Origin of the sequence: Sorangium sp. So ce363 (genome assembly GCF_051520435.1) — a bacterium.
GTDB lineage: Bacteria > Myxococcota_A > Polyangia > Polyangiales > Polyangiaceae > Sorangium > Sorangium cellulosum_B.
The window spans coordinates 7,049,460-7,164,802 of sequence record NZ_CP150333.1 but is presented as its reverse complement, the minus strand read 5'-3'; the positions used below and the strand labels follow the sequence as shown (position 1 = coordinate 7,164,802).

Below are 115,343 nucleotides of genomic sequence, written 5' to 3'. Positions count from 1 at the left end.
GGGGCTTCCGCCCAGACGCGCCGTGGAGGCACTCTTGACGTTGACGCTCCAGGCCGTAGTAGTAGAGGGGCCCGCCGGGTTGTTTCGGCGGGCTCTTCGTTGAAGGGGCGCGCCGGCTCACCCTGCCCAGTGCGGTTTCGGGTGGCCGCCTCCTCGCGGGGGGGCCTCCCTCGCACCGAAGGGCGCCCCTCAATCCTCACAAGCCCGATCTCGTTGCTCAGAAGGTGGTGATGGCCAAGACGCTCGTCATCGTGGAGTCGCCGGCGAAGGCGAAGACCATCAAGAAATATCTCGGCAACGGGTACGAGGTGTTCGCCTCGAAGGGGCACGTCAAGGACCTGCCCAAGAAGCAGAACGCCGTCGACGTGCAGAACGATTTTGCCGAGACCTACGAGGTCATCGAGGGCAAGGAGAAGGTCCTGGAGGAGCTGAAGTCCGCCGCGAAGAGGGCGGACGAGGTGCTGCTGGCGACCGACCCCGATCGCGAAGGGGAGGCGATCGCGTTCCACATCTCGGAGGAGATCAAGAACCCGAAGCTGAAGGTGGCGCGGGTCGAGTTCCACGAGATCACGAAGAAGGGGGTCGACCACGGCGTCCACAACCCCCGCAAGCTCGACGAGAACCTGTACGACGCGCAGCGGGCGCGGCGCGTGCTCGACCGCATCGTCGGCTACGACGTCTCGGCGCTCGTCTGGTCGAAGCTCGCGTTCGGCCTGTCGGCGGGGCGGGTGCAGTCGGTCGCGCTGCGGCTCATCGTGGACCGCGAGCGCGAGGTCGAGGCGTTCGTCCCGGAGGAGTACTGGAACATCGCGGTCGGCCTCGGCGCGGCGAGCCCGCCGCAGCGCGCCCCGTTCGTCGCGAAGCTCGCCTCCGCCGACGGCAAGAAGCTCGAGGTGACGAACGGCGAGGTCGCGGGGAAGGTGCGCGCCGACCTCGAGACCGCCCGCTACAAGGTGGCGAAGGTCGTGCGGCGCGAGCAGAAGCGCAACCCGCCCGCCCCGTACACCACCTCGAAGCTCCAGCAGGACGCGACGAACTACCTGCACTTCGGCGCCAAGCGGACGATGCAGATCGCCCAGGCGCTCTACGAGGGCATCGACCTCAAGCGCGACGGCGGTCCGGTCGGCCTCATCACGTACATGCGTACCGACTCGACGCGCGTCAGCGACGACGCGATCGCCGAGGTGCGCGGCGTGGTCGCGAAGCGGTACGGCAAGGAGTTCGTCCCCGAGCGCCCGAACGTCTACAAGTCGAAGAAGAACGCGCAGGACGCGCACGAGGCGATCCGGCCGACGAGCGTCGAGATCCACCCGGACTCGATCAAGAAGCACCTCAAGGACGAGCAGTACAAGCTGTACAAGCTCATCTGGAACCGCTTCGTCGCCTCGCAGATGACCCCGGCGGTGTACGACCGCACGACGGTCGAGATCGACGTCGCGCCGACGATCGCGGCGCCCGCGTACCGGAGCTACCTCGCCCGGGCGACCGGGCGGATCCTGAAGTTCGCCGGCTGGCTGCAGGTGACCGAGGGCCAGCAGGAGTTCGCCGGCGAGGACGAGAGCGCAGGCGCCGCCGCCGCGGACGGCGGCGCTGCCGCGCCGGCGCCCGAGGCGACCGCCGCCGAGGCGGAGCGCGCGGCGCCGGGGCCCTCGGCCGAGGAGGACTCGGAGGCGCTCCTGCCCGACATGAAGGAGGGCGAGGCGCTCGCCGTGTCGCCCCCGGGGGTCATCACCGACCAGAAGTTCACGCAGCCGCCGCCCCGCTACAACGAGGGCTCGCTCGTGCGCGAGCTGGAGAAGCGCGGCATCGGCCGCCCGTCGACGTACGCGGAGATCATCAGCAAGGTGCAGCAGCGCGCGTACGTCGAGAAGCGGGACGGCGGCGCGTTCCAGCCGACGCTCCTCGGGAAGTTCGTGGTCGACGGCCTCGTCCGGTCGAACCTCGACATCATGGACCCGAACTTCACGGCGCAGATGGAGGAGGAGCTCGACGCGGTCGGCGCCGGCAGCCTGAAGCGCGAGCAGCTGCTCAAGACCTTCTACAAGAAGTTCAGGGAGCAGCTCGACAAGTCGAAGAAGCTCGCGCCGTGGAAGCCCGAGGCAGAGAAGACCGACATCGTCTGCGACGAGTGCGGGTCGATGATGCTCAAGAAGTGGGGCAAGAACGGCTGGTTCTTGAGCTGCGAGCGCTACCCGAAGTGCAAGGCGACGCGCGACCTGTCCGACGCGCGGGGGACCGCCGCCGTCCGCGAGACCGACATCTCGTGCGACAAGTGCGGGAAGCCGATGATCATCAAGACGGGCCGCTTCGGCGACTTCCTGTCGTGCACCGGGTACCCGGCCTGCAAGAACACGCGCCCGGTGCCGCTCGGCGTCGCGTGCCCGAGCTGCGGCGGCGATCTCATCGAGATCCGGCCCCGCAAGAAGGGCGGGCGCACCTTCTACGGCTGCTCCAACTGGAACGCCGAGCAGAAGTGCGAGTTCAAGCTCTGGCAGAAGCCGGTGCCGGTCCCATGCCCGAAGTGCAGCGCGAAGTTCGTCACCCGCACCGCTGGCAAGAAGGCGATGCTCGTCTGCGCGACGAAGGACTGCGGCTTCAAGCAGGAGATCGTCGAGGGGGAAGGGGAGGACGGCGCCGCCGACGGCACCGCCACCCCGGAAGCCGCGGCGGTCGTCGCGAGCGCCGCCCCGGCGCCGGCCGCACGGCCCGCGCCGGCGGAGCCCACGCCAGCCGGCCGGCCCGAGGCCGCGCCGCAGGGCGCTGGTGCGGCCCAGGGGGCCGCCGAAAAGCCCGCGCGGGCCGTGCGCGCCCGCCGCACGGCGAGCTAAGAAGCCCGCGAGACCCCCCACCCTGGTGAGCTGTATGAACGGAGCGGAGAGCCCGCACGACGTCGTCGTCGTCGGAGGCGGCCTGGCCGGTTGCGAGGCGGCGTACCAGCTCGCGCAGCGCGGGCTGCGCGTGCGCCTCGTCGAGATGAAACCTCACCGGCGCACGCCTGCGCAGACGAGCGATCGGTTGGCCGAGCTCGTGTGCTCGAACTCGCTGCGCGGCGCCGCGCTGAGCAACGCGGTGGGGCTCCTCAAGGAGGAGCTCCGGCGCGTGGGCTCGCTCGCCTTGCGGTGCGCCGACGAGACCTCGGTGCCGGCCGGAGGCGCGCTGGCGGTCGACCGCGAGCGGTTCGCCGAGGCGATGACGCGGGCGATCGAGGCCCACCCCCGGATCACCGTCGAGCACCGGGAGGTGACGGAGATCCCCGCCGAGCGGCCCGTGATCCTCGCGACGGGGCCGCTCACCTCCGACGCCCTCGCGGCGAGCCTCGCCGCGGCCGTCGGCGCCGAGCACCTCGCCTACTACGACGCGATCGCGCCGATCGTCAGCGCCGACTCGATCGACTGGTCGCGCGTGTGGAAGCAGTCGCGCTACGGCAAGGGGGGCGCGGTCCGCGGCGAGCGGAGCGCGCAGCTGGAGCGGGCCGCGCCGCCGGAGGACGCGGCCGAGCGCCGCGACGACGCCGAGGCCGGCGACGAGGCGTACGTGAACTGCCCCTTCGACGAGGCGCAGTACAAGGCGTTCGTCCAGGCCCTCGTCGCGTCGGAGAAGGTGGAGGCCCGCGCCTTCGAGGAGGTGCGCTACTTCGAGGGGTGCCTGCCCTGCGAGGTGATGGCTGTGCGCGGCGAGCAGACGCTCGCGTTCGGGCCGATGAAGCCGGTGGGGCTCACCGATCCGCGCACCGGCCGGCGCCCCTACGCGGTGCTCCAGCTGCGCCCGGAGGACGAGGCGGCGACGGCGTACAACCTGGTCGGCTTCCAGACGCGCATGAAGTACGCCGAGCAGCTGCGGGTGTTCCGGATGGTGCCCGGCCTCGAGGAGGCCGAGTTCCTCCGCATGGGCTCCGTGCACCGCAACACCTTCGTCGACGCTCCGGCGCTCCTCGGCCCCGCGATGGAGCTCCGCGCGCTGCCGGGCGTGCACCTGGCCGGCCAGATCTCGGGCGTCGAGGGCTACGTGGAGAGCGCCGCGGCGGGGTTCGTGTGCGCGATCCTCCTCGCGCAGCAGCTGCGGAACGAGCCGCTCCGGCCGCCGCCGCCCACGACGGCGCTCGGCGGCATCCTCACGCACCTCGGCCGGAAGCAGCCCACGTATCAGCCGTCCAACATCACCTGGGCGCACATCGCGCCGCTCGATCCAGCGCACGGCAAGCTGCGCAAGCGCGCCCGCTACGAGGTGATGGCCGAGCGCGCCCTCCGCGACCTCGACGCGTGGTGGGCCGCGGGCTGACGGCGGCTCGCCGCGCGGCAGGCGGCGCGCCAATCGTGCGCGGGCTGCCCGCCGCGCGCAGGCTTGGATAGCCTGGCGGTGGTGCGCCGCGCGCCGCCCGCGCGCTTCGAGAGCCCGCCCGCGCGGACCCGCGCCCATGGAGGTAGCCGATGAAACTTCGCTTGTTTGCGCTCCTTGCGCTCGCCGTTCCTTCCGTGACGCTCCTGTCGCCGCGCGAGGCGCTCGCCTGCGGCGGGTGCTTCGCCCCGCCCACCGAGACGACGGTCGTCAACGCGCACCGGATGGTGCTCTCCGTGTCGCCCGTCCAGTCGGTGCTCTGGGATCAGATCCAGTACTCCGGCGATCCGAGCGCGTTCGGGTGGGTGCTCCCGGTGAAGCGCGGAGCGATCCTCGAGGAAGGCTCGGATGCCTGGTTCGAGACGCTCGACGCGGCCACGTCGGTGCGCATCACCGCGCCGAGCTCCACCTGCGCCCGTAGCGGCGGGGGCTGCAGCTCGGACCTCAGCTCCGCGGACGCGGCGGGGAGGGCGTTCGGCGGCGATGACGTCGTGGTGCTTCACCGCGGCACCGTCGGTCCGTACGACACCGTGACGCTTGCGACCGACACGCCCGGCGTGCTGAACGCCTGGTTCGACAAGAACGGCTTCAACGTCGACGAGTCGACACAGCCGATCATCGACGCCTATGTCGACGAGGGCTTCGACTTCATCGCCATCAGGCTCCAGCCGGGCAAGGACGTGAAGGAGATGACGCCGGTGCGGGTCGTCACGCCGGGGGCGAACCCCGCGCTCCCGCTCCGGATGGTCGCCGCCGGGACGGGCGCGAACGTCGCGATCACCCTCTTCACCATCAGCGAGGCGCGGCTCGCCCCCGAGGGGTTCGCGGCCGCGGCCGTCCCCATCGACCTCCTCGCGTGGGACTTCGCCTCGCAGGAGTCGAACTACGGCGTGCTCCGCGAGAAGGCGATCGCGGCGGCCGACGGCGGCCGCGCGTTCCTCACCCCCTACGCGCAGCAGGGCTCGCTGTTCTCGCCCGTGTCGAGCCCCGCGGCGCCGTTCGGCGTGCGCTACACAACGAGCGGCTCGACCACCCCGGTCGACACGATCGCCGCCGCGTTCGCCCAGCAGGGGCTCGCCAACGGCGAGACCGGCGAGGTCCAGGACTCCGCGTGCGCCGTGCGCTTCGCCGAGATCGCGACCGAGAGCCGCGCCGTGGCGAACCCGTGCCCGGCCGGCGTCCCGCTGTCGGATCCGAGCTGCGGGGAGGTCGCCTCCGACCAGATCGACGCGCGCGACCTCGCGTGCGGGTCGCTCGACGACCTCGCCATCGCGATGGTCGGCCTGCACCCGAAGGACGTCTGGCTGACGCGTCTCGAGGCGAACCTGCCGCGCGCCGCGCTCGACACGGACCTGGTCCTGAGCCCCGCGCCGCAGGAGCGGGTCGACAACTGGCTTCGCGCCCGCGTCAGCGTCCACGCCGACGTGCTCTGCGGCGCGGCGACCCCGGTCCTCGACGGCGATCGCCCCTCGCGGACCCGCGGGCAGGGCACGCTCGTGGGCATGACGCTCGGCGCCCTCGCCCTCGCGGCGGCGATCGCCCGACGCGGCGCGCGCCGCCTCGCCTCCCGCCCGGCCTGACCGGCGCTCAGACGCCTTCGTCCCGCGTCCTGGCCCGGGCGACGGGCAGGGCGTGGCCCTGCTCCGGGACGATGGTGAGAGCGCCGTCCGCCTCCAGGATGGCCCATCGCACCTGGGAGAGGTGCTCCAGCCCGCTCTTGTGCATCTCGGACAGGATCTCCTCCGGCTGGATCCGCTCGCGATTGCACGCATCCTCCAGGATACGGCCCTTCGCGACCAGCACCGTGGGCGAGCCGTCGATGACCTTGGACGCCTTCGGGAAGAGGTGCGTCAGGAGGGACGTCAGGAACACCAGCACGAGGACGGTGGACACGCCCGCGAGCGCGTTCGCGAGCGACGCCTCGCGGACGAGGGCCTGAGAGACGATCTCGGGGATCAGCATGAGCGTGACGAGCTCGAACGGCGACATCGAGCTGAGCTCGCGCTTGCCGAGCACGCGGAACGCGGCGGCGAGGAACACATAGACGAAGGCGACGCGGGCGACGGTCTCCATGGTGATCTCAGGGGAAGATGAACGTGCGGAGCGGCACGTGGACGCCGCGCTCCCCACCGCACGACAGGGTCGCGTTGCCCGAGGCGAGCCAGCTGCGCTCGCCGCGGAGCTCGATGTCGATCCGGCGGCGCTCGCCGGGCGCGAGGTCGCCCAGCGCGAAGCGCCCGAACGCCGCCTCTGCAGGCGTGGCGTGGTGCTCCTCGAAGCTGTCCAGGTAAGCCTCGTCGAGCGTGAGCGCGGCCGCCCGGCAGGGCTCGCCCGCCGTGTTCTCCACGTCGAACGTGACCCGCTCCATGTCGCGGAAGCGCATCCGCTCGGGGTAGGCGACGCGCAGGGTGAGCCCCTGCGCCGTCGCCTCGCGCGCCGCCAGCGCGTGCATGAACAAGGCGCTCGCGGCCACGCAGGCGAGCGCGAGCGCGCCGATCGCGTGCAGGGGATCCAGGGCGAGCCGGCGCCGCAGGGGCGGCGCGGACGGCGGTGTGGGCTCGGGTTCGGATGGCGCCCGGCGCGACCTGGTGCGCGTCCGGGCGGGCCGAGGAGCGGAGAGCTCGCGGGCGGCGGGGATCATCGCGCCCACGCTTTCAAGACCGGTGCCGCGGCCCGCTCGCGCACGCGCGGCCCGCTCGCGAGGGCGGCCGCTGCGCCGGAGAGGCCGCTTGCCCCGCAGGCGCCGCGGACGGCGCCGTGAGCGTGGCGCTTTGCCACGTGGTGAGCCTCCTGTTGCTGACTTCACTGCGCGATCGCGCCTTGGCGATGTGGCACACGGGCTGCTTGAGCCACGGCGGTGAGCGCGCGGGCCGCTGTGGCAATCGAGCTGCAGCCGCCCGGCGTTCGGGACTCGACATGACCTGCTCGGCGCCGACGTTTCCAGGCTCCAGGGCGGACTCCAGCACCGGTCGCGCTGCGGCAGGGGGCGCTCTCCACACGACGCGCCTCCTCCCCGGGATGAAATGGGTGCTCGAGTCGCTCCTCGATGACATCGCGCTCGCCCGGGAGCGGATATGGATCTCCACGTACATCTACCGCAACGATCTCATGGGTCGTCGCTTCGCCGACGCCTTCGCGAGCGCCGCGCGGCGAGGCGTGGATGTCCGGCTCCTGTACGACGCGCTCGGCAGCCACACGACGCCGGCGGCGTTCTTCGAGGACATGAGGGCTCGCGGCATCCGCGCCCGCGCCTACAGGCCGCTGGGCGCCGTCCTCCGCGGGGGCGCCCTGTTCCCGCGGGAGCACTCGCGCATCGTGGTGATCGACGGCGCCGGGTACGTCGGCGGCGCTGCGTGGGCCGACGAGTGGCTGCCGCGCGACGAGGGCGGCGACGGCTGGCACGAGGTCTGTAGCCGGGTGATGGGGCCCTGCGTGACCGACATGGCGCGGGCGTTCGAGTGCCGCTGGATGCTCGCCGACGAGGCCGCGGGGCGCTCCTTCGATTACTGGACGGGCGGCGTCTACGACGACGTGGAGTTCATCACCGACGCGCCCACGCCGCCCGCGGTCATCTACGAGCGCCACCTCGCGCGGGTGCGCGCGGCGAGGCGGCGGGTGTGGATCGAGAACGCGTACTTCTGTCCTCCGCGCGGGCTCGAGCGCGAGCTCATCGACGCCGCGCGCCGCGGGATCGACGTGAAGATCATCGTGCCGCGCGACTCCGACCTCCCGGCCATCCGCCACGCGAGCCTCGCGCGGTACACGTCATGGCTGGAGAACGGGCTCCAGATCCACGAGTTCCTCCCGTCGATGCTCCACGCGAAGTTCGCGGTGATCGACGACGACTGGGCGACGGTGGGGACCTTCAACGCGAACTCGACGAGCCTGAGGTGGGTGAGCGAGGCGAACCTCATCGTCAAGCAGCCCGCCTTCGTGAGGGACGCGGCCCGCCTGTTCGAGCAGGACCTCGGGCGGAGCGAGGCCGTACGCCTCGACAACCTGCCCAGGCAGGGCCCCTTCGCGCAGGCGCGCAACGCGCTGTGGAGCTTCGGCCTCGACCTGGTGGAGCCTCGCTATGCGGGCGCGCTCCCCGAGGCCGAGCGTGAGGGCGGGTTCCTGCAGGCGCTCGGCGTCTAGCCCCGCCCGCCGGGCCGGCATCCGGGCCGCTACGGCGCCGCTGGAGCGCTCGAAGAGCCCTCCGCTGCGCCGGCATCCGCGGCCGGCGGCGCCTCCTCGGTGGTCGCCGGACGGCGGTGGACGCCCGGCTCCTTCTCGGCCGTCCCGGCGTCATCGTAGACCTCCACGGCGCTCGTCGACGCCTCGGCGGCCGGCGGGCAGGCCGCTTCCCCGCCTTCCCGGTCTCCGCCAGCCGGACAGGCGGCGCTCCCTGGCGTCTGCGCTGAGCCGGCGGCGATCGGCTGCGCCGTCGAGGCCGGCGCCTCCGGGCCCGCGCTGGGCCCGGACGACCCGGGCGGCGCGCTCGCCGCTGGCGCCGGCGGCTTCCCGGTCGCGGCTGGCGCGTTCGCCGCCGGCGCCGCGATCGCAGCCCGCGCGGCGGCCGTGGCCGGCGCCTGAGGCGCGTGGACCGCGGCCTTCAGCGCGCGCGCCGGGCGCGGCGCCGTGGGTCCGACCGGCGGCGCCACGCTCCCGTGCGCCACGCCGGTCGGATGGGAGCTCACCTCGAGCGGTGGCTGCGCCGGAGACGGCGCCGCGGCGATCATCGCCACGGGCTGGACCGGCGGCGCCGGCGTCGACTCGCCTGCGCGACCCGCCGTGCCCAGCGCGACGCTCCACACCGCCGCTCCCGCGAGGGCCACGAGCCCGGCCGCCGCGACGCCGCGGAGCGGAAAGCGCTCCCGCCACGACGACCGCGGCGACGGAGACGCCGCCCCCGGCAGATTCACCATCGCGGTCGCCTCGGACCACGCGCGCTCCCCGCTTTCCTCGATCCCCTTGCGCTCCGCCGCCACCGGCGCGCTGTGACCCGCCGCAGCCGCCGCAGCCGCCGCCCCCGGCGCCCTCTGCGCGGCCGTCATGGGCAGCTGCAGCTCCAGGGAGTCGTCCGCGCGGCGCGAGTGCAGCGTCGGCGCGGAGCTCACCGCATTCAGCCGCGGCGACGGCGACGGGATCTGGCTGGCCCGCTCGTCCAGCCATTGCGCGCGGAGCGACGCGCCGCACACGTCCTCCGAGACTCCCCTCGAGACAAGCCACGTCGCGAGCGCGCTGCCCAGCTCGCGCATGCTCCCCCAGCGATCCGCCGGATCCTTGCGCAGCCCGCGCTCGATGATCGACCACAGCGCCGGATCCGAGCCGCACCGCTCGACGAGCGAGCGCACCGGATCCTGGATGATCGCGCGCAGCGTCCCGAACCCGTGCTCCCCGGCATACGGCGTCTCACCCGCGATCGCCTCGTACAGCATCGTGCAGAGCGCCCAGATGTCCGCTCGATGATCAATGTGGCCTTGCCCGAGCGCCTGCTCCGGCGGCATGTACTGCGGAGTCCCGATCACGGCCGCGCCCGTCGATCCGGACTCGGGCTCGGTCCACGTCACCTTCGCGATCCCGAAATCGACGACCTTGGGCCTTATCCGCCCGTCGCCCTGATTCGCGAGCATCACGTTGTCCGGCTTGAGATCCCGGTGAACGACGCCCCGCTCGTGGGCCGCGTGCATCGCGCTCGCGACCGGCAGCAGGATCGCGAGCGCCACCTCGGGAGCGAGCCGGCGCTCGCGGCAGAGCACGTCCCGGAGGGCCTCGCCCTCCAGGAGCTCCATCACGATGTACGGGGTGCCGTCCGCGGTCTTGCCGAGATCGAAGACACGCACGATCCCGGGGTGGCTGAGCTTCGCCGCGGCCCGCGCCTCGCGCAGCAGGCGCTCGGCGATCGCGGGAGAGCGCATCTCCGGCCGCAGCACCTTGATGGCCACATTGGCCTCGAGCGCCGTGTTCGTGGCGACCCAGACAGACCCCATCGCGCCCTCTCCCGCTTTGCGGAGGAGCTGGTACTTCTCGCCCACCACCGTGTCGACCTCGAAGCATTCCCCTGAGGTGTGCTCGAACGCCTGGGTCATGTTGCTCGACATGCGCTCTCCTGCCGTCTGCTCCGGCCATCCGCCGCTCGCCACGCGACGGCACGCGACGAGTCTGGAGCATCGCGTGTGCCAGGCGAACCGCTCGGGGAGCTCCTGAAACCCTGCACGGGCGCGTCAGCGGCAGCGCGCCTCAGCGAGGCAAGTTGCCACGTGCCTTCCGCCTTCCCGCGACCGCTCAGATGAAGCTGTCGTAAGGACGCCGCTGCGAGCTCTCGCTCCGGACGTCCTCGGCGCCGGCATACTCGAGGATCAATTCCAGGATCTCTGCATCTCGCTCGGAGGAAGCATTTACGCCCACGAGGATCGCACCTTGTCGTAGGCCGCTGTCGTAGATGCTCGCCCGGTGCTCGGGAATGCCGGCGCTGACGAGCGCGTCGACGAGCCCGCCGGCCGCGCCGCCCGCGCCAGCTCCGGCGAGCGCGGCCTCGATGGGCCCCGCCGCCACGAGCCCCAGGCCAGGGAACGCCACGCTCGCGCCGAGCACCACGAGCGCGGTCGAGGCCGCCCCCGCCGCCCCACCGACGTCCGCCGCCGCGCCCGCGGTTCCGTCCACGGCGCGATGGTCGCGCCCCGCATCGCTCATGACAAGGCTGATGGCGTCACGCGTATATCCGCAGCTCATCACGCGCTCAACCGACCTCTCGGCGTCCGACCACGTCCTGACAAGACCGGTCACCAGCTTTGGCCTCACCTACAGCTCCTTTCCCGACGAACGTCCTCGCGCGCGCGCCCTGCCTGTATTCTGGAAACCCACATCGCCACAGCAGGCGGCAGCAGGCGGCATGCCAAATGAAAATGCGGGAAATGCTCGGTACTCTGCGCAGTCGATCGCCCGTGTGCCGCGCAAGAGCTTGCGCAGGTGTGCCACACTGAGGCGTCGTTGCAGCGCAGACGAAACTGCCGGGCGTGCTCGGGGGCGATCGCGGGGCGTGGTGTGGAGAGCAGCGGTGACGGGAGATGAAGCGAGCTCAGCGATGCAGCCAGATGCGGAGCTGCGCCAGCAGCTGCTCCGTGTCGACCGGCTTCGAGGTGTAGTCGGTCGCGCCCGCCTCCAGGCACTTCTCCCGGTCGCCTTTCATCGCCCTCGCCGTGACGGCGATGATCGGTAGCGTCTGGAATGCCGGCTGTTTGCGGATTGCGCGGATCGTGTCGTATCCGTCCATCTCCGGCATCATGATGTCCATGAGCACGACGTCGATCCCGCTCGTGCTCCCCAGGAGCTCGATGGCGGCCTTCCCCGTCTCGGCGGTGAGGGTGGTCATCCCGTAGCTCTCGAGGACGGTCTTCAGCGCATAGATGTTGCGGAAATCGTCGTCGACGATCAGCGCACACTTGCCGGCGAGCGCGGCGGTCGACTCGTGGAGCTGCTCCACGATGAGCCGCGTCGGCTCCGGCAGATCCGAGAGCCGGCGGTGCAGCGCGAGCGTAATCTCGTCGAGCAGGCGCTCTCTCGACTGGACATGCTTCACGGGCAGCTTCTGCGCCAGCCGGGAGAGCTGCGCCTCGTCGTCCCCGGCGACGCCGGCCGGCGCGTACACGATGGCCGTGAGATCGGCGAAGCGCCCTGCGCGATCGAGGCGCTCGATGAGCTCGAGGCCGGGCATGTCCGGCAGGTGCAGGTCGATCACGATCGCGTCGAACGCCTCGCGATCGAGCGCGTCGAGCGCCTCCTGGACCGTCGCTGCGCTGGCGACCGTGGACTCCGCGTCCCCGAGCAGCTCGGTCACCGGGGCGAAGGCGGCCTCGTCCGGCGCGACGACGAGCAGCCGGCGCCGCGGCGAGCCGATCAGCCCGGCGAGCCGCGCGAACGCCTCGTCGAGCGCCGTCCTGCTGCTGAGCGGCTTGTTGAGCAGGCCCACCGCGCCCATCCGCCGCGCGCGGCTCCGCTCCTCCTCCGTCTCTGTCGTGATCACCTGGACCGGGATGTGCCGCGCCGAGAGATCGCGCTTCAGGCAGTCGAGCACGCGCCACCCGTCGACGTCGGGCATGTTGATGTCCAGCGTGATCGCCGCGGGCTGGATCTCTCGGACCAGCGCGAGCGCGGTCGCGCTGCGGAGCGCGACGACCGCCTTGAAGCCGTGCTCCCGCGCGACATCCACGAGGAAGCGGGCGAACACGGTGTCGTTCTCCACGATCAGAATCGCGCGGTCGCCGGGGCGGACGCTCTCGCTGTCGTCGATGATCTGGACGTCCGCGCTCGCGGACGTGCGATCCGACGGCCGGCTGCTGTGGACGGCATCATCGATGGACGGCGGCGCGTCGAGGACGTGAGTCGGCTGCCGCCGCGCCGCCCGCACGGGCCGGAAGGTGCGCGGCAGGTAGAGCGTGAACGTGCTGCCGCGGCCCGGCGCGCTGACCAGCGTGAGATCGCCGCCGAGCATCCCCGCGATCTCCCGGCTGATCGCGAGCCCGAGCCCGGTGCCGCCGTACTTGCGGCTCGTGCTGCCGTCCGCCTGCTGGAACGCCTCGAAGACGATCTGCTGCTTGTCCGGCGCAATCCCGATCCCTGTGTCATGGACGGAGAGGGCGATCACCACATCGGCCCGGCTGAGCACTTCGTTCTCACGGCTCCAGCCGCCGCGGGCCACTGTCACCTCCAGGACCACCTTGCCGCGCTCGGTGAACTTGAAGGCGTTGGAGAGCAGGTTCTTGATCACCTGCTGCAGCCGCTTCGCGTCGGTGAACATCGACGTCGGCAGCGTCGACGAGAAGGAGAGCTCGAAATCGAGCTTCTTCGCCTCGGCGACGTGCCGGAACGTGCGGCGCACGTAGTCCGAGAGGTCCGTGAAGCTGATCTCTCCGACGTCGACCACGACGGTGCCCGACTCGATCTTCGTGAGATCGAGGATGTCGTTGATGAGCCCCAGGAGATCGGTGCCTGACGCGTGGATCGTCTTCGCGTACTCGACCTGCCTCGCGGTGAGGTTCTGGTCGTTGTTCCTGGAGAGCTGGTCCGACAGGATGAGGAGGCTGTTCAGCGGGGTCCTGAGCTCATGGGACATGTTGGCCATGAACTCCGACTTGTACTTGGACGTGAGGGCGAGCTGGCGCGCCTTCTCCTCCAGGGCCTGGCGGGCCTGCTCGACCTCGTGGTTCTTCCGCTCGACCTCCACGTTCTGCTCCGCCAGGAGGCGCGCCTTCTCGCCGAGCGCGGCGTTCGTCTCCTGGAGCTCCTCCTGCTGGCTCTGGAGCTCGCGCGCCAGCGACTGGGACTGCTTGAGCAGGTCCTCGGTGCGCATGTTGGCCTCGATCGTGTTGAGCACGATGCCGATCGACTCGGTGAGCTGGTCGAGGAACGCCTGGTGGGTCGGGCTGAAGCGCTCGAGCGACGCGAGCTCGATGACGGCCTTCACCTGCCCCTCGAAGAGCACCGGCATCACGATGATGTTCACCGGGGGCGCGTCGCCGAGGCCGCTCGTGATCGTGATGTAGTCGTGGGGCGCGTTGACGAGGAGGATCTTCTCCTTCTCGAGCGCGCACTGCCCGACGAGCCCCTCGCCCAGCTTGAACTGGTTGTCGACGTGCTTGCGCTCCTTGAACGCGTAGCTCGCGAGCAGCTTCAGGACGGGCTCCTCGCGGGCGGCATCCATGATGTAAAAGACGCCCTGCTGCGCCGTGACGACGGTGGCCAGCTCGGACAGGATCCTCCGGCCGACGGTGAGGAGATCCTTCTGCCCCTGGAGCATGCGCGAGAACTTGGCGAGGTTGCTCTTGAGCCAGTCCGTCTCGCTGTTCTTCAGCGTCGTGTCCTTGAGGTTCCGGATCATCTCGTTGATGTTGTCCTTCAGCGCGGCGACCTCGCCCTGCGCCTCGACCTTGATGGACCGGGTGAGATCGCCCTTGGTCACGGCGGTGGCGACCTCGGCGATCGCGCGCACCTGCGTGGTGAGGTTCGCCGCGAGCTGATTCACGTTGTCGGTGAGGTCCTTCCACGTGCCGGCCGCGCCAGGCACGCTCGCCTGCCCGCCGAGCTTGCCCTCGACGCCGACCTCGCGCGCCACCGTCGTCACCTGATCCGCGAACGTCGCGAGCGTCTCGATCATGCCGTTGATCGTGTCCGCGAGCGCGGCGATCTCCCCCTTGGCGTCGACGACCAGCTTGCGCTTGAGATCGCCGTTGGCGACCGCGGTCACGACCTTGGCGATGCCGCGCACCTGGTTCGTCAGGTTGCCCGCCATCGAGTTCACGTTGTCGGTGAGGTCCTTCCAGGTGCCGGCGACGCCGCGGACGTCGGCCTGCCCGCCGAGCTTGCCCTCGGTGCCGACCTCGCGGGCGACGCGGGTGACCTCGGAGGCGAAGGAGCGGAGCTGATCGACCATCGTGTTGATGGTGTTCTTGAGCTCCAGGATCTCGCCCTTCACGTCGACCGTGATCTTCTCGGAGAGGTCGCCGTTGGCGACGGCGGTGGTGACGGCGGCGATGTTGCGCACCTGGGAGGTGAGATTGCCGGCCATCGAGTTGACGGAGTCGGTGAGATCCTTCCAGGTGCCGGCGACGCCGCGGACGTCGGCCTGCCCGCCGAGCTTGCCCTCGGTGCCGACCTCGCGGGCGACGCGGGTGACCTCGGAGGCGAAGGAGTTGAGCTGGTCGACCATCGTGTTGATGGTGTTCTTGAGCTCCAGGATCTCTCCCTTCACGTCGACCGTGATCTTCTTCGAGAGATCGCCCTTGGCGACGGCGGTGGTGACGGTCGCGATGTTGCGCACCTGGGCCGTGAGGTTCGACGCCATCGAGTTGACGGAGTCGGTGAGATCCTTCCAGGTGCCGGCGACGCCGCGGACGTCGGCCTGCCCGCCGAGCTTGCCCTCGGTGCCGACCTCGCGGGCGACGCGGGTGACCTCGGACGCGAAGGAGTTGAGCTGGTCGACCATCGTGTTGATGGTGTTCTTGAGCTCCAGGATCTCGCCCTTGACGTCGACGGTGATCTTCTTCGAGAGATCGCCGTTGGCGACGGCGGTGGTGACGGCGGCGATGTTGCGCACCTGGGAGGTGAGGTTGCCGGCCATCGAGTTGACGGAGTCGGTGAGGTCCTTCCAGGTGCCGGCGACGCCGCGGACGTCGGCCTGCCCGCCGAGCTTGCCCTCGGTGCCGACCTCGCGGGCGACGCGGGTGACCTCGGAGGCGAAGGAGCGGAGCTGATCGACCATCGTGTTGATGGTGTCCTTGAGCTCGAGGATCTCACCCTTGACGTCGACGGTGATCTTCTTCGAGAGATCGCCTGTGGCGACGGCGGTGGTGACGGCGGCGATGTTGCGCACCTGGGAGGTGAGGTTGCCGGCCATCGAGTTGACGGAGTCGGTGAGGTCCTTCCAGCTGCCGGCGACGCCGCGGACGTCGGCCTGCCCGCCGAGCTTGCCCTCGGTGCCGACCTCGCGGGCGACGCGGATGACCTCGGAGGCGAAGGAGCCGAGCTGCTCGACCATCGTGTTGACGGTCTTGGCGGTCCGGAGGAACTCGCCGTCGAGCGGCCTGCCGTCCACCTCGAGGGCCATCGTCTGCGAGAGATCGCCCTTGGCCACGGCGCCGATGACGCGCGCCGTCTCGGCGGTGGGGTGGACGAGATCGCCGATCAGCGCGTTGATGCACGCGATCTCGTCGGCCCATGCGCCGCTCACCTCGCCGATGAAGGCGCGCTGGGAGAGCTTGCCCTCCTTGCCCACCGCGCGGCTCAGGCGGGCGAGCTCCTTCGCGAGCTTCTCGTTGCGCTCGACGACATCGTTGAACGTATCGGCGATCTTCCCGTCGAGCCCGAGCCAGTGGACGGGCAGCCGCACCGAGAAATCGCCCTTCTTCAGGCCCGTCAGCGACATCAGCAGCGTCCGCCGGTCGAGCTCGTCGCTCTCGAGCGGCGCGGCGGCGCTGGGGCGCTCGGCCGGGCGGGCCTTCCTCGCGCGCGCGGCGCCGTGCTGCAGCCCATCCCCGGACGCGGCCTTCTTGCTCTTGCCATTGCCGGCTCTCGCCTTGCGGGCTGCCTTGTCGAGGTCGCTTCGCTGCTCCATGCCGCTGTTCTCCTGGTCCCGCCTGCGGGCAGGACCGATCGGTCAATAAGAAGGGAAATGAGCGCGCGCCCCGGGCGCGGAGGGGCCCAGGGGCGCTGGAGGCCGTCGGACCCGGTGCCCCGGCGTGAGCCCAGGGCGCCGCGCGAGAGGACGGCAGGAGGACAGGCCCCCTCGCCTGGACGGCGGCGTCATCGATCGAGGCTGCGCTCGGGCTCCGCGCGACGCTTCCCGCCGCCGAGGAGCGGGGCCCTCGCTGAAAGGCCGCGAGGCGGCCGTCGGGGTCCCCTCGGGTTCAGGCTTCATGGCACGTCGGCCATGCGCTTCTGCTCCCACCGCGCAGCAGCATGGGCTCGTATTACTAGCAGGCGCTCAGCCGGGCAAGCTTCGCGCCACGCGCAGCACGCAGCACGCGCGTACGGCGCGCAAGGCGCGCGCGTCCGCGGCGCGCGGTCGGCCGAGCGCGCGCGTGAAGCCGCGGCGGGACACCGGCGGAAGCGGCCCCCGCGCCGGCGCTGCGGCCCTCCGAGCCGGCGCCTCAGGCCACGTCGGACTTGGGCGAGCGGCGCCTCGTCGGGAGATCGCTCGGCTTGTTGCGCGGCGTGATGATGCTGTAACGCCCTGCCTCTCCCACCCTCTCATGGACGCCCGACTCCATGGCATCTCTCGCAGTCCTGAGCGGCGGCAGCCATCGCGACACGTTCGCGAGGCACGAGGTGCGCTCGGGAAAGGGAGAGTGACGGGGGGGCGGCCTCTCCGTCGCTCCGCGGAGCGGCCGCTCCGACGCCGCGTCGTGCGTCCGCTCTTCGGCGGCGTCATACGGCCGCTCCGGTGGCCCGTCATACGGCCGTTCCGTGGCGGTGTCATACGGCCGCTCCGCGGCGGCGTCGCACGGCCGCTCCGGGGTCGCGTTGTGCGTCCGCTCCGAGGGGGACCCGTGCGGCGGTGCGCACGGGGTGGCGCTCTGCGCAGGGAGCGTGCCGGAGGACGCGCGCCGCTTCGCGGTCGTCGCGGCGATCCGGTGCCGGAGATCCTCGACGTGCTTCGCGAGCCGCTCGGTCTCCTGCGTGAGCCGCGTGAAATCCTCCTCGGTGAGCCGAGTGAAATCATCGACCTGGCTTCTGCGCTCTGACATAAACGATCCTTTGCCGCGTCTCTTCAGCCGATCTCGACGCCCCGTCGGCTCCGCTGCTCATCCCGTGTGCACACCCCGTGTGCACACCGCATGCCGCGCCGCTCGGGTCGGTCGCACGCACCCGGCGGGGGTCGAGCGACGCTGGCGCGGATCGCCGCAACGGGGCGCGCCTGCCTCCATCCGTCCTCGCGAGCTCTGGTCGGCGAGCGGCGGGGATCTGGCTGGACACGCGGGGGAGGGGGCCGCGGCACGCCCTGTGCCGCGGGGACGCCGCACACATGATGGATGAGCCCGGCGCGCCTCGCTCGGTCACAGCCCTCTCCGCCGCTCTCCAGAGCGCGGCGGGGAGGCCCGTGTCCCTGGGGGCTCCAGGCCACGGAGGCGCGCGCGGCGCTGGTGCGCTGGTGAAGGAGTGGACGCATGCAGAACTCGAACTTTGAATCGCTCGGCGCCCGGCTGGGGATCCCGGGGGATGGCGTGTGGCCGTGGGTGATCGTCGCGGCGAGCGTTCCGGTCGGCTTCGGGCTCGCTCGGATCGCCGCGGGCGTCTTCCGGCGCGCCGGTTCGGTCGTCGCGCGACGGACCGCGACGCCGTGGGACGAAAAGACACTCGACGCGGCAATCGGCCCCGTGACCCTTTGTCTCGGGGTCGTCCTGACAGCGGGACTCGCCAAGCTCACGCGGCTCGGCCAGGGCCTCGTGACCGATCTGCGGCCGCTCCTCTCGGCGCTGTTCATCGGCGGGGTGGCGTGGCTCCTTCTGCGCATCGTGGGGATCCTCACGGAGGTGCTGGACGCGCGCGCCCTGCGTCACCTCGAGGAGGGGAGCGAGTCGTCCCGCGGGCTCCGCACCCAGGCGCGCGTGCTCGAGCGGGTCGCGCGGGTGCTCATCGTGATCGTGGCGAGCGCGCTCGTGCTCCTGAACTTCGAGGCGGTGAGGAACGTCGGCGTCTCGTTGCTGGCGTCGGCGGGCATCGCGGGCGTCGTGCTCGGCCTCGCGGCGCAGAAGCCGGTCGGCGCGATCCTGTCGGGCCTCCACATCCTGTTCACCCGCCCCATCGACCTCGGCGACAAGGTCGTGGTGGACGGCGAGTTCGGGACGATCGAGGAGATCCGGCTGACCCACGTGGTCGTGAAGATCTGGGACGAGCGGCGGCTCATCGTCCCGACGGCGAGGCTCCTGGACCAGTCGTTTCAGAACTGGACGAAGCACGGGGCGGAGAAGCTGGGCACCGTCGAGATCTACGTGGATTACCGGACCCCCGTGGACGCCCTGCGGCGGCATTTCGAGTCGATCCTCCCGAGCAGCGAGCTCTGGGACGAGCGCGTGAAGGCCGTTCAGGTCACGAATGTGACAGAGCGCACGATCGAGGTGCGTCTCCTCGTCTCGGCGCGCGATCCTGGGCAGCTGTTCGATCTGCGGTGCTGGCTTCGCGAGGAGATGCTCCGCTGGGTCCAGGAGCTGGAGGGCGGCGCGTACCTGCCGCAGGAGCGTTTGACCCGGAGCGCCTCTCTCTCGGAAGCGGCAGAGGGTCGTGGTCCGGCCTCGGGCCGCGCGCGCCGGGCTGGAGCGGGCGACAGGCTGCCCGATGTGGCGCCGTGACGGCGTGCGCCCACCATGTAGCGGAACGCCACACCGCGGCATTCAGGCGATGTCCGATGAGCCCGGCATCCGCTGCGTCCCTCGGGGGTCTCACAGGCCGGTCCAGGCCCTGCCACAGGGGCTCCGACGCGATGACGACACGATGACGACCAGCGCTGCGGAACAGCCCTTCAGGTCAGTCGCGCCCTCCCTGACCGCCAGGAAGGGCTCCGCGCGCCGCTCCCTCGCAGGTGAGGCGCAGGAAATCGGCACGTGATTTGCAGTAAAGTCAGAAAGATCTGGGACAAGTGCCCGTCCGCCGAGCCGTCGATCGCGCGACGAGGTGTGCGCCACGCCCCGGGGGAGGAGGCAGTGGCACGTCGGAACTGCGCCTCCCGCCATGTGCAGGTGCCTGCGGGAACCCAGGAGCAAGACACCATGAAGTCGGTCATCAGGATCACGCGGCTCGGCGGTGTTGATGTGTTTGCGCATGCGGCGTTCGGCCTGCTGCTCCCGATCGGGGCGCTCCAGTGGGGGGCGCGGCACGGCTGGAGCGGCGCGCTCTTCGGCTGCGCGCTGGGCGCGGCGCTGCTCGGGTGCGTGGCGCTGCAGGCGCTCGTGCGTGGGATCGTGGCGAGGCAGCTCGGGCTGAGGCTGCGCGAGATCCAGCTCTCGCCGCTCGGCCCGATCGTCAGCCGCTCGCGTCCCGCGGCCGGGTGGGCGCAGGGCGGCGCGCTCGGCCTCGCGGCGAACGTGGCCCTCGCGGTGCTCTTCGCGCTGGCCGTCGAGGCCCCGCGCGGGGTGGGTGAGCTCGGGTGGATCTCGGTCCTTCAGGCCGCCGAAGCGCCCTCGCGCGAGGCCGCGATCGTGTGGATCGCCAGCGCGAACCTGGGGATCGCCCTGCTTGGCCTGCTGCCGGCGTTGCCGCTCGAGGGGGGGCGCGCGCTGCGCGAGGCGCTCTCGCCGCTCACCGGCGCCTGGCTCGCGACGTCGATGACGGCGGCGCTCGGGCAAGCGGCGGCGGCGGTGCTGTTTTTCATGGGCCTGTTCGGTGGTGAGCTCGTCATGGCCGCGCTGTCGGCGCTCCTCTTCGTGGAGGCGCGGCGGGAGTGGAGCGCGGCGCAGGCGGTGATGGCGCCCGTGGCGCCGCCCGAAGAGCCTCCGAGCGAGGGCAGGGCGGTCCAGCTGTGGCCTGGCGAGCTCGTGGGCGACGCCGCGCGGCGGATCCTCGCGAGCCAGGAGCCGGACTTCCCGGTCGTCTACGAGGACCGCGTGATCGGGGTCGTGACGCGCACGGATGTCATGCGCGCGCTGGCCGCCGGCCAGGAGGGGTCGTTCATCGCGTGGATCATGCGCTGCGACGTGCCCCGGGTGGCGGCGGACGTGTCGCTCGACGAGGTGGGGCGGCAGATGATCGAGAAGAACACGCCGGTGGTCGCCGTCTTCGACGGAGAGAGCTACCTCGGGCTCGTCAAGCACTCGGACATCGCGGGTGCGCTCACGCGCGGGCGCGGGGGTCGGCTCGGGAGGATTCACCTGGCTCCTCAGGTGGGTTAGCGCGTCGGCATAGGCGCTAACCAAGCCTCGCGCCGCGTCCTCCCACATCCGAACGTTTACGTGGTCGTGGTCGTGGTCGTGGTCGTGGTCGTTCACGGCCTATCGTTGACGACCACGACCACGTTCACGACCACGTAAACGTTCACGTTGGTGACCGATGGCGGGGGGCTCGGCGGGATGCCCGGCCCCCTCCGGGATCGCGAGGTAACGGGCGAGCGTGATTCGGACACAACGACGCTCGAGCGAAGCGCCCCGCCAACCCGGAGAGGGGGCGGGGCGCTTGTCGGGAACCGCGAAGCTCAATCGCCTCGAACGAAATTGAGCTTGAAGGAGACCACGAGCACGAGCGCGTCCTGACTGATGCGGCGCTTGCCCCAGGCGACCCCGATGTGCAGCCCCTCGATCGGATCGAGGTTGGAGGGGAGCCCCACGGTGTGCGTGAGCGTCTTCGTGAAGTTCCACTCAGGCCGCTTGTTCGCGAGCGCCGCGTTGACCGCCTTCATGACGGTGTGGTCGAGGATCGAGGGGATGCCGCGGATGTCCGCCTCCTCGAGCTCGACGTTGAACGCCAGGACGTTCCCCTTGTTCCTCTCGATGATCTCGGGGCAAATCAGCACCTTGAGCTCATCGAGCCGGATGGTGGGGTTGACGCCCGCGATGGACCACTGGAGCTCCGCCGGGCAGGTGACCCGCAAGCCCAGGTCGTCGGCCAGGGCAATCTCGGTCGCCTTGCCCAGGTACAGCCAGCGATCGGTCGTCTCGTCGTCGTCCAGGTGGATCTTCACCGGGAGGAACTCGCCCAGGATCTGCGCGAGATCCTCCCGCGTGATGATGGCTTCGAGCCACACGGCCAGCGCCTCAGCTCAGGTGATGGCCGCTCTCGCCGCCGTGGGACAGCCCAGCTCCCTCGATGCCGTAATGCGAGTTCGCGGAGCTCGCGTCGGACGGCGCGACCGCGCCCTTCACCGCGTCGACCGCGCTGCCGACCTTGTCCTGGACCTTGCGCTCGGCCTGCTCGACCCCGCGGGTCGCCTGGCGCTTCAGGCCGTCGAGGCGGGTCAGGAGCTCGCGGCGCAGCGCCTCGCCCGACGTCGGCGAGAGCAGCAGGGCCACGCCCGCGCCCACCGCGAGGCCGGCGCCGAAGAGGCCGAGCGCCGTGAGCGGGCTCCGCTTGCGCGAGAGCCCGACCCAGCCGAGCACGTCGTCGAAGCCGAGCGCCCCGACCGTGGCGGCGACGCCGGCGACCGCCTTCGCGACGTCGAACGCCGTCGTCCTGGCCGCCGTCGCGGCGACGCCCGCGCCGGTAGCCGCCGACTCAACCACACCCTTCGCAGTCCCCACCGCGTTGTTCATTCGGTTCGTCATGGCTCTTGTCTCCTCGTGACGGACACGACATCCGCCGGTTCGTGTCGGGAAACCATTGCAGGGCCCGGACCAACCGAGAGCTTGCGCCCAGAGCGCCTGTCCCCGGGGCCGCGGAGCGCCGCCGTGGCGCTTGCGTGACGAAACGCCACAGCTGTCGTGACGCGCCTCGGGCGCAACACGCGCCGTGAGACGAGCGCCGGTGAACCAAGGGCCGCGGCGCGCGGCGCCGTCGCCAACGGAAGAGGTTGGATTGGGGGAGGAGAGCCGCCCTGCCGAGAGGGAGAGCCAGCTGCAGCGCCGCTCCGGCAGGGCTCCGAGCCGCGTCCGTCGAGCGGGCGAGCGGGCGAGCGCGCGCGTCACCGAGGGGCATGGGCGACGCCGATCAGCGCGACGTCGACCCTGCGATCATAGCCATAGGAATACATCGGTTGAGCTCCGACCGCCTCGGCGGCGCCCGTCGCGCGCGTCGTGATGCGATCCGCGGGGATGCCCTCCTTCACGAGGATCTCCTTCACCCGCGCGGCGCGGCGGAGCGAGAGATCCTGGTTGTACGCCGGGGTGCCGCGCGGATCGGCGCGGCCGACGAGCTCTATCCTCGCGCCCTGGAGGCTCGATGAGAGCAGGCAGTCGACGAGCGCCCGGAGCTCCACGTGATCCTGCGGGAGCGGCTCGGCGGAGTCGAAGGCGAAGCTCGTCTTGGGCAGGCGGCAGACGTCGGCGATGTCGGCCCCGAGGGTGAGGCCGATGAACCGATCTTCGCCTTCCCTGAGATCGGGCCATTCGACCTTGTAGACTCCATCCGCGCCCGGGTTGGGTAACCTCGGCTCAGGCCGAGCCTGCTCCGGGGGTGGTGCCGCGGCGCACGCGGTGAACAGCGAGAGCGCAAGCGCGCCCAGGCAGAGCCTGGGCAGGTTGGACATCGACAGCATGTGAACCCTCCTTTCGAGGTCGGCCGCGATAAGCCGCCTCGTGTTCCGAGGAGGTCGTTCAAGCTCCGTGCCTGTCCGGCGATCGAGGCGTGTCGCCGCGCGCCACGCCCCGCGCTCAATGCGGGCTCATCAGGGGGATGAAGGCTCTCTGGCCTCGATCTTGGGCCAGGTGAACCGGAAGGTGGCGCCGGCGCCGACGGCGGACTCGACCCAGGCGCGCCCGCCCTTGCTCTGGACGATCTTCTGTACGACCGACAGGCCGATGCCGGTGCCCTCGACCTTGTCGCGCGCCTTCAGCGTCTGAAAGATGCCCCAGATGCGGTCGTGGTACTCGGGCGCGATGCCCGCCCCGTTGTCGGAGACCGAGAACTCCCAGAACGGCCCGGCGTCGCGCGCGTTGATCCGGACCTCCGGATCGGTGCCCCCGGCGTGCTTCAGCGCGTTGCCGATCAGGTTCAGGAACGTCTGCTGGAGCGGAGCGCGCTCCGTGACGAGGACGGGCATGTCGGGGGCGATCTCCACGAGCGTCTCCGGCGGGGGCGCGAGCAGCTCGATGACCTCCCGGAGGAGCTTGCCGACGTCGATCGCCTCGGGCTTCTCGCGGGCGCGGCCCGCCCGCGAGTAGCTCAGGATCCCGTCGATGAGGTTCTCGAGCCGGTGGACGCGCCCGCGCAGCAGATCGAGCTGCTTGCGGCTCTCGGCCGTCATCTTGTCGTTCAGGTCCTCCTCGATCCACTGCGAGAGGTTGGCGATGCCCCTGAGCGGCGCCTTGAGGTCGTGGCTCGTGACGTACGCGAACTGATCGAGCTCCTTGTTGCTGCGCTCCAGCGCCTGGACGAGCCGCTGCCGCTCCTCCTCGGCGCGCTTCTGATCGTCGATGTCCGTGTACGTGCCGAACCAGCGGACGATGCGGCCCGACCCGTCGCGCGAGGCGACCGCCCGGCCGATGAACCAGCGGTACATGCCGTCCGCGCGCCGGAGCCGGCACTGGCTCTCGTACGGCTCGCCCGTGCGGAGCGCCTCCCGGAAGGCCTGGATGGCCCGCTCGTGCTCGTCGGCGTGGATGATCCGGCTCCAGCCCTCGCCGCCGGTGTCCTCCGCGGTGAGCCCCGTGTAGTCGTACCAGCGCCGGTTGAAATACTCGTGGTGGCCGTCCGGGCGGTTCGTCCACACGAGCTGCGGCATCGTCTCGGCGAGCAGCCGGAACTGCGCCTCGCTGTGCTTCAGCTCCTCCGCGAGCGTCTCGACCTCCTTGCGCACGGTGACCTCGCGCTCGAAGAGGAGGGCGTTGTCGACGCTGAGGGCGGCGCGCCGGGCGAGCTCCTCGGCGAACTGCACGTCGACCTTCGTGTAGTGCCGGCCCGACTCGGCGTGCGCGAGCGTGATCGCGCCGAGGACGCGGCCGCGCGCCGCCAGCGGCACGACCAGGTACGACCGGAGGCCGAGCTCGCGCGCCATCCGGAGGTGCTCCTCGTCCCGCGCGTTCTCGACGAGCAGGGAGTCCGGGATCTCGGAGGCCCACTCGGCCTCGCCCGTCCGGAGCACCTTCGGCACACCGCGGCTCGCCGCGGGATCGACAGGATAGCTCTGCTCGATCTGGCGGACGAGCTCCACCTTCTGCGGGTCGGTGTGCTGGACGGCGACGCGCTGGATCGCGCCGTCCTGGCCCTGGATGTCCACGGCGCACCAGTCGGCGAGCAGCGGGACGACGAGCCGGGCGAGCTGCCCGAGCGTCTCGCGGAAGTCGAGCGAGGACGAGAGGATCTCGCCCGCGCCGGCGAGGAGGCTGACGTTGGCCTCGGCGCGCTTGCGCTCGCTGATGTCGAGCACGTAGGTGAGGTTGCGCCGCTGCGTCTCGATGCGGGCGGACCCGACGAGGACCGCCACGCGCTTGCCGTCCTTGCGGATGTACTCCTTCTCGAACTGCCTCGTGACGCCGTGGAGGCTCAGCTCGGTAATCGCGTCGTGGTGGACGTGCTCGTACTCCGGCGGGGAGAGCTCCTGCCAGCTGAGCAGCCCCGCCTTGAGGTCCTCGCGGGTGTAGCCGATCATCGAGAGGAAGCAGTCGTTCGCCTCGATGACGCGCCCTTCGTAGTCGCTGAAGAGCAGGCCCATCATGCTGGTGTCCATGATGCGCCGGAACACCTCGTCGCTCGCCTGGCGCTCCAGCTGGCGGAGCGCGGCCTCCTGCCGCTTGATCTGCTCGGCCCTCCGGTGCAGCTCGACGAAGACCGCCACCTTGGCGCGGAGGATGTCGGGATTGAACGGCTTGACGACATAGTCGACCGCGCCCTCGCGGTAGCCGCGATACCGTCGGTCCTCGTCCTCCGGCAGCCCCGAGATGAAGATGATCGGCGTGTGCCTCGCCCGATCGAGCCCCCTCACGCGGGCGGCCGTCTCGAAGCCGTCGATTCCGCGCATCTTCACGTCCATGAGGATCAGCGCGAACTCCTCGCGGTGGAGGTGCTCCAGCGCCTCCTCGCCGGATTGCGCGGTGACGAGCCGCTGGCGCAGCGGATCGAGCACGGCCTCGAGGGCGAGGAGGTTCGCGCGGTGATCGTCGACGAGCAGGATGCTCGCCACGGGCTCGGACGGAGCGGACGGGAGGGGAGCGCCCGGCTGGACCGAGGACTTCACCTGAAGCGGGCTCAGCCCTGGCTTTCGGTCGGGCATGACGAAGACGGTTAACGGCGCCCGGACCTTCTGGCAAGCGAAAGCGGCGCGCGCGCGGCGAGGGCCATTCTCCTGCTCGAAGCGGGCATCTCCGGCTCGCCGCGGCACCTCCAGCGCGCAGCGACAAGGCCGCGCGGGATCGGGCTCCGCGCGCCACGCTGTGGCGATCCGTCACGCGCGCCGAACGGAGCGGACCGTCGTGGATGCGGCGCCGCGACGCCGCGGCCGGCAGCGCGTGGCTGGCATGGGGCCTGCTGGACGTGCCGCAGAGGGAGCACGTATGCGATTCGGACTCAAGCTGGCTTCATTCGTGGGAGCGCTCGTGGGCGCGCTGCTGCCGTCGCCGGCGGCTGCGGCCGACGGAGCGGGGCTCTTCGCGCTCCCGCCGAGCCGGCTCGACGCGGCGGACGGCGCGGGGATGCCGACCTACGAGCCGCCTGCGATGTCCGGCGGGACGTTCGTCGATCTGATGGCGCGCGCGATGATGGCCGTGCTGTCGCCGCCTCCGTCGGAGCTCCGCGTGGCGCCCCTCGTGGGCCGAGGTGGCGGCGGAGGGCTCCGCCTCGTCCTGCCCGTGTGCGAGGACGGCTGTTCGCGTTATGCGTCCCGCGCCGTCTTCCTCGTCGCGCAGAGCGCGCCCGACTCGCCGTTTGCGTGGCTCGCCGCGGTGACCAACCGCGGCGGGCGATCGCCCGGGGGGCCGCCCGGCCTCGCGGCCGTCCGGGAAGAGGCCCGCCGCGCGCGCGCGAAGGTGCCTCAGGAGGAGGCGAGCGCGCTGCCCGAGTAGGCGCGCCGGGAGACCGCCTGTGTCCTCCGTGGCCGCCGCTGAGCTGGCCTGAAGCGGAAGAGCCGAGTCGGCGCAGGACGAATGTCGCGCGGGGCGGCGGCGGTGGGCTGGGCCTTCGTCTCAGGGGATCGGCGTCGGCGCGCGTTCGCCGCTCACCGCGTGGCCCGGGTCGACGTGACCGCCTCGTGGAGGGCGCGGAACATCGCCGCGAGCCTGTCCGGCTGGTAGCTGGCGTTGAGCCCGCTGGGGTTCGGCAGCACCCAGAGCCGCGTTGCGCCGAGCGTCTCTGTCTGGGGGCCGGGCACGGCGCGCGGCCTGCCGAAGGCGCCTCGATAGGCGCCAATCCCGAGCACGGCGAGGAAGCGAGGGCGGTAGCGTCGCACCGTGGTCTCGAGCCGCCGCCCGCCCGCGGCGAGCTCCTCGGCGGACAGCTCGTCCGCCGACGCGGTCGCGCGCTCGACCACGTTGGTGATCCCAACCCCCAGATCGAGCAGCTCGCGCTCCTCGGACGGGGAGAGCACGCGATCGGTGAATCCGCCGGCGTGCAGCGCCGGCCAGAACCGGTTGCCGGGGCGGGCGAAGTTGTGCCCGACGGCGGCGGTGTAGAGGCCCGGGTTGATGCCGCAGAAGAGGACGTCGAGGTCCGGGGCGATGACGTCCGGCACCGTCTTGCCGGCGGCGGCGAGGAGCTCGTCGCGGGTGGGTCGTCGGAGGCGGGGAGGGGAGTGCACAGGCTTTCCGGGCGGGCGCAGGGCGCCGCGGCTGCAGCTTACGACGCCGCTGCGCGAAGGAGCGCGGGCGCCGAGGGCGAGGAGCGCGGGAGCCGGGGACGACGGGCGCGGCCGCCGGGGGTGACGGCGTGGGGGGGCGAGGACGTGGATCGACGCTGGACGGGGGCGCGACAACGGATACCGTCGTGCTTTCCCCGGATGCTGGTGCGCTCGCTCGGTCTGATCTCGGCTCTCCTCGCGGCCGCCTGCGCGCGTGCGCCCGAGCCGAGCCCGGCGAGCGGCGCGGGGGCTGCTCGGGCCGCGCGTGCGTCGGGCGCGACCGGCTCCGCCGGCGCTGCCCCGGCGGGGGCGCGCTATTTCCAGGCGCTCTCCGAGGGCGTGTTCCGGGCAACGCACGACGGACCGGCCGCGGCCGTCGCGGCGCGCGTCGTCACGGAGGGCGCGCGGATCGAGCTCGGCGGAGACGGGCGCGTCGCTGCGGCGGCGTGGGAGGCCGATCTGTGGGCGTCCGGCGAGCCGGTCGTCGGATCGCTCGCGATCGCGCCCCACCTCGGCGGGGGCTTCCTGCACTGGACCCGGCGCAGGGCGTTCCGCTCGCGCGGCTTCACGGGGCCGCTCGCGGAGGTGGCGCTCGGCGGCGGCGGCGCGGTGCGGGGCGCCCGCAACGGCCTGCGAGGCGTCGTGGTCTTCACGGAGCAGGGGCCGCGGGAGCTCCTGCCGGGCGAGGATCGGGGCCGGGCGCTCGACATGCCGGCCATCCACGATCTGGCCGCGCTGGACGCCGCGCGCGCGGCGCGCCTCGACGTCTTCGGCCGCGCCGCGACGACGGCGGACGGCGGCAGGACGTGGATCGACGTCGGCCAGCGGCTCGGGCTCGCCGTGCGCGCCCTGAGCGTCGCCCCGGACGCGCTCTCGCTCGACACGGCGCTCGGGCGCGTGGCCGTCCTCCCGGACGGCTCGCTCGGCCGGCCCGACGGCGATCCCCGCGCGATCTGGCAGCCGAGCGGGTCGTTCCAGCTGCTCTTCGCAGGCGCCCAGGCCGCCTCCCGCGACGCCCCCGTCCTCGACGATCTCGCGCCGCTCGCGGCGGCCATCTCCGCGGGCGCGCTCTTGCCCGACGGGACCGCGCTCGGGGTGTTCGAGGGCGGCGTCGCGCGGATCGACGTGAGCACGGGCGCGGTGCGCGAGCGGTTCTCCGGCTGGCTCCCGGACGGGCTGGGCTGCGCGCCGGTGCCGGCGAAGGACGGGCCGCTCTTCCTCTGCGTGTGGGACGATTACGACGGCTACGGCAGCTACGTCCTGCGCTCCGAGCGCGGCGAGGCGCCGCGGATGGAGCGCGCCTTCAGCGACGACGGGTTCTTCGTGGCCGATGACGGCGGCGCGCTCGGCTACGTCGGCGGCTGCGCGGCGTCGCCGCGGGTCGCCAGCGACGAGGAGCGAGATCGCCGCTACGGCGAGGTCGTGATCCACCCGAGGATCTGCGTGCGGCGCGGTCCGGACGACTGGGTCGAGCATGCGGTCGAGCTCGGCGAGTCGCAGACGCTGGTCGGCTGGGCGCCGCGCCGGGACGGGAGCGCGATCGCGCTGCTGAGGGGCGAGCGCGACGCGCGGCTGCCAGCGCCCGCCGGGGCGCCGCGGGGCCGCGACGAGGGGGGCGCGCGGGTCGTGCAGCTCCGCGGGCACCTCCCCGGCTGGTACTGGACGCCGCCCCTGCGCGACGGGACACGGGCGCTCGTCGACAGGCGCTTCCGCGCGCGCGAGGACGGCGGGGTCGACGGGTGGCTGTCGTCGGTCGAGTGGCCCGATCCCGTCGGGCAGGGGAGCCTGGGCGTCACGATCGCGGACGACGGGACGGTCTCGCCGCACGCCCTGCCGCCGGATCCGGCGGGGATGGTGGTGACCGGCGACCACGGCGTGCTCGTCACGGCCGGCACGGAGCTCTACGAGACGCTCGATCACGGCCGCACGTGGCGCGCCGCCGGGCGCTCGCCGGTGCCGCCGCCGTTGTTCCAGGGCGGGTGCTCCGCGCTCGGCTGTGCGTTGAGCGGCGTGGTGCGGCTCGGCTGGGGCGCGGGCGATCCGCCGCCGGCCATCGCCGCCGCGCCGGGTCCCAGCTGCGGGGCGGCGGAGGCCAGCCGCGCGGGCGCCGCCGGGGCGGCGGAGGCCAGCCGCGCGGGCGCCGGCGGGGCGGACGCGGCGGCTTGCGCGGGCGGCGTCGGCCGGATCGACGAGCCGCCGGAGGCGCTGCCGTCGCTCTCCTGTGCGCCGATCGAGCTGCCGGCGCTGCGCCCGCGCGCCGCGCCCGAGGCTGGCTCGGAGCGATGGACCGTGCCGACGTCGTATGGCGAGACGCTCGAGGTCGTCGCCGACGCGCCGGCGCCTGGGCGCGCCGCGCGGCCGGCCGAGGAGGCGCTGCCCGCCGAGGAGGCCGCGCCGGAGGAGGCGCCGCCCAACGGCGCGGCGTCGGGCAAGGGCGGCGCGGCGCCGGGAAAGGGAGGGCCGAAGGTCGCGGCGGTCCGGACGCACAGCGTGCTCTACCTCCCGCCCTTCGATCTGCGCGGCGAGGCGCTCCGGCTGAACGCGACCGAGCTCGCGCCGAGCGGCGGGCACGGCGGGAAGCGCAGCGCGTCGATGCCGCTGCTCGCTGCGAGCGGCGAGGTCGGGCTGCTCGTCCTCGCCGAGGCGGGCGAGCTGCTGCTCGGCCCGCAGGGCGCGCGGGCGCTCCCGGCGTTCGAGCCACGCCGAGGTTACGCGGACACCGCGCCGGGGCGGGCCCCGGGTCTCCTGCTCGGTCCTGGCCGCGCGCTCGTGCTCGGCGAGCTCCGGCGCCGCGTGGCCGTCGAGGAGCACACGCCGGAGCCCCGGCGGCCTGCGCGCCTCGTGGCGCTCGACCGCGAGGAGCTCCGGGGCCGGCCGATGACCCTCGCGTGGCGCGACGATGGGGAGGCCGGCGTGCTGGTGCTCGACGGCTCGGCCCTCGAGATCGCGGGCGCGGCGGTGCTGGACCGCATGGGGGGGACCGCGGGCGAGGTGGTCGCGCTCGCGCCCTGGGCGACGCTGACCGCCGCCAGCGACGCGCGCTGCCGCGCCCAGAGGGGCGCGTGGCGCGCGCTCGTGGCGCTCGATCCGGAGCGCGCGCTGCGCCTCGATCGGAGGGCGCTGCCCGCGATCGCGCTCGGGAACCAGGGCCTCGCGCAGGTGCGCTGGGGGCGCGAGCGCGTCTGCCTCGAAGCGCTGCACCTCGCGGCCTCCGACTCGAGGCGGCGCGGTGAGCGCGCGGAGGGCGCGGCGCTGATCGCGCGGTGGACGGCCGCGCGGGGGCAGGGGAGCGGCGCCGGCGCCGGCGCAGGACAAGGCGCGCTGCGAGCGCAGGCGACGACGCAGCGCCTCGTGTGCTCCGTGGGCGCGCGGCCCGAGGACGGCTGAGGCGCGGCGTGGATGTGGGTCAGCCGCTCCGAAGACCCCTCCGCAAGCACGATCGGCTCGGACGAATGATGCGCCCGGCGGACGGATAGGTTGGTACCATCACCATTCCCAATGCACGGCGACGGGACAGAACGGTCGAAGGACATCGATAGTACAGCGTCAATGCAATTTCGTGCTCCGTTCTCTCGGCAGACCAGCGCCGGGGCGGGGCTCGTGTTGCTCTACGCCGACAACTACGAGCAATTCCGTCCTGCGTACCCCGTGCTCGAGCAAGGCTCGGTCCTCGGCCGCGATCCGACCGCGGATGTGTCCGTGCCGACGCGGAGCGCTTCGCGCCATCATGCTCGGATCGAGCGGCGGGGCGGCGTCTGGCGGCTGACCGACCTCGGCGGCCGCAACGGCACGCTCTGCAACGGCGAGTTCGTCACGGAGGCGCCCATCGCGCACCTCGACCAGGTCCGGGTCGGCGACGCCATCTTCAAGTTCGTCGAGCGCGACGTCGAGAGCTACGCCCGCTACCGCATCGACGGGGCCTACGTCGAGCCGCCGGGCTCGCAGGAGGGGCCGCCGAGCTTCTCGATGGGGCGGATCGTGGGCGGCTACCAGACCCGGACCCTCGCCCGCAGCCTGTACGAGATCGCGCGCAGCGAGCTCTCGGTGCTGATTCGCGGTGAGAGCGGGACGGGAAAGGAGATCTTCGCCCAGCAGCTCCACGACTGGAGCGGCCGGCGCGGCCCGTTCCTGGCCGTCAACTGCGCCGCCATCCCCGCCGCCCTCGTCGAGGGGGAGCTCTTCGGGCACCGGCGCGGCGCGTTCTCGGGCGCCGACCGCGACAGGGCGGGCATCCTCCGCGCGGCCCACGAGGGCACGCTCTTCCTCGACGAGATCGGGGACATGCCGGCGGAAGCCCAGGCGAAGCTCCTCCGGGTGATCCAGTCGAAGGAGTTCACGCCGCTCGGCGGGACGCAGGCCGAGCGGATCGACGTGCGGATCGTCGCCGCCACGCACCGCGATCTCGACAAGCTCCAGCAGACGGGCGCCTTCCGCGCCGATCTGTTCGGTCGCCTGAACGAGCACAGCGTGACCCTGCCCCCCCTCCGCGAACGCAAGGAAGACATGTTCTTGCTCTGCACCGCGCTCGCGGCGCGCCACGGCCGGTCCGAGATCCGGCCCAGCATGGTCTCCATGACGGCCCTGCTCCACCACGATTTCCCCTACAATGTGCGGGAGCTCGAGGCGCTCCTGAAGCGCTGGGCCGCCGCGGATCGCGGCGCCGAGTTCGGCATCCAGGATCTCAGCGACAGCATCCGCGAGCGGATGAAGACGTACGGGGCCCGGGGCGCTGCCCTCGCGAGCCCGCTCGTGGAGGATTCCCGCGCCACGGTCTACCCGCAGTACGACGAGGAGCCCGCGGAGGACGGAGCGTCCACGCCGGGCGGGCCGCTGCCGCCGAGGACCACCCCGGAGGAGAGCGTGCTTCGGGATCTCCTGGCGAGGCACCAGGGGAACGTCGCCGCCGTGGCGCGCGTGCTGGGGAGGGATCGCGTGCAGGTGCACCGCTGGATGAGGCGGTACAACCTCAAGGCCGACACGTTTCGCGGGTAGCATCGCGCTCGGCGCCGCGCAGAGCGGCACCACTCGCGCCCGCCGAGGCCCGCACCCGCATGAACGCCGAAGACGTCGTGGCTCCTCTCCTCGCCGCGCTCGCGCTCGCGGCGTGCGGCGCGGCCGAGCCGGCGGCCGCGCCGCCCGGCGCGCTCGAACCGCCTCCCCGCGCCACCTCGACCGTCGCGCTCGGCCCGGCCCGGTACGTCGCGCAGCCCTACCTCGGCCTGGTCGAGCGCGTGGTCATCGACGGCCGGGAGGTCGACAGGGCGATCGTCAACGGCCAGCGCGCCGAGCTGCACGGCCTCGATCGGCTCGAGCCGCTGGGCGCGGACCGCGTGGTGCTCGCCGGCGGCGCGGCGTTCCCCGCGTGGGCCCGGCCCGGCGCGCGCGCCGTCGGCGCCGCGCGCTACCTGTTCTGGAGCGGCGGCGACATCTACGCCGCCGAGAGCTTCGGCGGGGAGCTCCGCAAGCTCGCGACCCTGCCGGGCGACGTCGCCAGCGCGTTCCCATGGCTCGACGGCATCGGGCTGCTCACCGCGGCCGGGAGCTTCGTCGTCCAGGGCGCGAGCGGCGCGCTGCGGCCGCTCGGCTCGCCGTCCCTCGTCGCGGCCGCGGCGGCCAGCGAGCGCCGCGCGCTCGTCCTGACGGTCTTCGGGCGCGCGCTCCTCACGCTGGACGCGGGCGCTTCGTACCGCGACGTGACGGCGGAGCTCGGCGATGCGATCGCGCTCGACGTCCGCGGCGAGGAGATCGTCGCCTCGCTGGCCTTCGGCCTCGAGCGCGCCGTCGAGCCGAGCGGTCGCCTCGGCGAGCCCCGCGCGCGGCGCGCGCCGCCGGCGGCCGGCGTCGATCCCGGGTGGCTCGGCCGCGCGCCCTTCGAGCAGCTCGCGGACGCCGTCGCCTCGGGCCTGCCGCTCGCCGACGGCGGGGCCGCGCTCGCCGTGGACGGACTCATCGGCCGCGTCGACCTCGCCACCGGCCGCGCCTCGTCCGTCGCGCCACTCCCGCCCGGCAGCGGCGAGTGCGCGCCGTTCCGCGCGAGCGACGCGCTGCTCGCGGTCTGCGCCGGCCCGGAGCGCGCGAGCGTCGTCGACCTCTCCAGCGACGCGCGCGCGCTCCGCGTCGAGCGCTCGTTCGAGCTCCTGCCCGAGCCGGCGCGGGAGACCGATCGCTTCGTCGGCGTCGACGGCGAGGCGCTCGGTTACGTGGGGCCATGCGAGGGGCGGCCGAGGCCGCGGATCGATCTCCGCGCGCTCTCTCAAGGGGCGCTCGGCGGCGACGCGACGCAACAGAGCGCGGTGTTCTGCGTGCGGCGCGGGCCGGGGGACTGGGTCGAGCACCGCCTCGACGCGGCGGACGCGAGCGACGTCCTCGCCTGGATCCCGCGCCGCGGCGGGGGCGCGGTCGCGCTCATCGCGCGCCCCGGCACGTTCCTGCCGGACGGCGAGCGCGTCGAGGTGCGCGGCGCGCTGCGCGTCGTGCGGCTCGCGCGGGGCGAGCCGCCGCTCCTCTGGCCTCCGTATGGCGAGGAGCGGGCGGAGCTGCTCTCGCGCGCGCTCGCCGCGCGCGCGGACGGCGCCATCGAGGGCTGGCTCCCCGTGCACGGCTACGCGGCCGATCCCGCGCCGATCACGATCGACCCCGCCGGCCGGCTGCGCCGCCACGCCGTGCCGGCGCGCGCGCGCTCGATCGCGGCGTCGGGCCCCTTCGCGCTCGCCGAGACCGAGGACGGCGGGCTCTTCGAGACGATCGATCGAGGGCAGCGGTGGGCGCCCGTCGCGCCGCCGCCGGGCGGCGGGGCCGCGCGCCTCAACGCCTGCTCGGCGGTGGGCTGCAGCCTCGGCACGTTCCTCCGGCTCGGGTGGGCGTCGGCCCCGCGCTCCGGCGGCGGCGGCGGCGCCGTAGGCCGCGCCGCGTCGCCGCCCGGCGCGGCCCTGGCGGAGCCGCTCCCTGCGCGGCCCGCGCCGGATCGCGACAGGACGGCGCGGCCTCCGGCGCCGCCGCCCCTCGCGCGGCTCGCCTGCAGCTTCGCGGGGCCGCTCGACGCCGCGCGTGTGCCGGAGTCGTCCGGGTTCGGCGCCGTCGCCGCGCCGCCCTCGCGCATGGCGGGCACGCTGCGGCTCGGCACCCTCGGGATGCTGACGCTGCCGTCGTTCAACGTTGGCCTGACGGGCAGCGTTGGCCAGTCGGGCAGCGTTGGCCAGTCGGGCAGCGGCGGCCTGCCGGGCCCCTCCTTTGCCGACGCGGAGCTCGCGTGGATCGCGCCGCTCGACCTGCGCGCCGAGATCCACCGCGCCACCGTTCCGCTCGCGAGCGCCGGGCTGCTCCAGCTCGCGTACCGGCCCTACGAGGCGCCGATCGGGCTCGTCATCGATCGCGACGGTCGCGTGGCCCCGGTCGCGACCGGCCCGGCGGAGGCGTGCCTCGCCGGCCTGCTGGACGCCGCGCGCGTCACGCGGCCGGTCGGCGGCTGCGCCCCCCAGCCCGCGATCGGCGTCGATCTCGGCGATCGCGCGGTGATCCTGAGCACGCAGCACGACGGCCTCGTGGTGAGCTCGGTCGACTTCCGCGGCGCGCGCGGCGAGGCTCCTCTCGCGCGGCCCGCGGGCGGCGGGCCGCCTCCGGCGATCCGGGAGCTCCACGTGCAGCGCACCGCGCGCGCGACGGCGGCGCAGCGGGCGCGCTTCGCCTTCGGCGCAGGCGCTCGCGCGGGCGCGCCCGTCTTCGTGGCGGTGGCAGGAGACGGCGGCGCGGTGCTCTCGGTGGTCGACCCCGTGCTCGGCGCCCTGGGGCCCGAGGAAGCCCTCGCCCCGCTCGGCGCGCTCGGCGCGGGCGGGGACCCCGCCTGCGCGCCGCGCGGCGGAGAGGCGCGCGTGGTCCTGTCGTTCGATACGGAGATCGGCCTCGCGCCCGGCGCGCTGCCGGGGATCACCGCGGCCGGGACGGCCGGCGTCGCGGTGATCCGGTGGTCGCGCGAGCGCGCGTGCCTCGACGCCGTGGAGCTCGTCGTGCGCGACGAGCGCTACGAGGGCGGCCTCGGCTTCTACGAGCCGCCCGGCGTCGTGAAGAAGCTCATCGCGCGCTTCGCGGGGCCGACGCCCGCGGCGACGCTCGGCGCGCGCGGCGGGCTCGTGGAGCGGCGCGGGCGCGGCGGGCCGAGCCCCGCGGCGGCGCGGCGGAGCGAGCCGGCGCAGGGCGCCGGCGGCGGCACGCTCGCGCTCGTCCTGTACGGCCAGGAGAGCCGGCAGCCGGTGCAGTGCAAGGCGGTCGTGGGCGTGCGCTGAGCCGAGCGCGCGCTCGCGGACCTCTCGACCGCGGAGCGCGGCCCCGGATCGCGCGGTGCGCCGCGGATCGCGCGGCGTTCGCGGCGCACCGTCTGCCCGTCTGCCCATCCAGCAGCACGCTGCGGCGGATTTCCAGATGGTCTAGAATGCGCCGCGTGAGCGCCGCCGCGATGCCTTCCCGCGCAGGCGTGCTCCTCGCGCTCTCCCTCGCCGCGTGCAGCGCCGCCCCGGAGCGCTCCCCGCGGCCCGCGCAGCCGCGGGCCGCCGCGCTCGCCGACCCGCTCCCGCTCTCTCCTGCGCGCTACGTCCTCACCGAGGACATCGGCGTCCTCCTCGACGCCGCCGCCGGGGCCGACGAACGCGTGCCCGCGCCCCGCCCGGAGCCCGCGCTCTTCGAAGGGCGCCGCGTTCGCGTCGATGGGGGCGTCGTGCTCGCCGATGCCCCCGCGGCCGAGCTGCTCCGCGGGTTCCGGTCGATCCCGGCGCGCCTCGGGGGCGGGTTCCTCCTGTGGTCCGAGGGCCGCGTCTACCGCGCCGCCGACTTCCTCGGCGAGCTCGCGCCCATCGCCGACGTCGGCGCTCCCGGCGGCGCGCGGCCGTACCTCGACGCGATCCTCCTGCGCAGCGATCGGGGGCTCCTCGAGATCGATCCCTCCACGCTCGCCGTTCGCCGCTTCGGCGCCGCGGGCGTGGTCGACGCGGTGGCCGTCGACGCGCGCCGCGCGGCGCGCCTCGACCTGTTCGGCCGCGCCTCGGTCACCCTGGACGGGGGCGCCACCTGGATCGACGTGCTCGAGACGCGCGGGCTCGCCACGTCGCTCCTCGAGGAGCAGGACGGCGGCAGAGCGGTCGCGCTCCTGGGTCCGCTGGGCGGCGCCACGCTCCACGTGAGCGCCGCCGGCCTCGTACCCGCGGTGCCCCCTCCGCCGCGGGCCGGGCCGAGCGCCTCGCTCTCTCTCCCGCCTGCGCGGGACCCTACGCTCGGCGCCTCCTCGGTCCGCGCGCTCGCCCCGGCAGGGCTCGCGCTGGCCGCGGCCACCGGCGCTCTCCTCCCTGGCGGCCGGTTGCTCGTCGCTCGCGACGGCGGCCTCGCCGTGCTCGCGGGGGCGACCGCCCAGCCCCTCGCGGAGGCGGCGATCGAGAGCCTCGACCCGAGCTATGCGCGCTGCCAGCCGTTCCGGTCGGGCGACGACGTCTTGCTCGCGTGCGCGCACGAGGCCGCCCAGGTGCTCCGGCTCGAGACGACGCTCTCCGCGCCGCGGCTGGAGGCCACGTTCCCGCCCCGCGGCCGAGGCCCCGACCCGATCGCGAGCCCGCAGGGCGCGTTCGTCGGCGACGATCGCGGTCGCCTCGCCTTCATCGGCCGGTGCGGCAGCGTCCCCCCTGGGCTCCACGACTTTCCGGAGAGCCCGGGAGACGCCGGCCCGACGGACGACGAGGCGCCATGGCCCTCGCGCTTCGCGCGGCTTTCGCCGGACGAGCCGCGAGAGGACGCCGCGAGCCGCGAGCCCGCGGAGGAAGGCGTTGCGCGCGTGTGCGTGCGCGTCGGCGGCGGCCGCTGGGTCGAGCGCCGGATCGAGGGCGAGGACGCCGACCGCCTCTACCGCTGGATCGTCGGCGAGCGCGGGACCGTCACCGCGCTCGTGCTGGAGGCGCCGGAGGGGCCGCGGCCGCGGCCCTCCGAGGAGGACGAGGAGGAAGGGCGCCGGACCTCCGAGGGCGAAGAGGAGGACGGCGCGCCGCGGAGATCGCCTCCCGGCCCCCCCGCGCGCGGGCGCGAACGTCCTGCGGGCCCGCCCGAGGGCGTCCGCGTGGTCCGCGTGCGCGATCGCGACCCGGCGCTCGCGGGCGGCGCCTTCCCGGCGCTCGCGGGCGGCGTCTTCCCGGGGTCCGCCGACGCCGCATCGCCGCCGCGCCTCGTCGACACCGATTTCTGGGAGGACGACGACGGCGCCGTGCGCGGCTGGCTGCACCTGCCCGAGGAGGCCGACGACGTCTCGCCCGCCCGCGACGCGCTGCCGGAGGAGGGCTCTCCCGCGCGCGCCCGTCGAGCGGAGCGGCTGCTCTCGCGCCGCCGCGGCGGCCGCATCGCCGGCCTGCGCATCGACGCGCGCGGCGGCATCACCGTCTTTCCCCTCCCGGCTGGCGTCCAGAACGTCGTCGTCGGCGGGCGGTTCGCGCTCGCCGCCACCGGCGACGACCCGCCGGCCTTCTTCGAGTCGACCGACGGCGGCCGCTCGTGGCGCCCGGCCGAGGGCCCGCCCGCACGCCAGATCGAGCCTCCATTCGACGAGGGCGCCCCCTTCGCCTGCTCCCCGATCGGCTGCGCGATGGGTGAGCACGGCCTCGTCCGCCTCGGCTGGGGCGGCCCTCCGCCCTCGCCGCGCGGCGCGCCGCCGCCCTTCGCTCCTGCGGTGAACCCAGCGCTCCGCGCCGCTCCTCCGCCGCTCGTCTCCTGCCGCCTCGACGACGACCCCTCGTCCTTCCCGCCGCCGTCGGCCGCCCCGGCGCCGCCCCCCTCGGGTCGCCTCCCCGCTCGCCGCGCTCCCCGGGGCACGCTCGCGGCAGGGGGCGTGCCCGCGACGGCCCGTCCGACCGGCGGCGCGCCCCCTGTCGTCTCGCTGTCGACCGCCCCGTCCTCGCCCCTGGGCGCGCTCCGCGACGGCACCTTCACCGCGAGCGTGCTCCTGCCGTTCGCGCGCGCCGGAGCGCCGCGCCGCCTGTCGCTCCGCGACGGCTCGCTCGGCGCGGCGTCCGGCGACATCGTCCCCGTGCTGCTCGCGCCCGGCGCCAGGGCGCCCGCGGATCTGCTGCTGCTGTTCGACGCGAGCGGACCGCACGGGCGGCGCGGCCTCCGCGTGCGCGCGGGCGCCGAGCCCCCGGCGCTCCTGCCGTTCGACCACGCCGGCGCGATCGCCGCCGCGGTCGAGCTGCCGGGCGGCGAGCTGCTCGCCCTCGACGCCGGGAGGCGCAGCTTCGTCGTCGCCGTGCGGCAGGGCACCTTCCCGGCCTTCGGGCTCGCGCGAGTCCCCGAGCTCCCGGGCGCTCGCCTCACCCTGGGCCGCCGGCTCGACGCCCCTGGCGTGGCCCTCATCGGATACTCCGTCGCTTCCGGGGAGGTGGTCGCGGGGCCGATCGACGTCGCCCGTGGCCAGGTCGGTCCGCTCGAGCCGCTCGGGCCCCTCGCGTCGCTCGCGGAGATGGGCGCCAGCGGCTGCGGCGGCGCGCGACCGTCGCACCGGTTCATCGCCGAGCTGCCCGCCACGCTGCGGGTAGCCTCGAGGAACGGGGCGCCGCTGTTCGAGGGGGACGCCCCCGCGTCCGCGCTGCTCTCCGGCGGCCGCGGCGCCCTGTGCGTCGAGGCGATCGAGGTCCGCGCCGCGGCCCGGGGCGGGCTGGACCTCGGTGTGGTCTTCGGCCCCGACGGCGCCGCCGCCCCCCGCGGCGGCGGCGTGCGACTTCGCTGCGAGCTTCTGTCAAACCGGCCATGAGGGGCGGCGAGCATCCGGAGATTCCGCGTCGGCGGACCTCTCGTGCTAGGGTCCGCCAATGCCCGCCCTTCGATCCTTGGCCCTGCCGATCGCGGTGGCCGCGTCGATGCTCGCGCTGAACGCATGCTCTGAGCGGCCCACCAGCTTCCCCGATCGCGACGGTGTCATCGCGGCCCAGGCCGAGTGGTGCTCCGCGCTCGCCAAGCTCCAGCGCGCCGGTGCATCCTGGGAGCACCTCAACGCGTGCAAGGCCGCCTACCCGACCTCGTCGCCCACGTACCTCCGCGCGATGACGAGCTGCTTCTCCCGCCGCATGGAGGCCGCCACCGAGAGCTCGCCGGACCGGAGCCAGATCATCCTGGAGTGCAACGACGAGGTGGCCGTCAAGCTGAACCCGGACGAGCCCACGGCGGCGCCCGTCATCGAGTCCCGCTGCGCGCGCATGGCCCGCTGCGAGAGGGTGCCCGTCCCCGCGTGCAAGAGCGCGTTCAGCAAGCTCGAGGGGGCCCAGCGCGCGATGTTCACCACCATCTACAACGCCGCCGGCCGCTACGAGATCATCGACTGCCTCGAGAACGCGAGCTGCACCGACAACGAGGAGGCGGGCCGCCAGGCCTGTTACAAGCCCACCTCCGACGCGCTGCTCTGGTTCCCGGACTGAGCCCCGCGCGCTGGCGGTCATCGTCTCGTTCACGCTGGCGGTGATCTTCTCGTCCACGCCGCCAGCCCTCTTCTCGTCCGCCCCGCCCGCCCTCTCGTCCGCGTCTCGTTGCCACGAAATCCCTGGTAGCGTGCCGCGCATGCGAACCGCCCGACCTCGAACCGGTCCCCTGTCTCAGCTCGGCGCGCGGCGTCCGCGCGCCGAGCGTCCTCACGCCCGCCCCGGAGCGACCCAGCCCGGCGCGGCGCGCCGCCTCTTCCTCGCGCGCGTCGTCGCCGCCGCGCTCGCGCTGATCGGGGCGTGGCTGCCCGCGAGCGCCGCGCACGCGGCGGGCACCGTCACCATCGTCGACCGCTCGCCCAAGGAGGACAGCGGCCGATGGAAGCTCAAGATGACGATGAACTACGGAGGGATGCCGCACCTCGGGCACATCCCGATGCTGTTCTCGTTCACGCCGACGGTGCACTACGAGCGAGCGCTCACCGACAAGTCGCCCGAGACCCCGGTCCTCGTCCGCATCCCGCTCCAGAACCAGCAGTCGATCAACGAGAGCATGGACGTCGGCTTCTCCGACAGCAGCGGCAAGGTCTTTGCGATCACCAAGTTCGACTTCGTCCTCCGGCGCGATCGAGGCTTCGAGGCCGGCGAGTACGAGCTCGTGATCAAGCGCGTGAGCGACGGCGTGCAGATGGGGCCGAAGCAGAAGATCACCCTGCAGGGCGACAACCCCGTCATCGATCGCCGCGCGATCGTCTTCAGCGGCGAGAAGAAAAAGAAGGACGAGAAGGCGGACAAGGCCGAGGCCGAGAAGAGCGACGAGCCCGCCAAGGAAGAGGCCTCCGAGGGCGCGCCCGCGGAGGGCGCCGCCGAGGCGGAGGCGCCCGTCGACGACGCGCCGCCGGCCGAGGCGCCGCCGCCGGTGGAGCCCAAGCAGGGCGGCTGCGGCTGCCGGCTCTCGCCCGACGAGGCCGCGACGCCCCTCGCCCTGCCGCTCGTCGCCCTCGGCGCGGCCGCCGCGCTCGCGCGAAGGCGCGGCGAGCGCCGCGCGCGCCGCGCCTGACGGCGCCCGCGCCGCGAGCGCCCGGGATCGAGCGAGATGGCCTCTGTGCTGGACGTTGCGCGCGCGGCCTCGGCCGGCCGCGCCTGCAGCACATCGTGATCGCGCTTGCAGGGACCACCCGAGCGCGCAGACAATCCCCGGCCGACGCCCGCTGTCCGCGACTCCCTCGCGGGCCCCGCCGTCCCCAATCCAATCGATGAGCTCCCTAGTCCCTGCCCACCAGCACCCCCTGCTGTACGCGATCTTCGTGCGTGTCTGGCTCCACGAGCTCTCGCGCGCCGCCAAGGCCAGGGTGACGCTCGCCAGCGTGCCCGACGCGGCGCTCGACCGGCTCGCCGCGCTCGGGGTCGACTACGTGCACCTGATGGGCGTCTGGACGCTCGGCGAGGAGGGCCCGCGCCGCTCGCTCACGGATCCCGACCTGCGCGCCGAGTACGACCGCGTGCTGCCGGACTGGACCGAGGCCGACGTGGCTGGCTCCCCGTTCGCGGTCGCGCGCTACGAGGTGAACCCCGCGTTCGGCGGCGACGCCGGCCTCGCGGATCTGCGCCGGCGCCTCGCGGCGCGGGGCATCGGGGTCATCCTCGACTTCGTGCCCAACCACGTCGCGCGCGATCACCACTGGGTGAAGGAGAAGCCCGAGTTCTTCGTCGCCGGCGACGACGGCGCCCCGCTCAGCGGGCGCGATCCCTACATCCCGCCGTGGCCGGACACGGCCCAGCTCGACTACCGCCTCGCGGCGACGCGCGCCGCGTCCGTCGAGGCGCTCCGCAGCGTCGCGTCGCGCTGCGACGGTGTCCGCTGCGACATGGCGATGCTGGTGCTCGACGACGTCTTCCGGCGCACGTGGTCCAAGCGCCCGCCAGCGGAGCGAAAGGCCGAGGCCACCGGCGAGTTCTGGGCCGAGGCCATCGACGCCGTCCGCCGCGACCACCCGAGCTTCGTCTTCATCGCCGAGGCCTTCTGGGACCTCGAGTGGCGCCTGCAGATGCTCGGGTTCGACTACACCTTCGACAAGAGCCTTTACGATCGGCTGAGCCACGCCTCCGCGTCGTCGGTCCGCGGCCACCTCGCGGCGACGCCCGACTACCAGCGGCGGAGCGTCCGCTTCATCGAGCACCACGACGAGCCGCGCATTGCCGCCGTGCTCCCCCCGGATCGGCGCCGGGCCGCCGAGTTCATCGCGGCGACGGTGCCCGGGATGCGGTTCATCCACCACGGCCAGCTCGAGGGGCGGACGGTGCGCGCCTCGCTGCACCTCGCCCGCGCCCCCGAGGAGCCGGTCGATCAGGCCTGCCTCGCCTTCCACGAGCGGCTGCTCGCGGCCGTGCGCCGGCCCATCCTGCGCACCGGGAGCTTCGCCACGCTCACCGCGCGCGGGCCGGGCGCCGACGCGTTCGTCGCCTACCGGTGGGAGCCGCTCCCGGCCTGCGGCGCGCCCCGGAGCGCGGCGCCCCTCGTGGCCGTGATCAACTTCGCCCCGTCGCGCAGCGGGTGCCGCATCCCGCTCGACATCGCCGGCATCGCCGGCCGCAAGGTCCTGCTCGCCGACCTCATGACCGGCAACGAGCACCCGCGCGACGGCGACGAGCTCGTCGATCTGTCGCGCGGCCTCGGCGTCGAGCTCCCCGCGTACGGCATCCACCTCTTCGAGATCCGGCGCTGATGCGCGTCGCGCCCGGGTCGTCCAGGGACCTTGGAGATCCTCATGGCTGATCCTGGCGCGGGCGCGCCCCTCCGCCTCATCACCATTCCCTGGAGCCACTTCTGCGAGAAGGCGCGGTGGGCGCTCGATCGCGCCGGCGCGCGGTACCGGGAGGACGCCTACCTCCCGCTCGCCCACGCGCTCCCGTCGCTGAGGGCCGGCGGGCGCCGCTCCGTCCCGGTGCTCGTCTCGCCGGCGGGCGTGCTCGGTGACTCGACCGACATCCTGCGCTACGCCGACACGCTCGTGCCGCCGGAGCGCGCGCTCTTCTTCCAAGGTTCCCGCGAGCCCGACGCGGGCCGCGCCGAGGTCGAGGCGCTCGAGCAGCGCTTCGATGTCGACCTCGGCCCCGCGACCCGCCGCGTCGCGTACTTTCACCTCCTGCCCGACCAGGAGGGCGCGTTCGCCCTGATGGGCGGGTCGTTCCGTGGGCTCGAAGGCGCCGGCGCGGCGCCGCCCTGGTGGTTCGGGCGCGGCACGTTCCGCGCTTACTACCCGGTCGCGCGGGCGGTCATGAAGCGCGTCATGCGCATCGACGCCGCCGCCGCCGAGCGCTCGCGAGGCAAGCTCCGCGCGGTCTTCGACGCGGTGAACGAACGCCTGCGCGATGGGCGCCCGTTCCTCGTCGGCGACCGCTTCTCGGCCGCCGATCTCACCTTCGCCGCGCTCGCCGCGCCGCTGCTCGTGCCCGAGCACCACCCGTCGCCGCTCCCGCCGCCCTCCGAGCTGCCGTCCGAGCTCCGCGCGCTCGTCGAAGGGCTCCGCGCCGAGCCGGCCGGCGCGTTCGCCCTGCGCCTGTACCGCGAGCACCGGCGCGCGAGGCCCGGGCGAAGCGCCGGCAGGTGACGCTCGACGCCGCCCGGCCGCGGGCCGGCGCCGGCCCGCGCGCTCACGCGAGCGGCGCGCTCACGCGAGCGCCGGCACGCCCGCGATGAGATCCCGCGCCGCCGGCCCTGCCTTCAGCGGGTCGCGGTGCGCGCCGAAGTGCCGCGCGTGATCCCGGACCGCGCCGATCGCCGCCTCGGGGGAGAGGCCGTGCCGGGCGCGCAGCCACGCTGCCAGCACGACGCCCGCGCGGCCCGCGCCGGACGCGCAGTGCACGACGGCGGGCGCGCCGCTGGACTCGGCGCGCCTGAGCGCGTCGAGCGCGCGCTCCAGCGCGTCGGGCGAGGGGAGCGCGCCTCCGTCGAGCGGCACGTGCGTCACCCGGAGGAACTCGCGCTGGTAGCGGCCGAGCAGCGGGATCCGGTGGAGCGCCAGCTCTCCCTCGTCGAGCAGGCAGAGCACCTCGCGTATCCCGTGCCGCGCCATGAAGGCGAGCCACGCCTCGACGGGCGCGTCGCTCGGATCCGGGTGAGCTGCCGAGCTCGGCGGCGCGACCACGGACGAGCGGATCCCGGAAGCCGACCAGTTCGCCATCCCGAAGCCGGGCCGCTCCGCGCCGTGGACGATCCGGTCGAGCGGCGACGCGGGCGCGAAGTTGAAGGGGGCCGGCGTCGCCTGCTCGTGCGCGCTCCGGTAGAACAGCTCGAACTCCGCGACCGACGCCTCGAGCTCGGGGTCGTCGATGGAGCCTGGCCGCACGCGCCGCACCTCGGCGATGGCCTCGGCCGCCGACCTGCCCAGCGACACGAGGCGGCACGCCAGCACGACCCCGGTGCGCCCGACGCCGCCCTCCCCGTGAACGGCGATCGGCCGCGGCGCCCGGCCGAGGAACGCCACGGCGCGGAGGAGGTCCACGCTCGGGATGCGCGTGAAGTCGGCGAGCGGGCAATGCAGGTGGATGAGCGGGCCCACCGCCGCAGGCGGTGGCGCCCGACGCGAGAGCGACACCAGGCCGCGGAAGCCGAGCTCCGCGAGCTCCTCGACCGCCTGGGGCGCGTGGGGATAGGCCATGCCGGCGAGCTCGCCGGGGATCACGAACGAGAAATTTTCGAGCTCACTCATGGCCGTCGCTCGGTGCGCAGGAGGTCGTGGCTCGCGCCTCGGGGTGGGGCATCCGTCTGCACCTCACCTCGAGGTCGCAGCTCGTCGCAGCGCTTCGCCGCCGCGCTCTACGAGGCAACCCGGAGCGGCTGCTCCGGGCCGTCGGGCGGCGGCCGCTCGTCCGTCCTGCGGGCGAGCGGGGCGCCGGGCGGGCGGCGGCGGCGAGGCCGAGGACCGCCGAGAGCGTGGGCCTGGGCGCAAGGGCATTCCTCATGGTGGGTGAGCATTGTAACGGCAGTTCACCGCCGCATGGCAGCCGTCACCGCGGGGCGGTTCGTCCAGGTCGCGCCGACCCGTGCGAATCGCGGACGGTACGGGTGAATCGCGGACGGTGCGGGTGACTCGCGGGGGGTGCGGGTGAATCCGGAGGGGCGGCGCGGCGGGGCCGCGCCCCGACGATCGCACGTCGCTCCTGGTTCCCTCGGCACGGTCCGGCGTGTATGAAGGGCCCGTGGTCCGCTTTGCCCTCGCCCGGACGGCCATCGCGCGTCCGCTGATGCTCGTCGCGCTCGGGCTGGGCGCGGCGTGCAGCGGCGCCGCTCCGCCGACGGCGGCGCCAGCGCCGCCGCGCCAGGGTGAAGAGGCGCCCGCGACCCCGGCGCCCGCGGCGGCCCGGCCGGAGGCCGCCCCCCCGCAGGCGGCGCCGCCCGGCCCGGCCGAGGCGCAGGCCTTCGTGGCCGCCGTCGACCGGGAGCTGCGCAGGCTGCGGATCCAGTCCGCGCGCGCGTCCTGGGTCAACCAGACCTACCTCACGGACGATACCGACGCGCTCGCCGCCTCCGCCGAGGAGGCGAGCATGGAGTACCTGAACCGCACGATGAAGGCGGCGGCGCGCTTCGACGGGCTCGCGTTGCCCGCGGACGTCGCCCGCCAGCTGGCGCTCCTCAAGCTCTCGACCTCCCTTCCGGCGCCGAGCGACCCGGCGGAGCGCGCCGAGCTCGCCGCGCTCTCGGTCGAGATGACGAGCCTGTACGGCAAGGGCAAGCACTGCCCGAAGGCCAGGCCAGGGCGGGCGACGACCGCAGCCCGAGGCGCTGCGCGCGCGGGCGCCGGGGCCGAGCCGAAGTGCCTCGCGCTCGACGAGCTCTCCAGCCTCCTGAAGACCAGCCGCGACTGGGACGAGCTGCTCGATGCATGGGCGGGCTGGCACGCGATCGCCCCGCCGCTCCGGCCGAAGTTCGAGCGTTACGTCGCCCTCGGCAACAAGGGGGCGGCGGAGCTCGGCCTCCCGGACGTCGGCGCGCTCTGGCGAGCCGGATACGACATGTCCCCCGATGCGTTCGAGGCCGAGACCGAGCGGCTCTGGGGCAAGCTGAAGCCGCTCTACGACGAGCTGCATTGCTATGTGCGCGCGAGGCTGCGCGCGATCCACGGCAAGGACAGGATCGGCGAGAAGTCCCCGATCCCGGCGCACCTCCTCGGCAACATGTGGGCGCAGGAGTGGTCGAACGTCTACGGGCTCATGGAGCCGTACAAGGGCCAGCCCTCGCTCGACGTGACGCGGAAGATCAAGGCGAAGAAGCTCGACGGGAAGCAGATGGTCTCGCTCGGCGAGCGGTTCTTCACCTCGCTCGGGTTCGACCCGCTGCCGGCGACCTTCTGGGAGCGATCGCTGCTCAAGAAGCCGGCCGACCGCGAGGTCGTCTGCCACGCGAACGCCTGGGACGTGGGCGACCGGGACGATCTCCGCCTCAAGATGTGCATCGAGCCGAGCGAGGAGGATCTCATCACGATCCACCATGAGCTCGGGCACATCTATTATTACCACCAGTACTACAAGCTCCCGATCCTGTTCCAGTCGGGCGCCAACGAAGGCTTCCACGAGGGGATCGGGGACACGCTGGCCCTCTCCGTGACGCCGAGCTACCTGAGGTCGCTGGGGCTGCTCGACAGGGTGTCCGAGGACGAGAAGGGGGTCATCAACTTCCTCTTCAAGAAGGCGCTCGACAAGATCGCGTTCCTCCCGTTCGGCAAGCTCATCGACCAGTGGCGGTGGGATGTCTTCTCGGGCAGGACGAAGCCGGCCGACTACAACGCGGCGTGGTGGGCGCTGCGGCTGAAGTACCAGGGCATCGCGCCGCCGGTGCAGCGCAGCGAGGCCGATTTCGACCCGGGGGCGAAGTTCCACGTCGCGGCGGGCGTCCCGTACATGCGTTACTTCCTCGCGCACGTCTACCAGTTCCAGTTCCACCGCGCGCTGTGCAAGGCGGCCGGGCACACGGGGCCGCTCCACGCGTGCTCGATCCACGGCAGCGCGGCCGCGGGCGAGAAGCTGCGCGCCATGCTCTCGCTCGGCGCGAGCCGCCCATGGCAGGAGGCGATGCAGGCGGTGACGGGGGAGACCGCGGCCGATCCGGGCGCCATGCTGGAGTACTTCGAGCCGCTCCGGAGGTGGCTCAAGGAGCAGAACAAGCGTGAAGTCTGTGGGTGGTAATTGAGCGTGGGTGAGCGTAGGTGAGCTGTGCGCGTCTTCGTCGCCGTTGATCCGGGAGCCGAGCTCCTCGCCAAGGTCGGAGATCTCCTGCGGGAGATCTCGCCGCGGGCTCCGTCCGCCAAGTGGGTGGAGCCTGCTGGGCTGCATATCACGCTCGCCTTCATGGGCGAGATCGGAGAGGAGCGCCTGCCGCTCGTCATCGCTGCTGCCGGGAGCGTCGCGGCGTTCCACAGGCCGCTCACGTTGCGCATCGAGAAGGGCGGCGCGTTCGGAACGCGGCGTCGCCCGCGCGTGCTCTGGCTCGGCGTGGGCGGCGCTGTCGGCGCCCTCACCGCGATCCACCGCGACCTGGAGCAGACGCTCTCGATGTCGACGGGCTACGTCCCCGAGGACCGGCCGTTCGAGCCGCACCTCACCCTTGCCCGCTCGCGCGATCCGCGCGGCGATCCGGCGCTCGACGCCTGCGCTCAGGCGGTCGGCAACGTCGACTTCGGCGAGACGCGGATCGAGGAGATCATCGTCTACCAGAGCGAGCTGACCCCGAAGGGGGCGCGCTACACGGCGCTCGCGCGCGTGCCGCTCGAAGGGATCGGCACCCCCGAGCCGGCGCGCTGAGCGTCGTCCTCCGTGGAGGCGCTGCGCTCCGTCCTTCGAGAGGACGGCGTCTCGCTCGGGCTCCTCAGCGCTTGCGCGGCCCGGCCGGAGGGATGAGCCCGAGGCGCACCGCCTCCTTGTAGGCGAACGATCGGCTCAGCCCGAGCAGCCGTCCGGCCGTCGCCGCGTTGCCGCCTGCCGCCCGGAACGCTCGGGCGAACGCGTCGCGGCGGGCCCTCTCGAGCGCCTCTGCCAGGAGCTCCACGGGCTGCCCCAGCGGCGCGTCCGCGAGCCGCAGCCGCTCCCCGGGGAGCTCGATCCGCGGGGCGAGCGAGCGCTCCTGCGCGCCGCCGTCGATCGCGTCGAGATCCTCGCGCCGCACGACGAGCGCCCTGCCGGCCGCGCTCTTGCCCTCCGCGATCGTCCGGCGAAGCACGGCGCGCTCCACGGCGTTCTTCAGCTCGCGGACGTTGCCCGGCCACGCTCCCTGCGCGAGCGCGCCCAGCGCCGGCTCGGTGAAGTCCACCCGCCCCGCGCCGAGCTCGGCCGCGAGCTCGGCGGCGAAGCGCTCGCAGAGGGCGGGGATGTCCTCGCGCCGCTCGCGCAGGGGCGGCACGCAGATCGGGTAGACCCAGAGCCGATGGAACAGATCGGCGCGAAAGCGCCCCTCGGAGACCTCCCGCCGGAGATCGCGGTTCGTGGCCGCGACGACCCGCGCGTCGACGCGGCGCGCCCGGTCCTCGCCCACGGGCTGGATCTCCCCCTCCTGCAGCGCGCGCAGGAGCTGCGCCTGCGCCGAGAGCGGGAGCTCGCCGATCTCGTCGAGGAAGATCGTCCCGCCGTGCGCCGCCTCGAACCTGCCAGCGCGCGCGGCCGTGGCGCCGGTGAACGCGCCTCTCCTGTGGCCGAAGAGCTCCGATTCGACCAGCTGCGCGGGGATCGCCGCGCAGTTGACGATCACGAGCGCCCGACTCGCCCGGGGCGATCGCTCGTGCAGCGCGCGGGCGACGAGCTCTTTCCCCACGCCCGTCTCGCCCGTGACGAGCACCGGCACCGACAGCGGGGCGAGCACCGCGATCTCGCGCTCGATCCGCTGCATCCCGGCCGGGCGGCTCGCCGGCGCCGGGCCGCTCGACGCCGGCCCGGCGTCGAGCGGCCCGGCGCCGGCGTCGAGCCGCAGCGCGCCGGCGCAGAGCCCCGCGAACACGCGCGCGTCCTCGTCGCGCAGGCCGCGGAGGCCGTGGGGATCGCAGGCGTCCAGCGTCAGCAGCCCGGCGAGGCGGCCCTGCACGTGCAGCGGCACGGCCATGCAGGCGTGGATCGGATGGATCTCTCCGGGGTTACCGAGCAGCCAGCCGCTGTAGGGGTCGGGCTCGCTCGGATCGAGGAACCGGATCGGCCCGGCCGCCTGCGTTGCCCTGCGGAGCCGCGGGTGCTCCGCTGGCCGGAAGCTCATCCCCAGGGCGGCCGGCGACAGCCCGATCTGCGCGGCGACGCCGACCGAGCCGTCCTCCGCCGCCGTGAGCACCGAGAGCGCGTCCGCCGCCGTCACCCGCGCGAGCGCGCGCAGGATCCGCTGCAGCGCCTCGTCGCGGGCGGGCGCTTCGGACAGGCTGAGCACGGCGTCGAGCAGGGTCACGCGGTTCCTCGAGAGACGGAGGCGACGGAGGTTTCCTGTCGGAGACACTGGCAGGAAACACCGTGGGGTGCAGCGGAGCAAGGCGCGCGTCGGGGCGGCGCGCGGGTGGGCGCCCCCGGAGCGGCCGCCCTCGGAAGGCGGCCAGGTTTCCCGTGGGAAACCGCCGCCGGTCGCCGGGCGCGCCGACCCGGCGAGGAACGACGCGATCCCCGGAGAAACGCCCCTGGCACGGCCCGTGCGAACGCTTTCGGCCAGCGCGCGCCGACGGGCGAATCGACCGCCGACGACGGCTATCACGGGCACAGCGCCCGGCCGGGAGGTTTTCATGGGATTGAATGTTGGCTTGCTGCGGGAGAGCTTCGAGCTCGTGATCGAGAGGGCGCCCAACCTCACGCACCGTTTCTACGGGATCCTGTTCTCTCGGTATCCGCAGGTGAAGCCGCTCTTCGGGCGCAATAGCCAGGAGCAGCAAGAGAAGATGCTCACGGAGGCGCTCGCCGCGGTCATCGACCGGCTGGAGGACGCGTCGTGGCTCGAGGAGAAGCTCATGGCGATGGGGGCAAAGCACGTCGACTACGGCGTCACGGACGCGATGTACCCCTGGGTCGCCGACGCGTTGATCTCCGCGATGGCCGAGGTCGCGGCCGCGGACTGGTCCCCGGCGCACCAGGAGGCCTGGACCGACGCGCTCGGCGCGATCGCCTCGCTCATGCAGCGCGGTGCGAGGGAGTACGGCGCCGCGAGGCCCCACGCGCCGCCACCCGCGGCGCACGCGGGCGGCTAGGGAGACGAGCCCCCTCGACCCTGTCGCCCGCGGAGCCCGCGCGTCGGCTGGCGGCGTCACTCTCCCATCGCCTTCACGACGACGCGCTTGCGCCGGCCGCCATCGAACTCCGCGTAGAAGATCTGCTGCCAGGGCCCGAGATCGAGCTTCCCCGCGGTGATGGGCACGATCACCTGGTGGTGCACGAGGATCGATTTGAGGTGAGCGTCGCCGTTGTCCTCGCCGGTCCTGTGGTGCTTGTAGTCGGGCCCCTCGGGGGCGAGCTGCTGGAGCCACGCCCAGATGTCCTCCCAGAGGCCCGGCTCGTGGTCGTTCACGAACACGCCGGCGGTGATGTGCATGGCGCTCACGAGGACCATGCCCTCCCGGATGCCGCTGGCGGTGACGACGGCCGCGACGCGCTCGGTGACGTTGATGAGCTCGCGCCTGGCCTTCGTCTCGAAGTAGAAATAATCGGTCTTCGATTTCATGGCTTCTCCCCCGCGCGGGTCACGGAGCGTGACGGAGCGCGTGATCGACGAGCGCGCCGCGGCCGCCTGCCGCCGCGGGCGCGCGCCGGCTCCGGGGCTCCATAGCCCACCTCCTGGCCTTTCGCGAACCGCGTGCGGGCGCAGCGCCGTGGGGCTACGATCGAGCGCCGTGAAGGCGGCGCGGCGGCGGCTCATCCTCGAGATCGTGGCGACCGACGCGACGTTCGAGCGCACCGAGATCCGGGGTCAGGCGGCGTGGGTGGGCAAGTGCATCCATTGCCTCTCGCACGTCGTCGTCGGCCTCGACGGCGAGCCGATCCAGCGCGCGACGATCGAGCACATCGTCCCGCGCACGCACGGCGGGACGGACGCGCTCGACAACCTGGCGCTCGCGTGCGGCCGGTGCAACGCGCTGAAGGGGATGCGGCTCGACGTCCGGCGCCGCGACGACCCGAGGCTCGTCGCGGTGATCGAGCGGCTCAGGGAGCGCAAGGCGAGCCGCCTCCGCGGCGCCGGGACGTAGCGCCGCTCCGCCGTGGCGCCGCAGGCCTGCACCGCCCTGGATCCCGCCCGTCGGGAGCCCGAGGCGCGGCCGGCTCCCTCCTCGCGGCGCCGCGCTCAGGGGTAGAGCCGCTCGACGCGCCAGCCTTCGCCGTGGCGGACGTACACCACGCGGTCGTGCAGGCGGTTCTCCTGGCCGTACCAGAACTCGACGCGCTCCGGCACCACCCGGTAGCCGCCCCAGAACTCCGGCCGAGGCACCGGCCGGCCCTCGAAGCGGCGCTCGATCTCGCGCACCCGATCGAGGAGCGCCTCGCGCGAGGGCAGCGGCGCGCTCTGCCGGGACGCCCACGCGCCGATCTGGCTGCCCCGCCCGCGGGTCTCGAAGTAGGCGTCCGACTCCGCGTCGCTGACCCGCTCGATCCGCCCCTCGACGCGGATCTGCTCCGCGGCCTTCGCCCAGTGGATGCACAGCGCGGCGAACGGGTTCGCCGCGAGATCCACCGACTTGCGGCTCTCGTAGTTGGTGAAGAACACGAACCCGCGATCGTCGATGCCCTTCAGCAGCACCATCCGCGCCGAGGGGCGCCCGGACGCGTCCGCCGTGGCCAGCGTCATGGCGGTCGCGTCGGTCGGTTCGGTGGTTTGCCGCTGCTCGAGGAGCTCGCGCGCGAGGACGAACGGATCGGTCGGCTCGGTGATCATGGTGAAACGGTGCTCATGGTGAAATTGCGTCATGCATATACAAGCAGCGCGCGCCGCTGGCGAACCCGCGATGCATGCGAGCAACGCGCGCGAGCTCGGGTGGCTGGGTGGCTATGGCGGCGCGGCGGCTTCCCTCGCCCCTCGCTGATTTCCGGGAAAGCTCGCGTTGTCGCGCACGCGCTGTTTTGATACTAGCGGAGGGGCGGAGCGAGGGCGTGCATGGTCGTACCGGTGAGCGTGGGGGACGTCCTCGCGGAGAAATACGAGGTCGAGCGCGTCCTCGGTGAAGGCGGGATGGGCGTGGTCGTCGCCGCCCGCCATCTCCTGCTGGGCGAGCGGGTGGCCATCAAGTTCCTGCAGCCCCAGGCCCGCGAGCGCGCGGACCTCATCGCCCGCTTCCTGCGCGAGGGGCAGGTCGCGGCGCGCATCCGGAGCGAGCACGTGACGCGCGTGTACGACGTCGGCACGCTCGCGCGCGGCGAGCCTTACCTCGTCATGGAGTACCTCGAGGGGACCGACCTCAAGGCCGTCCTGCGCGATCGCGGGCCGCTCCCGGTCGCGCTCGCCTGCGACTACCTGCTCCAGGCGTGCGACGCGCTCGCGGAGGCGCACGCGCTCGGCATCATCCATCGGGACCTGAAGCCGGGCAACCTGTTCCTGACCCGGCGGGCCGACGGCAGCCCGCTCATCAAGGTCATCGACTTCGGCATCTCCAAGATGGCCCTCGCGGCGGAGGCGACCGGGCCCAAGGCGCACGACATGACCGAGAGCTCGACGATGCTGGGCTCGCCGTTCTACATGGCGCCCGAGCAGATGGTCTCCTCGAAGAGCGTCGACGCGCGGGCCGACGTCTGGTCGATGGGCGCCATGCTCTATCAGCTGCTCACGGGCGCCGTCCCCTTCCGGGGCGACTCCGCGATGGCCATCTACGACCGCATCCTGGAGGGACCGCCGCGGCTCGACGCGCAGCGGTCCGACGTGCCCGAGCGCCTCGGCTGGGTGGTCCAGCGCTGCCTCCAGAAGAGCCCTGCCGATCGCTTCGGCAACATCGCCGAGCTCGCCGCCGAGCTCGCTCGGTTCGCGCCGCCGCACGCGCAGCACCTGGCCGATCGCGCCGCGCGCGTGCTGCAGATCCGCCTCGACGCGAGCGCCGAGGCGGGCCGCGCGCCCGGGCCGCCCCGCCGCTCGAACTCCACGTCGCCTGGGCCCGCCGGCGGGACGCCGTCGCCCAGCGACCCGGATGGGAAGGGCGTGGCGGCCGGCTCCGCGTGGGCTGGGGCGCCCACGGCGCTCCTCTCGGACGGCGCGGCGACGGATCGCTCCTGGGGCGGCACGCGCGCCTCGTCGGGCCAGGGCGGCGGGGCGCGCACCCTCGGGATCGCGGCGGCCCTCGCGGCGGCGCTCGTGGGCGCTGCGGGGCTCGCGTGGCTCGTGTGGTTCGCGCTCCGCGTCCCCGCGTCGGGTGGGGCGCCGCTCGCCGCGTCGGCGCCCTCGGAGGCGCCGCTTTCGCCGGAGGCACCCTCGCGCGACGCGGCGGTGCCCGCGGCCGATCCGGCTGCGGGCAAGGCGGCCGAGCTCCTCGACGGCGGCCCTGCGCCGCCGCCTGAAGCGCTTGTGTCCGAGGTCGCGACCGCGCGGCCGACCGCGAGCGGGGCTGCGGCGCCGCGGCCGCCGGCGTCGTCGAAGGGCGCGCGGCCGTCGGGGCGGACCCCGCCACCGACCCGCCCCACATCGACCGCGCCGCAAGACTTCTTTTCCGATCCGCGATGACATCCCGTGAGCCCAGGAGAGGTGCCGTCTTGCTTTGCCATCGTCGTCTCTCGAGCCCCTGTCCGGAGTCCGGCTGCCCTGCTGCGGTCTCCCGCGCGCCGCTGGCCGGGTCCGGTCGCCGTCGAGCGGTAGCGCTCCTGTCGGCGCTCGCTGCGCTCGCCTCGCTCGCGCCGGCCGCGGGCGCCGCCGAGCCGACCCGTGAGGAGCGCGCCGCTGCGGTCGCGCTGTTCGACGAGGGCCGCGCGCTGATGGCCGCTGGGAAGCACGCCGAGGCCTGTCCGAAGTTCGCCGAGAGCCATGCGATCGACCCGGGCATCGGCACCCTCTTCAACCTCTCCGACTGCTACGAGCGCACCGGCAAGATCGCGACGGCGTGGATCGGCTTTCGCGACGTCGCGGCCGCCTCGCTCTCGGCCGGGCAGACGGAGCGCGAGCGGGTGGCGCGCGCCCGGGCCGCCGCGCTGGAGCCGCGGCTCTCCCGCCTCCAGATCGTGGTCCCGCCGGCGGCGTCGATCGCGGGGCTGGGCCTCACGCGGGACGGGGTCGCTGTGGGCAGGGCGCTCTGGGGGACGGCGGTGCCGCTCGACCCGGGCGAGCATCGGATCGCCGCCGCCGCGCCTGGGTACGAGCCCTGGGAGGTGAAGGTCACGATCGACAAGCCGGGCGTGGTGAGCGTCACGGTGCCGGCGCTCGAGCGCGCCACGGAGCCGGCCTCCGCCCCGGGAGCGAGCGGCGCGCCGACGCCGGCGATCGCGCCGCCCCCGGTCCGTCGGCCGGCGAGCGACCCGCCCTCGGCGCAGGGCGGGAGCATCCGCAAGCCGCTCGGCATGGTGGGGGTCGGGCTCGGCGTGGTCGGGCTCGGCGTCGGCACGGCGCTCGGCTTCATGGCGAAATCGACGTTCGACAAGGCCACCGAGGGCGGCCATTGCGACGAGGCGGGCCGCTGCGTCGATCAGACGGGCCTCGATCTGCGCGACGACGCGGTGGCGAAGGGCAACAGCGGGACGGCGGTGTTCATCGCGGGTGCAGCCCTCGCCGTGGGCGGGACGATCCTCTGGATCACCGCGCCGTCTGCGCCTGACGCCGCGGCGTCAGCGCGCGGCCGCGGGCCGACGGCCGACGCCCCCTGGAGCGCGCGCGTCGGCCTGGGCCCCGGGAGCGTGTGGATCGCGGGCACTCTCTGAGCGGAGCGCCACAGGAGCAAGAGGGGGCGCCGTCGCAGCGGGGGAGCTCGCGGGACGCCCTACGACGTCCGGCGTCGAGCCGGGTGAGCCGATTGGCACCGACGACAGAGGAGAGCCGGAGTGAGCGAGGGCGCCCGGAGATACCGGCGTTCAGCGCGGCGCCTCGATTGACACGGATCACCTCTCCCACATGGCGCCGTGCGGCGAGCTGACCGATGATGCCGAGTCGGCCGGCATCGATTGCGGTGCACGGGTGAAACACAGCACGTCTCTCCGCTGGGGCTCGTCCGGCGCGGTGAGCCAGGCGCCGTCGCGCCATGGCGCGGCGCGGCTGGCCTGCTGGTGACGCTGCGCGCCGGCCAGCGAGCTCTGGCGGCGAGGGCGTGGCGAGCGATGATCCGTCGCAGGCGATGATCAGAAGGGTCCTGGACGGGAATATAGCCCCGGCCCCGAGCGGACCTCGGGGACTCGCACGTACCGCTCTGCTTCAAATATCCACCTCGACGAGTGAGCAGCGCATCGATGGCCCACGTCGGCGTGCGCCAGGCGCATTTCATCTGAACGGCTGATCAAATCATGGGCAATGCTGCTCGACACCGGTCGAGGGGCGCTGTTCTCCCATCGCTCGATTGCGGTGGCGACCGGGCGAACGAGCCTGTCGAATGCCCTTGAGCCCACAGGCCCTGGGGAGAGGAGCGCCGCCGGCGTCTCCGAGCTCGCATCGAGCAAACGTGCGCCGTCGGCCGGCCAGACGAGCGCGTGTTGACGTTCTGCAGGCATGATCCGTCACCTGCTTACCCCGGGCTCCGATGTCCTGTTCTTTCGCCCGGCGGTAGTTCATGAGTGCGCCACGGCGCTTGTCATGTATAGAATGCGTCTCATGACGAAACAGCGTTCAACCTTGGCTTTGTGGATGACCTTCGCGCTGGGTGGCGGCGCGTGTCTCGCGCTGGGCGCCGGTGCGTGCAGCGACGACGGGGCGACCAGCTCTGGCGACACCGCGACGAGCGGGGGGAACCAGGGCTCCTCCGGGGCGCAGACGGGGACGGGGGCCGGCGCTGGCTCTGCCTCCAGCTCCGGCGCGGGCGCTGGCTCCGGCTCTGGTTCCGGCTCTGGTTCTGGCTCCGGCACCGGCGGAGGCAGCAGCACCACGTCGTCGTCCGGGACCACCGCGGGACAGGGCGGCTCCGGCGCCGGCGGCGGCGACCCGGTGGAGTGCGATGCCAGCGCGGCGCCTGACGTCGGGAAGCTGGCGCTCGCTCCCGTCGTCACCGGCGTGGACAGGCTGGTTTACGCCGCTCAGCCGAAGGGGTCGAGCGATTGGTATCTCGTGCTGCAGACCGGGCAGATCCGCGTGTTCTCCGGCGGCCAGCTGCGCCCCGGGGCCTTCCTCGACGTGAGCAATCAGATCACGCTCAGCTCCGGGCCCTTCGACGACGAGCGCGGGCTCATCAGCATGGCGTTCCCGCCCGACTACGCGACGAGCGGCAAGTTCTACATCATGATGACGGCGACCACGGGCACGAACATGAACCGTGACATGGTGGTCGAGTACAAGCGGTCGAGCGATCCTTACGTGGCGGATGCAAACTCGGCGAAGACGATCGTGCGGCTCGACGCGTCCGCGGTGAATCACAACGGCGGCCATATCGCGTTCGGGCCCGACGGCATGCTCTACGTCGGCACGGGCGACGGGGGCGGCTCCTGCAACAGCGACAAGCCTGGCGGGTCGCAGGACCCGGCCTCGCTGTTCGGCAAGATCCTGCGCCTCGATCCGAATGCTGCCGAGCCGTACGCCGCGGCCGGCAATCCCTTGGACGGCGCGGCCTCGCGGACCTGGCACTATGGTCTGCGCAACCCGTATACCTTCACCTTCGATCGTGGGACGGGCGACCTCTTCATCGGCGATGTCGGCCAGGATGGCTACGAGGAGGTCGACTACGTTCCTGCCGGCACCTCGGGGCTGAACTTCGGCTGGCCGAAGTGGGAAGGCACCCACGCGGATACCTGCCAGGGGCGCACCATGCGCGCGGGCGATACGCACACCCCGCCCATCGCCGACATGGATCGGCGGCAGAGCGCGACAGGGCCGTACCGCGACTACAAGTCGGTCGTCAGCGGGTTCGTGTACCGGGGCAGCCAGGTGCCGCAGCTCCGGGGCGTCTACCTGTTCGGCGACTACACCGGCGGGAAAATGGGCGCGCTCATGCAGTGCGGGGCGCAGACGTCGCCCATCACGATCATCAACAAGAACCCCGATCCGAACGCGCCGAACGCTCCGGCGTTCACGCGTCAGGGCAGCCTGCCGACCTTCAACGCGCTCACCGCGATCGTCGAGGACAACGACGGCGAGCAATACTTCGTCGCGAACCGCAACAGCCTGGTGAAGATCGTTCCCGGGACCTGACCAGGCCGCCCAGGGCGCGGGCGCCGGAATCTCGCGCCCGGCCCTGGATCCAGCGCGCGAGCTCCCGCACGCTCCTGGACGCGGGCGGCCACACGCGCCCGCTCCGCCTCCGGCTCCTCCGACGCAGCCAGCCCCGCGCAGCCGCCGTCGCGCCGCCTCCGATGGCAGCGGACGGCGCGCCCCCCTTCCGAGCGCCCAGCGGATGTGCTTCGCTTGCCCCGCTCGTTCAGGAGGAGTCCCATGAAGAATGTCTTGACAGTGCTTGTTGCGCTCGGCGCCCTGTGTCTCTTCGGCTGCGAGGGCAAGCCCCAGGCGACGCCCGAGGCGAAGCCCGCCGCCACGACCGAGGCGGCGAAGCCCGCGCCCAAGGCCGAGCCGGAGAAGGCGGCGCCGGCCGAGACCGCGAAGCCGGCGAGCACTGGCGGCTGGTGATCGGCGCGGCGGCTCGGCCCGCTGCCCCCCGGCGCAGGCGCATGGCCGCGGTCCGCCTCGCGCTCGCGCTCTCGCTCGGCCTGGCCGCCGTGGCGTGCGACGGCCGCCCTGCGCCCCCGGTCCACGGCGGTGCCCCCGATCCGGACCCGCTCGAGCCGCTGCGGCGCTTCGAGGCGGCGCGCCGAGCGGAGGCCGATTTCTCTCGTGCATCCAGCTCCGACCGGCTGTTCGGGGCCGACCCGATCGCGCTCCGCCCCGTGGATCCGCTGGGCCGCCCCGCCGCGCCGGGCGCGCCCGCGCTGCTCTCTCCGCTCCGCGGCCGCGACGCGCTCGTCCTGCTCGACGCGTCGCTTCGCGAGCTCTCCCGCGCCCCCGCGCCGACCTCGCCGACAGGGGTCGCGGTCACGCCCACCGGCGAGGTGTTCGCGAGCGGCGAGGCGTCGCCCTCGCTCTTCCGCTATGCCGTCCGCGGCGCCTCGCTCGAGCCCGCGGGGCGCATCGAGCTCGCGGGCCTCCACGGCGTCCGGGACGTCACGGCCGGCCCCGAGGGCCTCCTTTACGCGCTCGACGAGCGCGCCGGCACGCTCGTCACGCTGCGCCCTGGTCACACCGGCGCGGACGGACGCATCGAGGTCGAGCGCTGGGACGAGCCGATCGGCGCTGGCCCGTTCCGCGTCGTGCGCCTCGCGCATCACCTGATCGTCGATTGCCTCCTCGACCAGACGCTCGTCGTGCTCCCGGTCGGCCCCGATGGCCGCCCGCTCCCGGGCGGCGCGGCGCGCGTCCGCCACGACGGCCCGATCTGGAGCTTCGACGCGCTCGAGACGGGCGGCGCCGGGGGCGGGCTCCTGCTCGCGGCCGGCGGGGTCGAGGATCACCCGCTCGACCGGACCGGCGGCTCGTTCGGATACATCGACTCGTTCGTCTTCCTCTACCGCGTCGCCGCCGGCGCCCGGCCCGAGGTGACGCGGCTCTCGGCCGTGAACGTCTCGGAGCTCGGCGTCCTCACCCCGAAGGCCGTCGCGCTCTCGGCGATCCCCGGATCGAGCGGCGTGCGCGTGATCGCGACGGGCTATGGCGGCGATCGCCGGGCCGAGCTCCTCTTCCGCGCCACGGACGCCGGCCTCGCGAGCGCGCCGGAGGTCTCCACCCGCCCGCTTTCCCCCGGCGTGGCCGCCATGGCCGCGCTCGGCGGCGGCGCCTTCGCCTATGCGAACCCATTGCTCGACGCGTGGCTGCTCGACGTGGGCGACGGCGCGGTCGTGAAGCAGCCGGTCCGGGACGGCGGCGAGGACGCCCGCTCCGACGAGATCCGCCTCGGCGAGGCGCTCTTCTTCACCTCGCTGATGGCCCCGTGGAACAAGGCCGACGGCCCGCTCAGCCGGTTCACGTGCGAGACGTGCCACTTCGAGGGCTACGTCGACGGCCGCACGCACCACACGGGTCGAGGCGACGTGCGCGCCACGACCAAGCCGCTGCTCGGTCTGTTCAACAACCGCCCCCACTTCTCCCGCGCCCTCGATCCGGATCTCACCGCGGTGGCGGACAACGAGTTCCGCGTCGCCGGCGCGCTGAGCGGCCACGACCCATGGTTCTCCATCTCGAGCGAGGCCGCGCCGTGGCTCGCCGATCTCGGGCTCGCCGACGCCGGGCGCGCGGCGCGGCCGCCCGAGGCGCTCCGCCGCGCGCTCATGAGCTTCCTCATGGCGTTCTCGCACCGCGCGAACCCCGCCGTCCTCGGCCGGACGAGCTTCACCCCGCTCGAGCGTGACGGCGCCCGGGTGTTCCGGGACCGCTGCGCTCGCTGCCACGCGCCGGTGCTCCGCAGCGACGACCCCGGCTCCGCGGCCCCGTTCGAGCGCTGGGAGGCGCTCGTGTTCGCGCCCGAGGGCCCGATCGTGTGGGGGAGGGCCGGCTACGAGAAGACTGGCGTCGTGCCGTACGTGCACGAGGACGGCGCGCGGGTGCCGTCGCTCCGGCGGCTCTACAAGAAGCGGCCCTACTTCACGAACGGCTCCGCGAAGACGCTGCGCGATGTGCTCGAGCGGGCGCGCTTCGAGGACACGGGCGGCCGCGCCGCCGGCGATCACCGCAGCACGGCCGCTGCCGCTGCGCCGAGCGCCTTCTTCCACGACGGCGCGCCCGCGGGCGAGGGCCTCGTCGCGCTGGACGCCGGCGCGATCGAGGCGCTCCTCGCCTTCCTCGATCTGCTCTGATCGCGCGGCGCGTCCGCTCGCCCGCGGGCAGGCAGACCGCGGGCACGCCGTGCGGAGCGCGGGTGTCCGCGTGTACCCGATCCCGGCGGCGGCCAGCCCTGAGCCCGCCCGCGCGGATCCCCCAGCATCGCCGCGCGATCCGCGGTAAATGGGGGAGATGCGACAGCACCCCACGTTCCCCCGCCCGTCGGCGTCGGCCATCGACAAGGCGCGCCGGCTCCTCGAGCGCGCGCTCGGCCCCTCGAAGGTCATCACGTCGGCCGACGGGTGCGCGGCCTACGCGGGCGACGAGTCGGATCAGCCGCCGGTGAGCCCGGACGCGGTCGTGCTCGCATCCTCGGCCGCCGACATCGAGAAGGCGGTGCGGGCGGCGAGCGAGGCGGAGGTGCCGGTCGTGCCGCGCGCCGCTGGCAGCGGCAAGTCGGGCGGCGCGGTGCCGGTCGGGGGCGGGATCGTCATCGCCACGATCGGCATGAACTCCATCAAGGAGATCAGCCGCGAGGAGCAGATCGCGGTCGTCGAGCCGGGCGTCATCCTCGCCGACCTGCACGCGGCCGTCGAGGCAGAGGGGCTCTTCTACCCGCCCGATCCGAACTCGCTCAAGATGTGCGCGCTCGGCGGCAACATCGCCGAGAACGCGGCCGGCCCGCGCGCCTTCAAGTACGGCGTCACGCGCGAGTACGTGCTCGGGCTCGACGTGATCCTCATCGACGGCACGCGCCTCCGCACCGGCCGGCGCACCGTGAAGGGCGTGACGGGGTACGACGTCACGGCGCTGCTCGTCGGCAGCGAGGGCACGCTGGCGATCACGACGGAGGCGACGCTCCGGCTCATCGCGAAGCCCCCGTCGGTCATGACGCTGCTCTGCCTGTTCCCGGACGTGCGCGCCAGCGGGCGCGCGGTGAGCGCCCTGGTCGCCGCCGGCGTCGTCCCGCGTTGCCTCGAGCTGCTCGATCGCCCCACGCTCGACGCGGTGCGCGCGCGCGGCGTCGGGGTCGACGAGCGCGCGGGCGCGATGCTGATCATCGAGGTCGACGGCGAGCCCGCGGACTGCGAGGTCCAGGCCGAGCGGGTGGGGGAGGTCTGCATGGATGCCGGGGCGCTCGACGTGCTCGTCGCGCAGGACGAGGCGCAGCGCGAGCGGCTCTGGGAGGCGCGCCGCCAGCTCTCGCCCACGACGCGCGCCATGGCGCGCTACAAGATCTCGGAGGACGTCGTGGTCCCGCGCGACAAGATCCCGGCGCTGCTCGACGAGGTCGCGGAGATCTCGGCGGCGACGGGCGTCCGCATGCTGACGTACGGCCACGCCGGGGACGGCAACCTCCACGTCAACCTGCTCTGGAACGACCCGGACCTCGTCCCCCAGGTGGAGACGGCGCTGTCGCGCCTGTTCCGCGCGGTGATCGGCATGCGCGGCACGCTGAGCGGCGAGCACGGCATCGGGACGTCGAAGGCGGACTTCCTCGCGCTCGAGCAGTCGCCGGAGCTCATCGCGATCGAGCGCAAGATCAAGGCGCTGTTCGACCCGAAGGGCCTGCTCAACCCGCACAAGATCTTCCCGCGGCGGACGCTCGAGGCGGCCGAGCGGGGCGAGCGCGACGGGGGGGGCGAGCGCGCGCCGGGCTTCCCGACCCACGTCGTGGCGCCCTCGCACGGGGCCTGCTGAGCCGATGCGGGTCCTCGGCATCGATCCCGGCTCGCGCCACCTCGGCTGGGGCCTGCTCGTGCGGCACGGCACGCGCATCGAGCACGTCGCGCACGGCGTCATCGACATCGACACGAGCGGGACGTTCGCCGCCCGGCTCGTGGAGATCGACGACGAGCTCGGCAAGGTGATCGCGTCGCTCGCGCCCGACGCGGCCGCGGTGGAGAGCCTGTTCTTCGCCAAGGACGCGCAGAGCGCGGCGAAGCTCGGCCACGCGCGTGGGGTCGTGCTGCTGCGGCTGGCGCGCGCGGGCGTGCCGATCTCGGAGTATCCGCCGGCGCTGGTGAAGCGGACCATCGTCGGCCGGGGCGCGGCCGAGAAGGCGCAGGTCGCGCAGGTGATGACCGCGGTCCTGCGCCTCGCCGCGCCCCCGCGGCCGGACGCTGCCGACGCGCTGGCCATCGCGATGACCCACCTCAGCGCCGCGGGCTTCGCGGCGGCGCTGGCGGCGTCGGGCGCGCCCGTCCCGCGCCGCGCCCGGCCGCGACGGGCGCGCCTCGGGTGAGCGTGGGCCGACGCGGCTCCCTGGTTGCGCATGGGGACGAAAGGCGCGGCGCCTCGTTTGACTGCGTGACAGGGGGGCGGGCGGGGGCGGTCCGGGCGCACATCCCGTGTGCTATGGAGCCTGCATCGGACGCTCCCGCGCCGCGTCCAACATGAAAACGTGCGGCGCGCCCCGGCTTCAGCGAGGGTGCGGCTGCCAGGGCACGGAACCGGCGGTGCATCGCCGGCGCCCCCCGCCGCCGACGAGCGGGGGCGAGACGCCTCTGGACATCAAAGGAGATCGGGAAGGATGACGCGAACCTCACTCAACCGCCTCGCCGCCGCGTGCCTCATCGGGCTGACGGCGCCCCTCACGGTCGTGCTCGCGACGCTCGCGACCGCCGGCGAGTCCCAGGCCGCGGGTCCCACCGCCGAAGAGCTCGGCAGGCGCGTCCAGCAGTTCTACGACTCCACGAAGACCTTCAAGGCGAGCTTCACCCAGACCTACACGATCAAGGTCCAGGACGTGAAGAAGGTCTCCACCGGCAAGGTGACCTTCGAGAAGCCGGGCAAGATGAGCTGGATCTACGACGCGCCGAACGGAAACCGCGTCGTCTCTGACGGCATCACGATCAAGGTCTACGAGAAGGACAACGAGCAGATGTTCGAGACCCCGGTGAAGGGCTCTCAGTATCCGGCGGCGCTCGCGTTCTTGATGGGCAAGGGGCAGCTCACGAAGGATTTCTCGCTGCGCCTGCTCGATCCTGCGCAGATGAAGTTCGAGGGCGGCTATGTCCTCGAGGGGACGCCGAAGGAGGCGACCCCTGCGTATCAGAAGATGCTCCTCTACGTGGACGGGCAGACCAACCAGGTCCGCCGCGTGCTGATCCTCGACGCGCAGGGCAACCGGAACCGGTTCGATTTCTCGTCGCCGGTCGTGAATCAGCCGGTCGGGAAGACCGAGTTCGATTTCACGCCTCCACCGGGCACGCGCGTCGTCCGCCCCTGACGTTCTCCCGCCACGTTCCCGGCGCGGAGGAGCCGCTGCCGCGTTACCCCGCCGACCCCCGACAGCTCGTGGAACCCGTGGAAGCGGAGCGTCACAGCCTCCGCGCTCCTCGCCGGCAGCGCGCCGTGGCGAAGCTGCTGGGATATATGCCCGGCGCGTCCCTGCCGTGGTAGAAATATTCCGTGATACTTCGATCCCACGGGCGTGAGCGACAGCTCCGAGGCTGGCGTCGCCCGGCGCGGATCGTCACCGCTGCTTTCGGCTCCACGCGCGCGGCGGGGATTCGCCTCGGCTGAACGGTCACCCGCTGTCACGAGGCTTTCGCGAGAGCGCTCGATCCATGAACAATCCCCACGGACATCGTCCCGATTCCCCCGGCGTGCCGCAACAACCCCGGCCGGCGGAGCGCTTGAGCGAGCGCGCGCAGGGGGGCGGGCAGGGCCCTTCGGGGTATCCGGCGCAAGGTGCGGGGCAGAGCTCCATGGGGCAACCGCCGCACGGGCAGCAGGGCCGCGGGCAGGCGCCGCAGGGGTACGCGCACGCGCAGCCAGCGCAGGGCTACGGGCAGGGGCACGCGTATCCGCAGGGGCCGCAGGGCTACACGCACGGACCGCAGGGGCACGCGTATCCGCAGGGGCCGCAGGGCTATGCGCAGGGGCCGCAAGGCTATGCGCAGGGGCCGCAGGGCTATGCGCAGGGGCCGCAGGGGCACGCGTATTCGCAGGGGTCGCAGGGCCACGCGTACCCGCTGGCACCCCAGGGCTACGCGCGGGGGCAGCAGGGTCACGCATACGCGCATCACCACGCAGGCTACCCGGCGGCCGTTCGGAGGTTCGACCCGGACCGGCGGCTGCGCATCGCCGGGCTGTGGCTGTGGGCCATCGGCCTCATCGCGGGCGCGGTCCTCAACGTGCTCTTCACGCTCCTCGGCGTCATCGAGTCCGGGGGGAGCATGCTGAGCGCCATGCTCGTCGGGGCGCTCTTCGCGTTCCCACCGCTCGTCCTCTACCTGTTCGTCCCGATGATCATCGATCGGTACGATCCCGAGCCGTGGTGGTGCCTGCTGATGGCGTTCCTCTGGGGCGCGCTCGCGGCGACCGGCTTCTCGATCCTGATCAACACGGGCGTCCACATCGGCGTCTCGAGCAACTTCGGCGAGCCGGCCGGCGAGCTCGTCAGCGCATCGGTCAGCGCGCCGTTCGCAGAGGAGCTCTTCAAGGGGCTCGGCGTGTTCGGCTTCTTCTACTTCCTGCGCCGGGAGTTCGATGGGATCGTCGACGGCATCATCTACGCCACGTTCTGCGCGCTCGGCTTCGCCGCGGTGGAGAACGTGCTCTATTACGCGCGTGCCTCGATGCAGGGCAGCGACGTTCTCGCCGGCACGTTCGTCCTGCGGGGCGTCTTCACGCCCTGGCTCCACCCGCTGTTCACGTCGATGACCGGCATCGGCTTCGGGCTCGCCCGGGAGTCGTCAAAGACGTGGGTGCGCGCGGCGGCCCCGATCGGCGGCTACCTGCTCGGCGTCGCGCTGCACGCGGTGTGGAACTTCCTCCCCACCGCCCTGGGGCGCGCGATGGGGGACATCTTCATGCCGTGGCTCCTGCTCTGGTTGTGCTTCGTCGCGTCGTTCTTCGGGATCATCGTGGCGCTCGTGATCCGCAAGGGCTGGGTGATCCGGGATCATCTGCGCGACGAGGTCGCGCTCGGCATGCTCACCCAGGACGAGCTCGAGCTCGTCTGCTCGCCGATCGGCCGGCTCCGGTGCACCCTGGGCTGGCGCGGCGCCACGGGGCGGAGCTTCATCCGCGCCGGCGCGCGGCTCGCGCTCAGCAAGTGGCACACGGCGCGCGCGCTGCAGGGCCGGAACCGCACCCTGAGCGCCGATTTCATCGGCCCGCTCCGGCAAGAGATCGCGCAGCTCAGGCAAGAGCTCCTCGCCCGGGCGCCTCGATAGAGCGCCGGTAGAGCGGCGGTCACCCGCGTCGGATACGGGCCCATCTCGACGTTTTCGGTGCTCAGCGCACGTGAGTGCGCTTCCGCGCCGAAAACGCCGATCTGGACCCGTCTCCTGTGCGGGTGACCGCCGCTCTGGAACCCTCGAGCCGGCGTGGCGGCGGTCAGCTCTGCGAGGTGTTGGTCCCGTCCGCGGCTGGGCGCGCGGCGGGCTGGGCGGCGCGGTCCTCGCGCCGCTGCACGGGCTTCGCGGGGATGCCCACGACCGTGGTGTTCGGCGCGACATCGTGCACGACCACGGCATTGGCGCCGATCCTGGCGCCGTCACCGACCGTGACCCCGCCGACGATCTTCGCCCCCGCGCCGATGAAAAGGTCGCTCCCGAGCACCGGTGTCTGCCGCCGATCGGCGCCGATGGTCACCTGGTGCTCGATGAGCACGTTCGATCCGCCTCGGACGTTGCCATTGATGACAACGCCGTTCGAGTGGATGAGCACGAACCCGGGCCCGAAGTCCGCGCCGCGCCCGATCACGCAGCCGCCGGCCAGGTTGGTCGCCTTGTTGAGCACCATCTCGAGCACCGGCATCCGGTGGGCTCGCGCGGCCTGCGTGAACCTGTAGAGGACCATCGCCGCCGTGCCGTCGGTCGCCAGCGTCTTCAGGATAGTCGGCAGTGGATCGCTGCCGTAGCACCATGTGGCCTTCTGGCGCACGTCGGCCGCGATGAGTCGCAAAGTCCGCAGCATCCCGACGAGCCTAGCGCATCTCGCCCCGCCCGTGCGACCTTTCGCCGCGCGCCCGCGGGGCACCTCGTCTCGTCTCGTCTCGTCTCGTCTCGTCGCGCCGCGCCGCGCCGCGCCGCGCCCGCGTGACCTTTCGCCGCGCCTGCGCTCCCCTGCTACATCCCGTCGTGCGTCCGCTGCGCCTGCGTGCCCGTGCGGTCTTTTCGGCGCCGCACCGCCCTGTTGCCATCCGGTCATCGGTCCGTCACATCGCTCGGGTACACGCGCTCTTCACCATGGCGCGGATTTTAGTCATCGAGGACGAGCCGGCGCTCCAGAAGGTGCTCGATTACAACCTCAGGCAAGCCGGGCATGAGGTGCTCCTCGCGGGGCAGGGCGGTGAGGGGGTCCGGCTGGCCGTAGACCAGCGGCCCGATCTCGTCTTGCTCGATCTCATGCTGCCCGACATCCCGGGGACCGACGTGTGCCGTGCTCTCCAGCAGAGCGATGGCACCCAGCGGATCCCCGTGATGATCGTGTCGGCGCGCGGGGACGAGGTCGACCGCATCGTCGGCTTCGAGCTCGGCGCCGTCGACTACGTCGTCAAACCGTTCAGCGTGCGGGAGCTCGTGCTGCGCGTGCAAGCCGTGCTCCGCCGCGCGAAGTCCTCCGGGGATGGGGAGCGGAGCATCGAGTTCGGGTGCCTGCGGATCGACGAGGGCGCTCACCGCGTGTGGGTCGAGCGCGAGGAGGTCGAGCTGACGCTCCTCGAGTTCAAGCTCCTCGTCGCGCTGTACGAGGCGCGCGAGCGCGTGCAGACGCGCACCGCGCTCCTCGACGGCGTCTGGGGCATCGACGTGAGCATCACGACGAGGACCGTGGACACCCACGTCAAGCGGCTTCGCGACAAGCTGCGCCGCGCCGGCGATTATATCCAGACCGTCCGCGGTATCGGTTATCGATTCGCCGCTTCGCCCGACCTCCCCGAGAGCCGCAGCGCCTGAGCGCCCTGCCGGGCGAGCACGACAATCGTTGCCCCACCGTCACCGGGCCGCAACGGCGGCCAGTGTACCGTGCAGACGGTGATTCACATGCTGGGCGACATTGTTGAAGCCTGCTGGTCCCTCTCATGAGGTCAGGTGGAGCTCTGGTGTTGTCGCCAACGTGTGCCGGGAGCCTCGATGCACCTTGAAACGTGGAATGCAGGGGAGGCCGATCCTGAGCGGGCAAAGCGCCTCGCGATCGGGGTTGCGGCAGGGCTCCTGCTGTTCGCGGCCATCACGCTCGCCGCTGCCCGCCTGAGCGGCGCGATCGCGCCTCCTCCACCCGAGGAGGAGGTCGTCGAGGTCAAGCTCGCCACCCAGCTCCCCGAGGCGCCCCCCGTCGCCCCGGCGCCCGCGCCCCCGCCGCCGGCGGCGGAGGCTCCGGCGCCTCGCCCCGCGGCGCCCCGGCGCCCGGCGCTCGTCGCGCCGACCGCCGTGCCCAGCGAGGCGCCGGCGGAGGCGGACCCGAGCCAGGCCAAGGCGAGCGACGATGACACCTACGGAGAGCCGGGAGGCGTACCGGGCGGCGTGCCCGGCGGGGTCCCCGGCGGCACGGGGACGGCCGCCGTGGCTGCGCCCGCGCCGCCGCCACCGCCGCCGCCTCCGCAGCCGAAAGGGCCGATTCACCTCCCCGAGAACGCCACGCCGCCTGTCGCGCTCTCCAATTCCCTCCCTCCCATCCCCGAGGCGGCGCGGAGCGCGGGGATAGAGGCCACCGTGGTCGTCAGGTTCGTGGTGACCGAGACCGGCGAGGTCACGAACGTCACCATCGTCCGCGGCCATCCGCTGTTCAACGACGTGGTGCTCGCGACGGTGAAGACGTGGCGCTACCGGCCGGCGATCCACGAGGGGAGGCCGGTGTCGACCTTCAAGACGGTCCGGATCCCGTTCAAGGCGAAGAGATGACGTCGAGCGCGCGGCCGCGGACGCGGCCTCTCGCCCGAGGAACGAAGGAGGTTAACCATGATGCAGTTTGATCTCGGGCACATCTGGGCGACCATGGGGCTTTTGAGCAAGCTCGTCGCGTTCGCCCTCGTGCTCATGGCGCTGGCGAGCGTCGCCGTCGTGGTGGAGCGGCTCATCGCGCTCGCGCGTCAGGCGTCGGAGACCCGGCGCTTCGCGAGGGAGGCGCGCCCCGTGATGGAGGCCTGGGACACCGCGCGGCTCGTCTCGATCGCCGACGGCTATGGACGCTCCGCGCTCGCCCGGCTCGTCGGTGCGGCCGTGCGCCGCTTCCAGCGCGCCGTCGAGGCCGGCGAGGGCGGCGTGCCGCCGGTGGAGCTCGCGCGCCGCGAGGTGTCTCGGCGCCGTGAGGCGATCTCCGCCGACCTGCGCCGCGGCCTCTCGGTGCTCGCGACGGTCGGCTCGGTGGCCCCGTTCGTCGGGCTGCTCGGCACCGTCATCGGCATCATCACCGCCTTCCAGACCATCGCCTCGACCGGCTCGGGCGGCCTCGGCGCCGTGAGCGCCGGCATCTCCGAGGCGCTCATCGTCACCGCGCTCGGGCTCGCGGTCGCCATCCCGGCGGTGCTTTGCTTCAACTACCTCACCACCCGTATCGCTGCGGTAGAGCTCGCGCTCGAGCGCAGCGCGGGTGAGCTCATCGACGAGATGGAGAACGAACATGGGCGTTCGAGCGGAGAGCAGTCGCTCGGGTCGGCAGCAGCCGCCTGAGCCGGAGATCAACGTCACGCCGCTCGTCGACGTGGTGCTCGTGCTCCTCATCATCTTCATGGTGATCGCGCCCCAGATGGAGCACGGCGAGCGGGTCGAGCTGCCGGCGGTGTTTCAGCCGGATCCGAAGGCGAAGTCGAAGCTCGATCCGATCTACGTGACGATCACCGGCGCGGGCACCGTGTTCCTCGAGAAGGAGGCTGTCGCCGACCTCGGCTCGCTCGGCGAGCGGCTGCGGGCCATCCGCGCCGCCGAGCCGGAGCGCCGGGTGGTCATCAAGGGCGACTCCTCGGTGAGGTACGGCCGCGTGCGGGAGGCCTTCGCGCTGTGCCAGGAGGTCGGGTTCGCCGGGATCTCGCTGCAGGTGAGCCAGCGGGGCGGCGGGGCGTCCGCGGAGCCGGAGGAGGGATAGCGCCGTGGGAATGAGCGTTCCGCAGGGCGGAGGCAAGAAGGGCGGTGTCGCGCCGAGCATGAACGTGACGCCGCTCGTCGACGTGGTGCTCGTGCTCCTCATCATCTTCATGGTCGTGACACCGCTGCTCGCCAAGCAGTTCTGGCTGAATCTGCCCAAGAAGGACGACACCGCGAAGCTCGCGCCGCCTCCCATCGACGCCGACAAGCCCGTGGTGCTCACGGTGGATCGGCGCGGCGTCCTCCGCATCAATCAGGCCGAGGTGCAGCGCGGCGAGCTGAAGGAGCGGCTCGCGCGCATCTTCGCGGCGCGCTCGGACAACGTTCTTTATTTCGACGCGGATGACGAGGCCGTCTACGCGGTCGCCGTGGAGGCCATGGACGCCGCGCGCATGGGCGGGGCCAAGACGATCGCCGTCCTGACGGAGAAGCCCGCGCGCTGAGCCAGGGCAGAGGCCCGAAGAGGTGAAGTCGAGGCGCGCGGGAGCCGCCGCCGCGTCGCTCGAGCGCGCGAGCGCGGCGGGGTGCACGGGACGGGAGAGGGCGCGAGTTGGCCCTCCGCTCTCCTCATCAGACGGGCGCGCGTGCGCCCGGCCATCGAATCGAGAGTCGCGCCCGGGCTCGGAGCGCGCGAAGGGACAGGTGCATGAGTCGCAGAAGGATCTCGGGGGTAGTCGCAGCGCTGGTGACACCGCTTTGCTGGGGGGCCACGGCCCTCGCGCAGGGCGACCCCGGAGCCGCCGCGCCGCAGCCAGACGGCGCGGCGCCTCAGGCCGGCGGTCCTGCGGCGGAGGACGTCGCGGGGCTCGACGAGCCGAGCCCGTCGCGCCCGCCGCCCGCGGGGAAAGGCGTGGTGTGGGGCGTCGTCACGGACACCGCCACGAAAGAGCCCTTGCTCGACGCCCAGGTGTCCGTCGTGGGGACGAAGCTCAAGGCGATCGCGGACCTCGACGGGCGGTATCGCCTGGAGCTCCCGCCGGGCACCCATCAGCTGCGGGTCTGGTACGAGGCGTACGAGCCGCAGCGCGTGCAGGACGTACGTGTGACCGCCGGGCAGGTGGTCCAGGTCGATGTCGGCCTCGATCCCGATCAGCAGACAGAGGAGGTCATCGAGGTCGAGTTCGAGCCGGAGCGGGCGAGCGTCGCGGCGCAGCTGCTCATCCGGAAGAACGCGGCCCACGTGGGCGACGCCATCGGCGCGAAGGAGATCGCGAAGACACCCGATCGCAACGCCGCCGAGGCCGCGAAGCGCATCGTCGGCGCGACCGTGGTCGACAACAGGTACGTCTACGTCCGTGGCCTGGGCGAGCGCTACACGAACGCGCTCCTGAACGGCGCCCCGCTGCCGAGCCCCGAGCCCGATCGGCAGGCCGTCCCGCTGGACCTCTTTCCGTCGCTGGTCCTCAGCGACATCACCGTCGTCAAGACGTTCACGCCCGATCTCCCCGGCGACTTCGCGGGCGGCTCGGTCCAGATCAACACGCGCGAGCTCCCGACGAAGTTCCTCTTTCAGGCATCGCTGTCGCTCGGGCTGAACAGCCAGGCGACGTTCCGCGATCGCCTGACCTACGCCGGATCGAGCACCGACTGGCTCGGGATCGACGGCGGCGCGCGCGCGCTTCCACGCGAGATCCCCGAGTACAAGGTGGTGCGGCTCGGCTCCAAGCCGGGTGGCGGCACCGTCACAAGGGACGAGATGACGGCCTATGGGCGGGCGATCAACTCGTCGATGGTGACGACGCGGTCGTTCACCCCGCCGAACGGGAGCGGCAGCTTGGTCGTCGGCGACACCCTGAAGCTCGGCGGCGAGCAGCGCCTCGGTTACATCGCCACCCTGAGCTATGGCCGGAAGTTCGCTCCGCGCGCTGAAGAGCGCACGAGAACCTTCCTGCCCCATCCTCTGGGCGGCGAGCCCGTACCCGACGTCGACACCAGCACCGGAAGCATCCGTGACCAGGTGTCGTGGGGCACCTTCGCCAGCGTCACCTACAACCCGGATCAGAACCACAAGGTGACGATCACCGGACTCCACAGCCGCTCGTCGGAAGACCTGGCCAGCGAGATCAGCGGGAACCCTCTGGATGGCGGCAGCGCGTTTCGCGACACGCTGCAGCGGTTCATCTCCCGGGCCCTCACCTTGGGTCAGCTCCAGGGAGAGCACCGCATCGGCGCGCTGGACGGCGGCACCCTCGACTGGAAGGCGTCCATCTCCCACGCGTCCTCGGACGAGCCCGATACGAGGGAGACCGTCTACATCCGGGACGACACCAGCGGAGCCTTCTCGTGGGACGAGGGCACGCTGAGCGGCGCCCACTTCTTCAGCGACATGACCGACGTGAACTACGGCGGGCAGCTCTCCTATACCCAGCCTCTCGTCCGTGGGGACACCCCGACCCGGGTGAAGCTGGGCGGTCTGTTCAACCTTCGAGAGCGCGAGTTCAACTCGCGCCGGTTCCGGTTCAAGCAGAGCCCGGGTTCGGACTCGACGATCCTGCGCCAGGAGCCGGGCCAGCTGTTCTCGGACGAGAACATCGGCACGGCGCTCGAGCTGGAGGAGATCACGCGCGAGACCGACTCCTACACGGCGAACAGCGATCTCTATGCAGGCTACGTGATGACCGACGCCGCCATCACACGATGGCTCCGCGCGGTGCTCGGTGCCCGGATCGAGGCCTCCACGCTGTCGCTGAGGGCGTTCGACAGGTACTCCCCTGCGAGCCCCGAGAAAAAGGCCGAGAGCGATAAGGTCGATCTCCTGCCTGCGGCCAACATCATCGTCAAGGCGAGCTCGATCTCGAATGTCAGGCTAGGCGTGTCCAAGACGCTGGCTCGGCCCCAGCTCCGCGAGCTCAGCCCTACTTTGTATCAGGAGGGATATAGCGGGATGGAGGTGGAAGGCAATCCGGAGCTCGGGCGGACGAGCATCGTGAACGCCGATCTCCGTTTCGAGATCTTCCCGACGGCGGGCGAGGTTGCCGCGGTCAGCGTCTTTTACAAGCACTTCCAGGATCCGATCGAGGAGATCATCTTCCCGAACGGCGGCAGGGGCAGGCTCAGCTACGTGAACGCAGAGGCCGGTCACGTCGCCGGGGTCGAGCTCGAGCTCAGGAAGGGCCTGGGCTTCGTCACCCCGCTCCTGAAGGAGGTCACGGCGCTCGGAAACCTCACGTTCGTGCAGTCGGAAGTGACGATCGATCCCGATGACAACGAGGGAGGGGTCACCATCGAGAGCACCCCGACGCACCCGCTCCAGGGGCAATCCCCCTTCGTGGTGAACCTGGGGCTTGATTACGCCAGCGAGTCGACCGGCACGAGCGCCCGGCTCCTCTACAACGTGTTCGGCGCCCGTCTCAAGCGGGTGGGTCGCAAGGGGCTGGCGGACGAGTACGAGCAGCCGCGGCACCAGATCGACTTGACCCTGGCCCAGCGCCTCGGCGAGCACGTCGAGGTGAAGCTGGCCGGCGAGAACCTCATCGATGCGCCCGTCCGCGTCACCAAGGGGAGCGACGGTGATGAGGACAAGATCGCCAGCCAGTACAGCGTTGGGACGACTGTGACGTTGAGCGCGGCGCTCACCTACTGAGCACCTGCCATTGAATCGTCACGCCGCGCTCGTCACGAGTTTTCCTACATGCGCCATGTTGGAGGAGGAGGTAGAATAAATTGCGTACATTCAAATTGGGCTTGGTTTGCGCCTCGGCGCTCTCCGTCGCGGCGTTCGCCGCGTGCGGCGATGACGACTCGGTCTCCCCGACCTCGACGAGCACCTCGTCCGCGAGCAGCTCCGCCAGCGGCGGTGACGGTGGCGGTGGCGGCGAGGGCGGCGGTGGCGACGGCGGCGGTGGTGGCGACGTCAGCGCCGATTGCTCCTCCCCGGTGGAGGTCAGCGAGGCGATCACCGCCAGCGCGAAGTGGACCGCCGACAAGTGCTACCTCATGAAGGGAATCGTCTTCGTCGAGCGCGGCGCCACCCTGACCATCGAGCCCGGCACGACGATCATGGGCGAGAAGGTGAGCCTCGCCACGCTCGTCGTGAAGCCCGGCGCCAAGATCAACGCCAAGGGCACGGCGAGCAAGCCCATCGTGTTCACGAGCCAGGGCGAGGAGGGCGATCGCGCCGCCGGCGACTGGGGCGGCGTCATCCTGCTCGGCGAGGCGCCCGTCAACGTCGAAGGCGGCAAGGCCAGCGTCGAGGGCATCACCGGCGAAGGCACGGAGTACGGCGGCGACAAGCCGGCGGACAACAGCGGTGTCCTCGAGTACGTGCGCGTCGAGTACAGCGGGATCCTCCTCTCCCAGGACAACGAGGTCAACGGCCTCACCTTCGCCGGCGTGGGCTCCGGGACGACCGTCGATCACGTGATGGTGCACCACACGCTCGACGATTGCTTCGAGTTCTTCGGCGGCACCGTCAACGCGAAGCACCTCATCTGCGCGCAGAACGGCGACGACGGCTTCGACTTTGACCTCGGCTACACCGGCAAGCTCCAGTTCCTCGCGCTCCAGCAGGACCCGTCCGTCGCCGACGAGACGAACGGCTTCGAGGGCGACAACGACGCCGACTCGTCGGCCAACACGCCCCTCAGCGAGCCGACGATCTACAACGCGACCCTGTGCGGCAAGAACAAGGAGGTCGACAAGCAGCAGTACGGCATGCTGCTCCGCCGCTCGACGAAGGCCCACATCTTCAACACCATCGTCACCGGCTTCGAGGCGGGGGTGGATCTCCGTAACGAGCTCACCGAGGTCGAGCTCGCGAGCTCGATCTTCTTCGGCAACATCGAGGCGAACATCGCCTACGAAGAGACCGACACCGAGGCGGCGACCGAGTCGAAGCTCGACGACGACGACGACGCTGGCGCGGACGAGGTCGCGTGGTTCGAGGGCGAGGCGACCAACAGCACCGAGGATCCCGGGCTCGCCGACTGCTTCGCCGCCACGCCCGACTTCCGGCCTGAGGCCACGCTCACCGAGAACGCGGCGACCCCGCCGGATGACGGCTTCTTCGACCCGGAGGCGAGCTACATCGGCGCCTTCAAGGCCGATGACACCTGGGCGACGGGCGCCTGGGTCTCGTTCGACGCGAACTGACGCGGCGCCGTCCGCGCCGGCCCTCCGCGATGCGGCGGGCGGACCGGATCCGTGGCGAGAGAAATGACGAAGGCCGGCTCTTCAGCCGGCCTTTATCGTCTCTGGCGTCACGACTCCGCCGCAGGCGCTCAGCGCACCCGCGGCGTAAACCCGGACACACTGCTGCGATGCTCGCTGCATACGCCTCGCGCGTCCGCGGTCTCCTTGAATGACACCCTTCCGCACACCTCGCAGATGCACAGGTGTGCGCGATAGAACTCCCGGTCGAGCAGGATGTCGGCGGCGAGCAAGCTGAGCACAATGTCGCCGAGGAAGTCGATCTCGCGCGGCGAGGCGACCCAGACGGGACGGCCGCCGACCGCGGCCCGGCGGACCCTGCCCCCGTAGATCGCCGCGTTCAGGAACCGATCGTCGGCGACGGGCGCGATCAGCCCCCGGAGGGCCGTGATGACGCGCCCGCGGGCCTTGTGGATGAGCTCCTCGAGGTTGCTGCCGCCGTCGGCCCGGGGATCGAGCATGACGGGCGTCGCGCCGGGCTCGCGCACGATCTGGGGGCGCTTCATCAGGCCCGGGGTCACGAGGTGGTCCACGAACCAGTCCTGGAGGTCCTTGGGCGTCCACTCGGACGCCGGCCACTCCAGGAACTCGAGAGCGCCGCGGAGGCCGCTGACGCTCTGGAGACCGGGGTGGGTGGGGAGGCTCGGCAGGGTGCGGGATGTGTGCAGACGCCGGGACGAGCGGCGGCTCGCCTCCTCGATGTTGCGGCCGGATCCCATGTTCACCTCGAGGGCAGCCCCCCGGTCCCGATGGATGCGAGCTCTTGCAGAGGCCACCATGCCGAGGGAACAAGCACAACTTGTGCCGAACCTGGCGAACGGGGCGACCTGGATTTGCTGGGAGTTCTGCCCAGAGAGCCTTTGCAGGCCGTTGGGATGGCCGGCCACTGGCCGGCCAGGTTCTTCAACGGGTAAGATTGCGCCCGATGGACCACTCCACCGTCCGCGTCTCGGTTGCACCGGAGCCCTCGGTCGCCGAGCCTGTTCCCGGCATCGTCCTGATCTTCTCGGGGGATCAGCCGCGCTGCGCTCCCATCCCGCTGGATCGTGGCTCGGTGGTGGTGGGTCGCGGAGGCGTCGGCGGCGTGCCGCTCATGGACGACTCGCTCATGTCGCGGCGACACGCCCGCATCGCGTACGACGGCGGCGCTTGGACCGTGGAGGACCTCGGCAGCACCAACGGGACGTCGGTCAACGGCGAGACGATCCGCGGCGAGGTGCGGAGGGACGCGATCCAGGTCGTCGGCGCGGGGACGTCGGTGTTCCTCGCGCTCAGCGACATCCGGAGCTTCGCGCGCGGGGGCGTGCGCCTCGAAAAGGAGAGCGTCCTCGGGCCGAGGCTGCAGCTGATTTACGACACGATCATCCGCGCCGCGGCCGGGGGAGACAGCCTCCTCGTGACGGGCGAGAGCGGCACGGGCAAAGAGCTCGCGGCGCGCGCCTACCACGAGGCGGGGCCGCAGGCGCGCGGCCCATTCGTCGCCGTCAACTGCGCGGCCATCCCGGAGGGCCTGGCGGAGCGGCTCCTCTTCGGCGCCAGGCGCGGCGCTTACTCCGGCGCGACGCACGACACCGACGGCTATGTGCAGGCCGCCCACGGAGGCACGCTGTTCCTCGACGAGGTGGCGGAGCTCGACGCGGCCGTCCAGGCGAAGCTGCTGCGGACGATCGACACCCGGCAGGTCCTCGAGCTCGGCGCGGTCGCGCCTCGCCCGGTGCAGATCCGGATCTGCGCGGCGACACACGACCTCCGCGCCCGCGTCGCCCAGGGCCGTTTCCGGGATGATCTCTACTACCGTATCGGCCGGCCCGAGGTCCGGCTCCCGCCCCTCCGCGAGCGGACCGAGGAGATCCCGTGGCTGCTGGCGCAATGCGCAAAGGCGGTCGGCGCGGCCGCTCAAAGCGCGCCGCCGGCGATTCACCATTCGATGATCATCGCGTGCGCGATGCGCCGATGGCCGGGGAATCTGCGCGAGTTCGTCGGCGAGGCGCGGCGCGCCGTGACGCGCGCGCTCGACGAGGGGCGGCGCACGGTCGAGGCCAAGGATCTGGATCCGCTCGCCGGCATCGGGCTGAGCCCGGAGTCGATCGAGCCGCAGGCCCGGCCGACGGCGAGCGATGTTCGACCGGCGCGCGCAGGACAGGCGCCGCCCGAAGATGAGATCGCCGAGGCGCTTCGCCTCGAGCGAGGCAATGTGTCTCGCGCGGCCATCAGGCTCGGAGTGCACAGGAATCGAATTCGACGCTGGCTCGAGAAGAATGGCGTCGATCGCTCCCACTTCGCCGAGGGAAGCGACCTGTCCGATAACGACTGAACCGCTGGCGCCCGCCGTCGCATGCACAGGTGCAGGAGTGCGTCAATGGTGCCGCCGCGTCGCTGGAGAGCGCTCGTCTTCCGGCTGCGTTGCGATGACGAAGTCACTCCCGGCGTAGGCTGCTGAGCCCGAGGGGGCGGTCGTTCCATACATCACCTCCAGCAAACGCTCTGCTCCTTTCGAAGGCCTGAAGGCCTTCGCGGCGCTGTTTCTCGGGCGAAGGAGCGCCCGATCGTCGCAGGGTTGCCTTCATCTGGCGACGCAACGTGGGCTCGATCGACCGAACGCCCATGTATAGGGACTTTACAGAGCTGATTATGCGGGTTGTAATGTGGTGTGTAAGCCCCGTCCCCAGCGAGGTGCTGTCACGACCACGGTCAACTCAACGAGTCCGGCGCGTGCTCGCCAGGTCGGAGCCCACGATGCGCCCTGAAGAGACCATCGATGAAGTGTGCCGTGGCACGTGCGTCGCGCGCGGCCTGCGTCATCGAGGCCGCGCTCCTCGCGATCCGCGCGCGCCGGGCCCGGCGGGGCTTCCGCCTGCGGCGCGATCACGCGCGCCTCGCGGGACGCCTACGAGTGCCTACGTTTGTCGCCAGAAGACAGGCTCGGACGGCGCGCGGAACACGAGGACGGGGGCGCGACGCACAATGACGATCTTGGACTTGACCGGGCGGGCGGCTTCATCGATGTACAGAGAGTTGTCTGTCGGGTCTCCCTGCGAGCTCAGGCCCCGTCGCGTCACGGGCGGGCGCCGCGCTTCGCGGCCTTGCCGCGGGCGCGCGGCCGCCGAGCGCCTGCCCCTTGCTCGTCGTCGGGCTCTCCCTCAGCGACATCTGCAAACATTGAAACCCCTGGCTCCTGCGAGGTGGTCGACGTCATGCGTTCTCGCCTGAAATCGGCTGCCCGCGGAGAGCCCAGCCAGGACGGCGGGCTGCCTGGTTGAACAGCCCTGGACACCATGAACGCGATCCGTAGACACGTATCGGCCGAAGAGGCGCCTCTTAGCCTACGAGCGCACATCGAGGGGCCCACCAGCTCGACCGCGTCCAGCCCAGGGCAGCAGCCGAGCTCGGGGACCCGCCAAACCCACTCGCGTCGCCGCCCGTTCCTGAGCCGCCTCCTGGCGGCGGGCGAGGCGATCGAGGCGGGGGATAGCGAGCGCGCGAGGGCCCTCATCGAGGGCATCCTGCGGGCCGAGCCCGATACGGGGGACGCGTCCGAGCGCATCTCTGGCGTGTTTGGCCGGGCGCTGCTCGCCCGCCTGGACGGAGATCGCTCCGGCGACGGGAATCTGTACCTGCGCAGCGCCGGGCCGCGGGACATGCTCGCGGCGTTTCAGCTGCTCGTCCACGCGACGCCGCTCATCCGGTTCGGCTACCTCAGCGCGAACGCGGCCATCGTCGAGGCGTTCCAGGACGAAGGGGAGATCCATGTCATCGACATCGGCGTTGGCGGCGGTACGCAGTGGCCATTCCTGCTACACCGGCTGGCGACGCGGCCCGGCGGCCCGCCGCGGGTCCGGCTGACCGGCATCGATCTGCCGTGCCGGGGCCCCGATCCCGAGCAACGGCTGCGCTGGGCGGGCGCGTTCATCGGGGGGTGGGCGGAGCGGCTGAAGGTCCCCTTCGAGTTCCACGGCGTCGCGTCCTCGGTGGAGCGCGTCGACTGGAGCCGTATCGCGTCCCGCTCCACGGCGCCCATCGCGGTCAATGCGGCGTTCGCATTGCACCACGTGCCGGATGCCTCGGTGCACGCCACCGCGAACCGCGACACCATCCTCACGAGGATCCGCGCGCTGTCGCCGCGCGTGCTGACGCTCGTCGAGCCGGATGTGGAGCACAACGCGCACCAGTTCCTCCCGCGGCTGTCGGAGGCGATCGGCCACTATTACGCGGTATTCCAGGCGCTCGAGGCGCTGCTCCCGCCGCACATCGCCGCGCGGGAGACCATCGAGCAGGTCTTCTTCGGGCAGGAGGTGATGAACGTGGTGGTGGGCGAGGGGGCCGCGCGGGTCGAGCGGCACGAGCGCCGGGGCGCCTGGCAGCGCCGCCTCCGCATGAACGGCTTCGAGCCGCTCCGCGTCTCGCCGCACGAGTCGCTGGTCCGCGGAGCGCTCCGCCTGAGCCAGGGGTTCGACGTCCGGAGCGACGAGCCCGCGCTCCTGCTCATGCGCAACGGCGTGTCCATCGTGGCCGCGTCGGCGTGGCGTCCGCGGCAGCTCCCGCCGCCATCGCGGTTCATGTCGGGGCTGTTCCGCCGCTAGGAGCGCCGCACAGCACAGGTGAGCCCATAACGCACGAATCTGCGCCCCTCTACCAACAACCGCTTCCCTGTCCGGATCACATCCGGACGCGAGCGGCTCCTCGCCCTCAGCGCCTCAGGAGGACGAATGCCACCCAGAGCACCAGCGTGCCGAGCGCGAGGCACGCGAGGGGGAGCCACAGGGCGCGGCGCTTGTGCATTGCGGTTTCCCAGAGGTCACGCCGGTACCCCGGCGTGTGACCGCCCTCGGCCGTGGACCGGGGGTCGTGGAGGGGAAGAGGGCTCAGCCCTTCGCGCCTGACGAGCTCGAACAACACCGAGCCGCGCGCCTGGGCCCGTGCGAGCTGCCCCAGCAGCTCACGGCGACAATGAAGGCAAAACGTCGACGCATCCTCTTCAATGCCGACGAGGTCGAGCTCTCGTAGCCGCTGCTGCTCCCAGCTCTCCCTGGCTTGCCGGGCCTCGTTGTGCGCGTCCTCTCGGCGGTCGTCGTGGTGTGGGCTGTCCTTCGCGCTCATCGCAGCTCCTGATCGGGGGCGCGGTCTGCGGCTCCCTATGAGGATCTATTCCGGCCAGCCGCGAGAAATTCTCACACAATGCGCCTGGCGAACATGCCGCGCTGGCCGCAGGCCACCCGGACGAGCAGCTGACAGTCAGCGAGCGGCGAGCTCACCGAGCTCAGCAGGTGACGAGCACCTTGAGGGCGCCGGGCGCCGCAGCGGCCGCCAGCGCCTCTGCGGCGCGCTCCAGCGGGAGCCGCGCCGACACGAGGGAGCGGACGTCGACGGTCCGGGCCTCGAGGGCGCGCAGCGCTGGCCCGAACAGCCCGCAGCGCGACCCAACGACGGTGATCTCGTTGACGACGAGCTCCGCGAGGTGGACGCTGGAGAGCCCGGCCACCGTGCTCTTGAGCACGAGCGTGCCCCTGGGCCGGGTCGCGCGGGCGGCCCTCACGAACCCCTCGGCGGTGCCGGTGGCCTCGACCACCAGCTCGGCCGGATCTCCGGCCCAGGCGCCCGGAGGCGGCGAGGCACCGGCGTCGGCCTGGCCCGAGGGCTCCGGGCGAACGAGCTCGGTCGCGATGCCCTGCGCGCGCAGTAGGGCGAGCTTCTCCTCGTGTTTGCCGACCGCGAGGACGCGGGCGCCAGCCTGGTGGAGCACCTGCGCGATGAGCAGGCCGAGCTTCCCGTCGCCGAACACGAGCGCCGACGCGCCCGGCGACACACGCACCTGCTCCAGGATCGCGAACGCCGCCGCGAGCGGCTCCGCGAACACCGCCTCCTCGTCGTCGACCCCGTCGGCCACGGCGTGGAGGTTCGCCACGGGCACCGCGACGCGCTCCGCCAGCGCGCCGTCGGCGCCGACGATGCCCATGACCGTGCGCGTCGGGCAGTGCCTGCCCAGCCCGCGCGCGCAGCTCTCGCAGCGGCCGCACGCGAAGTTGATCTCGCCCACCACGCGGCGGCCGAGCCAGGCGGCCGGGCCCTCCACGACGTCGCCGACGAACTCGTGCCCGAGCGTGCCGCGGAAGCCCATGTAACCTTTGATGATCTCGAGATCCGTGTTGCAGATCCCGGCGCACCGCACCTCGACCACGGCCATGCCGGCCGTGGTCGAGGGGGGGTCGCGGTCGATGACGCGCGCGGCCGTTCCGTCCCAGACCAGCGCTCGCACGATCGAGCTCTAGCCCGCCGCGAGCGCCAACCGGCGCTTCGCCGGCTGCATCAGGTACGCGTCGACCGCGTCCGCTGCCTTGCGCCCCTCGGCGATGGCCCAGACGACGAGGCTCTGTCCGCGCGACATGTCGCCGGCGGCGAAGACGCCCTCCACGCTGGTGCGCCCGCCGTGGGCCTTCACGTTGCCGCGCTGGTCCATCTCGACGCCGAGCTGCTCGAGCAGCCCCTCGCGCTCGGAGCCGACGAAGCCCATCGCGAGCAGGACGAGCTCGCACGGGATCTCGAACTCGCTCCCCGGGACCGGCACGAACTTCCCGCCTTCCAGCTTCACCCGCGCCGCCTGGAGCGCGCGGACGTGCCCTTGCTCGTCCCCGAGGAACGCGGTGGTCGACACCGACCAGTCGCGCTCGCCGCCCTCCTCGTGCGAGGACGAGGTGCGGAGGATGAGCGGCCACGCGGGCCACGGGTTCGTCAGCGAGCGCTGCTCGGGGGGGCGGGGGAGGAGCTCGAGCTGCGTCACGTGCGCCGCGCGGTGGCGGTGGCTCGTGCCGACGCAGTCGGAGCCGGTGTCGCCGCCGCCGATGACGACCACCCGCTTGTCCGTGGCGAAGATCGCCTCGCTGTCGGGGATCACGTCGCCGGCGACCCGCTTGTTCTGCTGGGTCAGGAAGTCCATCGCGAAATGGACGCCCTTCAGCTCCCGGCCGGGCACCGGCAGGTCGCGCGGCCGGCGCGCCCCGCCGCACAGCACGACGGCGTCGTACTGCTCGCGCAGGGCGTCGCCGGTGATGTCGACGCCGCAGTGGACGCCCGTGCGGAACGTCACCCCCTCGGCCTGCATCTGCTCCATGCGCCGGTCGATGAGGTGCTTCTCCATCTTGAAGTCGGGGATGCCGTACCGGAGCAGGCCGCCGATGCGGTCGTCACGCTCGAAGAGCGTCACGTCGTGGCCCTTGCGCGCGAGCTGCTGGGCAGCAGCGAGCCCGGCGGGCCCCGAGCCGATCACCGCGACCTTCTTGCCCGTGCGCTGCTTCGCGATGACCGGCGCCACCAGGTTCCGGTCGAACGCGCGATCCGCGATCGCGCGCTCGACGTTCTTGATGGTGACCGGCTTGCTCTCGATGTTCAGAACGCACCCCGCCTCGCAAGGCGCGGGGCACACGCGCCCGGTGAACTCGGGGAAGTTGTTTGTCGCGTCGAGCGACGCGATCGCCTCCGGGAGGCGATCGCGGAACATGTGATCGTTCCAGTCGGGGATCAGGTTCCCGAGCGGACATCCGTCGTGACAGAACGGGATGCCGCAGTCCATGCACCGCGCTGCCTGATCGCGCAGCTCGGCGTCGGGGACCGGGAGCTCGAACTCCTGCCAGTCGTTCAAACGCTCGGAGACGGGCCGCTTCTTGATGTCGACCCTCTGGATCTCGAGGAAGCCTCGTACCTTACCCATGGGCGGCCGACCTCTCTCCCGTGCTCAGGGGACCCGCGTTGGCGGGGATGTAACGTCCAGTGGAAACATAGGGGGTGGAAGGAGAAAGGAGAGACACGAGCCTGTCGGACCCGTCCGCTCCGTTCGTCGCGGGCGACGCCGCGGCCTCCAGGGCGCGGCGGTACTCGCTCGGGACGACCTTCACGAACTTCGACAGGACGGCCTGCCAGGACTCGAGCAGCTCGATCGCCTTCCGGCTGCCCGTGCGCCGCACGTGCTCCTCGAGCAGCGCCCGCACCGACTCGGCGTCGGCGGCGGTCATCGTCTCGAGCTGCACCATCTCCTTGTTGCAGCGCGCCTCGAAGAGCGCGTCCTCGTCGAAGACGTAGGCGAGCCCGCCGCTCATGCCGGCCCCGAAGTTGCGGCCGGTGGTGCCGAGGATGATCACGGTGCCGCCCGTCATGTACTCGCAGCCGTGGTCGCCCACGCCCTCGACGACGGTGGTGGCCCCGCTGTTCCGGACCGCGAAGCGCTCGCCGGCGCGGCCGTTGAAGAACGCGCGGCCGCCCGTCGCGCCGTACAGCACGACGTTGCCCACGATGACCTGATCGTCCGGCCGGAACGGCGCCTCGCGCGGCGGTCGCACCGCGACCACGCCGCCCGAGAGGCCCTTGCCGACGTAGTCGTTCGCGTCGCCTTCGAGCTCGAGCGTCATGCCCCGCGAGGCGAAGGCGCCGAAGCTCTGGCCGGCGCTGCCGGCGCACTTGACCACGATGCTGTCCTCGGGGAGCCCGGCGCTGCCGTGGCGGCGCGCGATCTCGCCGCTCAGCATCGCGCCGAGCGTCCGATCCGAGTTCTTGACGCGGGTCTCGATGACGACGGGCGCCCCGCCGTCGATCGTCGCGCGCGCCTTCTCGATCAGCTTGAGGTCGAGCACCCGGTCGAGCTTGTGGTCCTGCAGCTCCACGCAGTGGGTCGGGCTCGTGAGCGCCTCCTTCGGGCGGTACAGCACCTCGGAGCAGTCGATCTTCCTCGCCTTCGGGTGGAGCCCGGTGCTCCGCTGCACGATGCAGTCGGAGCGCCCGACCATCTCGGTCAGCGTGCGGAAGCCCAGGCGCGCCATGATCTGCCGGAGCTCCTCGGCCACGTAGAAGAAGAAGTTGATGACGTGCTCCGGCGCGCCCGTGAACTTCTTGCGGAGCTCGGGGTCCTGCGTGGCGATGCCGACCGGGCAGGTGTTGAGGTGGCACTTGCGCATCATGATGCAGCCGGTCGCGACGAGCGGCGCCGTGGAGAAGCCGAACTCCTCGGCGCCGAGCAGCGCGGCGAACGCGACGTCGCGGCCCGTCATCAGCTTGCCGTCGGTCTGCACGATGGCGCGGCCGCGGAGCCCGTTCATCACGAGCACCTGGTGCGCCTCGGCGAGGCCGAGCTCCCACGCGACGCCCGCGTGGTGGATCGACGTGAGCGGGGAGGCGCCGGTGCCGCCCGAGTCGCCGCTGATCAGCACCACGTCGGCGTGCGCCTTCACGACGCCCGCGGCGATGGTGCCGACGCCCGCCTCGGCGACGAGCTTCACGCTGATGCGCGCCTTCGAGTTGATGTTCTTCAGGTCGAAGATGAGCTGGGCGAGATCCTCGATCGAGTAGATGTCGTGGTGCGGCGGCGGCGAGATCAGCGTCACGCCGGGCGTCGAGTGGCGCACCTTCGCGATCACCGCGTCGACCTTGTGGCCCGGGAGCTGGCCGCCCTCGCCGGGCTTGGCCCCCTGCGCCATCTTGATCTGCAGCTCGTCGGCGTTCACGAGGTACTCGGCCGTGACGCCGAACCGCGCCGAGGCGACCTGCTTCACCGCGCTCCGCTTCGAGTCGCCGTTCGGCAGCCGGAGGAAGCGCACCGGGTCCTCGCCGCCCTCGCCGGTGTTCGACCGCGCGCCGATCCGGTTCATCGCGATCGCGAGCGTCTCGTGCGCCTCCTTCGAGATGCTCCCGAAGGACATGGCGCCCGTGGCGAAGCGCTTCACGATCGAGGCGGCGGGCTCGACCTCCTCGATCGGCACCGGCGGGCCCGCGGGCCTGAAGTCCCACAGCCCGCGGAGCGACATCGGGTGCTCCTGCTGCTCGTTGATGATGGAGGCGTACTCGGCGTAGCTCTTCGCGTCGTCGAGGCGGACCGCCCGCTGGAGCGAGGCGATCGACTGCGGCGTCCAGAGGTGCCGCTCGCCGGACACGCGGAAGTGGTGGTGGCCGCCGACGTCGAGGTGCGCGCGCGCCCGCTCGCCGTACGCCGCGTGGTGGCGCGCGAGCGCCTCCTCCGCGATCTCGCGCAGCCCGACGCCGCGGACGCGCGACGCCGTGCCGGTGAAGTACGCGTCGATGACGAGCTGATCGATGCCGATCGCCTCGAAGATCTGCGCGCCCTGGTAGCTGGAGAGCGCGCTGATCCCCATCTTCGACATGATCTTCAGGATGCCCTTCTTGAGCCCCTTCACGTAGCGCGAGCCCGCCGCGGTCGGCGAGAGGTCGGCGCCGAGGGTCTTGTCGCGGCACATCGCCGCGATCGACTCGAACGCGAGGTACGGGTTCACCGCGCCGGCGCCGTAGCCGATGAGCAGCGCCATGTGGCCGACCTCGCGCGCCTCGCCGGTCTCGACGATGATGCCCGCGCGCGTGCGCGCCCCCTCGTTGATGAGGTGGTGGTGCACGGCGCCCACCGCGAGCAGGCTCGGGATGGGGGCGAGCGTCTCGTCGATGCCGCGGTCGCTGAGGATGAGGATGCTCGCGCCGTCGGCGATCGCGCGGCTCGCGTCCTTGCAGAGCTTCGCGATCGCGGCGCGCAGGTTGTCCTCCGGGTCGCCGTCGACCGGGAAATACATGGGCAGCGTGGCCGCGCGGAAGTCGGGGAAGACGTTCTTCCGCAGCTTCGACAGGTCGTCCTGCGTGAGGATCGGGTGCGGCAGCTCGAGCATCCGGCACTGGCGGGGCGTCTCCTCGAGGAGGTTGCCCTCGCCGCCGACGCAGCTCACGAGCGACATCACGATCTCCTCGCGGAGCGGGTCGATCGGCGGGTTCGTGACCTGCGCGAACAGCTGCTTGAAGTAGCGGAAGAGCAGCTGGGGCTTCTCGGAGAGCACGGCGAGCGGGATGTCGATGCCCATCGAGCCCACCGGCTCCTCGCCGAGGGTGGCCATCGGCCCGAGGATCATCCGCAGGTCCTCCTCGGTGTAGCCGAACGCCTGCTGCAGGCCCCGGAGGTCCGCGTGCGGGATGGTGTAGAGGCTCGGCACGTCCTCGAGGGCGCGCAGATCGATCTTGTTCTCGGCGACCCACGCCGCGTAGGGCTTCTGCGTCGCGACGCGGCGCTTGATCTCGTCGTCGCTGACGACGCGACCCTCGGTCGTGTCGACGAGGAACATCTTGCCCGGCTGGAGGCGCCCCTTCTGGATCACGCGCGCCGGCTCGATGTCGAGGACGCCGAACTCGCTCGCGAGCACGACGAGCCCGTCGCTCGTCACGACGTACTTCGCGGGGCGCAGCCCGTTCCGGTCGAGCGTCGCGCCGATCAGCCGTCCGTCCGTGAAGCACAGCGCCGCGGGGCCGTCCCAGGGCTCGATCAGACAGCCGTGGTACTCGTAGAACGCCTTCTTCTCGGCCGACATGTCCGGGTCGAGCGCCCAGGCCTCGGGCACGAGCATCATCATCACGTGGGGCAGCGAGCGGCCGCTCGCGAGCAGGAAGTCGACCACGTTGTCGAGCGCGGACGAGTCGGAGCCGCCCGGGCGGATGATCGGCTTGAAGTCCTCGATCGCGTTCGCGAAGACATCGCTCTTCAGCAGCGCCTCGCGCGCCGACATCCACGCGGTGTTGCCGCGCACGGTGTTGATCTCGCCGTTGTGCGCGATGACCCGGTACGGGTGCGCGCGCTCCCACGTGGGGAAGGTGTTCGTGGAGAAGCGCGAGTGCACCATCGCGAGCCGCGACACGGTGCGCTTGTCGGACAGATCGGGGTAGAACGCCGCGACCTGCTCCGCGAGCATCAGGCCCTTGTAGACGACCGTCCGCGACGAGCACGACGTGATGTAGAAGTCGTCGGCGTTGGCGGCGCGGCCGGCGCGCTTGCGGATCGCATACAGGACCTGCTCGAAGGACTGGCGAGGCGCGACCCTGCCGATGAACAGCTGGCGGATCGCGGGGCGCGAGTCGCGCGCGATCGGGCCGAGCGCCGCGTCGTCGATGGGGACGTCGCGCCAGCCGAGGACGCGCTGTCCGTGGTGCACGACCGCGGCCTCGAGGATCGCCTCGCACTGGCGGCGCCGCGACGGGAGCTGGGAGAAGAACGCCGTCGCGACGGCGTAGTCGCCGGGAGCAGGCAGCGCGATGCCAAGGGCGGCCAGGGACGTGGCGTACAGCTCGTGCGGGATCTGGAGGAGGACGCCCGCGCCATCGCCGGTGCAGGGGTCGCAGCCAGCGGCGCCGCGATGGGTTAGATTTTCGAGGATCTCGAGCGCTTGGCAAACGACCTCGTGCGTCGCTTCACGGCGGAGCGTGGCGACGAATCCGAGACCGCATGCGTCGTGTTCGAAAGCCGGATCGTAAAGACCTTGTCGTTGGGGCAGAGGCATGGTGCTGACTTCACACGCGCGTAGCACAGGTGGCACAAGGATTGGAGCCCTAGTTTAATGCGGCGCGCCAGGAGGCGCGGAACCGGGCCAAAATGGGGGAGGGGTGTCGCGTCGCCTTGACCGTGTGCCGCCGCGCCCGGCGGCGGCGCTCGGCAGTGGACGCCCGTCGTCGGCCGTGGTGTGGGTGGGGGCGGCCGGCTCGCCGGGCCGGCCCCCGGCCGCGCGGTATTCGGATGAAGCTCTTCGCACTCAGCGATCTCCACGTCGGGTATGCGGAGAACCGGTGGGCCATCGAGCGCATGACGCCGCGGCCGAGCGACTGGCTCATCCTCGCCGGTGATCTCGGGGAGACGGAGCAGCACCTCATCTACGTCCTCGAGACCCTGGGTCCGCGGTTCAAGCGGCTCGTGTGGACGCCGGGCAACCACGAGCTCTATACGATGCCGAGTGAGCGCGGCGGTCCGCGCGGCCAGGCCCGGTACGAGCGGCTGGTCGAGCTGTGTCGGAGCCGCGGCGTGCTCACGCCGGAAGACCCCTACGTGCTCTGGGACGGCGAGGGCGGACCGCACGTGCTGGCGCCGATGTTCCTGCTCTACGACTACAGCTTCCGGCCGGACGGCGTGCCCGAGCGCGACGCGGTGGCGTGGGCCATGGAGAGCGGCGTCCTCTGCAGCGACGAGGAGCTGCTCGACCCGGCCCCCTACGCGAGCCGACCCGAGTGGTGCCGGGCCCGCCTCGCCGCGACGGAGGCCCGTCTCGGCGCGATCGAGGGGCGCCCCACGGTGCTCATCAACCACTTCCCGCTGCGCGAAGAGCTCGTGCGGCTGCGGCACATCCCGCGTTTCTCGATCTGGTGCGGGACGCGGCGCACGCACGACTGGCACACGCGGTTCCGCGCGCGGGTGGTCGTGTCAGGGCACCTCCACATCCCCCGCACCGACTGGATCGACGGTGTTCGTTTCGAGGAGGTGTCGTTCGGATACCCGCGCCAGCGGCCCATCGAGCGCAGCGCCGACAGCTGCCTTCGGGAGATCCTGCCGGGCCCTGCAGGCGCGGCGCCGCCGAGGATGTAGATGCTGACGATCGGCCCCGGCGCCGCGCACCTCTGGTACGTCTTCTGCGACTCGGCTCGCGACGAGGCGTTGCTCGAGGCGTACCACCGGCTGATGGCCCCTGACGAGGCGGCGCAGCAGGCGCGCTTCCTTTTCGCCGAGAACCGGCACGAGTACCTGCTCACCCGCGCCCTCGTGCGCACGGTCCTCTCGAAGTACGCGAACGTCGCGCCCGAGGCGTGGTCGTTCGTCCGGAACGAGTTTGGCCGCCCGCAGATCGCCGGACCTCCGGGGGTGCCGCCGATCCGGTTCAACCTGTCGAACACGCGGGGGCTGATCGCCTGCCTGGTCGCGCTGGATCGCGACGTGGGCGTCGACGTCGAGGACACCGAGCGCGCGAGCGGCGCGGTGGACATCGCCGATCGCTTCTTCTCGCCAGGCGAGGTGAGGGCGCTGCGCGCGCTGCCGCCGGAGAGGCAGCGCGCGCGCTTCTTCGAGTACTGGACGCTCAAGGAGTCGTACATCAAGGCGCGCGGGATGGGGCTCGCGATCCCGCTCGATCAGTTCTCGTTCCACCTGGACGATGGACCGGCGATCGGCATCTCGTTCGATCCGCGGCTCGGCGACGACCGCTCGGCCTGGCAGTTCGCGCTCTACCAGCCCTCGGCGCGGCACACGATGGCCGCCGCGATCCGCAGCGGGGGCGGACCCCCGCTGTCGATCGAGCTGCGGGAGACGGTGCCGCTGCGCGACGGCGGATGAGCGACGGCCGGGGCCGTCCGCGCGAGGCCGCCGCGCGGCGGGGCCGACGCGCATCCCTCCCTGGCAGGCCTCCGGCTGGCTGGGGAAGCGCGCCCGCGGCCCCGGCGCGCGGCGCGCGAGGTCAGTCAGGCCGCGCGATCGAGAGCTCGACGTTGCGCCACGAGGGCTCTCCGCGGCCGTCGTCGCCGAAGCCGGAGGTGACGTCCACGACGGCCCGGCGGCGCCCTTCGGAGGCGATCGGGTCGTCGCCGACGGCGTAGTCGAGGGCGGCGCCCCGGATGGCGACGAAGCCGTTGTCCTCGTCCCAGATCTCGATGACGCGGACCTGATGGGGGTAGTCGGCGAGCGCGGAGGTCTCGAGCTCCCAGTACGCGTGCCCGCCGGCCGGAGAGACCCGGGTCACCCGGTGCACGTGGGTGTGTCCGGCGAGGTGGAGCAGGACGTTGTCGTAGCCGCCGACGAGCGACTGCCACGCATCGACGTCGATCGCGCCGGGCACGGCGGGGGTGCCCGTCGCGGCGAAGGAGCCGTCCCCGAGCGAGCGCGACGCGTGGTGGGACGTGAGGATGACCCACCTGCGCTCCCGCTTCGCGCGGTCGAGCGCGGGACGGATGAACCGATCGACGTCGTCCTGGAGGATCACGCCGTTCGGTCCGCCCGTCTCGGCGGCCGTATCGAGCACGATGACGCGAAGGGGGGTGTCCTTCATGTCGAACTCGTAGAACGCTTTGCCGTACGCGCGCTCGTCGGGCCCGATCCCGTGCCCGTCGCCGGTCGCCGCGACCCGATCGAGCAGCTCGGGGCGGCTCAGCAGCGCTCTCCTCGGGTCGGGGACGACCTGGCCCGTGATCACCGGAGCGCCGGGGAGAGACCAGTCGCGCGTCCCGCCGTCCGACCAGCTCCCCGTCGCGAGCTCGGCGCGCGTGTGCACCGGGAAGTTCCCCTGGTGCAGGACATCGTGGTTGCCGGTCACCCATCGCCAGGGCACGAGCAGCCCCTCGGCGAAGAACGGATCCTTGGGATCGTTGTCGGGGCCTGGCACGGGGTCGTCGTCAGCGCCCGAGTCGCACTCGACGCGCTCGGCGCCGTCGAGGATGGCCGAGAACCACGCGATCTCGTTCGTCTGCGCGCTGTCGGCGTTGTCGCCGCCGAGCAGCACGAAGTCGATCGACGTGCTGCGATGGAGCGCGTTGATCGTGCGGACGGCGGCGTTGAGGATCCGGCACTCGTGCCCTTCCTGCGGGCGGAACGCCGACGCGAACACGCCGGGCGAGTCGAAGATCGCCAGCCGAGCGGGCGACTCGTCGTCCGCGAGCTGGGCGTCGGCGAGGTGGACGAACCTCGTCAGGAGCGTCGGCCGCTCGCCGCGCGGCGGTGGAGGGGTGTCGTCGAGCGTCGCCGGGGCGAGCGGCTGCCCCGGCCCGCTCTCGAGCTCGCCGTAGCCCTCCGCGAGCATCTGCTCGATCTCCGCCGGGACAGCGGGGTTCCTGTCCGGTGGATCGGCCACCGCGGCGCGCGGCGCCCAGGTGCGAGCGGTCGTCAGCGGCGGCGCGCCGCGGAGCGCTGGCAGCGGTACCGGCGCAGGGAGCGGCGCCGGAGCGATGGACTCCTCCCCGGCACACGCCGCGAGCGCAAGGGACGCAAGGAAGAAGCGCGCCGCGGGGCGACCTGGGCGCGCTCGCGCGATCCGCCGCCGACCGGGCTCCCATGTTGCGATGCCCACCGCTCGTGTCTGGCTCATCGCTTCCTTACATGACAACACCACAGCGCCAGATCAAGAAATGTTCACTCGGGCGGTAGCGTTGCCGTTGGGGGCCGGCGCCGACCAAGGAAGAGAGAGCGCAGAACGCGCGTAGTACGTCCCACGTAGCGCAGCGCGGCGCCGCGGAGCGTCACGTCGAGGCGCACGAGCGAGCCGAGCCATGGTAGGGCGAGCCGCGGCCGGCGCGCTGGCGGCTGCTAGGATGCGGCGCGTCCGAGCCAGAGGCGCTCGTCTCGAGGTCATCTATGGTCATTTCGCGATTCCTGGGTTGCGCGCTCGCGGCGGCGACGCTGGTGAGCTGCAGCGATCCCGAGCCCATCATCCAATACCGCTACAGCGCCTACGAGGGCGACGCGTATCCGGATCGACTCCCTGAGATCACGATTCCGGAGGGCGGGATGGGCCTGGTGAGCGATAGCCTCTCCGATACGATCTCTCTTGTCTCGCTCGTGACCGGGGAGCGGTTCGGCGTCCACCCCGTGGGCCGCGATCCCGTGACGATCGACGGGCCTCACCATGTGGCCGTGGACGCCGAGGGCGGCGCCGTCTACGTCGCGCTGTCGTACCCTGACGTCGCCGGCGCGATCGGCCCCCACGCGGTGCACGGCGGGAGCGTTGTGGCGGGCTACGTCCAGAAGCTCGCGCTCGACGATCTGCGCATCCTCGGGCAGGTGCGCGTCGAGGCCAACCCGGGCGATATCGTGATCTCGGAGGACGGCAAGCGCGTGGTCGTCTCTCATTTCGATTTGAAACGCGTGCTCGACAACCCGGGCGACGTCGAGGCGGCGCGCTCGTCCCTCGCGGTGATCGATCCCGAGAAGGTCCTGCTCTCGGGGTCGCCCGAGCCGGAGTTCATCCCGGTCTGCATGGCAGCCCACGGAATCGCCCTCTCGCGCCCGGACGGCGCCCGCGCTTACGTCGCTTGTTACGGCGAGGACGTGCTCGCGATCGTCGACCTGACGGACCCTTCCGCCGAGGTGAAGCGCGTGCCGGTGGGGTCTACCTCCAGCCCGTCGCCTCATGCCAACAACTACGGACCCTACGCGGCCGTCATGTCGCCCGATGGGAAGACCATCGCCGTGAGCAGCACGGAGAGCAGGGACGTGCGCTTCTTCGATGTCGCGTCGGAGACGTTCGACGATTCCCGGAAGATCCTCACGATCGGCGCGCCCTACTTCCCCGCGTGGACCCCCGACGGGAGCGCCATCTATGTGCCGACCCAGGTGCCCGACACCATCGTGCGGATCGGCGTGACCCCGGACGACGACGGCGTCGTCACCCGGAACATCGCCGACGAATGCATGCGGCCGCACCTCGCGCAGCTCGACGAGGAGCACGGGCTCTTCCTCGTCTGCGAGGGCGACAGGAGCGCGACGCCCGGCAGGGTGCTCCGGCTCGATCCAGAGACGCTGGAGACGCTCAGCGACACGGAGGTGGGCCTCTATCCCGACGGGCTCGTGCGCGTCGCGCCGGAGGCGCCGTGAGGACGCCCCGCAACCTTGCGGCCGCGCTCGCGTGCGCGGCGCTCCTCTGCGGCTGTCCGGGCGATCCCGAGACGAAGGTCGTCGACGCGACGGCCGTCGACCACGGCGCGGCGCTCTTCCGGGACCCGTCGATCGCGGAGACGCGCTTCAATCGCTATTCCTGCTCGACGTGCCATGAAGCTGTCACCGGCGACGCGGGCGACGCCATGCTCCCGGGCGCCCCGCTGGCCGGCGCCGTGGAGCGCCCGCATTACTGGGGCGGGCAAGAGGTCGAGCTCCTCGGCGCGATCAACCATTGCCTCTATTACTTCATGACGAAGGACTTGCCCTGGACCGCGGACGACGACGCCGCGCAGGCCATCTATGCCTACCTGGAGTCGCTGCCCAGCGATGGAGGCGCGGCCGAGGCCGTCCCCTTCACGCCTGTCTACGAGCTGAGCCAGATCCCGGCTGGCGACGCGGCCGCGGGCGGGCGCATCCACGAGCGCGCCTGCGCCTCGTGTCACGGGCGCGCCCATTCGGGGGAAGGCCGGCTCGTGGCGCGGGCGCCGGCGCTGCCCGACCAGACGCTGAAGGAGCACCCGCTCGGCGAGTACACGGAGGCCGACCGGCGGCTGGTCTTCATCGAGAAGGTCCGGCACGGCGGGTTCGTGGGCTACGGCGGGCAGATGCCGCCGTTCTCCCGCGAGGTCCTCTCCGATGAAGAGCTCGGCGATCTGCTCTCGTTCTACGGGCTGCCCTGGCCCCCGTGAAGCGCGCCGAGAAAGCCGCGAGGATCGCCGAGATCCTCGACCGATTGTACCCGGCCCCGCCCATTCCGCTGGCCCACGACGATCCGTATTCGCTGCTCGTCGCGGTGATGCTCAGCGCCCAGACGACGGACAAGATGGTCAACGCGGTGATGCCGGCGCTCCTCGCGCGCGCCCGGACGCCTGCGGCCATGGCGGCAGTGCCCACCGAGGAGATCGCCCAGCTCATCCGTAGGATCGGGTTCGCGCCCACCAAGGCGCGGCACCTGAAGGCGCTGAGCGAGCGGATCGCGACCGAGCACGGCGGCGTCGTCCCCGCCTCATTCGAGGCCCTGGAGGCCCTGCCGGGGGTCGGTCACAAGACGGCCTCGGTCGTCATGGCACAGGCCTTCGGCCACCCCGCCTTCCCGGTCGATACCCACATTCACCGGCTCGCGTTCCGCTGGGGGCTGTCGTCCGGGAGGGACGTCGTCGAGACGGAGCGCGACCTGAAGCGCACGTTCCCACCCGAGCAGTGGAACAAGCTCCACCTGCAGCTCATCTACTTCGGCCGCGAGCACTGCCCGGCGCTGCGCCACGACATGACCGGCTGCCCCATCTGCAGCTGGGCCGCCCGCCGACGATGATCGCGGCGCCCGGCGGCCGCCGAAGATGGGGGCGGGTACAACGCCGCCAGCAAAGCTGGCAGCTTATCGAGGCGGCGCGTTTCCGTCAAGCAGGGTGCAGCGTCCCGGCGATCTCATGAGCGCGACCACGCCCGCCGCGCTGCGGCGCGAGGCGGCCGGGCGCGGTCGTGTGCGGGTGTGCGGTTCCCGGTCGCGGCGCGCCTGCGGTTCGGGTAAGGCACTTCTGTGACAAAGATTGGATTTGAGATCATCGGGACGGGCCACTACGTGCCCGGAGAACCTGTCACCAACGACGACCTCGCGCGGGTGATCACGACCTCCGACGAGTGGATCTACCAGCGCTCCGGTATCCGCCAGCGCCATTACGCGCCGGATGGCGTGGGGGTGAGCGATCTCGCGTGCGAAGCGGCGAAGCGCGCGATCGCGTCGGCGCGCATCGCGCCGTCGGAGATCGATTACATCCTCTTTGCCACGATGACGCCGGACTATATTTTCCCTGGCTCCGGGGCGCTGCTCGGCGCGAAGCTGGGCATTCCGGGCGTCCCCGCGCTCGACATCCGGCAGCAGTGTGCCGCGATGCTGTTCGGCCTCCAGACGATCGACGGGCTGATCCAGACCGGGGCCGCCAAGACCATCCTGTTCGTGGGCGCAGAGGCGCACGCCGGCTTCATGCCCTGGGAGGACTGGGGGGCGCTCGACCCGAAGAATGGCCGCTCCGCGACGCCGGAGGCGCGGGCGCACGCCGACCGCCACCGGAACCTCGCCGTCCTGTTCGGGGACGGGTCGGGCGCGCTCGTCCTCCGCGCGACCGATCGCGACGCGGGCCTGCGCGGCAACAAGATCTGCTCCGATGGACGCTTCGCCGAGCTCCTCTTCGTGCCGGGCGGCGGCTTCCGCTCGCGCCCGTACTGGAAGCCGACGTCGTTCGACGAGGACCTGCATATCCCCCGCATGGATGGCCGCGAGCTCTTCAAGTTCGCGGTGACCAAGCTCCCGGCGACCGCGCGGGAGCTCTGCGCCTCTCAGGGCCTCGCGATCGAGCAGATCGACGTGTTCCTGGCGCACCAGGCGAACGGCCGGATCAACGAGCACATTCGCAAGGACCTCGGCGTGCCCGTCGAGAAGCTCCCGAGCAACATCGATCGATTCGGCAACACGAGCGGCGCCACCGTGCCCATCCTCATCGACGAGGAGATGCGCGCCGGAAGGGTGAAGAAAGGGCAGCTCGCCATGGTGCTCGCGCTCGGGACCGGCGTCCACTGGGGCTGCGCGCTCTGGAAGCTCTGAGCGGCTGAGCGGCGGCGCCTCGCTCGCAGGCGTCACCGTCATCCTCGTCATCGTCATCGAGCCGCGGCGGTTGCGCGTGGCGTATTGCGTCCGGTGCGGAACGCTGCGGAAATTTCGTGCGATCGTGTCGCGACGGATTGCACGTGGCGTATCCCTTGTTACGTTTCCATCAACGCCCGCAGCAGACCCCGTGTTTGCAGTGCGATCGACCTGGCGACCAGGCGCGGGCGCTACCGGGAAGGGAGTCACCTCAGGGCTCGGCTGCACGGCCCCTCCCCGGCCAGCGGCGAATTGCGCACGAAGCACCTAACGCGCAGCAGGTAGCGCGCAGCAGCCAAAGCGCAGCGCGGGACCTACGTGCGGGGGTGCGGTGTTCGCGAGTGCGCGTGAGCGCGTGTGTTCGAATGTCGTCTCTTGCCGTTCGTGCTCATACGGTTGTGGGCCATTCACTTCATTGGAGCATGTTTTCCTTGATGGCGAGGACGCAAACTCTTCGCATTGACTCGGACGCACAATTATCGGATTTTGCACACTGAGGTGAGTGTGATCGGAGAACACGGAGCGTCGATCTTGAGAGACACACCGACCCAGCTTGGGCTCGGCCGGTATCGTCCCATCGCGAAGCTCGGCCGCGGCGGGATGGCAGACGTCTTCCTCGCGATGGCTCACGGGCCCGCCTCGGTGAACAAGCTGGTCGTCGTCAAGCGTCTCCGCAGCTCCGGGGACGAGGAGGATCGCCAGGTCCTCATGTTCATGGACGAGGCCAAGCTCTCGGCTCGCATGAACCACCCGAATGTCGTCCAGACCTACGAGGTCGGTAGCGATCGGGACGGCTACTTCATTGTGATGGAGTACCTGGAGGGCCAGCCGCTGAAGCGCGTCATGAAGGCGGCTGTCGAGCGGGAGTCCGGCACGGGCGGGCTCGTCCGCGGCACGTGGATCCGGATCGTGGCCGAGGTGCTGCGCGGGCTCCATTACGCGCATGATCTCTGCGATTTCGACGGTCGGCCTCTCGGCATCGTGCATCGCGACGTCTCGCCGCACAACATCTTCATCACGTACGACGGCGCGGTGAAGCTCGTGGATTTCGGCGTGGCCAAGGCCGTCGTCAACGCCTCCAGCACCGAGAGCGGGACCTTCAAGGGCAAGCTGACGTATATGGCGCCCGAGCAGGTCACGGCGGGCAAGACGGTGGACCGCCGGGCGGACATCTTCGCGGTCGGCGTCGTGCTCTGGGAGCTCCTCGCCGGGCGGCGGCTGTTCGAGGGCGATCAGATCACCGTGATGCACCAGCTCCTGCTGGGGAAGATACCGCGGCTCTCCACCGTCGTTCCGGGGATCCCCATCGCGCTCGATCAGATCGCCGCGAAGGCCCTTGATCGCGAGCCATCGAAGCGCTTCGCGACGGCGCAGGAGATGTGCGATGTGCTCGAGAACTACCTTCAGTGGTCGGGCGAGGACGTCCGCAGCGAGTTCCTCGGCGCCTGCATGCGGGGGATCTTCGCCGAGAGCCGGGCCTCCATACGCCAGCAGATCAAGGCGCAGATCGAGCGGGTGGCCAGCGCGTCGCTGCTGAGCGACGCCTCCAGCCAGGTGACGATGAGCGGCATCGGCGTCGCGATGGTTCCCTTGAGCTCCGGCTCGGGCAGCAGGCTGCCCTATGTCGGGGAGTCCAGCCGGTCGGGCGTCGAGCGTGTGTCGGTCGTCGAGCGGGCGTCGGGCGTCGAGCGGGCGTCGGGCGTCGAGCGGCCCAGGACCCCCGTGAGCGACTCGGTGAGCCTGCGAGCGACCACGTCGGGGCCCGTGTCGGCCTCGAAGCGCGGCTACCTGATCGGCGCGTCCGCCCTGACCGCGCTGGTCGCGCTGGTCGGCGGCGCGGTTCACGTCGCGAATCAGCGCGCGCCCGCCCTCGATGCTCCTGCGACCTCGGTCGCTTCGCACGGCGCCGAGGCCGGGGAGACCGTCGAGAAGAAGCCCGAGCAGGGCCCCAGGGCGAGCGTGACGATCTCGAGCGATCCACCCGACGCGATCGTGAGCTGGAAGGGAAAGACGCTCGGCAAGACGCCGCTCAAGACCGAGCTGCCCGTGGGCACGCAGGTCGTGGTCGTGTCGAGGTCCGACTGCTTCGATGAGACGCTTATGCTGGCGCTCTCACCCGCGGAGGCCGTGGAGCGCTCCGTCAAGCTCCGCCCCAAGGACTTCACGCACTAGAGCGACGGTCACCCGCTTCGGAGACGGGCCCAGATCGGCGTTTTCGGTGCTCAGCGCACCGGAGTGCGCTTGCGCGCCGAAAACGCCGATCTGGGCCCGTCTCCTGTGCGGGTGACCGCCGCTCTGCTGCCGCTCTGCTCTGGATGGTGCAGAGGGGGCGGAAACCGAAGGATCCGGGCGGTGCATCCGCCCGTCGTCGGCGACCGGATGCACCTCCGTGACCACGGCTAGGCCGACGACCTCATGGCGTCATGTGCCGTGACGGATGTAGGAGATCACCTTGGTGACGCCGTCGGCGTCCATGGCCTCCTTCACCGCCTCGGTCGCCTCCTTCACGCTGGCGACGGTGCCTTGCAGCGTGACCACGCCGTCGCGCACCGTGACTTGCAGCTTCTTCACCGCGTCATGATCGCTCTCCGCGAGCTTGCCGCCGACCGCGTTGCGGAGCGTCTCGTCGGACGGGCGCGCGCCGGTCCGCTTCGCCTCCTTCGTGGCGATGACCGAGCCGTCGCGGCCGAAGGTGACCTGATAGTCGTTGTCCTTCGCTGCCTTCGTCCACTCGTCGCGCTCCATCGCGGCGGCATTTCCCTCCTGCTTCTTGGCTCCCTCAGCCTGACCCTGTTGCGGGGGCTGCGGCGCGGCCTTGTCCTTGGGAGCGGCGGGCGGCGCGGACTGCGGGCGCGCGCCCTGGTTGTCCTTGAGCGCACCGGTCTGCTCGCCGACCCTGTTCATCTGGTCGTTGACATCGCGGCCCGCCTGGCGCCCGCGCTCGGCGAGCTGCTCTGCCTTTTCGCCCACGCGCTCGGCCTTCTCGCGCGTCTCCTGGCCGAGCTGCTGACCCTCCCGGGCGAGCTGCTCTGCCTTGTCACCCGCGCGCCCGGCCTGCTCTTGCGCCTCCCTGCCGAGCTCCTTGCCCTCCTGGGCGAGCTGCTCCGCCTTTTCGCCCACGCGCCCGGCCTGCTCGCGCAGGTCTTTGCTGGGCGTCTGGTTCGGGCCCGGAGGCGGTTCGCCTCTCCTGGTCGTCTGGTCCCCGGGCTCGCGGACCGCTCCTTCAGCTCTCTCGCTCTCGCTCCTGCAGGCCGTGCCGGCGAGCGCGAGCGCGAGGACGGTTGGGCCGGAGAACCAGCGTATTCTGCTCATCGTGCAGCGATAGCTCATGGTGCATCTCCGGGTGCACACCGAGGCAGACGTCGTGCCAGGAACTCGGTCGTTCCCGGCCGCCCGGGAACAACGGCGCGCCGCGCGTGTCGACGGGGGCATGCCGAGACCCTCCCTGGCCACCGCGCAGCGGCGGCACCGGACACCGGACGAGCGCTCCGGCCCGACGCATCGTAGTAGGCTCGAGGTCGTGAGCGCGGCGCCGCCGGAACCCGTCCTGCCTGACGCCCCGCCCGGACAGCGCTCCGCGCCCGATCTCCTCTCGCACCGGCCGGCGCTCCGGGTGGACGCGCGGGCGGTCAAGGAGTCGCTGGCGTTCGCGTTCGCGGGCGGCGCGCCCGCGGGGGCGTTCGATCGGCACGTCGAGTCGGCGTCGCTGCCCGCGTCGACGTGGGATCCAGCCCGCTTCGCGCAGCACGTCTTCCTGCGTGAGCTCATCGTCGGATGCCTCCATTTCACGAGCGAAGGCCGCACGTACATCCCGAGCCCAGCGCTGCTGGGCCGCGCCCTCTCCCAGCCGCCGAGCGATCGCGACACTGTCGAGCTCCGGCGCGCGATCTTCCGGGAGCTCACCGGGTCGGAGGCGCAGCGCCGCGATCTCGAGCGCGCCTACGCGGCGCTGCGCCGCTGGGTGGGCCAGATCGAGACGATCCCCATCTCTCGCGGCGAAGGGAGCCGGCGCCGGCTGGACATCCTCGCCGCCGCCAAGGACGCGTTCGACGCGCTCGCCGGTGGGTTCGCGGGCGCTCGCTCGGGCCTGTCGCGGCTCTCGGCGTTCGGCGCGGCCGTGCGCGAGAGCGAGGCGTACCGCCGCCTCGCGGATCTGCTCGCGTACGACGAGGAGATCGCGACGCTGGATGTCCGGATCCGCGTCGGCTCCGACGGCCATGTCCGCGATCTGCGCGCCCTGTCGATCCGCGAGAACAGCGAGAACCGCTTCTACCAGTCGCCGCTAGGGCGCCTGGTCACGAAGCTCGTGATGCTGTGGAGGGGGTACCGGTTCAGCGACGACGAGCTGCTCACCCGCCACGTCAACAGCGTGTTCGACGGCATCGAGGACGATCTCGTCGCGCTCGTCCAGCTGCTCGGAGATCTCGAGTTCTACCTCGCCGGCCTCGCGCTGCGCGACCGCGCCCGCGCGGCCGGGCTCTCCGTCTGTCTGCCCGAGCTCGTCTCGCCGGGCTTCTCGGACGGCGCGCGCGGCGGGAGCCCTGGGCGCGAGCTCAAGGGGCTGTTCAACCCGCTGCTCTTGGCGAGCTCGGTGAGCACGGTCCCGTGCGACATCGCGACCGATCACCACGACGCGACCGTCATCGTGACCGGGCCGAACTCGGGGGGGAAGACCCGGCTGCTCGAGGCGCTCTCGCTGGCCCAGATGATGGGGCAGGCGGGCTTCTTCGTGCCGGCCGCGGAGGCGCGCCTCTCGCCGTGCCACGGGCTCTTCGTGTCGCTGATCGAGCAGGCGCAGGCCGATCAGAGCGAGGGCCGCCTCGGGATGGAGCTGCTCCGCATCAGGTCGCTGTTCGAGGCGATGCAGGTCGGCGACATGGTGGTGCTCGACGAGCTCTGCTCGGGCACGAACCCGTCGGAAGGCGAGGAGATCTTCCAGCTCGTGATCTCGCTCCTCTCGGAGCTCCGCCCTCAGGCCTTCATCACGACGCACTTCCTCGAGCTCGCGGCGCGGCTCGAGCGGGAGCGGCCGGTCGATCGGCTCGTGTTCCTGCAGGTCGAGCTCGACGCGCAGCAGTGGCCGACATACCAGTTCGTCGACGGGGTCGCCCGGACGTCGCTCGCGCACCGGACGGCGGCGCGGCTCGGGGTCACGCGCGAGGAGCTCGTCGCGCTCGTCGAGCGCAGCAAGCGCGCGCACCGCCGCCGCGGGGCCGAGCCCGCCTGAGCGCGGCCACGCTCGCCGTGGCGGGGGAAATCTGGTTGTATGCGCCGCCATGGAGTATCGACCTCTTGGCAGGACGGGTTTCCGCGTCTCCTCGGTGAGCTTCGGGGCCTGGGCGATCGGGGGCACCTGGGGCGACGTCGACGACAAGGAGTCGCTCGCGGCGTTGCACCGGGCCGTCGATCGAGGCGTGAATTTCTTCGACACCGCGGACGTGTACGGGGACGGCCGGAGCGAGCGGCTGCTCGCGCGGCTCAGGCGCGAGCGGCGCGAGGAGATCGTCGTCGCGACGAAGGCGGGCCGGCGCCTGAGCCCACACACGGCGGCAAGCTACAACGAGGGGAACCTCACGGCCTTCATCGAGCGCAGCCTGAAGAACCTCGAGACGGACGCGCTCGACCTCGTCCAGCTGCACTGCCCGCCGACGGACGTATACTATCGGCCCGAGGTGTTCGACGCCCTCGATAGGCTCGTGAAGGCGGGCAAGATCCGGTTTTACGGCGTCAGCGTCGAGCGGGTGGAAGAGGCGCTCAAGGCCATCGAGTACCCCGGCGTGCAGTCGGTGCAGATCATCTACAACGTCCTCCGGCAGCGCCCGGCCGAGCTCTTCTTCCCCGAGGCGAAGCGCCGGCAGGTCGGGGTCCTGGCGCGACTGCCGCTCTCCTCGGGGCTGCTCACCGGAAAGATGAGCGCGGCGACCCGGTTCGCGGCCGACGATCACCGCAATTTCAACCGCGAGGGCGCCGCGTTCGACAAGGGCGAGACGTTCTCGGGCGTCGACTACGACCTGGGCCTCGAGGTCGTCGAGGAGCTCCGCCCGCTCGTTCCCGCCGGCGTGAGCATGGGCGCGTGGACGATGCGCTGGATCCTGATGCAGGACGCGGTGACGTGCGTGATCCCCGGCGCGAAGCGGCCCGAGCAGGTGGACGAGAACGCGAGCGCGGCGGACCTGCCGCCCGTGCCGCAGGAGACGATGGCGAAGATCCGCGAGATCTACGACCGGCGGCTCCGGCCTCAGGTTCACCAGCTCTGGTAGGCGCCCGGGCGAGGGCTCACAGGATGCGCGGCAACAGCCATCCTGCGAACGAGATGAGGGCCGCCGTGCCGAAGAGCGGCCCTAGCCCCCGGATCTCGAAATCGTCGATGAGCTTGTCGGTGGCGTAGAGCAGCACCGAGTTCACGACGAGGCCGAAGAAGAGATACGCCAGGCCCAGCGTGAGGATGGCGGCGGGCAGGAGCGCCACCGCGACCAGGAACTTCACGAGCCAGCCGAGCAGCAGGTTGAGGACGGTGAACACGGCGGCGACGACGAGCGCCGTCTGGGTCTTTCGGATCCGCACGCCGGGCAGGATCTTCGTTCCGACGAGGACCGCGAGGCCCGCGGCGAGTGCCTGGATGATGAGCGCCTTCATGACCACCTCCCTGGGCCGGCACCGCTCGGGCGGGCCGGCGTTCGCACCTTCCTCGTGACCCAGGGAGGTGCCGGGCGCAACCTCGTCCGGCGCGTCGCGAGCGGAGCCGGCGCGCGGCCTCCGCTCAGGGGCCGCCCCGGCTCATTCCTTCGGCTTGTCGCCGCCGAGCAGCTCGCCGATGGCGGGGGCGCCGCCCGGGCCGAGGGCCTGCGTGCTCTCGATGAGGTGGATCAGGAACTGGCGGTTGTCCGTCACCGAGAGGTTCTGGAGCTCGAGCGCGCCGATGCGGTCCTCGGGGGTGAAATAGGCCTCCTCGACCTTCTCCATCGAGAGCTTGTGCGGCGCATAGGCCATGTAGTCGGCGCGCGTGTTCAGGATATTGTAATCGTCGCCGCGGCGCAGCTCGAGCGTCACCTCACCGGTCACTCCGGGGGCGATCCAGCGCGAGAGCGCGTCCTTCAGCATCATGGCCTCGGGGTCGTACCACTTGCCCTCGTAGAGCAGACGCCCGAGGCGCCTGCCCTGGGTGAAGTACACGTCGAGGGTGTTCTCGTTGTGAATGGCGGACAGGAGCCGCTCGTAGACGGCGTGGAGCAGGGCCATGCCCGGCGCCTCGTAGATTCCGCGGCTCTTGGCGTCGATCACCCGGTTCTCGATCTGGTCGCTCATGCCGAGCCCGTGGCGCCCGCCGATCCGGTTGCACTCGACGAACAGCTCGAACACGGAGCCGAAGCGCTTGCCGTTGATCGTCGTCGGGACGCCGCGCTCGAACCCGAGGGTCACCGTCTCGGCCTCGATGGCGACCTCCGGCCGGAAGGAGGCGACGCCCATGATGGGCTGGACGATCTTGATCCCGGTGTTCAGGTGCTCGAGGTCCTTCGCCTCGTGCGTCGCGCCGAGCACGTTGGCGTCGGTGCTGTACGCCTTCTCCGTCCCCATGCGGTAGGGCAGCCCGTGGCGCTCGAGGTACTCGCTCATCTCCTTGCGCCCGCCGAGCTCTCCCACGAACCTCGGGTCGAGCCAGGGCTTGTAGATCTTGAGCGAGGGGTCGACGAAGATGCCATAACGGTAGAACCGCTGGATGTCGTTGCCCTTGTGCGTGCTGCCGTCGCCGAAGACGTGGACGTCGTCGTCGCGCATCGCGCGGACGATCGCGGTCGTGGTCACCGCGCGGCCGAGCGGCGTGGTGTTGAAGTACTTCTTGCCGCCCGTCGAGAGGTGGAAGGCGCCGCACTGGATGGCGAGGATGCCCTCGCGGACGAGCGCCTCGCGACAGTCCACCAGCTTGGCGGAGACCGCGCCGTGCTGCAGGGCGATCGGCGGGATGTCGCCGGGGGAGTCCTCGTCCGGCTGCGCCAGATCGGCGGTGTACGCGTGCACCTTGAGCCCGTTGCGCGAGAGCCACGCCACCGCGCAGCGCGTGTCGAGGCCGCCCGAGAACGCGATGCCGAGGTGGGTGCCCGCCGGGGGGAGTGAACGGAAGATCCTGCTCATGGCGGCGCAGCATAATCGCAACGCCCGCGAGCGCGCGAGCGGAGATCGCGGGGCGGCGGAGGCGCCTGACGGCGCGTGTGTGCGCGCGAGCGACCCCCGCCCGCCCGCTCCGCGGGGCGGCGCGGCCGCGCGCTGGCTTGCACGGAACGGCGCAGACCGGGCCTCATCGGACTAGGATGGAGGACACCGTGTCGCGCGAGCCCTGCTCGCAAATGAGGTGCAAGGCCATGCCGAAGCTGTCGTACGCCGAGATCGCCCGGATCGAGGAGCGCCGGCTGGCGGTCGGCATCGCCGCCGTGGTCGCCTGCGCGGAGCCCATCGCGGGCGGGTGGATGGCCTTTGATGGAGAGGGCTCCTGGGGAAACTTCGCTGTCGGGCTCGGCCTCGATGGGCCTGTCTCAAGCGAGGATCTCGATCACCTCGTGGCGTTCTACGCGGCGCGCGGCGCGGAGCCGCAGATACAGGTCTGCCCCTTCGCGCACGGATCGCTGGTGCGCGGCCTCGCCGATCGAGGGTTCGTGCTGCGCGAGTTCGAGAACGTGCTGGCGCGCGAGCTCGCGCCGGACGAGGACCTCCGCGCGCTGGCGTCGTATGGTGGCCCCGGGGAGCTGGAGATCGTGCGCATCGATCCGGGCGACGAGGCGCAGGTCCGGGTGTTCATCGAGATCGCGACGAGCGGCTTCCGGCCCGCGGACGCGCCGATCTCGCCGGTGCTCTTCGAGATCACGCGCCGCGTGGTCGCGCACCCCGGCTGCGACTCGTACCTGGCGCTCGTGAACGGCGAGCCCGCCGGCGGCGGCAGCGTGGAGATCTCCGGCGAGGGCGCCGCGCTCTTCGGCGCCTCGGTGCTCCCCCGGTTCCGCGAGCGCGGCATCCAGCAGGCGCTCATCGCCCGCCGCCTGGAGCGGGTGCGCGAGCAGGGTCGCCTGCTGGCGTGCATCAGCGCGAGCCCCGGTATCCCCACGGAGCGCAACGCGATGCGGCTCGGCTTCTTCATGGCGTACAGCAAGGGGATCTTCACGCGGCGGAGCGAGAGCCCAGAGGCGCCTGCCTGAGCCGCTCCCGGGCGCCCCGGGCCTCGTCGACGGCGGCGCACATTTCAGGTGTGCAGCGCTGTTCGTGCAGAACCGAAATGAACGCCCAGGACATCCATGCGAAATGCCCGACCCTGACGGAAGTGCGCCATGGCACGCCTCATGCTGATATTCTGGTTCAGCGCCGCTGGCGTGGCCTTTCCCCCCCGAGGCCCCGGCGGCGCTTTTTCATTTCGCCGCCAGCGCCCGCTTTACCGATCGACCGTCACCGCCCGCCGCCCCGCTGCAGCTCGGTGACGGCGTTCCTCACGAGCCGGAGCCCCACGTTGTCGTCCTGCGACAGGATCGACTCCGGATGGAACTGAACGGCCGCGAGGGGCAGCTCCGTGTGCTCGATCGCCATCACGACCCCATCCTCGGTCTCGGCCGTGACCTTCAGCGACGCAGGGAGCGCGTCGCGCAACGCGTAGAGCGAGTGGTAGCGACCCGCGCGGAACTCGCGGGGCAGCCCCTCGAAGAGGCGCCCGCCGAGCACGCGCACCTGCGAGGCCTTGCCGTGCATCGGGTAGTCGAGGACGCCGAGCTTGCCGCCGAAGTGCTCGACCATCCCCTGCAGGCCGAGGCAGACGCCGAAGACGGGCAGCCGGCGCTGGAGCAGCGCCGCGAGCGTGCCGGAGAGATCGAAATCGCTGGGCGTGCCAGGGCCGGGCGAGAGCACCACGAGGTCGGGAGCGTAGGCGTCGAGCTCCTCGTGAGGGAAGCCGGCGCGGAGCGTCATCACCTCGGCGCCCGTCTGCCGGAGGTAGTTGGCCAGCGTGTGCACGAAGGAGTCCTGGTGATCCACGAGGAGGACCTTGCGCGTGCCGCCAGGCACCGGGTGGATGGCCGCCGGAGGCGGCGTGGCGATGCCGCGAGGCCTCCGGATCGCGTCGAGGAGCGCCGACGCCTTCACCTGGGTCTCGCGCTCCTCCTCGTCGGGATCGGAGTCGAAGAGCAGCGTCGCGCCGACCCGGACCTGGGCCACGCCGTCCTTGACCCGGATCGTGCGCAGCGTGAGCCCCGTGTTCATGCTGCCGTCGAAGCCGACGATGCCGACCGCCGCCCCGTACCACGCGCGCGGCGAGCGCTCGTGATCCTCGATGAACTGCATGGCCCAGGCCTTCGGGGCCCCCGTGACCGTGACCGCCCACGTGTGCGCCAGGAACGCGTCGAGCGCGTCGAAGCCGTCGCGCAGGCGGCCCTCGATGTGATCGACCGTGTGGATCAGCCGCGAGTACATCTCGATCTGCCGGCGCCCGATCACCCGGACGCTCCCCGGGACGCAGATGCGGGACTTGTCGTTGCGATCGACGTCGGTGCACATGGTGAGCTCCGACTCGTCCTTCGCGGACGCGAGCAGGCGCGCGATCTGCGCGGCGTCGGCGAGCGGGTCGCTGCCGCGCGGGATCGTGCCCGAGATGGGGCAGGTCTCGACGCGATTGCCCTCGACGCGGACGTACATCTCCGGAGAGGCGCCGATCAGATACTCGGCGTTGCCTAGGTTCATCAGGAAGCCGTAGGGCGCCGGGTTGCGCTCGCGCAGGCGGTAAAACAGCTCGGTGGGCGCGACCGGGCACGGCTCGTAGAGCGTCTGCCCCGGCACGACCTCGAAGAGATCGCCCCGCTTGAAGGACTCGCGCGCCAACCGGACGAGCTCGGCGTACTCGCCCGGCGCGTACTCGTTCTGGGGCGCGCGGTCGGTGCCGACGTAGGCGTGCGTCGCGCCCTCGCGCGGCAGCCCGTCGGTCGAGCGATCGCCGTACTTCAGCTCGTAGCGCGTGCGCGTCGCGCGCTCGCGGCGGTGGTCGACGGCGACGATCTCGTCGGGGAGGTAGAGGACGAGATCCCGCTGATCCGCCGGGCGCTCCAGGCGGAGGCGGATGGGCTCGAACTGGAAGGCGAGATCGTACGCGAACGCGCCGTAGAGCCCGAAGAGCGGGTCGCCGGGGACCCCGAAGAGCTCGATGAGCCGGCGCAGCACCGAGAAGATGGACGGCTGCCGGCTGCGCAGCTCCTCCGGCACCCGCTCGCCCGGCGGCCGGACCGCGCCGACCACCTCGTCGCTGCGCCGCTCGAGGGCCGCGACCGCGTCGAGATCACGGAGGGCCTCGTCGATGGCCGGCAGCAGCACGCGCCCGCGCTCGTTCAGCGCGGTGAACCGGAAGTCGCGGCCCCGGGAGACGAGCACGAGCGGCGGATCGACGAAGCCGATGTCCCAGCGCGTGTACCGGCCCGGGACCTCGTAGCTGGACGCCAGGACCACGCCGAGGTGGCTGTCGAGCGCCTCGACGATGGGCTGGATGGCGCCGTCGACGGCGAGGTCCTCGACCGTCCGCCGCACCGCGACGCCCCTCCGCGTAATGTTGCTCTCTCGTTTCACGACCGCGTCTCCTTCTGTGCGATGAGTATACGCGGTGCGGCATGCGCGCCGTACCGGCATCTTCGCCGCGTGCATGGTTCCGTCGGGCGCGTCATCCGCGCTGCGCGCTCGTGGCGCGTGCGTCCCGCGCGGGCGCTCGACCGGCGTCCGCGGCGCGCTCCGCGAGGTAGATGGCGCGGAGCAGGGGGAAGCTCTTGACGAGGACCTCCTCGTACTCGGCCTCCGCGCTCGACTCCGCGACCACCGCGCCGCCGCTGCCGAAGCTGAGCCCCCGGCCGTCGGCGACGAGGGTCCGTATGGCGATGTTCATATCCATGGGGCCCTCGTACGCGAGGTACCCGATCGAGCCCGTGTACACGCCCCGCGTGCGCCGCTCCAGCGCGTCGATGATCGAGACCGTCCGGTGCTTCGGCGCGCCGGTGATGGACCCGCCGGGGAAGCACGCCTCGAGCGCGTCGAGCGCGCCCTTCCCCTCGCGGAGCGCGCCCGTGACCACCGAGGAGAGCTGGAGCAGGGTCGCGTGCTCCGTGATCCGCTGGAGCGCCTCGACGTCGATCGAGCCCATGGCGCAGACGCGGCTGAGGTCGTTGCGGACGAGGTCGGTGATCATGAGGAGCTCGGAGCGGTCCTTGTCGCTGGTCGCGAGATCGCGGCGCAGGGCCAGCGTCTCTTCCTCGGTGGCGCCCTTCGGTCGCGTCCCCTTGATGGGCTCGCTGCGCACCCGCCGCTCCCGGTCGACCGCCAGGAACCGCTCCGGCGAGGACGAGAGCACCGCGCCCTCCGGCAGCCTGAGGAACGCCGAGAACTGCGCGGGGTTCGTGCGGCGCAGGACGCGGTAGAGGGCGAACGGATCCAGCGAGGTCCGTACGTGGAACTCGTTCGTGAGGCACACCTCGTACGTCTCGCCCTCGCGGATCTCGCGGAGGATGGCCTCGATGGCGTCGAGGTGCTCCCGGCGCGAGAGGCGCGGCGCGTGCGCGATCCGGTCGGCGAAGCCCTCCGGGACGGGCGGCAGGAGCGGCTCCGAGAGCGCTGGGAGGCCCTGGAGGCGCGCCGCGATCTCGTCCAGCCACGGTCCGGACGGGGGCGACGCAGGCTCGTCGGCGTCGATCGCGTCGATCGCGTCGATCGCGTCGATCGCGTCGATCGCGCACGCGTATACCGCGCGCTCGACGTGGTCGAAGGCCAGGATCCGCCGCGCGATCATCATCGCGCTGTCCGGGAGCGCGCGGCGCGGGTGAGCGGACGCGCCGAAGCCGAGGTGCTCCTTGAGCTCGTAGCCGAGGTAGCCCACGAGGCCACCGGTGAAGTGGAAGGGCAGACCGCTCGGATCGAGCGATATCGAGGCGAGCTCTCGCCGGAGCGCGACGAACGGGCTCCCCTCGGACGTGGTCGAGGTGAGGGCGTCCCCAGGGCCGCCGGCGCTCCACCGCGTCACGGCGGCGCCGCGGCTCTCGATCGCCTCGGTCGCGCTCCCCATGAACGAGAAGCGCCCGTCACGGCCGGCCGCGCTCGAGTCGAGCCAGAACGCGTAAGGCGCCGCGGCGAAGAGCCCGGCGAAGGCCCGCTCGGGATCGACCCACGGGAGCCGGAGGTGACGCATGCGCCCGCGTCGCCGCGCGCCCGCCGGCGCGCCCGGCGCGCAACCACCCAGCGCGCCTGCGGAGAGGCCCGGCGCGCGTGTGCTCCGGTGGAGCGCCGCGCCCCTCCGGTCGCGCGGCGTGTTCATGGCGATATTTCTGAAGTTGCGGATGATTCTCTTGCCGTGCTCGGTGCCGATCGACTCGGGGTGAAACTGCACGCCGTAGAACGGCCGGTCCTTGATCTTGAGGGCCATGATGAGCCCGTCGCCGCGCGTGCGCGCGGTCACCTGGATCTCCGCCGGCAGCTCGCCGTCGCCGACGATGAGCGAGTGGTAGCGCACCACCTGGAACGGGCTGGGCACGCCCTCGAAGAGCCCGGCGCCGTCGTGCTCGATCTCCACGATCTTGCCGTGCATGACCCGCGGGGCGTGCTGGACGCGCCCGCCGAAGCGCGCCGCGAGCCCCTGGTGGCCAAGGCAGACGCCGAGGATCGGCGTCCCGGCGAGGGCCTCGATCACCTCGGCGCAGACGCCGAAATCGGCCCGTCGCTCCGGGCGGCCGGGGCCGGGCGAGATGACGATGCTGTCGAGCTCCAGGCCCTCGATCTCGGCGAGCGAGAGGCTGTCGTTCTTGACGATGATCGGCTCCTCGCCGCTCACCTCCCAGAGGTACTGCCCGAGGATGTGGGTGTACGAGTCGTAGTTGTCGATGAGGAGTGTCTTCACGGCGAAGCTCGCCTCGGGGCCCGCATTGAGGCCGTCAATGCAGGCGAGCCGGCGCGGATCCCGGCTCGGGTGAGGCGCCCCGGCGGCGGGCGCGGCATCAGGGGCGGATGATGGCCGCGAGCATGGCCTGGAGCTTGAGCTGCGTCTCGACCAGCTCGGCCTCCGGGCTCGAGCCTGCGACGACCCCGACGCCCGCGACCATCCGCGCGCGCGCGCCGTCGACCGTGGCGCTGCGGATGCCGATGAACCAGTCCCCGTCGCCGCGGGCGTCGACCCAGCCCACGAGCCCCGCGTAGAGCCCGCGCCGGATCCCCTCGTGCGCGCCCAGCCAGGCCTCCGCCGCCTGGCGCGGCGTGCCGCACACGGCGGGCGTCGGGTGAAGCCGCGCAGCGAGCGTGAGGGCGTCCGGCGCCGCCTCCGCGAGCTGGCCATGGATCGGGGTGCCGAGGTGCATCACGTTGCGCAGGCTCAGGATCGACGGCTCGCTGGGGACCTCGAGCGACGCGCACTCGGGCGCGAGCGCGGCGGCCACGGCGTCGACCACGAAGCGGTGCTCGCGCTGGTCCTTGGCCGAGCGCCGCAGGACCTCGGCGAACCGGCGGTCGGCGTCGACGTCGGCGGAGACCGCGTAGGTGCCGGCGAGGGGGTGCGAGGAGACGGCGCGCCCGCGGCGGGAGAGCAGGAGCTCGGGGCTCGCGCCGAGGAAGCCGTCGACGTGGAAGATCGCGCACGAGGGGTAGAGCGCGGTCAGGCGGCGCAGGACCTCCTCGACGACGATGGGGCGGTTCGCCTCGACGTCGACCGCGCGGGCCAGCACGACCTTGGAGAGGGCCCCCTGCTGGATGTCGGCCACCGCGCGCGCGACGCGCCCGCACCACTCCTCGTGCGGGAGCGCCGAGCGGAGCGTGAAGCTGTCGGGCGAGCGCCGGTGGCCCTCGGCCCGCTCCAGGTGCGGCGCCGGGGCGGCGCCCTCGCCGATGGTCGTGACCCACGCGGTCCCGTCGGGGGCCGCGCCGACGATCTGGGCCGGCACGACGAGCGCGGCCGGCTCCGTCCGGTCGAACGGCAGGGCGCCGAGCGCCACCGGGCCGCAGCCCGGGCGGCCCACGGCGTCGGCGGCCTCGATCGACGCGAGCGCCTCCTGGATCCACGCCACGCCGCCCTCGATGCCGTGCGGCAGCTCCAGGCGGGCGGCGACCCCGTGCGCGACCAGCTGGGTGCCGGGGTGAAGCCAGACGCGCGCGCCGTCTCCCATGAGCGACGAGACGCCGCCGGGCAGCTTCGCGAGCGTGTCGGCGTCGAGCCGGAAGGTGCGGGCGACGAGCCGCGCCGCCTGGCGGGGGGCGTCGGCCGAGGAGGAGAACGTCAGGGGAGTCATGCACCGCCGTGCGCAGGCCGGTTCGGGCTCGTCCTGCTCGGCAGGACCAGCCTGGAGCCAGCAGGCCACGAGCCCGCGGCACCGTGCCGGATCGCGAGCGCCGGCCACGCAGCATCGGCTCTACCGCCTCCGGAAAGGCTCCGCAAGCGCAAAGCAGCCCACGTTCAGGGCGCGCGCGGCGCGCGTCTACCGCTGAATTGCCGCTGAAATTGCGCTTCGAGGCGAGGTGGTGGCGTCGGCGCGCGCGCGCGCACGCGCACGTATTGCGCGCGTTGTCTCCGCACGACGCAGGCGCATCGCGTTTCGTCTCACCTCATCTCGCCGCCAGCGCGCGTCGTGTCGCGTCTCGCGGCCAGCGCTGATGTCTCGTCTCACCTCACCTCGCCGCCAGCGCGCTTCGCGTCTCCGAGCAGCGCATCGCGCCACGCGCCTTCGCCAGGCGCTGTGCGCGGCGCGCCGCGCGCCGTCTGCTGTGCTGCGCTGCCAGCGATCAGCGAGCAGAGCAGTGCCGAGCAGCGCGCGCTCCGTCCCGTCTGTGATCGACGGCTCTTTCCTGGGCTTTTTACCCCTGGAGAGGCGGCGCGATCCCTTGCCCCCGAGCGCGCATCTGGTCGATGCTGCCGCGGGCACTCGCCCTTCGCGGCGCGGGCGTGAGCGGCGCGTCTCGATAGCTCTGCCGGCCACCGGGAATGCGAAAATTCTCCAGAACAGAGCTCAGAAAGGATCCTGCGATGGACCCCACTCGGCAGCATGATCTCCGCGCATGGCGAACCGCAGCGCTGATCTTCTTCGTCGTCGGGCTGTGCGCCTGCCGCGGAGACAAGAGCCCGCCTGCCCGCGAGAACCCCCCTGGCGCCGCGGCCACGACGGCGGCCGCGGTGTCGGAGGCGCCGGGCGAGAAGGCGATCAAGGCGCAGCCCCCCGCCGTGCCGAACGCCGCCGAGGCGAAGCGATACGCCGGCAGCAAGCTCAAGTATTACAGCGAGCCGGTGGGCGTGGGCGCCGAGCTCGACAGGGTGATGATCCAGCAGTTCCAGAAGGACACCGGCATCGAGGTGACGATCATTCCCCGTCCCAAGGACGCGACCGAGACCTACTCCGTCTACCAGCGCCTCTTCCAGGCGCAGTCCGGGGACATCGACGTCATGATGCTGGACGTCATCTGGCCCGGCGCCTTCGCGCCGAACCTCGTCGATCTGAGCGAGAAGCTCGGCGAGGCGGCGAAGCAGCACATCGAGAGCATCGTCCAGAACAACACGGTCGACGGCAAGCTCGTGGCGATGCCGTGGTTCACCGACTTCGGGCTGCTCTACTACCGCACCGATCTTCTGGAGAAGTACGGGTATCAGAAGCCGCCGGAGACGTGGGACGAGCTGGAGCAGATGGCGAAGAAGATCCAGGACGGCGAGCGGGCGGCGAGCCCGAACTTCCTCGGCTTCGTCTGGCAGGGCAAGGCCTACGAGGGGCTGACCTGCAACGCGCTGGAGTGGATCGCCTCCCACGGCGGCGGCGCGATCATCGAGGAGGGCAAGATCACCGTGAACAACCCGGAAGCCCAGAAGGCGCTCGCGCGCGCCAGGGGCTGGGTGGGCTCGATCTCCTCCGCCGGCGTGACGAGCTACGAGGAAGAGGACGCGCGCAACGCGTTCCAGGGCGGCAACGCCGCCTTCATGCGCAACTGGCCTTATGCCTACGCGGCGGGCAACGCCGAGCGGTCGCCGATCAAGGGCAAGTTCGCGGCGGGCCCGCTGCCGCACGAGCCCGGACAGAAGAGCGCGGGCACCATCGGCGGATGGCAGCTCGCGGTGTCGAAGTTCTCGCCGAACAAGGACGCGGCGATCGAGCTCGTCCGCTACATGACGAGCCCCGAGGCGCAGCGGTTCCGCGCGACCGCGGGCTCCTTCCTCCCGACGATCCGGTCGGTGCAGCAGGACGCGGAGGTGGTGAAGTCGCTGCCCTTCCTGGCGAGCGCGAAGGACATCGCGCTCGTGCCGCGCCCCTCGAACAGCACCGGCGCTCGGTACAACGAGGCGTCGATCGCCTTCTTCCAGGGCGTGAGCCAGGTCCTGCAGGGCAAGGAGCCGAAGGCGGTGCTCGGGCAGGTGGAGCAGCGGCTCACGCGCGCGCTTCGCTGACACCGCGCGCCGCGCGCCGCGCGCCGCCCTCGCGCGCCTCGCCCACCGGTGGCACGGCGCGCGGCGCGCGGCGCGGCCCACGAGATCTCCCGGCCACACCACCTCGCGAGAACGGATATCCCATGAGCATGCCGGCGAACCCAGCGGCCACGAGCGCGGCGGCCCCTCCAGACCACCCGTCGCTCGACGCGCGGCGACAGCGGCGCGCCTGGCTGTTCCTCCTGCCGACGCTCGCGGTCGTCGCGTTCATCGCCCTCTACCCCCTCGCCGAGACGTTCTACCTGAGCTTCACGAACGCGCGCCTCGGCACCGGGGAGCCGGCCAGGATCATCGGGGCGCAGAACTACGTCGATCTCGTGCAGGACAGCTACTTCCACGACGCGGTCCTGCTCACGGTGCTCTTCACGGTCGTCACCGTGCTCGGCGAGCTCGCCCTCGGGCTCGGCGTCGCGCTCGTCGTCAACTCCCGCTTCAAGGGGCGCTCGGCGGTGCGCGCGGCCATGCTCATCCCCTGGGCCATACCGACCGTCATCTCGGCCCAGATGTGGAAGTGGATGTACAACGACGTCTACGGCGTCTTCAACGACCTGCTCGTCAACCAGCTCGGCGTCCTGGACCGCAACGTCGCCTTCGTCGCCGATCCTGCGGTGTCGTTCTGGGCCGTGGCGCTCATCGACGTCTGGAAGACGACGCCGTTCATGGCGCTCCTCCTCCTCGCCGGGCTGCAGCTCATCCCGCACGATCTGTACGAGGCCGCGCGGGTCGACGGCGCGACGGCGCTCCAGCAGTTCACCCGGATCACGCTGCCGCTCCTCAGGCCCGCGATGCTGGTCGCGCTCATCTTCCGCACGCTCGACGCGCTCCGGGTGTTCGACGTCTTCTTCGTCATGTTCGGCAACCGGCCGGACATGCAGACCATGGCGACCTACGCGCAGCAGACCCTCGTCAGCGTCTCGGACATCGGCTACGGCTCGGCGATCTCCGTCGCGCTCTTCCTCATCATCGCGGTGTTCATCACGATCTATCTCGCGGTGTTCCGCGCCGAGGAGGTGTGAGATGAGCGGCGCTTCGCGAGGCGCAGGGCGGCGCCGTTCGCTGGGACAGGGCGCCTTGCGGGCCCTGCTCTACCTGCTCGTCGCCGCGGTGCTCGTGTTCACCGTCTTCCCGTTCGTCTGGGCGTTCGTCTCCTCCATCAAGCCCGACGACGAGCTCTTCACGACCCCGGTCCGCTACTGGCCCGGCCGCGCGACGCTCGACAACTACCGCCTCGTGCTGGCGAACGGCGAGTTCCAGACGGCGCTCCTGAACAGCGTGATCGTCGCCGTCTCGGTCACCGCGGTGTCGCTCGCCGTGGGCTCGCTGGCCGCCTACGCGCTGGGGAGGTTCCGCTTCCGAGGGCGCAGCCTGGTGCTCTACGTGGTCCTGGGGATGACCATCTTTCCGCAGATCGCCGTCCTCGGCGCCCTGTTCCAGATGATCAACTTCTTCAAGCTGTACAACCAGCTCCCCGCGCTGATCCTGACGTACCTCATCTTCACGCTTCCCTTCACGGTGTGGGTGCTCACCGGCTTCATGAAGGCGATCCCACGCGAGATCGAGGAGGCGGCCTATGTCGACGGCGCGACGCACTGGCAGGTGTTCACCCGGGTCATGCTGCCGCTCTCGGTCCCCGGGATGGCGACGACGGGCATCCTCGCCTTCATCGCCGCGTGGAACGAGTTCCTGTTCGCGCTCTCCTTCACCCAGACGCCGGACAAGCGCACCGTGACCTACGCGATCCAGGCGTTCTCGACGACGAGCAGCGGGCTCTACGAGATCCCTTGGGGGCAGACCATGGCGGCTTCCATCGTCGTGACCGTGCCGCTCGTGGTGCTGACGCTGGTCTTCCAGCGGCGGATCCTCGCGGGGCTCACGGCGGGCGCGGTGAAGGGCTGACGGCGCGTCGGGCGGCGGCTCACGCGCGCCCCCACGGGAAGCGCAGCCAGCGAGGCCCGTAGGCGGCGCCGAGGTCGCGCAGCCCCGAGAGCAGCACGCCTGCGGCCATGAGCGGCAGGATCACGCGGAGCGAGAGCGGCGCGTCCCAGCGGGAAAAGCCGGTGGGGCCGCGCGCCCAGCGCCAGATCTCGGGGACGAGGTGGGCGAGCGCGCCGCCGTAAATGATGCCCATCACGGCGTGCATCACCCGCTCTCCCGGGTAGACGCCGCCGAGCGGCCTCCGGACCGTGTCCTCGACGACGAAATCGCGGAGCGTGATCGCGATCTCCGCGAGGAGCAGCGCCGCGAGCGCCCACGCGGCGAGCCCCTCCCAGCGCACGAACGGCAAGGAGGCGAAGAGCACCGCGTACAGGAGATCGCGCACGCCGTGAAGGACAAGCTCGGGCGCCGTGCCCGGCACGCCGCCGGGCAGGCGCGCCCGCCACTCGTGGTAATAGAGCGTGTCGAAGGCGCCGAGCGCGCCCTGCACGGCGAGGAGTACGAGCGCCGTGATCATGCGCGGGGCTCCGGCGCTGACAGCGCGGTCGATTCCGGCGTGTGCCCGCCGGCGCGAGCGGGGGGCGCCTCGCCGCCCGCCTCGTTCGTCACGCTCCCCTCGTACGCGACGAGCAGCCCGGCGATCGGCGCGAAGATCCGCACGTCGACGTGGACCTCGTCCTGGAGCGGCCCGGCCCGCCCCTCGATCCGCGGGGCGAGCCACCGGGGCAGCGGCAGGCCGAGGCGGCGGAGCCCGAGCGTCGACCGCACCTGCTCGAACACGAGCGCTCCGCCCTCGGCGCGGAGCCGGAACCAGCACTGGACGAGGCCGAGCCCCTCCACCAGGAGATCACCCGCGCGCCACTGCGAGGAGAAGAGCGGGCGAACCCCGAAGGTGCGGAGCCACCGCTCGCCGTCGCCCGCCGGCTCGACGGCGAGCGTCACGGCCACGTCCTCGGCCGCCTCCGGCATGCGCAGCAGGCCGGCGACCAGGCGCGCCGCGAGCCCCCGGCCGCGCCGCACGCGGAAGCGGCCGCGAGCGCGCACGCCGCCCGCGTGGAGGCGCTGCACCGGCGGCGCGAGCGCGGCCCACGCGGCGCCGAGGAGGGCAGGGTAGAGAGCAGGCGCTGGAACACCCCGCGCCGCGCTCGAGCAGGACGCGGGAGCTCCCCGGGGTCGACTGTCCGGCTCCCCGGTGGAGCCGCGCATCAGGCGTCCTCTGGGAGCATCTCCCGCGGCACCGCAGGGCTCCTCGGGGCGACGGCCGCGTCGGCGAGATCGCGGATCTTGACGATGATCGCGTCGTCTGTGTCGCTCCGCGCCTCCTCGCAGTACGACCGGATCTGCCAGAGCAGCTTGCGGGTGCGCCGCAGCTCGAAGACGAGCCATCGGGTCTCCGGCTTCGCCTCCTGGGGGTGGCGCTCCAGCTCGACCTCGATCTCGCGGATGCGCTCCTCGATCTGCTCTCCGGTCGGGAGGATGCGGCCGTTTCCGTGGCAGTCCTTGCACAGATAGGGGCCGGAGTCCGTGTTGATCTCGCCTTCGCCATAACAGCTCGCGCACGTCACCAGCTCGTAGGAGTTCATGGGGCGCACTCTATCCGATCCCATGCCGTGCTCGCGACCGGCGTCGCCGTCGTTCGATCGGTCGCTCGGTCGCGCCACGGGCGGCGGCGTCATGCTCTCCGGCGTGGCAGGCGGTGACGCCTCCGCCATGGAACGCGCGCCGTCGCGACCGGCGTCTCCCGCAGGCGCCGGGGGCCTGGCCGTCTGGCGGTCTCGCCCTCGCGGCGATTTCGCCCAAGGCCACGGAGCTCTGCGCGTCCTAATTCCGCTTGCGCCGTTCCTTGCGGTAATGGGAGGCATCCTGTGACCTGCCCTCATCCCTCGCGTCGGGGCGCGCTGTGCGTCCTGGCCGTGTGCGCCTTTTCCCTCGGTTGGCCGAGCGTCGTCGTGGCCGCCCCGCTCCCGCGGCTCGCGGTCCAGCGGGCGCCCGCTGCGGCCGACTGCCCGGACGCGCCGTCGCTCGCCGTCGCGGTCGAGCGGGTGATGGAGAGGCGGGCTCTCGACCCCGTGAGCACCGCCGGCGCCCCTGCCGGCGACACGCCGGCGAACGCGGGCGGCGCCCCTCCTGGCGACACGTCAGCGAACGCGGGCGGCGGCCCTCCTGTCGACACGTCAGCGAACGCAGGTGGCGCCCTGGCGAGCGCGGACGGGGCG

At 72.1% G+C, this 115,343-nt stretch carries 83 protein-coding genes (2 of these 83 cut by a window edge); 52 read left to right on the top strand and 31 right to left on the bottom strand.

Annotation, left to right across the window (positions count from 1 at the left end):
• The 4 genes from WMF12_RS26910 to WMF12_RS26895 all read left to right on the top strand — a co-directional run.
• Window positions 1-103: the 3' portion of a DNA-processing protein DprA gene (locus WMF12_RS26910; protein WP_437850083.1), read on the top strand. Its footprint begins 869 nt before the window's first position; only the last 103 of its 972 coding nucleotides appear in the window; its start codon lies off the left edge, out of view; it ends in the stop codon at window positions 101-103.
• A 127-nt stretch (window positions 104-230) separates the two neighbouring features.
• Complete coding sequence (gene topA, locus WMF12_RS26905; protein ID WP_437850082.1) at window positions 231-2,828, top strand: type I DNA topoisomerase; 2,598 nt, start codon at window positions 231-233, stop codon at window positions 2,826-2,828.
• A gap of 34 nt (window positions 2,829-2,862) precedes the next feature.
• Window positions 2,863-4,278, top strand: coding sequence for a methylenetetrahydrofolate--tRNA-(uracil(54)-C(5))-methyltransferase (FADH(2)-oxidizing) TrmFO (gene trmFO, locus WMF12_RS26900; RefSeq protein ID WP_437739540.1), 1,416 nt, complete (start codon window positions 2,863-2,865; stop codon window positions 4,276-4,278).
• Window positions 4,279-4,427: 149 nt separating this feature from the next.
• The gene (locus tag WMF12_RS26895; protein WP_437850081.1) at window positions 4,428-5,915 is read left to right on the top strand and encodes a DUF2330 domain-containing protein; all 1,488 of its coding nucleotides are present in this window, start codon (window positions 4,428-4,430) and stop codon (window positions 5,913-5,915) included.
• A gap of 7 nt (window positions 5,916-5,922) precedes the next feature.
• Here the strand turns inward: WMF12_RS26895 and WMF12_RS26890 are convergent, their stop codons facing one another.
• Entirely contained in the window at window positions 5,923-6,408 is a 486-nt protein-coding gene (locus tag WMF12_RS26890) for a DUF421 domain-containing protein (protein ID WP_437850080.1), read from the bottom strand.
• A gap of 7 nt (window positions 6,409-6,415) precedes the next feature.
• On the bottom strand, window positions 6,416-6,976 hold the full coding sequence (locus tag WMF12_RS26885) for a hypothetical protein (protein ID WP_437850079.1): 561 nt from the start codon (window positions 6,974-6,976) through the stop codon (window positions 6,416-6,418).
• 377 nt (window positions 6,977-7,353) lie between these two features.
• Here WMF12_RS26885 and WMF12_RS26880 point away from each other — a divergent pair, with 377 nt between their 5' ends.
• Window positions 7,354-8,472: a phospholipase D-like domain-containing protein gene (locus WMF12_RS26880; RefSeq protein ID WP_437850077.1), complete on the top strand. Its 1,119-nt coding sequence runs from the start codon at window positions 7,354-7,356 to the stop codon at window positions 8,470-8,472.
• A 29-nt stretch (window positions 8,473-8,501) separates the two neighbouring features.
• On the opposite strand, the gene WMF12_RS26875 is transcribed toward WMF12_RS26880, so the two are convergent.
• The 4 genes from WMF12_RS26875 to WMF12_RS26860 all read right to left on the bottom strand — a co-directional run bounded on the left by WMF12_RS26875 (window position 8,502) and on the right by WMF12_RS26860 (window position 17,558).
• Window positions 8,502-10,418: a serine/threonine-protein kinase gene (locus tag WMF12_RS26875; protein WP_437850076.1), complete on the bottom strand. Its 1,917-nt coding sequence runs from the start codon at window positions 10,416-10,418 to the stop codon at window positions 8,502-8,504.
• Between the two features lie 184 nt (window positions 10,419-10,602).
• On the bottom strand, window positions 10,603-11,010 hold the full coding sequence (locus WMF12_RS26870) for a hypothetical protein (RefSeq protein ID WP_437850075.1): 408 nt from the start codon (window positions 11,008-11,010) through the stop codon (window positions 10,603-10,605).
• A gap of 385 nt (window positions 11,011-11,395) precedes the next feature.
• On the bottom strand, window positions 11,396-16,426 hold the full coding sequence (locus WMF12_RS26865) for a HAMP domain-containing protein (RefSeq protein ID WP_437850073.1): 5,031 nt from the start codon (window positions 16,424-16,426) through the stop codon (window positions 11,396-11,398).
• A 535-nt stretch (window positions 16,427-16,961) separates the two neighbouring features.
• Window positions 16,962-17,558 (bottom strand): hypothetical protein, encoded by a 597-nt coding sequence (locus WMF12_RS26860; protein ID WP_437850071.1) that lies wholly within the window; start codon window positions 17,556-17,558, stop codon window positions 16,962-16,964.
• A 420-nt stretch (window positions 17,559-17,978) separates the two neighbouring features.
• Here WMF12_RS26860 and WMF12_RS26855 point away from each other — a divergent pair, with 420 nt between their 5' ends.
• Together WMF12_RS26855 and WMF12_RS26850 are read left to right on the top strand one after the other, a co-directional pair.
• Entirely contained in the window at window positions 17,979-19,160 is a 1,182-nt protein-coding gene (locus WMF12_RS26855) for a mechanosensitive ion channel family protein (RefSeq protein ID WP_437850069.1), read from the top strand.
• Between the two features lie 417 nt (window positions 19,161-19,577).
• A complete protein-coding gene (locus tag WMF12_RS26850) occupies window positions 19,578-20,696 on the top strand; it encodes a CBS domain-containing protein (RefSeq protein ID WP_437850067.1) in 1,119 nt (372 codons plus the stop codon).
• Window positions 20,697-20,995: 299 nt separating this feature from the next.
• Here WMF12_RS26850 and WMF12_RS26845 read toward each other — a convergent pair whose 3' ends face one another.
• The 4 genes from WMF12_RS26845 to WMF12_RS26830 all read right to left on the bottom strand — a co-directional run bounded on the left by WMF12_RS26845 (window position 20,996) and on the right by WMF12_RS26830 (window position 25,663).
• Entirely contained in the window at window positions 20,996-21,544 is a 549-nt protein-coding gene (locus WMF12_RS26845) for a hypothetical protein (protein ID WP_437739529.1), read from the bottom strand.
• 10 nt (window positions 21,545-21,554) lie between these two features.
• On the bottom strand, window positions 21,555-22,061 hold the full coding sequence (locus tag WMF12_RS26840) for a YtxH domain-containing protein (RefSeq protein WP_437850066.1): 507 nt from the start codon (window positions 22,059-22,061) through the stop codon (window positions 21,555-21,557).
• A 356-nt stretch (window positions 22,062-22,417) separates the two neighbouring features.
• The gene (locus WMF12_RS26835; protein WP_437850065.1) at window positions 22,418-22,990 is read right to left on the bottom strand and encodes an OmpA family protein; all 573 of its coding nucleotides are present in this window, start codon (window positions 22,988-22,990) and stop codon (window positions 22,418-22,420) included.
• A 129-nt stretch (window positions 22,991-23,119) separates the two neighbouring features.
• On the bottom strand, window positions 23,120-25,663 hold the full coding sequence (locus tag WMF12_RS26830) for a PAS domain S-box protein (protein ID WP_437850064.1): 2,544 nt from the start codon (window positions 25,661-25,663) through the stop codon (window positions 23,120-23,122).
• A 280-nt stretch (window positions 25,664-25,943) separates the two neighbouring features.
• On the opposite strand from WMF12_RS26830, the gene WMF12_RS26825 reads away from it, so the two are divergent.
• Entirely contained in the window at window positions 25,944-26,450 is a 507-nt protein-coding gene (locus tag WMF12_RS26825; RefSeq protein WP_437850063.1) for a hypothetical protein, read from the top strand.
• A 152-nt stretch (window positions 26,451-26,602) separates the two neighbouring features.
• On the opposite strand, the gene mug is transcribed toward WMF12_RS26825, so the two are convergent.
• Window positions 26,603-27,115 carry a G/U mismatch-specific DNA glycosylase gene (mug, locus tag WMF12_RS26820; RefSeq protein ID WP_437873900.1) on the bottom strand — a complete coding sequence of 171 codons (513 nt, stop codon included), beginning with the start codon at window positions 27,113-27,115 and terminating at the stop codon, window positions 26,603-26,605.
• Between the two features lie 264 nt (window positions 27,116-27,379).
• Here mug and WMF12_RS26815 point away from each other — a divergent pair, with 264 nt between their 5' ends.
• From WMF12_RS26815 to WMF12_RS26780, 8 genes are all read left to right on the top strand, one after another.
• Window positions 27,380-30,607 (top strand): hypothetical protein, encoded by a 3,228-nt coding sequence (locus tag WMF12_RS26815; RefSeq protein ID WP_437850061.1) that lies wholly within the window; start codon window positions 27,380-27,382, stop codon window positions 30,605-30,607.
• A gap of 162 nt (window positions 30,608-30,769) precedes the next feature.
• The gene (locus tag WMF12_RS26810) at window positions 30,770-32,212 is read left to right on the top strand and encodes a sigma 54-interacting transcriptional regulator (protein ID WP_437850059.1); all 1,443 of its coding nucleotides are present in this window, start codon (window positions 30,770-30,772) and stop codon (window positions 32,210-32,212) included.
• A 59-nt stretch (window positions 32,213-32,271) separates the two neighbouring features.
• Window positions 32,272-35,499, top strand: coding sequence for a hypothetical protein (locus WMF12_RS26805; protein ID WP_437850058.1), 3,228 nt, complete (start codon window positions 32,272-32,274; stop codon window positions 35,497-35,499).
• 155 nt (window positions 35,500-35,654) lie between these two features.
• Entirely contained in the window at window positions 35,655-38,990 is a 3,336-nt protein-coding gene (locus tag WMF12_RS26800; RefSeq protein ID WP_437850057.1) for a hypothetical protein, read from the top strand.
• Between the two features lie 58 nt (window positions 38,991-39,048).
• Window positions 39,049-39,651: a hypothetical protein gene (locus WMF12_RS26795; protein ID WP_437850056.1), complete on the top strand. Its 603-nt coding sequence runs from the start codon at window positions 39,049-39,051 to the stop codon at window positions 39,649-39,651.
• 139 nt (window positions 39,652-39,790) lie between these two features.
• Window positions 39,791-40,711, top strand: coding sequence for an MYXO-CTERM sorting domain-containing protein (locus WMF12_RS26790; RefSeq protein WP_437850055.1), 921 nt, complete (start codon window positions 39,791-39,793; stop codon window positions 40,709-40,711).
• A 196-nt stretch (window positions 40,712-40,907) separates the two neighbouring features.
• Window positions 40,908-42,377 (top strand): alpha-amylase family glycosyl hydrolase, encoded by a 1,470-nt coding sequence (locus WMF12_RS26785; protein ID WP_437850054.1) that lies wholly within the window; start codon window positions 40,908-40,910, stop codon window positions 42,375-42,377.
• A gap of 42 nt (window positions 42,378-42,419) precedes the next feature.
• Complete coding sequence (locus WMF12_RS26780; protein ID WP_437850053.1) at window positions 42,420-43,262, top strand: glutathione S-transferase family protein; 843 nt, start codon at window positions 42,420-42,422, stop codon at window positions 43,260-43,262.
• Window positions 43,263-43,322: 60 nt separating this feature from the next.
• Here WMF12_RS26780 and WMF12_RS26775 read toward each other — a convergent pair whose 3' ends face one another.
• Complete coding sequence (locus WMF12_RS26775) at window positions 43,323-44,363, bottom strand: phosphatase domain-containing protein (RefSeq protein ID WP_437850052.1); 1,041 nt, start codon at window positions 44,361-44,363, stop codon at window positions 43,323-43,325.
• Between the two features lie 535 nt (window positions 44,364-44,898).
• On the opposite strand from WMF12_RS26775, the gene WMF12_RS26770 reads away from it, so the two are divergent.
• The gene (locus tag WMF12_RS26770) at window positions 44,899-46,836 is read left to right on the top strand and encodes a M2 family metallopeptidase (RefSeq protein ID WP_437873899.1); all 1,938 of its coding nucleotides are present in this window, start codon (window positions 44,899-44,901) and stop codon (window positions 46,834-46,836) included.
• Window positions 46,837-46,863: 27 nt separating this feature from the next.
• The gene (gene thpR, locus WMF12_RS26765; protein WP_437850051.1) at window positions 46,864-47,451 is read left to right on the top strand and encodes an RNA 2',3'-cyclic phosphodiesterase; all 588 of its coding nucleotides are present in this window, start codon (window positions 46,864-46,866) and stop codon (window positions 47,449-47,451) included.
• Between the two features lie 64 nt (window positions 47,452-47,515).
• Here the strand turns inward: thpR and WMF12_RS26760 are convergent, their stop codons facing one another.
• Complete coding sequence (locus WMF12_RS26760; RefSeq protein WP_437850050.1) at window positions 47,516-49,069, bottom strand: sigma 54-interacting transcriptional regulator; 1,554 nt, start codon at window positions 49,067-49,069, stop codon at window positions 47,516-47,518.
• A 325-nt stretch (window positions 49,070-49,394) separates the two neighbouring features.
• Here WMF12_RS26760 and WMF12_RS26755 point away from each other — a divergent pair, with 325 nt between their 5' ends.
• Window positions 49,395-49,853: a globin domain-containing protein gene (locus tag WMF12_RS26755; protein ID WP_437739502.1), complete on the top strand. Its 459-nt coding sequence runs from the start codon at window positions 49,395-49,397 to the stop codon at window positions 49,851-49,853.
• Window positions 49,854-49,909: 56 nt separating this feature from the next.
• Here the strand turns inward: WMF12_RS26755 and WMF12_RS26750 are convergent, their stop codons facing one another.
• Entirely contained in the window at window positions 49,910-50,323 is a 414-nt protein-coding gene (locus WMF12_RS26750; protein ID WP_437292975.1) for a secondary thiamine-phosphate synthase enzyme YjbQ, read from the bottom strand.
• A 148-nt stretch (window positions 50,324-50,471) separates the two neighbouring features.
• Here WMF12_RS26750 and WMF12_RS26745 point away from each other — a divergent pair, with 148 nt between their 5' ends.
• Complete coding sequence (locus WMF12_RS26745) at window positions 50,472-50,846, top strand: HNH endonuclease (protein ID WP_437850049.1); 375 nt, start codon at window positions 50,472-50,474, stop codon at window positions 50,844-50,846.
• A 95-nt stretch (window positions 50,847-50,941) separates the two neighbouring features.
• On the opposite strand, the gene pdxH is transcribed toward WMF12_RS26745, so the two are convergent.
• The gene (gene pdxH, locus WMF12_RS26740) at window positions 50,942-51,529 is read right to left on the bottom strand and encodes a pyridoxamine 5'-phosphate oxidase (protein WP_437850048.1); all 588 of its coding nucleotides are present in this window, start codon (window positions 51,527-51,529) and stop codon (window positions 50,942-50,944) included.
• Window positions 51,530-51,748: 219 nt separating this feature from the next.
• Here pdxH and WMF12_RS26735 point away from each other — a divergent pair, with 219 nt between their 5' ends.
• The 9 genes from WMF12_RS26735 (at window position 51,749) to WMF12_RS26695 (ending at window position 64,689) form a co-directional block, all read left to right on the top strand.
• Window positions 51,749-53,299, top strand: coding sequence for a protein kinase domain-containing protein (locus WMF12_RS26735; RefSeq protein WP_437850046.1), 1,551 nt, complete (start codon window positions 51,749-51,751; stop codon window positions 53,297-53,299).
• 29 nt (window positions 53,300-53,328) lie between these two features.
• Window positions 53,329-54,483, top strand: coding sequence for a hypothetical protein (locus tag WMF12_RS26730; RefSeq protein WP_437850045.1), 1,155 nt, complete (start codon window positions 53,329-53,331; stop codon window positions 54,481-54,483).
• Window positions 54,484-55,396: 913 nt separating this feature from the next.
• A complete protein-coding gene (locus WMF12_RS26725; RefSeq protein WP_437850043.1) occupies window positions 55,397-56,890 on the top strand; it encodes a PQQ-dependent sugar dehydrogenase in 1,494 nt (497 codons plus the stop codon).
• Window positions 56,891-57,130: 240 nt separating this feature from the next.
• Complete coding sequence (locus tag WMF12_RS26720; protein ID WP_044965791.1) at window positions 57,131-57,322, top strand: hypothetical protein; 192 nt, start codon at window positions 57,131-57,133, stop codon at window positions 57,320-57,322.
• Window positions 57,323-57,363: 41 nt separating this feature from the next.
• A complete protein-coding gene (locus WMF12_RS26715; protein WP_437850042.1) occupies window positions 57,364-59,538 on the top strand; it encodes a hypothetical protein in 2,175 nt (724 codons plus the stop codon).
• Window positions 59,539-59,695: 157 nt separating this feature from the next.
• Entirely contained in the window at window positions 59,696-61,204 is a 1,509-nt protein-coding gene (locus WMF12_RS26710) for an FAD-binding oxidoreductase (protein ID WP_437850041.1), read from the top strand.
• A 4-nt stretch (window positions 61,205-61,208) separates the two neighbouring features.
• A complete protein-coding gene (ruvC, locus tag WMF12_RS26705; protein WP_437850040.1) occupies window positions 61,209-61,748 on the top strand; it encodes a crossover junction endodeoxyribonuclease RuvC in 540 nt (179 codons plus the stop codon).
• A 288-nt stretch (window positions 61,749-62,036) separates the two neighbouring features.
• A complete protein-coding gene (locus tag WMF12_RS26700; RefSeq protein ID WP_437541581.1) occupies window positions 62,037-62,735 on the top strand; it encodes a LolA family protein in 699 nt (232 codons plus the stop codon).
• 481 nt (window positions 62,736-63,216) lie between these two features.
• Entirely contained in the window at window positions 63,217-64,689 is a 1,473-nt protein-coding gene (locus WMF12_RS26695) for a PrsW family glutamic-type intramembrane protease (protein WP_437850039.1), read from the top strand.
• A gap of 163 nt (window positions 64,690-64,852) precedes the next feature.
• On the opposite strand, the gene WMF12_RS26690 is transcribed toward WMF12_RS26695, so the two are convergent.
• A complete protein-coding gene (locus WMF12_RS26690; protein ID WP_272093992.1) occupies window positions 64,853-65,434 on the bottom strand; it encodes a serine O-acetyltransferase in 582 nt (193 codons plus the stop codon).
• Between the two features lie 272 nt (window positions 65,435-65,706).
• Between WMF12_RS26690 and WMF12_RS26685 the strand changes: the two genes are divergently transcribed.
• The 7 genes from WMF12_RS26685 (at window position 65,707) to WMF12_RS26655 (ending at window position 73,629) form a co-directional block, all read left to right on the top strand.
• Window positions 65,707-66,414, top strand: coding sequence for a response regulator (locus WMF12_RS26685; protein ID WP_437850037.1), 708 nt, complete (start codon window positions 65,707-65,709; stop codon window positions 66,412-66,414).
• A gap of 177 nt (window positions 66,415-66,591) precedes the next feature.
• Window positions 66,592-67,359, top strand: coding sequence for an energy transducer TonB (locus WMF12_RS26680; RefSeq protein ID WP_437739492.1), 768 nt, complete (start codon window positions 66,592-66,594; stop codon window positions 67,357-67,359).
• Between the two features lie 57 nt (window positions 67,360-67,416).
• Entirely contained in the window at window positions 67,417-68,127 is a 711-nt protein-coding gene (locus WMF12_RS26675) for a MotA/TolQ/ExbB proton channel family protein (protein WP_437323078.1), read from the top strand.
• Entirely contained in the window at window positions 68,078-68,539 is a 462-nt protein-coding gene (locus WMF12_RS26670) for an ExbD/TolR family protein (RefSeq protein WP_437850035.1), read from the top strand. The genes WMF12_RS26675 and WMF12_RS26670 overlap by 50 nt, the downstream gene beginning before the upstream one ends.
• 10 nt (window positions 68,540-68,549) lie before the next feature.
• Entirely contained in the window at window positions 68,550-68,981 is a 432-nt protein-coding gene (locus WMF12_RS26665; protein WP_437748039.1) for an ExbD/TolR family protein, read from the top strand.
• A gap of 203 nt (window positions 68,982-69,184) precedes the next feature.
• Window positions 69,185-72,121, top strand: coding sequence for a carboxypeptidase regulatory-like domain-containing protein (locus tag WMF12_RS26660; RefSeq protein WP_437850034.1), 2,937 nt, complete (start codon window positions 69,185-69,187; stop codon window positions 72,119-72,121).
• Between the two features lie 101 nt (window positions 72,122-72,222).
• Entirely contained in the window at window positions 72,223-73,629 is a 1,407-nt protein-coding gene (locus tag WMF12_RS26655) for a hypothetical protein (RefSeq protein ID WP_437850033.1), read from the top strand.
• A 128-nt stretch (window positions 73,630-73,757) separates the two neighbouring features.
• Here WMF12_RS26655 and WMF12_RS26650 read toward each other — a convergent pair whose 3' ends face one another.
• Window positions 73,758-74,405 carry a hypothetical protein gene (locus WMF12_RS26650; protein ID WP_044965784.1) on the bottom strand — a complete coding sequence of 216 codons (648 nt, stop codon included), beginning with the start codon at window positions 74,403-74,405 and terminating at the stop codon, window positions 73,758-73,760.
• Window positions 74,406-74,611: 206 nt separating this feature from the next.
• On the opposite strand from WMF12_RS26650, the gene WMF12_RS26645 reads away from it, so the two are divergent.
• Window positions 74,612-76,000 (top strand): sigma 54-interacting transcriptional regulator, encoded by a 1,389-nt coding sequence (locus WMF12_RS26645; protein WP_437850032.1) that lies wholly within the window; start codon window positions 74,612-74,614, stop codon window positions 75,998-76,000.
• Between the two features lie 961 nt (window positions 76,001-76,961).
• Entirely contained in the window at window positions 76,962-78,266 is a 1,305-nt protein-coding gene (locus WMF12_RS26640; protein WP_437739485.1) for a GRAS family protein, read from the top strand.
• Window positions 78,267-78,372: 106 nt separating this feature from the next.
• On the opposite strand, the gene WMF12_RS26635 is transcribed toward WMF12_RS26640, so the two are convergent.
• The 4 genes from WMF12_RS26635 to gltB all read right to left on the bottom strand — a co-directional run bounded on the left by WMF12_RS26635 (window position 78,373) and on the right by gltB (window position 85,988).
• Window positions 78,373-78,783: a hypothetical protein gene (locus WMF12_RS26635; protein WP_437850031.1), complete on the bottom strand. Its 411-nt coding sequence runs from the start codon at window positions 78,781-78,783 to the stop codon at window positions 78,373-78,375.
• A 160-nt stretch (window positions 78,784-78,943) separates the two neighbouring features.
• A complete protein-coding gene (locus tag WMF12_RS26630) occupies window positions 78,944-79,939 on the bottom strand; it encodes an MDR/zinc-dependent alcohol dehydrogenase-like family protein (protein WP_437850030.1) in 996 nt (331 codons plus the stop codon).
• A 9-nt stretch (window positions 79,940-79,948) separates the two neighbouring features.
• Entirely contained in the window at window positions 79,949-81,388 is a 1,440-nt protein-coding gene (locus tag WMF12_RS26625) for a glutamate synthase subunit beta (RefSeq protein WP_437850029.1), read from the bottom strand.
• Window positions 81,381-85,988 carry a glutamate synthase large subunit gene (gltB, locus tag WMF12_RS26620; RefSeq protein ID WP_437739481.1) on the bottom strand — a complete coding sequence of 1,536 codons (4,608 nt, stop codon included), beginning with the start codon at window positions 85,986-85,988 and terminating at the stop codon, window positions 81,381-81,383. Before gltB ends, WMF12_RS26625 begins: the two co-directional genes overlap by 8 nt.
• Window positions 85,989-86,221: 233 nt before the next feature.
• Here gltB and WMF12_RS26615 point away from each other — a divergent pair, with 233 nt between their 5' ends.
• Both WMF12_RS26615 and WMF12_RS26610 read left to right on the top strand, forming a co-directional pair.
• Window positions 86,222-87,061, top strand: coding sequence for a metallophosphoesterase family protein (locus WMF12_RS26615; RefSeq protein WP_437850028.1), 840 nt, complete (start codon window positions 86,222-86,224; stop codon window positions 87,059-87,061).
• The gene (locus WMF12_RS26610) at window positions 87,062-87,802 is read left to right on the top strand and encodes a 4'-phosphopantetheinyl transferase family protein (RefSeq protein ID WP_437739479.1); all 741 of its coding nucleotides are present in this window, start codon (window positions 87,062-87,064) and stop codon (window positions 87,800-87,802) included.
• 121 nt (window positions 87,803-87,923) lie between these two features.
• Here WMF12_RS26610 and WMF12_RS26605 read toward each other — a convergent pair whose 3' ends face one another.
• On the bottom strand, window positions 87,924-89,543 hold the full coding sequence (locus WMF12_RS26605; protein ID WP_437850026.1) for a metallophosphoesterase: 1,620 nt from the start codon (window positions 89,541-89,543) through the stop codon (window positions 87,924-87,926).
• 266 nt (window positions 89,544-89,809) lie between these two features.
• Between WMF12_RS26605 and WMF12_RS26600 the strand changes: the two genes are divergently transcribed.
• The 5 genes from WMF12_RS26600 to WMF12_RS26580 all read left to right on the top strand — a co-directional run bounded on the left by WMF12_RS26600 (window position 89,810) and on the right by WMF12_RS26580 (window position 95,921).
• Entirely contained in the window at window positions 89,810-91,048 is a 1,239-nt protein-coding gene (locus WMF12_RS26600) for a YncE family protein (protein WP_437850024.1), read from the top strand.
• A complete protein-coding gene (locus WMF12_RS26595) occupies window positions 91,045-91,800 on the top strand; it encodes a c-type cytochrome (protein ID WP_437850023.1) in 756 nt (251 codons plus the stop codon). Before WMF12_RS26600 ends, WMF12_RS26595 begins: the two co-directional genes overlap by 4 nt.
• Entirely contained in the window at window positions 91,797-92,423 is a 627-nt protein-coding gene (locus WMF12_RS26590) for an endonuclease III domain-containing protein (protein WP_012237685.1), read from the top strand. The genes WMF12_RS26595 and WMF12_RS26590 overlap by 4 nt, the downstream gene beginning before the upstream one ends.
• A 225-nt stretch (window positions 92,424-92,648) precedes the next feature.
• Complete coding sequence (locus WMF12_RS26585) at window positions 92,649-93,710, top strand: 3-oxoacyl-ACP synthase III family protein (RefSeq protein WP_012237684.1); 1,062 nt, start codon at window positions 92,649-92,651, stop codon at window positions 93,708-93,710.
• 570 nt (window positions 93,711-94,280) lie between these two features.
• Window positions 94,281-95,921: a protein kinase domain-containing protein gene (locus tag WMF12_RS26580; protein ID WP_437850021.1), complete on the top strand. Its 1,641-nt coding sequence runs from the start codon at window positions 94,281-94,283 to the stop codon at window positions 95,919-95,921.
• A gap of 249 nt (window positions 95,922-96,170) precedes the next feature.
• Here the strand turns inward: WMF12_RS26580 and WMF12_RS26575 are convergent, their stop codons facing one another.
• On the bottom strand, window positions 96,171-97,061 hold the full coding sequence (locus WMF12_RS26575) for a BON domain-containing protein (RefSeq protein WP_437850020.1): 891 nt from the start codon (window positions 97,059-97,061) through the stop codon (window positions 96,171-96,173).
• 118 nt (window positions 97,062-97,179) lie between these two features.
• Between WMF12_RS26575 and WMF12_RS26570 the strand changes: the two genes are divergently transcribed.
• Window positions 97,180-98,976 (top strand): MutS-related protein, encoded by a 1,797-nt coding sequence (locus WMF12_RS26570; RefSeq protein WP_437850019.1) that lies wholly within the window; start codon window positions 97,180-97,182, stop codon window positions 98,974-98,976.
• 49 nt (window positions 98,977-99,025) lie between these two features.
• Window positions 99,026-100,009: an aldo/keto reductase gene (locus tag WMF12_RS26565; RefSeq protein ID WP_437850018.1), complete on the top strand. Its 984-nt coding sequence runs from the start codon at window positions 99,026-99,028 to the stop codon at window positions 100,007-100,009.
• Between the two features lie 16 nt (window positions 100,010-100,025).
• Here WMF12_RS26565 and WMF12_RS26560 read toward each other — a convergent pair whose 3' ends face one another.
• Window positions 100,026-100,385 carry a phage holin family protein gene (locus WMF12_RS26560; protein WP_437766365.1) on the bottom strand — a complete coding sequence of 120 codons (360 nt, stop codon included), beginning with the start codon at window positions 100,383-100,385 and terminating at the stop codon, window positions 100,026-100,028.
• 141 nt (window positions 100,386-100,526) lie between these two features.
• A complete protein-coding gene (gene argG, locus WMF12_RS26555; protein WP_437739469.1) occupies window positions 100,527-101,879 on the bottom strand; it encodes an argininosuccinate synthase in 1,353 nt (450 codons plus the stop codon).
• Between the two features lie 227 nt (window positions 101,880-102,106).
• Here argG and WMF12_RS26550 point away from each other — a divergent pair, with 227 nt between their 5' ends.
• Window positions 102,107-102,934: a GNAT family N-acetyltransferase gene (locus WMF12_RS26550; RefSeq protein ID WP_437739468.1), complete on the top strand. Its 828-nt coding sequence runs from the start codon at window positions 102,107-102,109 to the stop codon at window positions 102,932-102,934.
• A gap of 244 nt (window positions 102,935-103,178) precedes the next feature.
• On the opposite strand, the gene WMF12_RS26545 is transcribed toward WMF12_RS26550, so the two are convergent.
• From WMF12_RS26545 to WMF12_RS26535, 3 genes are all read right to left on the bottom strand, one after another.
• A complete protein-coding gene (locus WMF12_RS26545) occupies window positions 103,179-105,392 on the bottom strand; it encodes an anthranilate synthase component I (protein WP_437873898.1) in 2,214 nt (737 codons plus the stop codon).
• 31 nt (window positions 105,393-105,423) lie between these two features.
• The gene (locus WMF12_RS26540) at window positions 105,424-107,640 is read right to left on the bottom strand and encodes a chorismate-binding protein (RefSeq protein WP_437850017.1); all 2,217 of its coding nucleotides are present in this window, start codon (window positions 107,638-107,640) and stop codon (window positions 105,424-105,426) included.
• 97 nt (window positions 107,641-107,737) lie between these two features.
• Window positions 107,738-109,018 carry an isochorismate synthase gene (locus WMF12_RS26535; protein ID WP_437850016.1) on the bottom strand — a complete coding sequence of 427 codons (1,281 nt, stop codon included), beginning with the start codon at window positions 109,016-109,018 and terminating at the stop codon, window positions 107,738-107,740.
• A gap of 731 nt (window positions 109,019-109,749) precedes the next feature.
• Here WMF12_RS26535 and WMF12_RS26530 point away from each other — a divergent pair.
• The 3 genes from WMF12_RS26530 to WMF12_RS26520 all read left to right on the top strand — a co-directional run bounded on the left by WMF12_RS26530 (window position 109,750) and on the right by WMF12_RS26520 (window position 113,088).
• The gene (locus WMF12_RS26530) at window positions 109,750-111,153 is read left to right on the top strand and encodes an ABC transporter substrate-binding protein (protein WP_437850015.1); all 1,404 of its coding nucleotides are present in this window, start codon (window positions 109,750-109,752) and stop codon (window positions 111,151-111,153) included.
• 122 nt (window positions 111,154-111,275) lie between these two features.
• Window positions 111,276-112,208 carry a carbohydrate ABC transporter permease gene (locus WMF12_RS26525; protein WP_437739464.1) on the top strand — a complete coding sequence of 311 codons (933 nt, stop codon included), beginning with the start codon at window positions 111,276-111,278 and terminating at the stop codon, window positions 112,206-112,208.
• Window position 112,209: 1 nt separating this feature from the next.
• On the top strand, window positions 112,210-113,088 hold the full coding sequence (locus tag WMF12_RS26520) for a carbohydrate ABC transporter permease (protein WP_437541520.1): 879 nt from the start codon (window positions 112,210-112,212) through the stop codon (window positions 113,086-113,088).
• Window positions 113,089-113,107: 19 nt separating this feature from the next.
• On the opposite strand, the gene WMF12_RS26515 is transcribed toward WMF12_RS26520, so the two are convergent.
• The 3 genes from WMF12_RS26515 to WMF12_RS26505 are packed head-to-tail and all read right to left on the bottom strand — an operon-like array spanning window position 113,108 to window position 114,710.
• The gene (locus WMF12_RS26515) at window positions 113,108-113,644 is read right to left on the bottom strand and encodes a hypothetical protein (RefSeq protein WP_437850014.1); all 537 of its coding nucleotides are present in this window, start codon (window positions 113,642-113,644) and stop codon (window positions 113,108-113,110) included.
• Complete coding sequence (locus tag WMF12_RS26510; RefSeq protein ID WP_437850013.1) at window positions 113,641-114,333, bottom strand: DUF4166 domain-containing protein; 693 nt, start codon at window positions 114,331-114,333, stop codon at window positions 113,641-113,643. Before WMF12_RS26510 ends, WMF12_RS26515 begins: the two co-directional genes overlap by 4 nt.
• Window positions 114,333-114,710 (bottom strand): hypothetical protein, encoded by a 378-nt coding sequence (locus WMF12_RS26505; protein WP_437739461.1) that lies wholly within the window; start codon window positions 114,708-114,710, stop codon window positions 114,333-114,335. The genes WMF12_RS26510 and WMF12_RS26505 overlap by 1 nt, the downstream gene beginning before the upstream one ends.
• Before the next feature lie 282 nt (window positions 114,711-114,992).
• Between WMF12_RS26505 and WMF12_RS26500 the strand changes: the two genes are divergently transcribed.
• Window positions 114,993-115,343: the beginning of a hypothetical protein gene (locus tag WMF12_RS26500; RefSeq protein WP_437850012.1), read on the top strand. 834 nt of this gene lie beyond the right edge of the window; 351 of the gene's 1,185 nt are visible here — the first part of the coding sequence; the start codon lies at window positions 114,993-114,995; the stop codon falls past the right edge of the window.

Bases quoted from the DNA above. Each gene is read 5' to 3' on its own strand.
- WMF12_RS26725 (WP_437850043.1), top strand. From the start codon at position 55,397: ATGACCTTCGCGCTGGGTGGCGGCGCGTGTCTCGCGCTGGGCGCCGGT.
- WMF12_RS26840 (WP_437850066.1), bottom strand. From the start codon at position 22,061: ATGACGAACCGAATGAACAACGCGGTGGGGACTGCGAAGGGTGTGGTT.
- WMF12_RS26755 (WP_437739502.1), top strand. From the start codon at position 49,395: ATGGGATTGAATGTTGGCTTGCTGCGGGAGAGCTTCGAGCTCGTGATC.
- WMF12_RS26785 (WP_437850054.1), top strand. From the start codon at position 40,908: ATGAGCTCCCTAGTCCCTGCCCACCAGCACCCCCTGCTGTACGCGATC.
- trmFO (WP_437739540.1), top strand. From the start codon at position 2,863: ATGAACGGAGCGGAGAGCCCGCACGACGTCGTCGTCGTCGGAGGCGGC.
- WMF12_RS26735 (WP_437850046.1), top strand. From the start codon at position 51,749: ATGGTCGTACCGGTGAGCGTGGGGGACGTCCTCGCGGAGAAATACGAG.
- WMF12_RS26865 (WP_437850073.1), bottom strand. From the start codon at position 16,426: ATGGAGCAGCGAAGCGACCTCGACAAGGCAGCCCGCAAGGCGAGAGCC.
- WMF12_RS26560 (WP_437766365.1), bottom strand. From the start codon at position 100,385: ATGAAGGCGCTCATCATCCAGGCACTCGCCGCGGGCCTCGCGGTCCTC.
- WMF12_RS26780 (WP_437850053.1), top strand. From the start codon at position 42,420: ATGGCTGATCCTGGCGCGGGCGCGCCCCTCCGCCTCATCACCATTCCC.
- WMF12_RS26750 (WP_437292975.1), bottom strand. From the start codon at position 50,323: ATGAAATCGAAGACCGATTATTTCTACTTCGAGACGAAGGCCAGGCGC.
- WMF12_RS26515 (WP_437850014.1), bottom strand. From the start codon at position 113,644: ATGATCACGGCGCTCGTACTCCTCGCCGTGCAGGGCGCGCTCGGCGCC.
- WMF12_RS26885 (WP_437850079.1), bottom strand. From the start codon at position 6,976: ATGATCCCCGCCGCCCGCGAGCTCTCCGCTCCTCGGCCCGCCCGGACG.
- WMF12_RS26615 (WP_437850028.1), top strand. From the start codon at position 86,222: ATGAAGCTCTTCGCACTCAGCGATCTCCACGTCGGGTATGCGGAGAAC.
- WMF12_RS26860 (WP_437850071.1), bottom strand. From the start codon at position 17,558: ATGTCAGAGCGCAGAAGCCAGGTCGATGATTTCACTCGGCTCACCGAG.
- WMF12_RS26805 (WP_437850058.1), top strand. From the start codon at position 32,272: ATGAACGCCGAAGACGTCGTGGCTCCTCTCCTCGCCGCGCTCGCGCTC.
- WMF12_RS26530 (WP_437850015.1), top strand. From the start codon at position 109,750: ATGGACCCCACTCGGCAGCATGATCTCCGCGCATGGCGAACCGCAGCG.
- WMF12_RS26605 (WP_437850026.1), bottom strand. From the start codon at position 89,543: ATGAGCCAGACACGAGCGGTGGGCATCGCAACATGGGAGCCCGGTCGG.
- WMF12_RS26520 (WP_437541520.1), top strand. From the start codon at position 112,210: ATGAGCGGCGCTTCGCGAGGCGCAGGGCGGCGCCGTTCGCTGGGACAG.
- WMF12_RS26505 (WP_437739461.1), bottom strand. From the start codon at position 114,710: ATGAACTCCTACGAGCTGGTGACGTGCGCGAGCTGTTATGGCGAAGGC.
- WMF12_RS26640 (WP_437739485.1), top strand. From the start codon at position 76,962: ATGAACGCGATCCGTAGACACGTATCGGCCGAAGAGGCGCCTCTTAGC.
- WMF12_RS26710 (WP_437850041.1), top strand. From the start codon at position 59,696: ATGCGACAGCACCCCACGTTCCCCCGCCCGTCGGCGTCGGCCATCGAC.
- WMF12_RS26625 (WP_437850029.1), bottom strand. From the start codon at position 81,388: ATGGGTAAGGTACGAGGCTTCCTCGAGATCCAGAGGGTCGACATCAAG.
- WMF12_RS26715 (WP_437850042.1), top strand. From the start codon at position 57,364: ATGGCCGCGGTCCGCCTCGCGCTCGCGCTCTCGCTCGGCCTGGCCGCC.
- gltB (WP_437739481.1), bottom strand. From the start codon at position 85,988: ATGCCTCTGCCCCAACGACAAGGTCTTTACGATCCGGCTTTCGAACAC.
- WMF12_RS26895 (WP_437850081.1), top strand. From the start codon at position 4,428: ATGAAACTTCGCTTGTTTGCGCTCCTTGCGCTCGCCGTTCCTTCCGTG.
- ruvC (WP_437850040.1), top strand. From the start codon at position 61,209: ATGCGGGTCCTCGGCATCGATCCCGGCTCGCGCCACCTCGGCTGGGGC.
- argG (WP_437739469.1), bottom strand. From the start codon at position 101,879: ATGAGCAGGATCTTCCGTTCACTCCCCCCGGCGGGCACCCACCTCGGC.
- WMF12_RS26720 (WP_044965791.1), top strand. From the start codon at position 57,131: ATGAAGAATGTCTTGACAGTGCTTGTTGCGCTCGGCGCCCTGTGTCTC.
- pdxH (WP_437850048.1), bottom strand. From the start codon at position 51,529: ATGATCACCGAGCCGACCGATCCGTTCGTCCTCGCGCGCGAGCTCCTC.
- WMF12_RS26825 (WP_437850063.1), top strand. From the start codon at position 25,944: ATGCGATTCGGACTCAAGCTGGCTTCATTCGTGGGAGCGCTCGTGGGC.
- WMF12_RS26875 (WP_437850076.1), bottom strand. From the start codon at position 10,418: ATGTCGAGCAACATGACCCAGGCGTTCGAGCACACCTCAGGGGAATGC.
- WMF12_RS26665 (WP_437748039.1), top strand. From the start codon at position 68,550: ATGAGCGTTCCGCAGGGCGGAGGCAAGAAGGGCGGTGTCGCGCCGAGC.
- WMF12_RS26690 (WP_272093992.1), bottom strand. From the start codon at position 65,434: ATGCTGCGGACTTTGCGACTCATCGCGGCCGACGTGCGCCAGAAGGCC.
- WMF12_RS26880 (WP_437850077.1), top strand. From the start codon at position 7,354: ATGAAATGGGTGCTCGAGTCGCTCCTCGATGACATCGCGCTCGCCCGG.
- WMF12_RS26700 (WP_437541581.1), top strand. From the start codon at position 62,037: ATGACGCGAACCTCACTCAACCGCCTCGCCGCCGCGTGCCTCATCGGG.
- WMF12_RS26775 (WP_437850052.1), bottom strand. From the start codon at position 44,363: ATGAGTGAGCTCGAAAATTTCTCGTTCGTGATCCCCGGCGAGCTCGCC.
- WMF12_RS26600 (WP_437850024.1), top strand. From the start codon at position 89,810: ATGGTCATTTCGCGATTCCTGGGTTGCGCGCTCGCGGCGGCGACGCTG.
- WMF12_RS26680 (WP_437739492.1), top strand. From the start codon at position 66,592: ATGCACCTTGAAACGTGGAATGCAGGGGAGGCCGATCCTGAGCGGGCA.
- WMF12_RS26850 (WP_437850067.1), top strand. From the start codon at position 19,578: ATGAAGTCGGTCATCAGGATCACGCGGCTCGGCGGTGTTGATGTGTTT.
- WMF12_RS26510 (WP_437850013.1), bottom strand. From the start codon at position 114,333: ATGCGCGGCTCCACCGGGGAGCCGGACAGTCGACCCCGGGGAGCTCCC.
- WMF12_RS26810 (WP_437850059.1), top strand. From the start codon at position 30,770: ATGCAATTTCGTGCTCCGTTCTCTCGGCAGACCAGCGCCGGGGCGGGG.
- WMF12_RS26575 (WP_437850020.1), bottom strand. From the start codon at position 97,061: ATGAGCAGAATACGCTGGTTCTCCGGCCCAACCGTCCTCGCGCTCGCG.
- WMF12_RS26790 (WP_437850055.1), top strand. From the start codon at position 39,791: ATGCGAACCGCCCGACCTCGAACCGGTCCCCTGTCTCAGCTCGGCGCG.
- WMF12_RS26660 (WP_437850034.1), top strand. From the start codon at position 69,185: ATGAGTCGCAGAAGGATCTCGGGGGTAGTCGCAGCGCTGGTGACACCG.
- WMF12_RS26830 (WP_437850064.1), bottom strand. From the start codon at position 25,663: ATGCCCGACCGAAAGCCAGGGCTGAGCCCGCTTCAGGTGAAGTCCTCG.
- WMF12_RS26815 (WP_437850061.1), top strand. From the start codon at position 27,380: ATGCTGGTGCGCTCGCTCGGTCTGATCTCGGCTCTCCTCGCGGCCGCC.
- WMF12_RS26890 (WP_437850080.1), bottom strand. From the start codon at position 6,408: ATGGAGACCGTCGCCCGCGTCGCCTTCGTCTATGTGTTCCTCGCCGCC.
- WMF12_RS26795 (WP_437850056.1), top strand. From the start codon at position 39,049: ATGCCCGCCCTTCGATCCTTGGCCCTGCCGATCGCGGTGGCCGCGTCG.
- WMF12_RS26610 (WP_437739479.1), top strand. From the start codon at position 87,062: ATGCTGACGATCGGCCCCGGCGCCGCGCACCTCTGGTACGTCTTCTGC.
- topA (WP_437850082.1), top strand. From the start codon at position 231: ATGGCCAAGACGCTCGTCATCGTGGAGTCGCCGGCGAAGGCGAAGACC.
- WMF12_RS26695 (WP_437850039.1), top strand. From the start codon at position 63,217: ATGGGGCAACCGCCGCACGGGCAGCAGGGCCGCGGGCAGGCGCCGCAG.
- WMF12_RS26645 (WP_437850032.1), top strand. From the start codon at position 74,612: ATGGACCACTCCACCGTCCGCGTCTCGGTTGCACCGGAGCCCTCGGTC.
- WMF12_RS26650 (WP_044965784.1), bottom strand. From the start codon at position 74,405: ATGGGATCCGGCCGCAACATCGAGGAGGCGAGCCGCCGCTCGTCCCGG.
- WMF12_RS26570 (WP_437850019.1), top strand. From the start codon at position 97,180: ATGCCGAGACCCTCCCTGGCCACCGCGCAGCGGCGGCACCGGACACCG.
- WMF12_RS26685 (WP_437850037.1), top strand. From the start codon at position 65,707: ATGGCGCGGATTTTAGTCATCGAGGACGAGCCGGCGCTCCAGAAGGTG.
- WMF12_RS26675 (WP_437323078.1), top strand. From the start codon at position 67,417: ATGATGCAGTTTGATCTCGGGCACATCTGGGCGACCATGGGGCTTTTG.
- WMF12_RS26855 (WP_437850069.1), top strand. From the start codon at position 17,979: ATGCAGAACTCGAACTTTGAATCGCTCGGCGCCCGGCTGGGGATCCCG.
- WMF12_RS26535 (WP_437850016.1), bottom strand. From the start codon at position 109,018: ATGACTCCCCTGACGTTCTCCTCCTCGGCCGACGCCCCCCGCCAGGCG.
- WMF12_RS26545 (WP_437873898.1), bottom strand. From the start codon at position 105,392: ATGCCGGTACGGCGCGCATGCCGCACCGCGTATACTCATCGCACAGAA.
- WMF12_RS26635 (WP_437850031.1), bottom strand. From the start codon at position 78,783: ATGAGCGCGAAGGACAGCCCACACCACGACGACCGCCGAGAGGACGCG.
- WMF12_RS26670 (WP_437850035.1), top strand. From the start codon at position 68,078: ATGGGCGTTCGAGCGGAGAGCAGTCGCTCGGGTCGGCAGCAGCCGCCT.
- WMF12_RS26835 (WP_437850065.1), bottom strand. From the start codon at position 22,990: ATGCTGTCGATGTCCAACCTGCCCAGGCTCTGCCTGGGCGCGCTTGCG.
- WMF12_RS26550 (WP_437739468.1), top strand. From the start codon at position 102,107: ATGCCGAAGCTGTCGTACGCCGAGATCGCCCGGATCGAGGAGCGCCGG.
- WMF12_RS26870 (WP_437850075.1), bottom strand. From the start codon at position 11,010: ATGAGCGATGCGGGGCGCGACCATCGCGCCGTGGACGGAACCGCGGGC.
- WMF12_RS26770 (WP_437873899.1), top strand. From the start codon at position 44,899: ATGCTCGTCGCGCTCGGGCTGGGCGCGGCGTGCAGCGGCGCCGCTCCG.
- WMF12_RS26525 (WP_437739464.1), top strand. From the start codon at position 111,276: ATGAGCATGCCGGCGAACCCAGCGGCCACGAGCGCGGCGGCCCCTCCA.
- WMF12_RS26565 (WP_437850018.1), top strand. From the start codon at position 99,026: ATGGAGTATCGACCTCTTGGCAGGACGGGTTTCCGCGTCTCCTCGGTG.